The sequence below is a fragment of the Streptosporangium heterodermiicola genome (genome assembly GCF_051390675.1).
GTDB lineage: Bacteria > Actinomycetota > Actinomycetes > Streptosporangiales > Streptosporangiaceae > Streptosporangium.
The window spans coordinates 1-115,343 of sequence record NZ_JBPJSR010000013.1; the positions used below are offsets into that span (position 1 = coordinate 1).

Below are 115,343 nucleotides of genomic sequence, written 5' to 3' on the forward strand. Positions count from 1 at the left end.
GAGGCCGTACCGAGTTGAGGTCAGAGGAACTCACCCGCGGCTTTGGCCTGCCGTCCTGGCAGGCCATCGCCGTGGCGCGTGGAGACCTCACCGGTGCGGAAGGGGCCGTGGTCGATCCCCGTTCGCCCTCGGGGAGCGCGACCCGATCCCGGACCCCGGCAGCTGTTCAACGCGGTGATGTGACGGTTTCGCACCGGCGGCCCGTGGCGGGATCCGCCCGCCGGGTACGGGCCGCAATCCAGCGGCGGAGGCCCGGCCGATTCCATTGGCCCCGGCCGGGCCGTCGGGTCTCCGGCCTCGTCGCCACAGGTCAGGTCGGGGTGTTCACTTGCCGGTGAAGTGTGGGCGCGCGGATCACCCGCGCGTACACAGTGAAGAGGAAAGTGACTTTTAAGAGCGACCGGATCATTCCATGGTCGGCAAGGATGGCTGTCCACCCCCCAGCAGGCCGGCCGCATCCCATTCGGAGGTCTTCATGACCACATCACAGCATCACGGGGGCCTGATGCCCCGGGCCCTTCTCTCGAAGACGGCGGCCATGGCCGCCGTCGCCGCGCTCGCCGTGGTCCAGGTTGCCCCCGCGTCCGCCGCCGCCGGCGGCACGCCGATCACCGGCATCGGCGGCAAGTGCGTCGACGTCGCGGGCTCCAACAGCGCCAACGGCACCCGTGTGCAGGTGTGGACCTGCAACGGCAGCACCGCGCAGCAGTGGACCGCGGGGACCGACGACGGCACGATCCGAGCCCTCGGCAAGTGCCTCGACGTGGCGGGCGCCTCCACCGCCAACGGCGCCAGGGTCCAGATCTACGACTGCAACGGCACGAGCGCTCAGCGCTGGACCTGGCAGGCCGGGCCGGGGCAGATCGTTCACACGGCGTCCGGCAAGTGCCTGGACGCCACGAACAACGGCAGCGCCGACGGCACCCCGCTGCAGATCTGGCCCTGCGGCGGCGGCGTGAACCAGCGGTGGACCGTCGCCACGTCGCCGAACCCGCCCCGCCCCGGTGTCGGGCCGTGCACCCCGGGCGCGAGCTATCCTGACCCGCTGCCCTCGCCCTCGGTCGCCGCCACCAAGATCCGTGACGGCTTCAACTTCCTGGAAGGCCCGGTCTGGGATGCCACGTCGCAGACCCTGCTGCTGTCGAACATGCGCGACGGCACGGGCTCCCAGGGCGTGCAGCCGTCGGACATCCTGCGGTTCACCGCGCCGAACACGTTCACCACGTTCATCGCGGGCGCGGGGAGCAACGGTCTCGCCATCAGCAGGGACGGCACCACGCTGCTGGCCGCGACGCACGACCAGCGCAGCGTCTCCTCGTTCCGGCTGGCGGACAAGGCCCGCGGCGTGGTGGCCGCGAACTACCGGGGTCGCGCGTTCAACTCGCCGAACGACCTCACGGTCGCGGCCGACGGCACCGTCTACTTCACCGACCCCGACTTCAACCGCGCCAGCCGGCCCGACGAGATGTCCGGCCGTACCGGCGTCTTCCGTGTCAAGAACGGCGTGGTGTCGATGGTTGACGACACGATCAGGGGACCGAACGGCGTCGCGCTATCGCCCGACGGCGGGACGCTCTACGTCGGCGGCGCGGGCAAGGTCAACAGGTACCCGGTCAACGCGGACGGTGGCGTCGGCGCGCGCGGCGACTTCGCCTCGGTGTCGAACCCGGACGGCGTGACCGTCGACTGCGCCGGCAACCTGTACCAGGCCTCCTACGACGACGGGAAGGTTCACGTCTTCGCGCCTTCGGGGGCCGCCCTGGGCACGATCTCGGCGGGGCGGAACAGCACCAACGTGGCGTTCGGCGGACCCGACGGGCAGACCCTGTTCATCACCTCCGGGACGGCGTCACGCGGCGGCAACACCGGGAACTTCGGGCTGTACAGCGTGCGCCTCAACGTGCCCGGCTGGCCGTACTGACCGCCTGGCCGCTGACCGGCTCGGCCGCGCCGACTCGGCGCGGCCGAGCCTCCGGTAGGCGGGCCGCGCCGGTCGTCGACCGGCCGGTCCTGCCGGTCGGTGAGGCCGGCCTCGCCCGGCAGGTGGCGGTGAACCGGATGAAGCGCGTCATGCCGGTTCACCGCCGTGGCGAACGTTCAGGCCCCGAAACGGAAGTAGACGGTGCGATGGTAGTCGCCGGTGGCGACGTTCGGCTGGCTCTCGGGGCCGAGCCGGTTGGCGGGGAGGAATTTGTCCCCGATGGCGGGGATGCCGTCGAGGAAGGAGATGCCGCCCGCGGGGTAGGGGACGGTGGCGTTCTGCGGGCTGGCGCCGACCGCGGGGGTGAACAAGCGCAGGAACAGGTTCTCCTCGGCCGCGACCATCGTGATGGTGCCCTCGGTGGTGCTCAGATTCGCCCAGTAGGTATTGGCGTGGTAGCCCTTGAACTCGGGGTACTGCCGGCCGGTCGCACCCGTGGCGGTGTCGTTGTAGGTCTTGCTCCACACGTCGGGCGTCACGCCGCGCATCCGGTTCTTGTAGACCCGGTAGGGGCCGTCACCGAGCCAGGTGAGGCCGCGCACCTTCGACTCCGGGTAGTCCATGTTCACACCCAGATAGTCGGCCTCGCCCGTGCGGTGATACCGGTACTCCATCCGCAGCCAGCCGCCGGAGTCCAGGCGCCATCGTACGGACGTCAGGTCGCCGGTGTAGTTGGCCTGCACGACCCACCCGGTGCCGTCGGCGAAGTGCGTGAGGCCGGTGAACGTGGCCGAGCCGGTGGCCGGCGCCGGGCCGTTCGTCAGCGACACCGCCACCCCGTCGCGGATGACGCCGCTCAGCCGTCCGGTGGACCCGTTGATGGTGACCCTGGTGGTGCCGGCGATCATCGTGACGCCGGCCGAGTCCTGGACGGCCGTGACGGCGGGCGCGCCCGCCACCGGCACCACCAGGCGGCCGGCGTGGTCGGCGGCCTTCTTGATCTTCCACATCCAGGTGCTGAGGACGCGGCCCGTCGGGTCGGTCACCGTCAGCCCCAGCGCGTCGGCGCCCGTCCAGGTGTCGGGCAGGCCGAGGGCGAGGGATCCGGTGGCGCCGGGCGCGATGTCGGGGCTGGTCGCCGTACCCTGGGCGATCACCGTGTGACCGGTGGCGGCCGAGCCGGGAACCGCGAAGTTCACCAGCCGCCACCGGAAGGTGCACTGCCTGGTGTTGGTGAAGTCGTAGCGGTTGACGATCTTCACGGTTCTGTCGAACGAGGCCGGGAACGTCGAGGCGTAGTAGGTGGGACTGGCCAGCTGAACCGGCGACCAGATGTCCTTGATCGTGTAGAAGCTGGCTTCCCTCTCCCGGTACGGCCCCACGATGCCGTCGGGGGCGCGGTTGCCGGTCGTGTCGATGGCGCCGCCCCTGTCGCCGCGGGCGACGCCCTCGTCCACCAGCGCCCAGACGAACCCACCGGCGGCTCGTGGTCCGCTGCCCAGGACCTTCCAGTAGTCGTTCAGGCCGGCGCCGGCGCCACCGTCGTAGAGACCGTGCAGGAACTCGGTCGGCATGACGATCGCGCTGCCGGCCAGCTTGGTGACGGTGGAGGAGTACGACTGGTAGTGACTGGTGTCGATGCCGCTGAAGGTGGTCCAGGGGTGCAGGACTTTGCGCCTCTGCGGGTCGTACAACGCGAAGTCGTCGTCCAGCGCGGTGTTCCATCCTCCCTCGTTGCCGTTGTCCCAGAACAGGATGGACGGGTGGTTGACGTCGCGGGTCACCATCGAGGCCACCAGGGGCGCGCCGACGCCCTCGTCGTAGCGCTTCTGCCAGCCCGCCAGCTCGTCGAGGACGTAGAGGCCCAGCTCGTCGCAGAGATCAAGGAAGAAGGCGTCCGGCGGGTAGTGCGACATTCGGACCGCGTTCATGTTCATGTCCTTCATCAGCACGATGTCCTGCCGCGCGAGGCGTGGGCTCGACGCACGGCCCAGCGTGGGCCAGAACGTGTGCCGGTTGGTCCCTTTCAGGATGACCTTCCTGCCGTTCACGTAGACGCCGTCCCCGTTGCGCACCTCGACGGTCCGGAACCCGAACCGTTGGGTGAAGCCGTGCAACGGAGAACCGGCACCGTCGTACAGTGTGACCTCCGCCTGGTACAGGGTCGGCGTCTCCGCCGTCCACAGTTGCGGTGCCGAGATGGTGGAGGTCAATCGTGTTTTGGTCGCTCCGGCGGCGACCGAGGCGGAGAAGGCCGCGCCCACGGCCGTGCCGTCCAGGCGCCTGAGCTGCACGGTCACCCGGCCGGCCGCGCCGATCCCGGCCAGTTGGACGTCGATCGCGAACGCCCCGCTCGCCTGGGCGTCGATGGCCACCCGGTCGATGTGCGTGGCGGGGGAGGCCTGCAGCGACACCGGCCGGAAGATGCCGCCGAAGTTCCAGTAGTCGCCCTCGCGTTCGGCGTCGTTGACCGACGCGTTGGACGACTCCTTGCTGACCGTCACCTCCAGCAGGTTGGACTGGCCGAGCTTCACCCGCGAGGTGACGTCGTATCGGAAACGGTAGAAGCCGCCCTGGTGCTTCGGGCCGGCCGGCGTGCCGTTGACCCATACCTCGGTATCGGTCATCGCCCCCTCGAAGACCAGGAAGATCCGCCGGCCGGCCCACGCGGCCGGCGTTGTGAAGGTGTGGCGGTACCTGCCGTTCTCGCCCGGCACCGGAGTTCCACCGTAGTTGTAGGTGCCGAAGCCCTGGCACTCCCAGTTCGACGGGGTGGCGATCGTGCTCCACGCACCGCTTCCGCGCCCGCTCGTGCAGAAGAAATCCCAGTTGACGGTGTGGTCGGCGTCCGTGCCGGTCAGGTAGAGAACCTCCGTCAGCGAGCCCGCCGGGGCGGCCCCGGCCGGCCCGGCCAGTGTGACGCCGATGGCGGAGAGACCGGCCGCGGTCGCACCGGCAGCGCTCATCGACAGGAAATCGCGTCGCTTCATCTCCATGTGGATCTCCTCGCTTCGACTCGCTCGGTCATCGTCGCGTGACCGAAACGGCATCGGCCGATGGTGTAACGGGACGCACCTCGTTGACGGGGCGCCGATGTGGGGCGCCTCGTCTTTCGGTGACGGTGGGGGATGTCCGCGCATCGCGGAGCGCGCGGCAGCCGGGAAAGCGACGACTTTCGGGCGGGCCAGGGACTCCACGTGGGTGAGAGGAGTCCGGTCTCGTTCGGGGACGAGAGCGGACCACTCTCATGTGTAACGTCCGTGTTTCACGGGGTTCGCACGACATGAGATACCACCGGGAGGCCATCGTCAAGGGTTTGACGGCGACGCCGAGTGTCGCGGCCAGCGCCCGCGCCCGTCCGTCCGCGGTGCGCCGGTGGCCCGGCGAGCGCGTTCTTCGCCGCCACGGCTTCGCCGCGCCCCGAGTCGCGCGGAGCCGGTTCCGCCGGAAGCTCATGCTTGGGGCGGGGAGGCGGCGGGTGTGCGAGAAGATCTCTGCCGTCAGGCGGCGGTCGCTGTGATCAAGCTGATGACCGGCGGATAAATGGTCGGACCGCAATGAAATCGACTTGACGGGGTAACAGTCAACAACGGCGTCGTCGCCCCGCGTTTCCCCCTGCTTTCCCAGGCTGGCTGGGTTTCCGGCTGTTCGAAGGACAGTCAACCCCAAAGTCTGACATCGTTGACATATCGATGAACATCATCTTTCATTACGGCTATCGCACCCCCCTATCGGACTGATTCCCCCCAGTCTGGTCCGATCTTCGGAGTCACCATGAAGGCTCGATGGCGATCGTTTTTAGCGATCCCCGCACTCCTGCTCCCAAGCCTGGCGCTCACGGTCGGCGTCGCCACACCCGCGGCCGCCGCACCGGTGGCCGACCCGGCGGCGATCGTCAACCCGCTGCTCGGCACCTCCCACGAGGGCAACACCTTCCCGGGCGCCGACGCGCCGTTCGGCATGGTGCAGTGGAGTCCCGACACGCCGTCGCGGCCACCGGGCGGCAACTACGCCTACAGTGACAGCACCATCACCGGTTTCAGCCTGACCCATCTGTCCGGGCCGGGCTGCAACGCGATGGCCGACATCCCGATCATGCCGACCACCGGCGCGGTCAACGGCACCGCGACGTCGAGCTTCTCCCACAGCGCGGAGTCGGCGAGCGCCGGCGCGTACACGGTGACGCTGGGCAACGGCGTCAAGACCGAGCTCACGACCACGACCCGCTCCGGCATGGCCCGCTTCACGTTCCCCGCGACGAACCAGGCCAACCTGCTGTTCAAGCTTGGCTCCGGCGCCACGAGCACCGGAAACCTGAACTTCACCGCGGTGAGCGACACCGAGGTCCGGGGCTCGATCACCTCCGGGCACTTCTGCGCGTCCAGCCCGACGTACACCCTCTACTTCAACATGGTCTTCGACCGGCCGTTCGCCTCCAGCGGCTCGTTCGCCAACGGCAACTCCGTCACCTTCGACGCCTCGGGCAACCGGGTGGTGCACGCGAAGGTGGGCCTGTCGTACGTGTCGCTCGACGGCGCCAGGGCCAACCGCGCCGCCGAGAACCCGAACTGGAACTTCGACGCGACGCGGCAGGCCACCAAGGACGCCTGGAACAAGTTGTTGCGTAAGATCGAGATCTCCGGCGGCACCACCGACCAGCAGGTCGTGTTCTACACCGCGCTCTACCACTCGCTGCTGCACCCCAACGTGGTCAGCGACGTCGACGGGCGCTACCGGGGCTTCGACCACCAGGTGCACACCGTCTCCGGCGGGCAGAAGGCGCAGTACGGCAACTTCTCCGGCTGGGACATCTACCGGACGCAGGCGCAGTTGCACGCGCTGGTCGCGCCACAGGAGGCGGGCGACAGCGCGCAGTCGCTGGTGAACAACTACACGCAGGGCGGCACACTGCCGAAGTGGACGCTCAACGAGTACGACACCTACGTGATGAACGGCGACCCCGCGCCGATCATCATCGCCGCCTACCACGCCTTCGGCGCCCGCAACTTCGACACCGCCGCCGCGAAGGCCGCGATGGTCCGTCAGGGCACGGTGCCCAACGGCATCCGGACCGGGCTGGAGTACCAGTCCAACTACGGCTACCTGCCCTCCGACGGCACCTACCCGCACGGGTTCTACGGGTCGGTCGCCACGTTGCTGGAGTACTCCACCACCGACTTCGCCATCGGCGCGTTCGCGGGGGCGCTGGGGGACACCACGACGCAGAACCAGTTCGTCAACCGGGCGCAGAACTGGCGCAACGCGCTCAACCCGGCCAGCGGGTTCATGCAGCCGAAACTGAAGGACGGGACCTGGCGCCCGGGATTCACCCCGACCGTCAGCGACGAGTTCGTCGAGGGCACCTCCTGGCAGTACACCGGCATGGTGCCGTTCAACGTCCGCGGCCTGGCCGACGCCAAGGGCGGCAACGCCGCGATGGCCGGCTACCTGGACGGCGTCCTGTCCAACCTGCGCGGCTCCAGCAACAACTCCCAGCACGCCGACATGGGCAACGAGCCGTCGATCGGGCTGCCCTGGGAGTACGCCTACATCGGGCAGCCGTGGAAGACCCAGAGGATCGTCCGGCAGGTCCAGAACGAGATGTGGCCCAACTCGCCGGCCGGCTGGGGGGTCGGCAACGACGACCTGGGAACGATGAGCGCCTGGTACGTGTGGTCGGCGATGGGCATGTACCCGATGACGCCGGGCACCTCGGACCTGGTGCTGGGCAGCCCGCTGTTCACCACCGTCAAGGTCTCGCTAGGCGGTGGCGGCACGATCACGATCAACGCGCCGCAGGCCGCCACCAACGCCCCCTACGTGCAGAGCGCCACGCTCAACGGCGCGACCTGGAACAACGCCTACCTTCCGGCGTCGTTCGCGATCAACGGTGGCACGCTGAACCTCACACTCGGCACCACCGCGAACACCTCGTGGGCGAGCGCCGCGTCCTCGGCGCCGCCCTCGTACGGCGGCAACGGCGGCGCGCACCCGCCCGCGACGGTGATCGGCCCGACCGGGGCGCTCTCCTCGGGCCTGGCCGGCAAGTGCCTGGACGTCGACGGCGCCAACGGCGCCAACGGCAACGCGACCCGGATCTGGGACTGCAACGGCAGCGCGGCGCAGCGCTGGCACCTGCCCGGCGACGGCACGGTGATGCTCTTCGGCAAGTGCCTGGACATCAACGGCGGCGGCACCGCCAACAACACCAAGGTGCAGCTGTGGGACTGCAACCTCAGCGGCGGGCAGCAGTGGACCCCCGTCCCCTCCTCGGGAGCACTGCGCAACCCGCAGTCGGGCCGCTGCCTGGACGTCTCGGGAGGCAACCCCGCCCTCGGCACCCCCGTCGCGCTGTGGGACTGCAACGGCTCACCCGCCCAACGCTGGACGCTGCCGGCGTCACGCACCGGAGCGGTGCCCTCCGCCATCGCGGGCAAATGCCTCGACGACAACGCCGCCTCGACCGCGAACGGCTCACGGATCCAGATCTGGACTTGCAACGGGTCCGCCGCGCAGCGGGTGCACATCTCCGGCGACGGGACCCTGCGCCTGTTCAACAGGTGCCTCGACGCCACCGGAAACGGCACCGGAAACGGCACCGCCGTCGTGCTGTGGGATTGCAACGGCCGAGCCAACCAGCAGTGGAACCACGTGCCCTCCACCGGCGCGTTCGTCAACCCGCAGTCCGGACGGTGTCTCGACGTCGCGGGCGGCGACAGCACCGACGGCACCCGGCTGCAACTGTGGGACTGCAACGGCTCACCCGCCCAACGCTGGACACTGCCCTCCGCGTGAGCGGGTCGCGCCGGCGACGACCGGCGCCACCCGCTCCCGATGACCTGGTGCGCGGCTCCGGTGCCCCACACCGGAGCCGCGCACCGCCGGCCCCCTCCACCACTTCCGCCACAGTGAATCGAGGAACCATGATGAAGTCCTTACGCGGGCTGGCGGTCTTGGCCGCCCTGGCCGTCGTGACGACGGCCGCGCCGGCCCTCGCCGGCCCGGCCCAGGCCGTGAGCGGCGCCGCCGGGGCGCGAGCCATCGCGACGATCTGCAACCGCCACTGCGACGGACGCGACCCGGCGCTCTCCCCGGCCGACCGGCAACCGGTGTCCGCCACCCTGTACGGGCGGCGGTTCACCGTGCACGTCAACGACACCGACTCGATGGCCTGGGCCGCCGTCGACGGCGGCACCGCCACGGACGAGGTGTGGCTGGACCGCTCGTTCGACGGCGGCCGCACCTGGGCCGACAGCCGCCTCGGCGCCACCGCGATCCCGGCCGGCGCCTCCGGCACGCGTACCGCCATGTTCAACGTCGACGACTGGGCCAACCAGGGCGTCGGCGCCCTGCGCGCCTGCGGCAAGGCGGGCAACCGGCCCGAGATCACCTGCACGGCGTGGACACGCAGCACCTGGAACGCCGGGGACCGGCGCACCGCGGCGGCCACCGCGCTGATGATGCGCTACAACCGCGCCAACGGCCTGTTCGACGGCAACGGGTGGTGGACCGGCGCCAACGCGCTCACCGCGCTCATCGAGAACATCCAGCGCAGCGGCATGGGCAGTTACGGTTACGCGATCGCCAACACCTACGACAAGAACCTGAACGCCCACCAGGGCCAGTTCCGCAACGAGTATCTCGACGACACCGGCTGGTGGGGTCTGGCCTGGGTGGCCGCTTACGACGTGACCGGCGACGTCCGCTACCTGAACACCGCCAAGGCCGATTCCGACTTCATGTACAGCTACTGGGACAACCGCTGTGGCGGCGGCGTGTGGTGGAAGACCGACCGCGCCCAGAAGAACGCCATCGAGAACAGCCTCTACATTCAGCTCAACGCGGAGCTGTCCCAGCGCATCCCAGGCGACACCCTCTACCGCGGCCGGGCGCAGGCCGCCTGGAACTGGTTCCAGAGCACCGGCATGCTCAACAGCTCGAACCTGGTCAATGACGGCATCAACCTGAACACCTGCCGCAACAACGGCAACACCACCTGGACCTATAACCAGGGCGTGCTGATCAACGCGCTGGTCGAGCTCAACAGGCTCACCGGCGACGCGAACGCGCTCAGCACAGCCCGCCGCATCGGCGACGCACTCACCACCAGCAGCTACCTCAGCCCCGGCGGCATCCTGCGCGAGCCCAACGAGAGCAACACCTGCAGCGGTGACGGAGCGTCGTTCAAGGGCGCGGCGATCCGCGGCCTCGGCGCTCTGAACACGGTCACCGGCGGCGCCTACAACACCTATCTGCGGCGCAACGCCGACACCGCCTACGCCAACAACCGCGACAGCCTCGACAACTACGGCAGCCACTGGGCCGGCCCGCTCACGCCCACCAACCACAGCTGCCAGCACAGCGCGCTCGATCTGCTCAACGCCGCCCCCTGACGCCCGCCCGTGGCCGCGAACCGGGGAGCGACACCACGGGCGATCAGCCGTCTACGCCGCGTAGCGGCGGACGTTCACTCGAGTCACGGATGAGGAGGCGGGTCGACAGCACCACATGCCGAGCCGATTCGTAGGTGTCACCGAAGAGCTGGTCGAGCAGCAGCTGCGCCGCGCACCGGCCCATCTCCTCGGGGTCATGCGCGACCACGCTGACTCCGAGGAAGTCCCCCAGGTCCAGCTCGTCGAAACCGATCAACGCCGGTGGCGCCGCGCGCCCGCGCAGGGCACGCAGAGCACCGGTGGTGATCCGGTTGTTCATGGTGAACAACGCGGTCGGGGCCGAGGTCCGGCCCAGCAGGTCTCTCACCGCTCGTTCGGCGGCGGCCACGTCGTGCGCGTCCTCCAGCAGGTAGTCGGCCCAGCCGGAGATCCCGGCCGCCTCCATCACCTCGGCGAACCCACGGATCCGATCCCGGTGGGTGAACAACCGCGGCAGGTCCCCGATCACGCCGATGCGCCGGTGCCCGCCCGCGACCAGGTGGCTCGCCGCCTGCCGGGCACCGGCACGGTTGTCCAGCAGCACCGCGTCAGCCGACAGCCCGACCGGCGGGCGGTCGACGAAGACGAACGGGATGCCGTGTATCCGCTCACCGGCGAGGTGGTCGTGTCTGGCCATGGTCGAGACGATCACCAGCCCCCGGACACGACGCTCCAGCAGCGTGTCGGTGAGCTGGCGCTCCCACTCCGGGTTCTCCTCGGTGCTGGCGGTGATGAGCTGCAGGCCGTTCACCCGCAGCTCCCGCTCCAACCCGCTGGCCAGCCGCGAGTAGAACGGGTTGGCCAGGTCACCGCTGATCAGGCCGACGAGCGTGGAGGCCTTGGCGCCGCGACGGAGATCACGAGCGACCCCGTTGGGCCGGTAGCCGAGCTGGTCGGCGGCCTCGTGCACCCGCTGACGCGTCTTGGCCGCCACATACCCCTCACCGCTCAGCGCTCTCGACGCCGTTTTCGCCGACACCCCCGACAACGCGGCCACCTGTATCAGGCTCGGACGACCAGGCTGCTGGAGCGGTGCGTCAGCTGTCATACGACGAATTATGGCATCGTCGCCGAAACCCATCGGCGGCTGTTCGCCGTGCGTCCCTCGCTCACCCCCTTACGGTCGCTGTCGGCTCGGCCCAGGAGGCGTTTCCAAGCGATGCCGTCGGCGAGCACGGTTAGGCCGAATCACTGCGCCTGGGGGAGCGGGCAATGATCAAAAGCTGTGAGAGCGCTCTCAGGAAAGATTCTTTACAGAAGGTGGGGTGCTTGTCAAGGCCCAGGAATCTCATGCGGGTTCACTTCGGTGGACCTCCCCTTGAGGGAGCGCTCCCATTGATCATTCGGGCCTCGCATCACATTGCGCCATCGACCTTCAACTGCCTGATTATCCCTTTTTGTCGGTGTTATATCCCGACAATCGTGACCTTCAACGACGCCGGCGGCTTGGACGCGAAGAAGTCGTCGCAACGGCACGACCATAGCCGCGTGCGTCCCACCACAGCGTCAAAGCGCGTAAAGCGCCCTATTGACAAGTGCGCCTTTATCCTCAAAATGTGCAGAGAGCGCTCTCACACCGCTTGGGCTCCGCAAGTGCGAGGTTCCCCCGTCCAGAGAGCGACCCGTTCCCCCGCCTCCATCTGATCCGATGGCGAGTCGGCCAACGAGGCGTGCCCCCCTCCCAGGAGTTGCCGATGTACGCAAAACCAAAGTCCATCAAAAGAAAGCTGCTCACCTGGCTGGCCGCCATCGCGGTCGCCTTGCCGGTGGTCGCCGTCACGGCGGCCACCCCGGCGCACGCGGCCGGACCGGAGCTGCTGCCGGTCACCGTGACCAACAACACCGGACGCAACGAACCGGTCTACCTGTATGTCATCGGCCAGGACATCCGGCCCGGCGGCCGGCTGGGCTATGTCAACCAGGGGGGCGCGTTCTCCCCGTGGCCGGCCGGCTCGCTGCCGCCGTCTCCGGCGCCCGACGTGGCGATCCCGGGACCCGGCAACGGCGGTAGCACGACCATCCACTTCCCGCGCTTCCTGTCGGCTCGGGTGTACTTCTCCGTCGGCGAGAAACTCAAGTTCTTCCTCACCCCGGACGGCGTGGTGCAGCCGGCGCCCTGGGCGGCCGGCGACCCCAACTACAACATCCTCATGGACTGGAGCGAGTTCACCTACAACGACGCCGGCCTGTGGCTCAACAGCTCCCAGGTCGACCAGTTCGCCATCCCGCACGCCGTCACCGTGACCGGCGGCGACGGGGTGACCAAACGAACCGGCGACGTGGTCAACAACGGCCGCGAGAACATCATCAACGCCATCAAGGCGCAGCCCGGCTGGGCGAACACCGTCCGCACCCGCTCCGATGGCACGGTGCTGCGGGTGCTGGCGCCCGGCAAGGCCGCCGACGCCGGGCTGTTCGACAGGAACTACCTCGACCCGTACATCAACAGCGCCTGGAACGCCTACACCGGCAAGACGCTGACCGTCGTGCCGTTCCAGGCCCAGCCCGGCCTCAAGTACTTCGGCCGTACGTCCGGCAACGTCATGAACTTCACCGACACCTCCGGACGGCAGGTGTACTCCATCAACAAGCCGAGCACCGGGGACGTGTGGGGGTGCAGCGGAGCCCTCAACGCGCCGAACGACCAGGTACAAGGTCCGATCGCCCGGACGATCTGCGCGGCGCTGCAGCGCTCCACCCTCGGTACCATCGACACCCAGCCCAGCTACAACGCCGCCGACTTCTACCGCGGTTCGCTGACCAACCACTACTCGCGGATCATCCACGCCAACATGGTGGACGGCAAGGCGTACGGTTTTCCCTTCGACGACGTCGGCAACTTCGAGTCGCTGGTGCACGACGGCAACCCGCGCTCGGCCTCCATCGTCCTGAGCCCCTTCGGCGCGGGCGGCCCCTCGGGTCCCGGAGGTGATACGAGCGCGCTGGTGAGCAACTGGAACAACAAGTGCATCGACGTGCCGGGCGGCAACTTCAGCGACGGCGTGCAGCTGGTGACCTACGGGTGCAACGGCGGCGCCAACCAGAAGTGGACCTTCACCGGCGGCACGTTGCGCACGCAGAACAACAAGTGCATGGACGTGGCCTGGGGCTCCCGCGACAACGGTGCGGTGATACAGATCGCGACCTGCAGCGGCAACCCGGCGCAGCAGTTCGTGTTGAGCGGGGCCGGTGATCTCGTCAATCCGCAGGCCAACAAGTGCGTCGACATCAAAGCCTGGAACGGCAACGACGGCGCCCCCCTGAACCTGTGGGAGTGCACGGGCGGCGCCAACCAGAAGTGGCGGCGCGGCTGAGCGGCGTGCCGCACCGTCACGACCCGCACAGCTTCGGGTAGCCGGAGCTGTGCGGGTCACTCCTCACCGGGTGCCTCCCGTCCATCTCCGAGGTGGTGCCCGGTGACTGACGGCGTGCCGGCGTGGAAGGCGTCCCGCGCGTGCTCGCTCACGGGCGCGCGCGGCCGGGCGTGGAGTCGCCGAGGGAGTTCGGACGGGCCGGGCGGGGGGCCGAAAGGGGTAGACCCAGGGTGGTGAGGCGCCGCACCAGGGCCTCGCGCCGCACCCAGATCCGTTGGCCGCTGTCGTGGCCGGCCAGGGTGGCGGCGCGGACCTCGGCGATGACGTGGGAGTGCGGGGCGTTGAGCACCGCGGCGGCCGTGGCGACGCTCACCAGGGGCTCGTCGGGCAGCATCGCCAGACGTTCGGCGATCACGTGCTCACGGAACTCGGTGGCGAACCACACGGTGGCGTCACCGACGCCGAGGTGGAGGATGAGGCCTTCGCGTTCCAGGTCCCGCAGGTGGTGTTCGATGTCGTCTGGCGCGTTCATGCGGGGCTCTCCCTCGTGTCGGTGGTGTCGGGCTGTCTCGGCGCCGTGGGAACATCCTGAAGGTGGCGAGCTCGGCGGTGGAGATGCGAATGGCGGGGCCGGGCAGTCGGGTCGACACAGGTCGGCGCTTACCGGAAAACACCGTTTGGATTGACTTCTGACCGGCCTCAGCCAGATCGTGCCAGGGCGGCCCGTGGTTTTCTCACGCATCGGATCGTGCGGGCCGTTCACGGGGGATCCGGCGGTTCCCGATCCGGCCGGCCGCGCCGGTAGCGACCGGCGCCGTGCCCCACCAAGTGCGGGTCCCTCTGCGGGAGTCGGATCTCGTCAACGAGCAGGAGGCCGCCGCGGTCCCCGGCATGGTCCGCCACGTGATCACGCAGGTCATCGCGGACCGCGTCGGCGTCCCAGCTCGCGGTCCGCAACGGCCGCCGCTCAAGATCTGCAGTTGTCATGAAACCTGTGGGGCCACGAACCGAGGTGACCACACGGGTGCCGCGGTACTAGGCGGGCAGGAACCACCGCTGGTTGCCACCTCCGTTGCAGTCCCAGATCGCCACCTGGGTCCCCCACGTGGTGGACCAGCCGGGGAGGTCGAGGCACCTGCCGGACTGGGGGTTGCGCAGCGCGCCGTTCGCCTGCGGGACCCAGACCTGCGCGCCGGTGCCGTTGCAGTCGTAGAGGCTCACCGATGTGCCGTTCGCGGTCGCGCCCCCGTTGACGTCCAGGCACTTGCCTTGCACGCGCAGGGTGTTGCCGGCTCCCGCGACGGTCCACTGCTGGGCCCCGCTGCCGTTGCAGGACCAGACCTGGACGGGGTTGCCGTTCGCGGTATTCGCCTGGCGGTTGTCCAGACACAGCCCTCCGAGGCCCCTGACCGAACCCGGCTTCCCGCCGGTCAGCGTGATCTCGACCGAGTGCGTCCCGCTCAGCGACGCGGGTATGGAACGCGCGGACGTGGACACGCCGTCGAGCTTGAAAGAGCCGACGACGTTCCCGGCGCCGCGCAGGGTGACGTTGAGGGTCGCCGACCGGTACCGCAGACCGGACAGCGTAACGTCTCCCCATCCCCAGGGCAGAGTGGGCTGGAAGGAGAGGCCGTCGGTCGTGGGCCCCATCCCGAACACGTTGTTGTAGATCATGCGCAGGTACGCCGTCGCGGACCAGGTCTGGTCGCGCAGCCCGCCCCAGTGATGGTTGGTCTGCCACCCGCCGTCCACCGCGCCCGTCTTGGCGTTGTAGACCTCGTAGAATCCGCCGCTCGAGTTGGCGAGCCCGGCCAGGGTGACGGCCTCGGAGGCGAAACGTGCCGGCTCGCCGGCGCGTGCGGCGGCGTCGGCCCAGTATCCCTGCACCATCGGCCAGACGGACACGTTGTGGCGACCGGGGTTGGAGTCGCTGTAGCGGGGGAAGTGCGGATAGACGTCCGCGATGCCGTACGGCTGGACGTTGGTGTTCTGCATGACCGACCGTGCCTGGACGGCGTCGGCTATGCCGAACATGACGGCGAACGAGAGCCCGGAGCCCTCCTCCGACTGGTCGAGGGTGCCTGACAGGCTGCCACCGTTGTGGATGAGGTAGCCGTACGTCCCCTTGGCCGGGATCCAGAAGTGCTGGTTGATCTTCGTCTTCAGGGTGTCCGCCCAGGAGTTCAGCGCGGCGACCTCGCCGGAGGGCTTGCCGAGGGCCGAGGCCATCAATGCCGCGCTGCGGTAGGCGGAGTAGTAGAGCGTGTTCGTGCTCAACGTCATGATCGTGTCGGTCGGGTAGCTTCCGACGAACCCGCCCCTGCTCTCGGTGCCGTCGGCCGGGGGAGCCGGATAGCCGGCGATGCCGTCGTTGAAGAAGGACGGCCCCTGGAACAGGCCGTACGCGCTGTTGTAGTTGGCGCTCCTTCGCGTGTTCAGAGTGTTGACGGCCGCCTGGTAGGCGTTGGTGAGGAAGCCCTGGTCCCCGGTGACCAGGTAGTGGTTCCATGCGCCCGTCAGCCAGATCACCTGGTCCCACCACTGGTTGTCCTGCTCGACGATGAGCTGGCCGTTGGACTGTCGGCGGACCACCGACCACAGGGTGTTCCTGGCCACGTCGGGCTGCAGGAGGCTCGCCGCGTTCCATACGTTGACGGCCGTGTCCCTGGTCCACGGCTGGGCGTACTCGGCGCCGGCGCGGATGAACGTCCCGGGATCGGCGGTCATCAGACCGGTCTGGTTGTATACAGCCGGGTCGTAGCGGACGGTGTTGACGTCGAGCAGGTTGGTGAGCGCCTTTGTGTACGCCGCGCCCAGCGTCGACTGCGCGCTCGCGTTGGAGAAGGTCAACGTCGGGCGGCTCGGGGCCGCCTGGGCGGGGGCCTGCCCGACGCCGCACATGGTCGCGGCGAGGAGGAGGACGCCGAGGCCGTGACGGATCCTGGAACGACGCGGCCGTACAGGCGGACGGGCGCCGCCTCCCGCCGTGCCGGCGCCCGCGGAGCGAGAGGCGACGCGGCCGTCGGTGGCGGCCTGGACCGGTGCGGAGGAGAGGAGGCCGCCGCGATGAGCGCGGGGGAGCGAGAGCGGGGAGCCTCCCGACATGGGGGGTCGGCGGTGCAGGCGCATGGATACCTTCCGAGGGTCTGACAACGTTGTCACAGGGGGGGCTTCGAAAGCAGGGGTTTGTCGTCGGCGTGCCGCGATCCGGAGAGGAAACGAACCTTCACCCTGGTAAGGAGGGCGTGGGGCGGCCGGTGTGACCACTCCACGCCTGCCCTCTACCGGATGTGTGGACCGCCTAGGTCATCGAAGCGGACACGGGTGCGGTGTTCGCCCGTGTGACGTCAGCCGCGCGACCATTTCTGGTTGGGGCCGCCGTTGCACGTCCACAGCTGCAGCAGCGTGCCGTTGGCGGTGCCGCGTGCGTTGGCGTCCAGGCACTTGCCGGAGCTCGCGCCGACCAGCGTGCCGTCGGCGTGGAGGGTCCACTGCTGGTTGGTGCCGCCGTTGCAGTCCCAGATCTGCGCCGCGGTCCCGTCGGCCGAACTGAAGCCGTTGGCCTCCAGGCACTTGCCGCCGAACCCGACCAGTTGCCGGGAGGAGTTCAGCGTCCAGGCCTGGTTCGCGCCGCCGTTGCAGTCCCACAGCGCCACCCGCGTGCCGTTGGTCTGGCTGAACCCGGGCACATCGACGCACCGTCCCGACTCCTGACCGCGCAGGACACCGGTCGGCGGCTGAGATGGGGGAGTGGTGCTGCCGAGGGCGGCGACCAGGGCCGCCGCCGCGCTCGCCTGGGTGTTGTACGTCCACAGGGCGAACGGGCCGACGAACGAGTTGCCCTGCTGCCCGGCGCTGTTGGTGTTGTTGGCCAGGATCGAGTTCGCCGTGGTCGTGATGAAACCGTCGTACTCGGTGGTCCTGGTCGCTGTGGCCAGTTCACGCAAGTACCGGATGAAGATGCCCTTGAACGACTGACCGTCACCGGTGCAGTTCGGTTCGCATCCCTCGAACAGCACGCCGTTCCTGGAGAACCTCTGGGTCGCCGCGGTGGCGATGGACTTGGCGGTGTTCAGCAGGGAGGTGTCGCCGGTCGCCTTCGACAGCTCGACCAGCCCCCGCAGGATCACGCCCTGGTTGTAGGTGTAGGTCGCGCTGCTGAGGCCGCAGCCGCCGACGTTCAGCCCGTCCCTAACGAGGTTGCCACTGATCAGGACCGTGCCCTTGAACCAGTTCCACGTGGCGTTGGCCCAGCCGAGGTAGGTGGTGTCGCCGGGGAGCCGGTTGTGCAGCCCGGCCGTCGCGGCGAGAAAGAGCTCGTTGGCGATGGCGGCCTTGTACTTCTTCTCGGTGCTCCAGTAGACGCCGCCGCCGCACTGGGAGTCCCAGTAGTCGTGCATGTACCGGGTCGTGGTCTCCGCCATGTCAAGGTAGGCCTTGTTGCCGGTGATGTCGTAGGCCTGGATCCAGGCCAGCGCCCACCAGCCGGTGTCGTCGATGTACTCGTTCGTAAAGTCCTTGTTCTTGGCGAACGCCTCGGAGATGGCGTAGTCGTACTGGGCGTCGCCGGTCGCCTGACGGTAGGTCATCACCGTGCTCAGCGCGACGGCGCCGGTCCACCAGCCACCGCCGATGCGTCCGGAGCCGGCGTCGTAGGACTGCATCAGTACGGCGATGCTGGAGGAAGCGGGAGTGGGGGCGGCGGCCTGGGCGGCGGGCGCCCCCGCGATCAGGAGTATGAACGCGATCGCGGCGGCGATGCCTGAGACAACCTTTCTCATAGTGTCTGTCCTTCGTGTGGGGGGTGGGGTGAAGCTGGTTGCGCGATCATTCCTGGTTGGTGCCGCCGCAGGTCCAGATCTGCGGCGGCGTGCCGTCGCCGGTCCAGATCTGCGGCGGCGTGCCGTCGCCGGTGCCGTGCGAGGGCGCGGTTCAGGCACGTGCCGGGTACGCGAAGTCCGGCCACCGCCCGATCTCGGAGTGTCTTCGGGCGGTGGCCGGGCTTCTCATTCGGTTATGAGACTCTCGTGAGCTTCCACTGCTGGTTGGTGCCGTTGTTGCAGGTGTACTGGCCGAGCTGCGTGCCGTCGACGGTCGAGAAGGCGGGCACCTCAAGACAGAGACCGCTGGCGACCGAGGTGATCGTCCAGTTGCCGCCGGCCGCGGCGGTGAACCTCCACTGCTGGTTGGCGTCGGTGTGGCAGGTCCACTGGATGACCAGCCCGTTCGCGCCGTTCAGGTCCAGGCACTTGCCGCTCTCGACCCCGGTGAGGGTGAAGGCGCCGCCGGTCGCGGCGGTGAGCCTCCACTGCTGGTTGGCGGCGCCGCTGGTCGGCCACTGGACCACCTTGGCGCCGTCGGCGGTGGAGTGGGCGTCGACGTCGGCCGTCTTGGAGCTGTGCGCGGCGGTCAGTGTGTAGACGCCGCCGGCCACCGGCCCGCCCCCGCCGCCGTTCCCGACGCCCTGCCCGTTCAGGGTGAGGGAGTCGAGGTCGAACTGGTTGGCTGTCGGGTGCTTGAACACCAGGAACAGCGGGTGGCTGCCCGACAGCGACGACACGGCGGTGGCGGCCGTCTGCTGGTAGGTGTCCCAGCCTCCGGTGTTCTGTACCGGTGTGGTGGACAGCAGCTGCCCGGTGGGCGAGTCGGCGCGCAGCTCGATGGAACCGCCGCCCACGGGCGAGGACACCCGGTAGGACACCGAGGTGATCCCCTGGACGCTCATCGGCGCGAAGGAGATCCAGTCGTTGTTGGAGATGTCGCCGACGCGCTTGCCGGCCTGCGCACCGGCCTGGTCGACGACCCGGACCCCGGACGAGCCGGTGAAGTACTCGGCCTGCTTCTGGCGGGGCTGCAGGATCAGGTTCGCGGTGTGGGACAGGCCGCCGTTGTCGGTGTAGGTCGCGGTCAGGACGTAGAAGGTGTTGGCGTCGGCGTCGTGCCCGGAGTTCGTGGTCACCACGGTCCCCGAGCAGCCGGTGAACTGGCCGGTGTCATGGCTGTGGGTGTCGTGGCCGAGCGCCGTGACCACCCTGACCTTGGAACAGTCGATCGTGCCGTCCTCGGGATCGGTGACGGTCACCGTGTAGGGGACCGAGTCGCCGAAGGTGATGGCTCCGCCGTCGGGCGGCGAGCCGAACCGCACGACGGGCGCGGTGTTGCCGACCGTGATCGGCACCGTCGCCGAGCCGCTCTTGCCCGACGAGTCGGTGATCGTGAGCCGCGCGGTGAAGGTGCCGTTGGCGGTGTAGGTGAAGACGGGGTTCGCCGCGGTGGAGTCGGTCGAGCCGTTGCTGGTGAAGTCCCACGCGTAGGTGAACGGGTCCCCGTCCGGGTCCGCCGAGCCCGCCGAGGAGAACTGGACGCGCAGCGGCGCCTGACCCGAGGTGGGCGTCCCGCTCGCCTTGGCGACCGGGGAGCGCGAGCCGTTGATGTAGTCGATGCGGTAGACGCCGTCGTCGGTGTTGGTGCCGCCGTAGCCCGAACCCCACTCGACCAGATACAGGGCGCCGTCGGGGCCGTACTTCATGTGCATCGGCGAGTCGAAGCCGAGGTTGGACAGGAAGCGGTTGGTCTTCAGCATGTTGCCACTGCCGTCGAGGCGCATCTCCATCAGGTAGTTGCGGCTCCACTCGAAGAAGAGCGGGGTGTCGTCGAAGTAGGCGGGGAACTTGGTGTCGGAGGGGTTGGCGGCGTCGTAGTGGTAGAAGGGCCCGCCCATCGGGGCCGCGCCGCCGCCAGTGCCCATCTCCGGCCATTCCGGTACCAGGTGGTAGTTGTACCAGACGGTGGCGGTCTTGATCGCGGGCAGGTTCGTCAGGCCCGTGTTGTTGGGCGAGTTGTTCACCGGCGCCGCGCAGTTGAACTTCGGCCCCGAGGTGGAGGTGGCGAAGTTGTAGTCGTTGAAGGGGATGTTGTTGCCGACGCAGTACGGCCAGCCGTAGAAGCCGGGCGACTTGATCAGGTTCCACTCCACGGTGCCCTCGGGCCCGCGGTTGGCGTTGGCCGCTCCGGCGTCGGGGCCGTAGTCGGCCGAGGAGATCCAGCCGGTCTCCGAATCCACGGCGAACCTGAACGGGTTGCGGAAGCCCATCGCGTAGATCTCCGGGCGGGTCTGCGCGGTGCCCGGCGCGAACATGTTGCCCGAGGGGATCGTGTAGGTGCCGTTGCTCTCGGGGTGGATCCGCAGGATCTTGCCGCGCAGGTCGTTGGTGTTGGCCGAGGTGCGCTGGGCGTCGTAGTTGGCGCGGCCCGCGCGCTCGTCGATCGGCGTGTACCCGTCGGAGGCGAAGGGGTTGACGTCGTCGCCGACGCCGATGTAGAGGTTGCCGCCGGGCCCGAAGGCGAGCTGCCCGCCGGTGTGGCCGGGCTCGTCGACTCTGGTGGCCGGGATGGCCAGAATTTTCCTCTCGCTGGCCAGATCCAGGCTGTCACCGGCGCTGTTGAGGGTGAACCGGGAGACCTGGTTGATCGCCGCCGAACCGGTAGGGGAATAGTTGAGGTAGACCCAGCGGTTGGTCGCGAAGCCCGGGTCGAGAACCAGGCCGATCAGCCCGTCCTCGCCGCCGGTGTAGACGCTCAGCGTGCCGGTGGTCACGATCTGGCCGTTGCTCTTGCGGATCAGCATGAGCTTGCCGGAGCGGGTGATGTAGTAGACGTCGCCGTTGGCGGCGATGTCGATGCCCATCGGCTGGTCGGGGGCGCTGTCGAGGGTGACCTTCTGGAACCGGTTCCACACGGTGCCGCCGCAGTCGCCCGCGGCGTTGCCGGCCGCCCACTTGACGCCGCCGAGCACGTGCTGGCGGAAGTTGGCCTCGCTGTAGGAGGCGTTCTCGTGGCCCATCGCGGTCGCCCACACGCGCCCGCCCTCGGCGTTGCGGCACCAGGAGATCGGGTGGTCGGCGCCCATCTTGCTGCCGCCGGCGTCGTAGGTGCTCTCGTCGGCGGTGACCAGGACGTGGACGTCGCCGCGCATGTTCTTGCTGAAGTTGTACCACTCCTCGGTACGGACCCAGCGGTCGGGCAGGCCCGCGGTGGAGGGGTGCTTCTTGTCCAGGACCTTGGCGGTGCCCTGCACCGTGCTGGAGTGCGCGGTCATGTGCGCGCCGCCCAGGACGAGCTGGTCCCACCAGGGGAACTGGGCCTCGATGTTCATGTCCGTGGTGTTGTGGATCGCCACGATCCCGCCGCCGTCGTTGACGAACTTCTGGGTGGCCTGACGCTGGGCCTCGTTGTCCCAGACCATGCCGGAGTTCTGCAGCATGATGATCGCGTCGAAGCCGGCCAGGTTCGCGTCGTTGAGCGAGCTGGAGTTCGCGGACTGGACGACCTCGAAGTCGTTGGCGGCGGCGAGCTGCTGGACCATCGTGATGCCGGACGGGATCGAGCCGTGCACGTAGTCGGCGGTCTCGGTGAACAGCAGCACCCGGAAGGCCGCCGCCGCCTTGGCGGTGGCCTGGGCGTGAGTCAGGCCTGCGGATAACAGCAGGAGTGGGACGAGGACGAGTGCGAACACTCGGCGCATGGGATCTCCGAGGGGGTGAGATGAGGCGTTCGGAAACGGGCCGAGCCACTCCGATGACAGGCTCGGCAGGCGGGTGGGAGTCAGAGGGTTCGCAGGAAGGCGAGCCCTTCGGTGGCCAGGGCGTCCTGGCTGGGAGCGAGCGGCCGCCAGATGGAGGCCCCGGTGGCGATGGCTTGGTTTTCTGCGGTGAAGGACTCGATGACGAGCGGTCCGGTATAGCGGGCTTCGCGCAGCGCGGTGGCGAAGGCGGGCCAGGCGAACTGGTCGGCGCCCGGCGCGCCTCTGTCGGTGCCGCACACCTGCACGTGCGCGATCCGCCCGGCGGCGGCCCGTACGGCCGCCGCCGGATCCTTCTCCTCGATGTTGAGGTGGTAGCTGTCCAGGGCCAGTCCGCAGCCCTCGTCCGGCAGCCCGTCGAGCGCCTCCAGCGCCTGCTCAACCGTGTTGATCAAACTGGTCTCGTAGCGGTTGAGCGGTTCGACGCCGATCCGCACCCCGCGCCCGGCGGCGTAATCAGCCACCGGACGCAGGTTGTCGCGCAGCTCGGCGTACAGGGCGCGACGTTCGTCCGGTGAGACGCGCCAGGTGCGGCCGACGGAGGCGTAGGCGGGTCCGCCGATGACCGGTGAGCCCACCGTGACGGCCGCGTCCACGCAGGCACGCAGGTAGTCCTGCGTGTCGGCGACGGTCTGGGCGGAGGCCGCGACCAGTTCCCTGCCCGGCGGCATGACCAGGGCCACGGACGCGCCCAGCCCCAGCTCTGCCAGGAGCGCGGCGGCCTTGTGCGGGTCCCAGTCACCGAGCCGCTCGATGGGCAGCTCGACGGCGTCGAACCCCCAGCCGGCGATTCGCGGGGCCAGCCGTATGAGTTCGTCGTCTGTCAGTGGTGACGTCCACACCCACGTGTTGACGCCGATCGGCCACATACCTGGGTCCTCCTGGAGTGACGGGGGGCGGGTTCTTCGGGGCGGGGCTAGCCCTTGCCGCCCCAGTTGGCGGGGAAGTCCGGCAGCTTCTCGCAGCCGCAGAGCGCGTAGTGCAGCGGCGGCATGTTGGGCTGGAGGTAGGTGTCCAGGTTCTCGGAAGTGATCTTGGGCTGCGGCAGCTTCCAGACCTTGGGCACCTCCTCGCCCTTGAGGATCCTCAGGGCGGCGATGATCGGGGTGCGCCACTGGTAGGTGGGGTAGGTCGGCGCGACGGCGGTGAGGCCGCCGCTCTTCCACTTGCTCAGGAAGTCCTGCTGGTCCTCGCCGACGATCGCCGGCACCGGGACCCCGGCGTCCTCGAACGCCTCGACGGCCGCCACGGCGGTCGCGCCCGCGTCCATCCACACCCCGTCGATCTTGCCGTGCCGCTGGATGTAGTCGCTCACGATGCTCTTGGTCTTGGCGGCGTCGCCGTCGGTGAACTCCACCCCGACCACGTCGAGCTGGCTCTTGTCGAAGGTGACCTTCGCCGCCGACCAGCGGGTCTCCAGCACGTCGACGCCCGGCAGGATCCGCAGCGCGAGGACCTTGCCCCCGGCCGGCACCTTCTCCACCAGGAACTCGGCGCCGTCCGCGCCGAAGGCGTAGCCGCCGATGGGGTTGATGAACGTCACCGGGCAGTCGGTGTCGACACCGCGGTCGAAGACGATCACCGGGACCTCGGGACACGCGCCCGTCACCGCGGGGGTCAGCGTCGCGGTGGTGTTCGGCGAGACGATCAGCGCGTCACAGCCCTTGCCGACCAGCTCGGCGATGTCGGAGATCTGCTTGTCGTCCTTGCCCTCCGCGTCGAGCGCGGTGAACTTCTTGATCTCCTTGTGCAGCGCCACCTCGGCCTGCATGGTCTTCCAGCCCACCTGCCGCCACGGGTTGTTCACCGCGGCGTTGGAGAAGCACAGGTTGTAGGGCCCGTCCTTCTTGTACTTGGCCGTGTCGACCATCTCCGGGGCGATGGCCTGCTCCCACGGCTTGTCCGCGGGCCCCTCCGCGCTCTGGGTACGCATGGCCAGCTGGGCGTCGTAGTCGGCCTGGACGAAGAACTTCGACTGCTCGCCGGTGTTGGGGGACGCGGCGGGTGATGACGAGGCCGCTGAGGACGGCCCCGCCGAGGACTGGGCGGTGGGCTTGTCGCTGGCGCAACCGGCGGCGAACAGCACGGTTGATATCGCGACGAGGCCGACGAACGGCCGACGATTCGGCATAGCGCTTCCTTTGATTTTCTGGGGTTGATCAGGTGCTCACGCGGAGCCGGAACGGGAAGCGCAGTGCTCCCGCCGCGACCGCCGCGATGATGATGACGCCCTGCACGGTGTACTCCAGAGCCCCGGAGATGCCGTACAGGTTGAGCAGGGTGAACAGGGCCTCCAAGGTCAACGCGCCGGCCATCGCGGCGACGACCGAGCCCCGGCCCCCGCCGAGCACCACGCCGCCGAGGACGACGGCGGTGATGGCGGAGAACTCCAGTCCCTGGCCGACCTGGGCCGAGACACCCGCGAAGCCGCCGAGCAGGATGGCCGCGACCGCCGCGGCCAGGCCGGAGATGACGAACGCGAGAATTCGCATACGGTGCACGCCGATTCCGGACAGGGCGGCGGCGCGCTCGTTGTCGCCGGTGGCCATGAGTCTCTTGCCGAAGTCGGAGCGCATCAGCGCGATCCCGGCACCGGCGACAACGACCAGGATGATGACGGACCACGGTACGGGGCCGAGGCTGCCCCGGCCGAAGGCGCGAAAGCCCTCCGACAGCGCGCCGCGAGGAGCGCCGCCCGTCCACAGGAACACCGCGCCCGACAAGATGAGCATCATGCCGAGCGTCGTGATGAAGGAGGGAACGCGCAGGGCCGTCGTGATCGCACCGTTGACCAGGCCGACGAGCAGCCCGATGGCGATCAGCAGGACAAGCACCCACCAGGTGGCGGACTCCTCCCCGTCGAGCAGGCGGGCGGCGACGACGACCTCGACCGTCACCAGCGAGCCGACCGACAGGTCGAACTCGCCCGAGACGATGACGAAGTACTGTCCGGCCGCCAAGATCACCAGGGGTGCGGCCCGCTTGAGGAAGGCCAGGAACCCGGCGGGCTCCAGGAAGAACGGGTTGGCGGCTGCGATCGCGACCAGCAGTACCGTCAGGACCGCGAGGATCGGGAGCGTTCTTCTCATGCCGTTCCCTTCTTCCTGCTGCGGCGGGCGTAGACGGCGACGGCGACCACGATCACGACGCCTCTGACCACGTCCTTGAAGAAGGAGTTCACCTCAAGCTGGTTGAAGACGCTGTCGAGCACGGCCAGCAGGAGCACGCCGCCGACGGTCCCGGCGATCCCGCCCTTGCCGCCGGCCAGTGCGGTGCCGCCGAGCACGACCGCGGCGATCGACTCCAGGTCGTAGCCGCCGTCGGTGCCGACCGTGGGCGCGCCCGCGCCCAGCCTGCTGGCCAGCAGCAGGCCGGCGACGCCCGCGCACAGTGAGCACAGGATGTGGGTGATCACCACGACCCTGCTGGTACGCACTCCCGACAGCCGGGCCACGTCGGGGTCGCCACCGACCGCGTAGATTCGGTAGCCCAGGGGGGTCCGGCGCAGCAGGAACCAGGCGGCCACCGCGACGGCGACCCAGAGCAACGCCGAGACGGGCACGGGGCCGAGGCGGTCGTAGCCCAGACGCTGGAACGAATCCGGCACGCTGCCCGCCGGTCCGTCGTAGAGGTGGTCGATGATGCCTTTGAGGATGAGCGCGGTGCCCAGCGTGGCGATGAACGCGTGTACCTGTAGGCGGGTGATGACCAGGCCGTTGACCAACCCCACGAGGGCACTGACGCCGAGCACGGCGAGGATGGCCGGTACGACGGCGCCGTCCTGGCCCGCCATGATCTCGGCTGCGACCAGCGACCCGAGGCTGATCAGGTAGGCGACGGACAGGTCCAGCGACCCGACGAGGATCGCCAGGGTCTGCCCCACGGCGACGATGCCCAGCGCGGCCGAGCGCTGCTGGATGCCGACGACGGTCTCCATCGTGAGGAAGTTTCCGCCGTCGACAGCGACCAGTCCCCAGCCGATGGCGATCACGGCGATGAGCGCGAGGTAGACGACCCTGGTCGGATTGATCTCCGTGAAACTGCGCCGCAGGCCGCTGTGCCTCGGCCTCGCGCCGCTCTGCGGGGGCGCTGGCTCGGGAGCCGCCGAAGCCGGGTGCACCGGGGAGGGGATCTGGCCGCTCATGCGGCCTCCTCGCTCGCCGCCACGTGCATGATGGCCTCCTCGGACACGCCGGCCGGTAGCTCGCCCGCGATACGGCCGTCTCGCATGACGATGATCCGGTCACTCATCCCGATGAGCTCGGGCAGTTCCGAAGAGATCATCATGATGGCCATGCCGTCCCGGGCGAACTGCCGCATCAGGTCGTGGATGGCGGCCTTCGCACCGACGTCCACGCCCCGGGTCGGCTCGTCGAACAGCAGCACCTTGGGGTTGACCGTCATCCATTTGGCCAGCACGACCTTTTGCTGGTTGCCGCCGGACAGGTAGCGCACCTCACGCTCGGGGTCGGGCGGTGACAGTCGTACCGACTCCAGAAGCGCGCGCAGCCCGCTGCGCGAGGCCCGCCCCGCCGGAGTACGCGCGGCGGAGGTGCGCGCCACCAGCAGCGCGTTGTCTCCCGCCGACTGCCGCAGCGCCAGCCCTTCGGCCTTGCGGTCCTCGGTGACCAGCCCGATCCCGGCGGCCACGGCCTGGCGGACCGTCCGCGGCCTGCAGGGAGTCATCTCACCCGAGGCGAACGGCTCCGCCCCGAAGATCGCCTTGGCCAGCTCGGTGCGGCCCGAGCCCTGCAGGCCCGCCACCCCGACGATCTCCCCGGCTCTCAGCTCCACGTCTATGCCGCTGAGCTTCTCGTTTCCGCCGCCGCGCACGCTCAGGCGTACCTCACCGATTTCCGTGGGTGTGGCGCGAGGCGGGAAGTAGTCGTTGAGCTCTCGGCCGACCATGAGCTTGACCAGCTCGGTCGGACCAACGTCGGAGGTGGCGACCGTGGTGACGCGGGTGCCGTCCTTGAGCACGGTGACCCGCTGGGACAGGTCGAACACCTCGCGCATGCGGTGGGAGATGTAGAGGATGGCGATGCCGCGCTCGCGCAGGCGGTGGATCAGGGAGTAGAGGAGTTCGACCTCGTGCTCGGCCAGCGAGGCGGTGGGCTCGTCCATCACGATGATGCGGGCGTCGACCGAGAGGGCCTTGACGATCTCGACGACCTGCTGCTGGGCGACGCTCAGGCGGCGCACGGCGTCGCGGGCGCCGAAGGAGGTCTCGCCGAGCCCTGCCAGCAGCCGCTCGGTCTCCGCCTCCATCTTCGCGCGGTCCACCAGGCCCCGCCGTACCGGCTCGCGCCCGAGGAAGACGTTCTCGGCGACCGAGCGCTCAGGCAGGAGGTTGAACTCCTGATAGATGATCGCCACACCGGACCGCTGCGCGTCGAGAGGATGGCCGAACGAGACCGGCTTGCCGTCGATCGCGATCGTCCCGGCGTCGGGGACGTGCACCCCGGCGAGGATCTTCATCAGCGTCGACTTCCCCGCACCGTTCTCGCCGACGACGGCGTGTACCTGTCCCGCCTCGACGTCGAGATCGACGTCGGTCAGCACACGCACACCGAAGAAGCTCTTGCCGACCCCCCGCATTTCCAGAAGCCTCACGCGGGGTGCACCTCCACCCACGAGTGGGTGCGGGCCGAGGTGAGCACGGAGTCGCAGATGTGAGCAGCCCTCGCGCCGTCGTCGAAGGTCGGCAGTCCCTCAGGGCGCTCTCCCCGCACCGATGCGTAGCTGTCGGCCGTGAACGCGTCGAAACAGTCGTGATAGCCCTGGGCGTGCCCGGCGGGCAGGGGGGAGTAGCGGCGGGCCGGGACCGACAGGGTCTGCGGGTCACGCACCAGCAGCTCCGACCCTCCTCTGCGTCCTAACCAGAGCGTTTCCGGTTGTTCCTGATCGAAGGCGACGCTCGCCTCACTGCCCGAGATCTCCAAAAACAGCCGGTTCTTGCGGCCTGGCGATACCTGGCTGACCGCCATCGTGCCCAGCGCGCCTCCCGCTGTCCTGAACTGCACGGTCGCCACGTCCTCGGTGCGCACGTCCGCCCTTCCGGCCCTGACGGGCACCGCCACCGCCGTCTGCGCCGACACCGCGGCGATCCGGTCACCGGTGATGAACTCCACCAGGTCGCACCAGTGCGAGCCGATGTCGGCGAAGGTGCGGCTGGGCCCGCCCAGGTCGGGATCCACCCGCCAGTTGTCATCATCCGGGCCGAGCAACCAGTCCTGCAGGTAGCTGCCCTGGATGAGGTTGACCTGGCCGATATGGCCTTCGGCGACGCGCTGCCTGGCCTCTCTGACCATCGGGTGGAACCGGTAGACGAACGGCACGGTCGCCGTACGCGCGCTCTGCGCGGCACGGGCGGCCATCAGCGCAGCGGTGTCGGAGTCGGTCGCAAGCGGCTTCTCGCAGATGACGTGCAGCCCGGCCTCCAGCGCCTTGATCGTGATCGAGGCGTGCAGGTGGTTGGGGGTGCAAACGTGCAGGACGTCGAGTTCACCGGACTCGATAAGGTCCTCCGGCGAGGGGAAGACCCGCTCGGCGAGCCGGGCGGCGTAGGTCTGCGCCGCCCGTTCAGGGGTCGAGCCGACCACGCCGACGATGTGGGCGCCGGCGAGCCGGGCGGCTCGGGCGTGGACGCTGCCTATGAAACCCGTTCCAACGATCCCCACCCGAAGCTGGGACACATCCGTCGGTGTGTGGCCTATTTCCTCCATGTTTCGGGATCGTAAGGAGGTCTTATGACGGCGGTCAAGCAAAAGTATGATTTTAAATGTTAAAGTTAGGCCGACAGCTGACCGAAATGGTTCACTTTTCGACCGAAGGGCTGGTCTGGCCCGGGGTGTGCCCCACGATGCGGGAACCGGAGCTGACGCGCCGCTGTCCGTCTCCAGAACATGCCGCTGACCTGTGGCTTCTCGTTCGCGTGGACTGCTTGTGGCACAGGGGACACGGGCGGGGTTCGACGAGCCGCCGACTCTCGTCCCCCTCGATGACTTTCTGGCCCCCGGCAACCCTTCGTAGTCGCCGGAGGCGTAACGACTCCGCGGGCGTCCAGCGGCCGTCGCGGGCCTGGCGGCGGTTTCGCCGTCGTAGCCGGGCGTGCGAGCATCCATGGGCGCTGTTGCCCACGGGACGGGTGGGCGGCTCGCCGGGAGCATCTTGATCCGTCGACAACGCCAAGACTGCTCAGGATTCGTGGGTCGCGGTCGGGTTCGGGGGCTGGTTCAAGCTGTGGTCGGGGAGCGGGCAATGCCGGAACTCGCCGATCGGATTCGGTCAGATTCAGTCCCCAGCTATCTTGACTTCGGACGGCGTAAATGTAAAGTTTCTTTCGAGAGAGCGCTCTCACGCAGTCTCTGCCCAAAGAGCTACCGCAAGGTTCACCGAAATTCCCCAGGCCGAAAGCCGCTGACCAGGCAGAACGCCTGTCGACACTTCATGAACGGTGGGCCGCCCCAAATCCGGCGGCGTGCCACTCTCCCCGATTGGCAAGCAGAGTCCCGTCAACCCTCCGCCCGCACACCGATCAACAACCAGGACGGTGTAGAGCCGCCGGTTCCCGGCCTCACCTCCGCACCGTGTCTTCCGGGCGCGGCGTCGAAGATCGCCAGGCGCCCTTGAAGGCCAGCGCGGAAACCAGGAACAGACCCTGACCGATCAGGGCGACCATCAGCCAGGCCTCCCACCCGTAGACGCCCGCGACCTGGGTGGCGACCAGGAGGAGCACCACGATCATCACCCGGACGGCCAACCCCCACAGACCCAGTGCCGCGCCCTGCAGACTGGGGTCCACATCCTCGGCGTCCTCGGAGAAACTCGCCATCCAGGGCACGTAGGCGACGCCCATGAACAGGTAGAGCCCGGCATAGACGGCCGCGATGTGGCCGAAACCGGCGTCGCCGCCGATGAGGGTGATGTAGTAGGCCAGGACGACGGCGGTGCCGATGGTGCCGGCCACGATGAACGGCTTGCGCAGCTGCAGCCGGTCGGAGATCCGGCCGATCACGACCACGGTCAGCGCGTTGAGGATGACGCCCAGCGCGGTGACCAGGTTGGCCTGCGCGGCGGTCAGGCCGAAGGCCGTCACCAGGATGGCGACACTGAAGATGGTGAAGGTCCAGTACAAGACGCTCCAGGCGGTGTTGCCCAGCACGTGCGCCCACAGGTGAGGGTGCTTGAGCAGTTCCCGGACCTTTCCTGGATCGAGTTTCCCTTCAGCGGCGGCGGCGTTCTCCTCGGCCATGACCCGGTTGCGCAGCGCCGCCGACGGTTCCGCGATCTGCCAGATCACCACGGCGCACAGTGCCAGCGAGACGCAGCCCATGATGATCGCCTGCGGTTGCCAGGCGTTGTCGAACAGTGGCAGCGTGAGCCCGGCGATGGCCGAGGCGAGGAAGGCCGCGCCGACCGGTCCCCAGGTCCAGAAGGCGAAGGCCTGGGCGCGCCCCAGCCGGGGGGAGAAGTCACGGACCAGGCTGGCGGTGATGCTGATGCCGGCGCCCTCGATGAACAGCATCAGGCACCTGACCCAGAAAAGCCCCGTGACACTGTCGACGGTGGCCAGCAGGAAGTTGCAGGCGGCGGTCACGGTCAGGGTCGGCACCAGGATCGAGATGCGCCCCCACCTGTCGCTGAGGATTCCGCCGAATCCAGCTGAGAGGCCGCCGACCAGGACCGAGACGGCACTGATCAGCCCGTAGGTCTGCAGGGACATGTTCAGGTCGACGAGCAGCAACGGCAGGATCGTGGAGAGCGTGGTCTCGAAGTTGGCGATCAGACTGGCCAGCACGGCGATGGTCAGCAGCCAGATCCGGCGCCGGCCGGTGGGGTAGACGGTGAGCTCGCGAACATAGAACGGTTTCATGGTGAACTCCACACCTGCGCGCCGTACGGCGGCCATGTAGGTGACGGGGGTGTCCTCCAGGCCAGGGCGAGGAGGTGGCGATACGTCAGCCCACGCGGGGCATCGACGGCTCGGGGGCCGATCGTGTGACGGGGACCTTTCGATCACGTGCCTTCGGGCCGCCCGCGCCGGAGAGCCGCGGGGTCCTCCCGGAGCCGCGCGCCGGCGAACGCCGCCTGGACCACCGCCTGCGCGACCTACCCGTACGGCGGCGCGAACGCCTCGATCAGGTCCTGCTGTTCCCGGATGAACACCCCGCGCGGGTCGGAGAACTCGCGGAAGCCCTCGGCGCCGTGGTGTCGGCCGGAGCCACTGTTGCCGATGCCGCCGAAGGGCAGTGAGGCCGGCGCGCCGTGAACGGCTGCGGTGTTCACGCACGCCCCACCGGAGGTCGTACGGAGGTCGTACGGCGCGGCACGTCCGTGGCGACGACCTTGTCCTTGGCGAACACGCAGAGCGCCAGTGGCCGCTCACCTGCGGTGACCCGGTCGCCGGCCGCGAGCATCTCGACCAGCGGCCCCACCGGCAGGTCGAAGGGAAAGTTCCACGTGGTTTCGCTCACTCATACCGCCTCCGCCCGCACGGGCATGGGCCACGCATGTAACGGACCTGTAAGTAACAGGCCTGTAAGTGACGGCACTGTAACATCGATGTCCATGACCTCACCAGGGCGAACTTCTGGCCGGATGACCGCAGCCGCGCGTCGTGATCAGCTGCTCGACATCGTCAGGGACCTGGCCGGTGAGCAGACCTTCCACGAGGTGTCGGTCGAGGCCGTGGCGCGCCGGGCCGGGATCACGCGGGCGCTGGTCTATCAGCACTTCGAGGATCTGCAGGCGCTGCTGGAGGCCGCCGTCGAGCGTGAGACCAGCCGGGCGCTGGCCCAGGTATCGGAGACGACACTGCGCGCCCTGAACGAAGGGGATCCGCTGGAGCTCATGCTGGAGAGCCTGCGCGCCTATCTGCACGCCGTGCACAGCCACCCGGGCACCTGGCGCCTGGTCCTCATGCCCCCCGAAGGTGCGCCCCGGAGCCTGCACAAGCGCATCGCCAAGGGACGCGCCACGGTGCTCGCCCGGCTGATCCAGGCGGTACGGCCGACGTTGGCGACCGCCCCCCAGGCACCGGACGCGGAACTCACCGCCAGGGTGCTGTCGGCGATCTCGGATGAGTACGCGCGCCTGGTCCTTACCGACCCGCTCCGCTTCCCCCCGGACCGACTGTTGGAACACGCGCGCCGATGGCTGTCTTACATGTGGATCGAACGCCCATAGGGCTCTCCCCGCCAACAAAGGAGCAGATCGTGAGCTCGTCCTGGCGAAAGGAAGGCAATGGCCTGCTGACAGAGGACCGCAAGCCCAAGGCCGGCTCCGAGACCATCGTCGAGATCATCCAGGGCCGTTACGACATCCGGACGTGTTGACTCAGACCTCGGGGAGTCGGCCCGTTTTTCGGATGTTCCCCCGTGGGGCGGCGGTCATGGAAAACGCGCCAGCATTCACACACGGTGCCCCCTCGGCTGCTGACACATCCGAGGTGATGGGCGCGACGAGGATCCTGCGGAATCCCCCTGCGCAGAGGCTGTACATGTCTCTGCGGCAACCCAACCGGCTGCCAGGCCGTGACGGAACCGAGATTTCAGTCACCTTGACATGCCTGTCGGAGAGGGTTTAACTCTGATCGGACTTGTTGGATTATGTTCATAAATCTCCAGCCAATGTGCCAACTTTGGAGGTAATATGTCCAATCGTGTCGTATCCGGGTCTGCCGCCCTCTCCGGATCGTTCACCAACCGCCGTTCCGTGCTCAAAGGCCTCGCGCTCGCCGTCGGCGCGACGGCATTACCCGCTGGTCTCGTCACCGCGTGTGGCAACTCTCCTGGCGCATCCAGCACGCCCGCAAGTGGCGCGAGCGGTGGTGCGACCACGGTCACCTTCGGCTCGAACTATTCCGACCCGGCTCCCAAGGCGGCGTTCGAGGCGCTCTCGAAGAGTGCCGGCCAGAAGGTCGGGGCGACCATCGCGATCAACACGGTCGACCACAACACGTTCCAGAACAACATCAACTCCTACCTGCAAGGGACGCCGGACACTCTGTTCACCTGGTTCGCGGGCTACCGCATGCAGTTCTTCGCCCAGCAGGGACTCATCGCGCCCATCGACGATGTGTGGGCGAAGATCGGGAATAATTTCGGCCCGGCGGCGCAGTCGCTGTCGAAAGGGAGCGACGGGCATTACTACTTCGTCCCAATCTACAATTATCCGTGGGTCGTCTTCTTCAACAAAAGCACCTTCGAAGAGAAGGGCTACGAGGTGCCGAAGACCTGGGACGCCTATCTGACGCTGCTCAAGAAGATGAAGGGCGACGGTCTCACGCCGCTGGCCTTCGCCGACAAGGACGGTTGGCCGGCGCTCGGCACCTTCGACATTCTCAACCTACGGATCAACGGATACGACTTTCACATCCAGCTCATGAAGCACCAGGTTCCGTGGACGGACCCGCGGATCACCCAGGTGTTCCAGCAGTGGGCCGAGATCCTCCCCTATTGCCAGCCCGGGGCCACCGGTCGCATCTGGCAGGACGCGGTGAAGGCGCTGGAGAGTAAGCAGGCCGGCTTGATGTTCCAAGGCACCAACCAGGTGGCCGCTCAGTATGTCACCGATGGCAAGGATCTATCCGATCTCGACTTCTTCCCCTTCCCGGAGATCAACCCGCAATTCGGCCAGGACTACATGGATGCGCCGACCGACGGGTTCTGCCTGGCGAAGAACGCCAAGGAGGACACGGTGGCGGCGGGTAAGAAGGTGCTGGAGTACCTCGGCACCGCCGAGGCCGAGGCCACCTTCCTCAAGACCGATCAGTGGGACGTGGCTGTCGCCCAGGGCGCCACAATCCCGACGTACAACGCAATCCAAAAGAAATCAGCGGAAGTCATCTCCTCGTGCAAGGCGGTGTCACAGTTCATGGACCGCGATACCGACCCAGGATTCGCCAGCAACGTGATGATCCCGTCCATCCAGAAGTTCATCAACGATCCCAGTATCGGAGGCATCAAATCGCTGCAGGCCAGCATCGAGGCGCAGGCGAAGACAATCTTCACGAACTGATGGCCGTACAGTCACCCCGCCGAGCGCGGGGCCTGCCCCCGCGCGACCGGCTGTTGGTCGCCCTGATGCTCGGCATCCCGTTGCTGGCCGTTCTGACGTTTGTCTGGCTTCCCGCGCTGTTGTCAATGGTGCTGTCGTTCACCCGCTGGAACGGTATCGGCGGACCCGACCAGATCACACCCTACGGCGTGGAGAACTACCGCATCGCGGCGACGGTCGACCCGCAGTTCTGGCCGGCCGTACAGCACAACATCGTCTGGCTGCTGGTGTTCGTCTGCTTCGCGACGCCGCTCGGCATGCTGTTCGCGGTCATCATCGACCGCAACATCCAGGGCAGCCGCATCTATCAGAGCGCGCTCTTCCTGCCGGTGATGCTCTCGCTCGCCCTGATCGGGATCATCTGGGAACTCATCTACTCACCCAACTACGGGCTCATCAACACGATCATCGGCCGCAATCGCGATAACAACCTGGTGAACTGGCTCGGCGATCCCGATCTCAATCTCTGGGCTGTCCTCGTCGAGGCCAGCTGGCGACAGGCCGGATACGTGATGATCCTTTACCTGGCCGGACTCAAGGCGGTCGACCCGTCCCTCCGCGAAGCGGCCCTGATCGACGGGTCCAACGCCTGGCAGACGTTCTTCCGGGTGATCTTCCCTGTGTTGAAGCCGATCAACGTCGTCATCCTGGTGGTGACAGTGATCGAGTCCCTGCGCGCCTATGACCTGGTCTACGTCAACAGTCACGGCCCGGTGCTGCCCGGCCTGGAATTGCTGTCGATCCTGATCACCCAGAACATCCTTGGTGAGCAGACCCGCATCGGGTACGGCTCCGCTCTCGGAGTCGTGTTGCTGCTCCTTTCGCTGATTCCCATCTCGGTGTTCCTGTACCAAACCTTCCGGCGAGAGGAGCGGCCGTGATGGCACACGTCGAATCCACCCCGGCAGGCCTGACGGCCGTGGCAGGCCGGAGAAAGGCGGGGGCCGCACGCCGCCCCGCCCAGGTCGCGGCGCTCGTCTTCATGATCACGATGACCGTGCTATGGCTGATCCCGATCCTCTTCGCGCTGTACGTGTCCCTTCGCCCGGTAGAGGAGACGGCCGAGAGCGGCTACTTCTCGCTCCCGCACCGGCTCACACTGGACAACTTCACCTCCGCGTGGACCCAGTCGGACATGCAGCAATACTTCCTGAACTCAGTGATCATCACGGTTCCCGCCGTGCTCATCACGCTGCTGTTCGCCTCATCCGCGGCGTTCGTGTTATCTCGGGTACGTCTGCGGTACACCCTGACCCTGCTGGTCCTGTTCACCGCCGGCAACCTCCTCCCGCAACAGGTGATCATCACTCCGCTCTACCGGCTGTACCTGCTCATCCCGGTGCCGGAGTTCATCAGCGAGAACGGTCTGCTCTACAACTCCCATGCCGGCCTGATATTGATCAACGTCTGCTTCCAGCTGGGCTTCTGCGTGTTCGTGCTGAGTAATTACATGAAGTCGATCCCGCACGAGATCTACGAGGCGGCCATGGTGGACGGGGCCTCCCTGTGGACGCGCTACTGGAGGCTGACCCTGCCTCTGTGCCGTCCGGCGCTGGCGGCCCTCGCGACGCTGCTGACCACTTGGATCTACAACGACTTCTTCTGGGCCACCGTGCTGATCCAGCGAGGCGACAAGCGGCCCATCACCTCGGCGCTGGCCAACCTTCAGGGGCAGTTCGTCAGCAACCAGAACATGATCGCGGCGGCCGCCCTCATCGCGGCGATCCCAACTCTGATCGTGTACATACTTCTGCAGAAGCAGTTCATCGCCGGCCTGGCCTTGGGCTCCACCAAGGGCTGAACACGTGGCCCGCGGCCCGTAAGCGGTGGAAAAGGGCAGCCTTCAGCTCCTCATGGTGGAATCCGTGTTCTCGTCCGAACCGGTGCTCTCCTGCCCCCATCGTGACTGCACGCAATCCAACTCTTACGCGCATATTGACATCACGTAACATGTTCGGTTTTGATGTTGTTTGTTGGATGGATTTGGTTTAGCTCCTCTTGCTAGAGGACCCACATCTGGCGCCGTAAGGACAAGCCTTACAACCTCCAAAACAGCGCCGCCTGCGTCAGCTGGGTCACGTGCTCAAGCTCGGTGACCATGAGCCGGCACGACACGGCGTGGCTGAGAGGATCAGCATGCTAGGAAGATTCAGGCGGCCAGGTGCCCTCGCGATCGGACTCGCAATCGCAGCCGGACCGGTGAAGCCGGCGACCGTGCCCGCGCGAGCCGAGTCCAACGGCACGGCCGCTCGGCACCGGTCGGTGCGCTGGTCACCGGTGAAGGCACATCCGTGAAGCCGGAACAGGCGGAGCGCCGGACATTCGACAGGCGGCCACAGCCCCGGCAAAGGCTCTGACCGTAAGTAACCGCGACGAAATTCCACCGCTGACAGTCGCAATCCATCACGATGCCGGCGCGATCGACAACCGGGCATCTCCATCGATCACCGGTCGCTCCACCACCCAGTCGCGCCATGCCGACCTGTCGGTGAGGCGTGGCGCCTACACCCGTCCGATCCCCCTAAGGACACGAACATGCGCCATGGCGAACTGCCCCTGTTCCTCCGATGTGTGTTAGCCCTGTTACTCCCGGCGGCGATCATCGTCGCCAGCCCCGCGCCCGCCGCCGCGGCCACCACCTGGACGGTCTCCGGGCCGTCCGCCAACTCACCGATCTCCGCCCAGGTGACACTGGACAACGGCGCGCTGACCTTCTCCGTGGCCAGGTCGGGCCGGACCGTGCTCTCCCCGTCCCCGATCGGTATCGTGACCTCCGCGGCCGACCTGACGAGAAACCTGACGTTCACGCAGCGCAGGGACCAGGTGGTCACCGAGTCCTACACGATGCCCACCGGTAAGCGGCGTAACCAGCAGACCGTCTACAACCAGACGACGCTGTCCTTCACCGGGACCGGCGGGGCGAGGCTGGACGTCGTGGTACGCGCGTCGAACACCGGCGCCGCCTACCGGTACGTCGTGCCCGGCAGCGGATCGGTCACCGTGCGCGGTGAGGCGTCGTCGTGGACGGTGCCCACGTCCGCCAACGCCTGGCTGGTACCGCCCCACAGCGAGGACCAAGGGGTGTGGTTCCAGTCGACCGCGGGCGCGGCCCCCGGCAACACCAACTACCGGGTTCCGCTGCTGTTCGAGGTGGGCGGCGACTTCGCCCTGCTGGCCGAGACCGATATCGACGGCCGCTACGCCGCCTCCTACCTGTCTCACCAGCCCGGGTCGGGCACCTACACGACGACGCTGGCCAGCGGAATCACGACCACTCTGCCGCTCACCACCCCCTGGCGCACCGCCGCCGTCGGTGACCTCAGGACGGTGACCGAGTCGACGATCGTCGACGACCTCGCCGTGCCGTCGAAGGTGACCGACACCTCCTGGATCAGGCCCGGCGCGGTCGCCTGGTCCTGGCTGACCGAGCACTCCAGCCCGTCGGACCAGAACCGGCAGCGGCAGTACATCGACTTCGCCCAGCGCAACGGCTGGGGCTACGTCCTGATCGACGAAGGCTGGTCCTCCAGCTGGGCGCCCGACGTGATCTCCTACGCCAGGGCCCGGAACGTTCAGGTCATCCTGTGGTTCAACTCCTCCAGCCTGCGAACGTCCCAGCAGCGCGAGCAGTGGCTTCCCCTGATCAAAAGCTGGGGAGCGGCCGGAGTGAAGGTGGACTTCAGCTACGAGTTCACCCAGCCGACCCTGCAGTGGTACGACGCCATCCTGGCCAGGACCGCCGAGCTGAAACTGATGGCCAACTTTCACGGCTCCGCCACCCCTCGCGGGATGCAGCGCACCTGGCCCCACGTCATGACGAGTGAGGCCGTCTACGGCGCCGAGCAGTTCCGCAACCGGGCGGCCTTCAACACCATCCTGCCGTTCACCCGCAACGTCATCTCCAGCATGGACTACACCCCGGTCGTGTTCAGCATGACGAGCCGGGACACCACCGACGCCCACGAACTCGCGACCGGGATCGTCTTCGAGTCCGGCTGGCAGCACTACGCGGACAACCCCGCCAGCTACGAGGCTCACCCCGAGGCGCTGCGCATCCTCAACCAGCTGCCGACCGTCTGGGACGAGACCCGGCTACTGGGCGGCCGCCCAGGTCAGGAGGCATACCTCGCGCGCCGCAACGGCGGCAGGTGGTACGTCGGCGGCATCTCGGGCCTGGCCGCGAAGACCTTCCAGTCGTCGCTGTCCTTCCTCGGAGGCGGGCAGTGGCTCGCCGAAACCGTTCGCGACGGCTCCGCCGGCACCCTGCTCAGGGAGACCAGGACCGTCACCAACACCGACACCCTGTCCGTTCCCATCGCCACCCGCGGTGGCTTCGCGACCATCCTCTGCCCCTACACGTCCGGAATGACCACCTGCGGAACCGGAAGCGAGAGCGGCGTCCTCAAAAGCCGCCAATCCGGCCTCTGCGTCGATGTTCCCAACAACAGTCAAGCCAACGGCACCGCTGTCCAACTCTGGGACTGCAATGGCGGTGGCAATCAGACCTGGACCGCCACGCCGACCAAGCAACTGACCGTATATGGCAACAAGTGTCTCGATGTCCCCAGTGGTGGGACCGCTGACGGTACCCCGGTGCAGATATATGACTGCAACGGTGGCGGTAACCAGCAGTGGAACATCAACGCCGACGGAACAGTGGTCGGGGCCGGTTCCGGCAAGTGCTTGGACGCCAGCAGAAGCGGCACCTCCAACGGCACGACTCTGGTGATCTGGACCTGCAACGGCGGCGCCAACCAGCAATGGTTCCGTGCAAGCACTCCCGGCGTCCTCAAAGGCCAGGAGTCAGGCCGATGCGTCGACGTACCCGGCGGGAATCAGGCCAACGGCACGCGCCCGGCTCTTTGGGATTGCAATGGCGGCGACAACCAGCGTTGGACCTCTACGAGGTCCAACCAGTTGCAGATCTTCGCCAACAAGTGCCTGGACGCAACAGGTGGTGCCACAACGGACGGCACCCCCGTGCAGATCTATGACTGCAACGGCTCGGCCGGCCAGCAGTGGAGGGTCCGCTTGGACGGCTCGGTCATCGGCGTCGGCTCCGGCAAGTGTCTGGATGCCTCCGATCACGGCACCGCCAACGGCACCCGGCTGGTGATCTGGACCTGTACCGGCGGTGGTAACCAGAACTGGTCCCGCTCGTAATTCGAGTGCTACTCAGAGCCCGACCCGCATCGCCCCGGCGAGCGGGTCGGGCCATTGCCGCGATTGCGGCTCTCCGATCCGCCTGGCCTGCTCGGCGGGCGACCTGTCCGGCGGCGTGGTCCACCCGGCCAAGCGCGGACGGCCCGCGTTGTATCGCTGTCGATTTCTTGCAAACTCGATCTTCATTTTTGCGGAGATTGTTGTAACGTGGGTGCCGTGTCAAGACGACTCTCAGATGTAGCCCAGTTCGCCGGTGTCAGCGTGGCCACGGTGAGCCGCGTGCTGCACGACAAGCCCGGAATCGCCCAGGCGACCAAGGACGCGGTGCTGACCGCCCTCGACGTCTTCGGGTACGAGCGCCCGAGCGGCCTGCGCAATACGCGAGGCCCGCTGGTCGGCCTGGTCCTGCCCGACCTGCAGAATCCGGTCTTCCCCGCCTTCGCGGAGCTGGTCGTCGCGGCGCTGATCAAGCATGCCCTGCTGCCGGTGCTGTGCACCCGCACCGCCGACGGGGTGTCCGAGGCGCACTACATCGAGATGCTGCTCGCCCAGCAGGTCGGCGGCATCGTCTTCATCGGCAGCAGTTACGCCGACGCCGGCCCCGAGCACTGCCGCACGCTGCGGGAACGCCGGCTGCCGATCGTCCTGATCAACGCCGCGGACGAGAACCTCGACGTGCCGCGGGTCTGCGTGGACGACGGCGTCGCCGTCGACCAGGTGCTGGGCCACCTGACGGCGATGGGGCACGAGCGGATCGGGCTGATCCTCGGGCCGGTGGGACACGTGCCCTCGGCGCGCAAGCTCGCGGCGTACGCGGCTCACGCCCAGGCGCGCGGCCACCGGGACTGGCGCGGGCTCGTCGCCCACACGCTCTTCTCGATGGAGGGCGGGGGGACCGCGGCGACACGCCTGATCAGGGAGGGGGTGACCGCGATGGTCTGTGCCAGCGACACCCTGGCGCTGGGCGCGATCCGGGCCGCGCGCAAGCAGGGCCTGAACGTCCCCGGTGACCTGTCGGTGGTCGGATTCGACGACTCGACCTTCATGAATGTCACCGATCCGCCGCTGACGACCGTACGCCAGCCGATCCAGGCGATGAGCGCCGCCGCCGTCGCGTCCCTGATGTCGCAGATCGACGGCCACGCCGTGCCCGTCGACGAGGTGCTGTTCGACCCGGAGCTGATCGTGCGCGGCTCGACGGGCCCGCGCCCGCGAGGGGACGGCCGCTGACCGGCCCACAACCTGGTCACAACGATCTTGATATCGGCGAATTGCGGGCAATCGCATGATCATCTACTGAAATTGTCAGTTTTTTGCGGTCGACCATGGACTTCCAGCCGAGTTGGTTTTACCGTTCTGGCTACACCTCGGCGCTCGAAACCCCCAGGCGACACGTCGGCAACCTTCCGTTAACCGATGGCGGCACGTGCGTTCCGCCGGCGATCCGTGCTGCCCAGGTTGATGTATGCCGGTACACGAAGGGAGCGCTTGTGATGAAACGAGCCAAGCTGGGCAAGGCGGTCGGCCTCGCCCTGACCGCCGGCATGACGATGACGGTGTCGGCGTGCGGCGGGGCCGCCCAGCAACCCGAGGCGGCGAGCGCCGGGCCGGTGACCATCACGGTCAACGGCCTGCCCCCGGCGACCGACGAGTTCAACCGCACGAGATTCGAGGACGACGTCAAGGCGTTCGAGGCCAAGAACCCGAACATCAGGATCGACGCCAAGGAGGGTCTGATGGACCCTCAGACGTTCGCCACCAAGCTGGCCGGCGGCCAGCTCGAGGACGTCTTCTACGTCTACCTCACCGACGCGCAGAACCTGATCGCCAAGCGGCAGGTCTCCGACATCAGCGCCCAGCTCGCAGGCTTCCCGGTGACCAAGGACTACAAGCCGGGCCTGATGAAGGTCTTCTCCGACGAGCAGGGCAAGGTCTACGGCCTGCCCGACGAGAACTACTCCCTCGGCCTGATCTACAACCGGAAGCTGTTCGAGAAGGCCGGGCTCGACGTGAACAAGCCCCCGGCGACCTGGGCGGAGGTCCGCGAGCAGGCCAAGAGGATCAGCGCGCTCGGCAAGGACGTCGTCGGCTACGGCGACTACAGCAAGTCCAACACCGGCGGCTGGCACTTCACCGCCGAGATCTACTCGGTCGGCGGCGACGTCGCGGTCAAGGGCGGCGACGGCTGGAAGGCCGCCTTCAACGACGACAAGGGCCGCCAGGTCCTCCAGCAGCTCAAGGACATGCGCTTCACCGACGACACCATGGGCAAGCGCCAGCTCCTGGAGTACGACGACCTGATCAAGCTGATGGCCACCGACAAGCTGGGCATGTACGTCGGCTCGACCGGCGACATGGGCAACATCGTCAACCGCTTCAAGGGCACCTTCGCCGACTACGGCCTGGGGCCCATCCCCGACGGCCAGGGCACGCTCGGCGGCGGCTCCGGCTACATGTTCAAGGCCGGGCTGGGCCCGGAGAAGATCAAGGCCGGGCTGGCCTGGCTGACGTTCAAGCGGAACCCCGACCGCATCGGGCCCGACAACGAGCGGTCGGCGGCCAAGGGAATGCCGGTCGGCCTGCCCGAGCCCAACGTGTGGACCGGCGCTTCGGAGCAGAAGCTGATCGAGGCGACCAAGAAGTACGCCAACATCCCGGCGGAGAACTTCGCGCCCTTCGCCGCCGCCATGAACTCGATCCCGGTGAAGCTGGAGCCGCCGAACGCCCAGCAGGTCTACGCCGCGCTCGACCCGGTGATGCAGAAGGTGCTCACCGACCCGGCCGCCGACGTCGGGCAGCTCCTCGCCACCGCGGAGAAGCAGGTCAACCAGATCCTGTCGTCGGTCAAGTGAGCCGGCCGCCGTGCCCCCGAAAGCTCATCCCGGGGGGCACGGGACAGCACGTCCGGAAGAGAGAAGAGAGCTGATGGCGGTCATCACCGCGAGCCGTGCCCGCCGCGGGCCGAACCCGCTGCGCCGCAGGATCGGCGACAACCTGCGGGCCTACCTGTTCCTCGCGGCCGGCCTCGCCAGCTTCGCCCTGTTCTCCTGGTATCCGCTGGTCAAGGGGGTCATCCTCAGCTTCCAGCAGGACAACCTGGTCGTCCCGCCGTACTGGGTTGGCCTGGACAACTTCCGCGCCCTGTTCGACGACCCGCTGTTCTTCACCGCCTGGCGCAACACCCTGGAGTTCACCGGACTGGCGCTGCTGTTCGGCTACGCGGTGCCGTTCGTGGTCGCCCTGGTGATCAACGAGTTCCGGCACCTCAAGGGCTACTTCCGGATCGCGGTCTATCTCCCGGTGATGCTGCCGCCCATCGTCAGCGTCCTGCTGTGGCAGTACTTCTACGACCCCGGATCGGGCCTGTTCAACTCCGTCCTGGAGACCCTGCACCTGCCCACCTCCGACTGGACCCAGTCGCCCCGGATGGCGATGATCTCGCTGGTCCTGGTGTCGACCTGGTCGAACATGGGCGGCGCCACGATCATGTATCTGGCCGGGCTGTCCACCATCCCCAGCGATCTGTACGAGGCCGCCGAACTGGACGGCGCGAGCGTATGGCAGCGGGTGCGGCACGTGACGCTGCCGCAGATGCGGTTCGTGCTCCTGGTCCTGCTGCTGTTGCAGATCGTCGCGACGATGCAGGTCTTCATCGAGCCGTATCAGCTCACCGGCACCACCAACGAAGAGACGATCACCGTGATGGTGCTGATCTACCGCTACGCCTTCACCGTCAACAACGACTTCGGGCTCGCCGCGGCGATGAGCGTGCTGCTGTTCGTCGTGCTCGCCGCCTTCTCCGCCGTCTACCTGCGGCTGACCCGCAACGCCGACTGAAGGAGGCCCGATGACCGTCACCACCCCCGTTCCGGCCCGCGGGCAGGACTCCGCGGCCACCCCGCCCACCCCCGTCCGCCCGGCACGCCGCCGGAGGCCGGGACGGACGTCCGCCACCCGCTCGCTGATCTCCGACGCCGACCTCAGCCGGGGGAGGGGACTGCTGGTCTACCGGGTCACCCTGGTGACGATGGCCGTGCTGTTCGCGCTGATCTTCATCTTCCCGCTCTACTGGATGATCACCGGCGCGATGAAGACGCCTGTCGAACTGGCCCAGCCCACCCCCACACTGATCCCGCGGACCTGGCACCCGGAGACCTACGCCGAGGCCTGGACGAAGCTGGAGATCGGCAGGTTCCTGCTCAACACCGCCTTCTACACCGTCGGCGGCTGGCTCATCCAGCTCGTCGTCGACGTCGCCGCCGCCTACTCCCTGTCCAAGCTGCGCCCGGTACTGGGCAAGCTGGTGCTCGGCATGATGCTGGCCAGCCTGATGCTCCCGGCGGCGGCGCTGCTGGTGCCCAGTTACCTCAACATCGTCGATGTGCCGATCTTCGGCGTCAACCTGCTCAACACCCCCTGGGCGCTCTGGCTGCCCGGCGCGGCCAACGCGTTCAACATCTATGTGCTCAAGCGGTTCTTCGACCAGATCCCCGGCGAGCTGCTCGACGCGGCCAGCATCGACGGGGCGGGGCGGATGCGGACGCTGTGGAGCGTCGTGCTGCCGCTGTCGCGCCCGGTCCTTTCCGTGGTGTCGATCTTCGCGATCGTCGGCGCGTGGAAGGACTTCCTCTGGCCGCTGCTGGTGCTGCCCGATCCCGGGGCGCAGACCATCAGCGTGGCGCTGAGCCGGCTGGCCTTCACCGGCTACGTGACGCAGAACGAGATGTTCGCGGCCCTGTCCATCGCGAGCATCCCCATGATCATCCTCTTCATGATCTTCCAGCGCGGCATCCTGAGCGGTCTGTCCGCCGGCGCCCTCAAGGGCTGAGCCGCCCCGGCCACCACCTCGCGTCCACCCCCCAACCCGCAAGGAGTTCGTCGCGCCATGCGCACAACAGCCCGCATCCTCCTGTCCCCACCGTTATCGACGCTGTCGGCCCTCCTGCTGGCCCTGGCCGGCGTGCTGATCGTCGCGGCTCCTCCGGCCGTCGCGGCCGCCACCACCCACCAGGCGGAGTCGGCGGCCCTGTCCGGCGGCGCGGTCGTCGGCACCGACCATACCGGGTACACCGGCAGTGGCTTCGTCGGCGGCTACACCGACGTCAACAAGGGCCGGGCCGCCACCACCTTCACGGTGAACGCCACCGCCGCCGGAGCCCGTACCGTGTCGCTGCGCTACGCCAACGGCACCGGCGCCACCATGTCGCTGTCGCTCTACGTCAACGGCACGAGGATCCGGCAGACCACCCTGCCGGCCACCGGCGACTGGAACACCTGGACGACCAAGGCCGAGACCGTCACCCTCAACGCCGGCGCCAACACCGTCGCCTACCGCTTCGACGGCACCGACCTCGGCAACGTCAACCTGGACGCGATCACGGTGAGCGACGTGACGCCCCCGCCCGCGGGAACCTACGAGGCGGAGTCGGCGGCCCTGTCCGGCGGCGCGGTCGTCGGCACCGACCATACCGGGTACACCGGCAGCGGCTTCGTCGGCGGCTACACCGACGTCAACAAGGGCCGGGCCGCCACCACCTTCACGGTGAACGCCACCGCCGCCGGAGCCCGTACCGTGTCGCTGCGCTACGCCAACGGCACCGGCGCCACCATGTCGCTGTCGCTCTACGTCAACGGCACGAGGATCCGGCAGACCACCCTGCCGGCCACCGGCGACTGGAACACCTGGACGACCAAGGCCGAGACCGTCACCCTCAACGCCGGCGCCAACACCGTCGCCTACCGCTTCGACGGCACCGACCTCGGCAACGTCAACCTCGACAGCATCACCGTCACCGGCGCCACCGACCCCGGCGACCCGTCGGTCAACCTGCCCTACCAGATGGAGACCGGCTTCCTGTCCGGCGGCGCCGCCGTCGCCACCGCGGTCGGCGGTTTCAGCGGCACCGGCTACGCCGACGGCTTCACCTCCGTGGGCGCCCGCGCCGTGCGCACGGTCAACGCGGCCGCCGCGGGCGGCGCCGTCGTGACGCTGCGGTACGGCAACGCCACCGGCGGCGCGCGGACTCTGAGCACCTACGTCAACGGCCTGCGGACCGGCCGGATCACGCTGCCGGCGGGCAGCGGCTGGCTCACCGCCACCCAGACGCTGACGCTGCGCGCCGGGCTCAACCTGATCGGCTACCAGTACGACGCGGGCGACACCGGCGGTGTCGCCCTCGACGGGTTGAGCGTCGCCGGCGGCCTGGCGCTGAACGCCCGAGGGGCCACCGTGCCCTACACCGAGTACGAGGCGGAGGGCGGCTCGACCAACGCCACCGTCATCGGGCCTGACCGCACCTACCTCACCGTCGCCTCCGAGGCGTCGGGCCGCCGCGCCGTACGGCTCGACGACACCGGCGACTACCTGCAGATCACCCTGACCAAGCCGGCCAACTCGATCGTCGTCCGCTACGCCGTCCCCGACAACGCCTCGGGCACCGGGATCACCGCCCCGCTCGCGCTGTACGCGGGCGGCGCGAAGCTGCAGGATCTGTCGCTGTCGTCGACCTACAGCTGGGTCTACGGCGACTACCCGTACACCAGCGACCCGGCGGGCGGCCGGGCGCACCACTTCTTCGACGAGGTGCGCGCCCGCTTCGCCACCCAGCCCGCCGGCACCGTGCTGAAGCTGCAGAAGGACGCCTCCTCCACGGCGGCCTACTACGTGATCGACCTCATCGACACCGAGCAGGTCGCCGCGGCGATCACCGCTCCGGCCGACCACCTGGCGATCACGTCCTACGGCGCGGTCGCCGGCGACGCCGGTGACGACACCGCCGCGATCAACAACGCCGTCGCCGCGGCGCGCGCCCAAAGCAAGGGCGTGTGGATCCCGGCCGGCACGTTCACCGTCAACGCGCGGATCAACCTCGCGGGCGTCAGCGTGCGCGGGGCCGGGCAGTGGCACACCACGGTCCGCGGCACGAACGGCAAGGGTGGCTTCTTCGCCACCGGCTCCGGCGTGCAGATCGCCGACCTGACCATCGCCGGCGACGTGCGCTACCGCGACGACGCCAACTTCGACGCGGGCATCGAGGGGAACTTCGGCTCCGGGTCGCTGGTGCACAACGTCTGGATGGAGCACGTCAAGGTCGGCATGTGGATCGACTCGGGCACCGACGGCCTGTACGTCGCCGGCGTCCGCATCCGCGACACCTTCGCCGACGGCGTCAACATGCACGGCAACGTCAGGAACACCCGCCTGGACCAGAGCGTGGTGCGCAACACCGGCGACGACGGGTTGGCGATGTTCTCCCAGGGGTCCGCCGTCACGAACTGCGCCTACACCTTCAACACCGTCTCCCTGCCGATGCTGGCCAACGCCGTCGGCGTCTACGGCGGCACCGGCAACCGCGTCGAGGACAACCTGCTGTCGGACACGGTCACCGGCTCCTCCGGCATCGCGATCAGCACCCGCTTCTCCCCGGTGCCGTTCGCCGGCACCACCTCGGTGCAGCGCAACACGCTGACCCGGACCGGCGGGTTCGAGCCCAACTGGGGCGCGCAGCTCGGCGCCCTGTGGATCTACGCCGACACCGCCGACATCACCGCTCCGGTGCTGGTCAAGGACGTCACCATCGTCGACAGCACCCACCAGGCGATCCTGCTCAGCTACCAAAAGACGATCACCAACCTCACCCTCGACCACGTCACGGTCACCGGAGCGGGCAGCTACGGCATCGAGGCCAACGCCGCCGGCAGCGCCACGGCCAGTCACGTCACGGTCACCGGTGCCGCCTCCGGCGGTCTCAACAACCTGACCGGCTACACCTTCACACGCGGTCCTGGCAACAGCGGCTGGTAACCGCACCGGCAGCACCGTGGGCGTCCCGCACCGCGCGGGACGCCCACCGCACGTCAACCAGCATCGAGTCAGGAGAACCCGTCCATGCCCCATCCCCCCGCCGCCTGGTGGCGCACCGCCTCGATCTACCAGATCTACGTGCGCAGCTTCGCGGACGGCAACGGTGACGGCGTCGGCGACCTCGCCGGTCTGCGCACGCGCCTGCCGTACCTGCGTGACCTGGGCGTCGACGCGCTCTGGCTGACCCCGTGGTACGTGTCCCCGATGGCGGACGCGGGCTACGACGTCGCCGACTACCGGGATATCGACCCGATCTTCGGTACCCTCGCCGAGGCCGAGGAGCTCATCATCGCGGTCCATGAGCAGGGCCTGCGGCTCATCGTCGACCTGGTCCCCAACCACTGCTCCGACCGGCACCCCTGGTTCCAGGAGGCCCTCGCGGCGGGTCCCGGTTCGGCCGCCCGCGAGCGGTTCTGGTTCGCCCATGGCCGAGGCGAGCACGGCGAGCTGCCGCCCAACGACTGGCGCTCCTACTTCGGCGGCCCCGCCTGGACCCGCGTCACCGGGGACGACGGGGACGACGGGGACGACGGTGGCCCGGGCCAGTGGTACCTGCACATGTTCACCCCTCAGCAGCCGGATCTGAACTGGGAGCACCCCGAGGTCCGCGCCGAGTTCGAGGACATCCTGCGTTTCTGGCTCGACCGGGGGGCGGACGGCTTCCGCGTCGACGTGGCCCACGGCCTGATCAAGAAAGCCGGGCTGCCCGACGTCGGCCCCGACCCCGACCCGGCCGACCTGCCCTACCAGGACTGCGACGGGGTCCACGAGATCTACCGCTCCTGGCGGGCGCTGGCCGACGCCTACGAGGGCGAGCGCGTCTTCGTCGGCGAGGTGTGGCTGCCCACCCCGACCCAGTTCGCCCGCTACCTGCGCCCCGACGAGCTGCACTCGGCGTTCAACTTCGAGTTCCTGTGCTCGGCCTGGGAGCCGGGCCCGATCCGTGAGGTGATCGAGCAGACCTTCGCCGCGCACGCCCCCGTTGGCGCGCCGCCCACCTGGGTGCTGTCCAATCACGACACGATCCGCCACGTCACCCGGTACGGCAGGCGGGAGACCGCCTTCGACATGGGCGACAAGCGCCACGGCGCCCCGGCCGACCTCGACCTCGGGCTGCGCCGGGCACGGGCCGCGGCCCTGCTCACCCTCGCCCTGCCCGGCGGCGTCTACATCTACCAGGGCGACGAGCTGGGGCTGGCCGAGGTCGAGGACATTCCTGAGGAGCTGCTGCAGGACCCCACCTGGGAACGTTCCGGCCACACCGACCGCGGCCGCGACGGCTGCCGCGTCCCGCTGCCCTGGAGCGGCGAGCGGCCCCCGTTCGGCTTCTCCCCGCCGGAAGCCGCGGCCGAGCCCTGGCTTCCCCAGCCTCCGGCGTGGAAGGACACCACCGTCGAAGCCCAGGCGGCCGATCCCGGCTCCACGCTGTCGCTCTACCGCGCCGCCCTGGCGCTGCGGCGCGCGCGCCTGATCCGGCTGCCGGAGACCGTCGGCTGGCTCGGCACCGGTCCCGGGACGATCGCCTTCACCCGCGGCGACGGCTTCGCCTGCGTCGTCAACTTCTCGGACGTCCCGGTCGAGCTGCCCGGCCACCGCGCCGTCCTGCTGGCCAGCGGCCCCGTCGCGGGCGGGCTGCTGCCGCCGGACACCTGCGCCTGGCTCGACGTCGACGGCGGGGCGGCGCACCAGGCGGTCCGCGCCTCGGCGCGTCACGGTCACGGGTGAGCGCCGGGCGGTTCCCCGGCGAGGCGCGCCGGACCGGGATCGCCCGCCCGGTCAGTCGAACGTGAGCTGCTCGGTGCGCCTGGGCATGAGAAGCAGGGCGTGCAGACGGCCGACCACGCCAGTGCCGAGGGCGGCAGGACCGTGGGCTTCGTCGACGACGGCGACTGGATCTCCTTCCAGCCGTACAACCTGAGCGACGCCGTCAGGTTCACCGCGCGGGTGTCCTCGGCGGGCGCGGGCGGCCGGATCGAGGTCCGGGCGGGCTCGGCCACGGGCACGCTGCTGGGAACGGCGACCGTCACGAGCACCGGCAGCTGGGAGACCTTCGCCGACGTCTCGGCGAACCTGAGCGGCGCGCCGTCCGGCGCCACGACGCTGTACCTCGTCTTCCGCGGCGCGACCGGCCAGGGCTACCTGTTCGACCTGGACGCCTTCACCTTCGGCACCGGCACGTCGCCCACCCCGACCCCGACGCCCTCCGGTGACACGAGCGCGTTGCGGGGAGTGGGGTCGAACCGGTGCCTGGACGTCTCCGGCGCCTCGCAGGCCAACGGCGCGGCGGTGAACATCTGGGACTGCAACGGTGGTCCCAACCAGCGGTGGACCTCGACCGGCTCGGGACCAACCAGAGATGGACCCGGGGATGACCGCGACGTGACACGCCCCCGGAGCCGGTCCGCCCTCCCGGCGACCGGCTCCGGTGGGGCGTCCTCCAGATCCCCCTACCGATGGGAACGAGCATGTCCGACGAGCACCACCTGACTCGAAGGCGACTGATGCAGATCGGAACGGCCGGAGCCGGCGCTCTGCTGTTGCCGCTGCGGTGGACGGCGGCCGCGCGGGCCGCCTCGGCGCCCCCTCCGGCGGTGAGCGCCGCCGGTGATCTGGCGCCGTGGTACGACGAGAGCGCCGGCACGGACTGGCTGCGCGCGCTCCCGATCGGCAACGGCCGCCTGGGCGCCATGGTGTTCGGCAACGTCGACACCGAGCGGTTGCAGCTCAACGAGGACACCGTCTGGGCCGGTGGGCCGTACGACCAGAGCGACACCAGGGGCGCGGCGGCGCTGGGGCAGATCCGGCAGCTGGTCTTCCAGAACCAGTGGAGCCAGGCCCAGACCCTGATCGACCAGAACATGCTCGGCAGCCCTGCGGGCCAGCTGGCCTAACCAGACCGTCGGCAACCTGCGGCTCGCGTTCGGCGACACCTCCGGGGGTTCTCGGTGCTGCTGTTCCAGCTCGGCCGGTACCTGCTGATCTCCTCTTCCCGGCCCGGCACCCAGCCGGCCAGCCTGCAGGGCATCTGGAACGACTCGCCGGCGCCGGCCTGGGACTCGAAGTACACCGTCAACGCCAACCTGCCGATGAACTACTGGCCGGCCGACACGACGAACCTGTCCGAGTGCTTCGAGCCGGTGTTCGCGATGATCGACGATCTGGCGGTCACCGGCGCCCGCACGGCCCAGGTTCAGTACAACGCGGGCGGCTGGGTGGCCCACCACAACACCGGCGCGTGGCGGGCCACCTCCGTCGTCGACGGCGCGTTCTGGGGCATGTGGCAGACCGGCGGCGCGTGGCTGGCCACCCTGATCTGGGAGCACCACACCTTCACCGGCGACCTCGCGTTCCTCCAGCGGTACTACCCGGCGATGAAGGGCGCCGCGCAGTTCTTCCTCGACACCCTCGTGCGGGAACCGAGCCTCGGGTACCTGGTCACGAACCCGTCGAACTCCCCGGAACTGGCCCACCACAGCGGCGTCAGCGTCTGCGCCGGCCCCACGATGGACAACCAGATCCTGCGCGACCTGTTCGACGGCTGCGCCAAGGCCGCCCAGGCGCTCGGCGTCGACTCCGACTTCCGAACCCGGGTCCTGGCCACCCGGGACCGGCTCCCCCCGATGAAGACCGGCTCGCGCGGCAACATCCAGGAATGGCTGTACGACTGGATCGAGACCGAGCCCGCCCACCGGCACGTCTCCCACCTGTACGGCCTGCACCCCGGCAACCAGATCACCAAGCGCGGCACCGGCACGGCCCTGGACGGCATGGGCAACGGCACCGCCGGCTCCACCGTGGCCATGTGGACACCGAACAACAACACCAACAACCAGTGGACCGTCACGGGGGTGTGACGGCCGGTGGACCGATCGCGATCCGACGTGTCCGAAAGTTAGTCGAAAGGTGGCTGCTATGCCCACCAGCGAGGTTGTGAGAATCAGCAAGATGCGGTCCGGAATCTACGGTTGCCAAGTCGTAACTTCTGTGAAACTTTCACTTGCGCAGGCGCCGCCGGGTGATCTCTCTCCGGACGAATGTCCAGGCGGGGAAGCATGCCGACGGCCATGCCGGAGTCGGCGAGAGCCGCAGCTCGTTGACGCCGATCGGCCAGTCGGATGTACTCCCCGACATCACCCCTCAGGAGCGGGCCATGGAGATCTGGAACCTCGAATGTTAGCGATAACAACCCCGTGCGCCCGGCGGACCGGCAGGGGTACCACCTTCCGGATGACTTCGTGATCGCAATGTTAGCGCTAACAATTTCTTGGAGGGAGAACCATGCTTCCGATCAGGCGAAATCGCCTGCGCGTACTGATCGCGGCCATCACGTCGTTCGTGCTCACCGGTGCCCTGCTCACCGCCGCCACCTCCTCCGCGAACGCGGCGGCCGTCGACACCAGCGCCTGGTATGTCCTGGTGAACCGGACCAGTGGCAAGGCCCTGGACGTCTACAACCTGGCCACCAACGACGGTGCCCGGATCACCCAGTGGGCCCGTAACAACGGTAACCAGCAGCAGTGGCAGTTCGTCGACTCGGGCGGTGGCTACTACCGCGTCAAGTCCCGTCTTTCCGGCAAGGTGCTGGACGTCAGTAACTTCTCCACCGCCAACGGCGGCGCCGTCGTGCAGTGGAGCGACCTCAACGGCGTCAACCAGCAGTGGCGCCTGGCCGACTCCGACGGCGGCTACGTACGGCTGATCAACCGCAACAGCGACAAGGCCCTGGAGGTGCAGGGCGCCTCCACCGCCGACGGCGCCAACATCGTCCAGTACGACGACTGGGGCGGCGCCAACCAGCAGTGGCAGTTCGTCCAGGTCGGCGGCGGAACGAACCCGACCTCCACACCGACCCCGCCCCCGACCGGCACCTGCAACCTTCCCTCGTCCTACCGCTGGAGCTCGACCGGCGTGCTGGCGAATCCGAGGTCGGGGTGGGTCTCGCTCAAGGACTTCACCGTCGCCCCCTACAACGGCCGCCAACTCGTCTACGCCACCACCCACGACTACGGCACCAGCTGGGGCTCGATGAACTTCAGCCTGTTCACCAACTGGTCGGAGATGGCCTCGTCCGGCCAGAACGCGATGTCCTCCGGCACGGTGGCACCCTCGCTGTTCCACTTCGCCCCGAGGAACATCTGGGTGCTCGCCTACCAGTGGGGCGGACCCGCCTTCTCCTACCGCACCTCCAGCGACCCCACCAACCCCAACGGCTGGTCATCCCCCCAGACCCTCTTCTCCGGCAGCATCTCCGGCTCCGGAACCGGACCCATCGACCAGGCAGTCATCGGCGACAGCTCCAACATGTACCTGTTCTTCGCCGGCGACAACGGCAAGATCTACCGCGCGAGCATGCCCATCGGCAACTTCCCCGGCAGCTTCGGTTCCACCTCGACGGTGGTCATGAGCGACACGACGAACAACCTGTTCGAAGCCGTCCAGGTCTACAAACTCCAGGGCCAGAGCCGCTACCTCATGATCGTCGAGGCGATCGGCTCCCAGGGCCGCTACTTCCGCTCCTTCACGGCCACCAGCCTGAACGGCTCCTGGACCCCCCAGGCCGCCACCGAGAGCAACCCCTTCGCGGGCAAGGCCAACAGCGGTGCCACCTGGACCAACGACATCAGCCACGGCGAACTGCTGCGCACCAACGCCGACCAGACCATGACCGTCGACCCCTGCAACCTCCAGCTGCTCTACCAGGGACGCAACCCCAACTCCAACGGCGTCGACTACGGCCTCCTGCCCTACCGCCCCGGCCTGCTCACCCTGCAGCGCTGACAGCGGGCCCCGGCCGGCTCACCCCGCCGATCCCCCCCGAACCGGCCCCGGACGTGGCGAGAACTTCGACCCGCCACGTCCGGGGCCACCGGCGACGGCGCGGCCCTCGCGGTCGCCCGCGCCTGACCATCACCAGGAGCGACATCGATGAGGAAACAACGAGCACGCGTACTGCTGAGCCTGGCGGTGCTGGCCGTGGCGCTCACCCCCGCCACCCGGGCGCAGGCGCTGGAGAACGGCGTGGGCCGCACCCCGCCGATGGGGTGGAACACCTGGAACACCTTCGGCTGCGACATCAACGAGACGCTGATCCGGCAGACGGCCGACGCGATGGCCGGCAACGGCATGCGCGACCTGGGCTACCAGTACGTCGTCGTCGACGACTGCTGGTTCGATCCCAACCGCGACTCCGCCGGCAACCTCCAGGCCAGCCCCTCGCGGTTCCCCGGCGGCATGAAGGCCCTGGGCGACCACCTGCACGCCAGGGGCCTGAAGTTCGGCCTCTACCAGGGCCCCCTCGACAAGACCTGCGCCCAGTACTTCAACTCCTACCCGGGCGCGACCGGCAGCCTCGACCACGAGGTCCAGGACGCCCGGCAGTTCGCGGCCTGGGGCGTCGACTATCTCAAGTACGACTGGTGCTCACCCACCGGAACCATCGACGACCAGGTGCGGACCTTCGCCAAGATGCGCGACGCCCTGGCGGCGACCGGGCGGCCGATCCTCTACAGCATCAACCCCAACAGCATCCACGAGAAGACCGGCCCGCGACGCGACTGGGGCGACGTCGCCAACATCTGGCGCACCACCGAGGACATCACCAACGCCTGGAACACCGGCCAGACCAACGGCTACCCGATGGGCATCCAGAACATCGTCGATGTCAACGTCCCGCTGGCCTCGTACGCCAGGCCCGGCCAGTTCAACGACCCCGACATGATGGAGGTCGGCCGAGGCGGGATGAACGACACCGAGATGCGCAGTCACTTCGCGCTGTGGGCCGTGATGGCCTCGCCCCTGATCGCCGGGAACGACGTCCGGAACATGGACAGCGCGACCAGCACGATCCTGAAGAACCAGAATTTGATCGCCATCAACCAGGACACGCTCGGCCTCCAGGCCACCCAGATCGGCAACGACGGCACGCGCCGCGTCCTGGCCAAACGCCTGAGCAACGGCGACGTCGCGGTCGCCCTGTTCAACCAGGGCGGCGGCACGACCACGATCGGCACCACCGCGTCCGCCATCGGCCTGTCCGGCGACTCCTTCGGCCTGCGCGACGCCTGGAGCAACGCCGTCACCTCGACCACCGGGAACATCTCGGCGAGCGTGCCGGCGCACGGCACCGTCGTGTTCCGGGTCAGCGGCGGCACGCCCGGCCCCACACCGTCCACGACCCCGATCCGGGGTGTGGGGTCCGGCCGGTGCCTCGACGTGACCGGCGCCTCCCGGGCCAACGGCACCCTGGTGAACGTCTGGGACTGCAACGGCCAGAGCAACCAGCGGTGGACCTCCACGGCGGCCGGTGAGCTGCGGGTCTACGGCGACAAGTGCCTGGACGTCGACAACAACGGCACCGCCGACGGAACCGGCGTCCTCATCTGGGACTGCAACGGGCAGAACAACCAGAAGTGGCGCTTCAACTCCAACGGCACCATCACCGCCCTCGGCGCGAACAAGTGCCTCGACGTGCCCGGCAACTCCACCGCCAACGGCGTCAAGCTCCAGATCTGGACCTGCAACGGCGGCACCAACCAGCGGTGGAACCGCACCTGATCCAACACGCCCAAGGCCCGACCTCCCCACATCGCGTGAACCGCCGGAACCCGCTCGCCGTCGCCGATGCCCGCCCCCGGGACACGGCGGGGGACGGCGGTTCGCGTGGCCTCCATCGCCCCCCTTGGAGTTCGCATGTCACCCCTCAGCCGACGCCGGCTGCTTCAGGCGGCGGGCATCACCGCCGCCGCCACCGCCGCCGGCCGGTTCACCGGCAGCGCACCCGCCTTCGCCGACGTCGCCCCCGTCCGCGCCGACATCGGCGTGTCCGCCTACCTCTTCGAGTTCGGGCAGGTGCGCCTGACCTCCGGCCGCTGGCTGGACAACCAGAACCGTACCCTTTCCTATCTGCGGTTCGTCGACGTCGACCGGCTGCTGTACGTCTTCCGCGCCAACCACCGGCTGTCCACCCAGGGCGCGGCGGCCAACGGCGGCTGGGACGCCCCCGGCTTCCCCTTCCGCAGCCACACGCAGGGACACTTCCTGACCGCCTGGGCCCAGGCGTACGCGGTGACAGGTGACACCACCTGCCGCGACAAGGCCGACGCCATGGTCGCCGGGCTGGCCGGATGCCAGGCCAACAACGGCGCCGCCGGCTTCGGCACCGGCTACCTCTCCGGCTTTCCCGAGTCCGACTTCACCGCGCTGGAGGCCCGTACGCTGAGCAACGGCAACGTGCCGTACTACTGCGTACACAAGACCCTGGCCGGGCTGCTCGACGTGTGGCGCTACACGGGCAGCACCCGGGCTCGCGACGTGCTGCTGGCGCTCGCCGGCTGGGTCGACCGGCGGACGGGCCGGCTGACCTCTGGCCAGACGCAGGCCATGCTGGGCACCGAGTTCGGCGGGATGAACGCCGTCCTGACCGACCTGTACCAGCAGACCGGCGACGCGCGCTGGCTGACCGCCGCCCAGCGGTTCGACCACGCCGCCGTGTTCGACCCCCTCGCGGCGAACCAGGACCGGCTCAACGGCCTGCACGCCAACACCCAGGTGCCCAAGTGGATCGGTGCCGCCCGGGAGTACAAGGCCACCGGCACGACCCGCTACCGTGACATCGCCTCCAACGCCTGGCGGATCACCACCGGCGCGCACACCTACGCGATCGGGGGCAACAGCCAGGCGGAGCACTTCCGGGCGCCCAACGCCATCGCCGCGTACCTGACGCGCGACACCGCCGAGGCCTGCAACACCTACAACATGCTGAAACTGACGCGGGAGCTGTGGCTGCTGGACCCGAACCGGGCGGACTACTTCGACTTCTACGAGGGAGCGCTGCTCAACCACCTCATCGGCCAGCAGAACCCCGCCGACCCCCATGGGCACGTCACCTACTTCACCCCGCTCAACCCGGGCGGTCGCCGGGGCGTCGGCCCGGCCTGGGGCGGCGGCACCTGGAGCACCGACTACGGCTCCTTCTGGTGCTGCCAGGGCACCGGGATCGAGACGAACACCAAGCTGATGGACTCCGTCTACTTCCACAACGGCACGACGCTGACGGTGAACCTGTTCACCCCGTCGGTGCTGGACTGGAGCGGGCGCGGCATCACGGTCACCCAGACGACCTCCTTCCCGGCGAGCGACACCGTCTCGATCCAGGTCACCGGCAACGTGAGCGGCTCGTGGTCGATGCGCGTCCGCGTCCCCGCCTGGACGAGCGGCGCCACGATCGGCGTCAACGGCACCCGGCAGGACATCGCCACCACGCCCGGCTCGTACGCGACGATCACCCGGTCGTGGACCTCGGGCGACACCGTGACCGTGCGCCTGCCGATGCGCGTGGTCACGAAGGCCGCCAACGACGACCCGAACGTCCAGGCGGTCACCTACGGGCCGCTGGTGCTGTCGGGCGACTACGGCGACACCGCGCTGTCGGCGCTGCCGTCGCTGAACCCCGCGTCGGTCACCCGGACGAGCGCCTCGGCGCTCAGGTTCACGGCGACAACCGGCTCCGGGACCGTCAACCTCGTCCCGTTCCACGACGCCCACGGCCACAACTACACCGTTTACTGGAACGCCGGCGGCCAGGGCGGCACGGGGACGGCGAGCTTCCGGCTGCAGAACGCGGCCACCGGGCTCGTCCTCGGTGTCCAGGACATGTCCACGGCCGACGGCGGCCTGGCCGTGCAGTGGGCGGACAACGGCACCGCCGACCACGACTGGGTCCTGGTCGTGGACGGTGACGCCGTCAGGCTGCGCAACGTCAACAGCGGCAAGGTCCTGGGCGTGGAGAACATGGCCACCACGGACAACGCCCGCGTGCTGCAGTGGGGCGACACGGGCACCGCCGACCATCGATGGACGGTCGTGGACGCCGGAGACGGGACCCACGGGCTCCGCAACGTCAACAGCGGCAAGGTCCTGGCCGTCCTGAACGGCTCCACGAGCCAGGGCGCGCAGGTCGTGCTGGCCGACGACACCGGCGCCGGCGACCGCCTGTGGCGATTCCTGTGAGCGATTCACCGCCCGGGGCACGAGCGGCGAGGACCTCGTCAGCGCGACGTGACCGGCACCGGTGGTCGTCCCTCTCCAGGGGCACCGGCCGCGCCTGTCGGGGGAGAGCTCAGCGGACGTCCCAGTCCTCCTTGCGCGGCGGATAGGAGAAGGTCTGGGGGCCGGCCCAGTCCTCCCCGACGACGCGGTAGTCGTGCGCGGCCTCGCTCGTGGTGTGGCCGCGGCCGATGTCGACCCTGTCGGCGATCGACCAGACACCGCCGACCCTGTGCTCCACGGTGTAGTAGAACTCGTTGAAGCCCGAGGGGGACACGCACGTGTTGACGACGGCGAGCGAGCGCCGCCCCGCCGTGAGGCCCGGCGGGATGGCGACGATCTGGTTCCTCCACTTGTAGACGCCGTCCTCAAGCAGCGGCCGCCACTCCGCGGCCGGGGTCCCGTTGACGGTGATGGTGGCGCGTTGCAGGCCGACGCCCACATCCAGCCTGCGGGTCAGCCGTACGCCGGTATTGGCCGGGTCGACGGTCACGGTGAACCGGCTCGACCCTCCGCGAGGGAACGCGCGGCCGTCGTCGCTGACGATGTGGGCGGGACCCACGACGTGGCCGGGCACTCCTTCGGGGGCGCCGTGTCGCGGCGTCGCCCTCAGGGCGACGACGACGCCCAGGGTCACCGCGGCCACCGGCAGAGCCACCGCCGCGAGCAGGGCGGCCCGGCGCCAACGCCGACCGGCCGCACGGGCCGTCCCCGTGTCGCCGGGGTCGCTCCTGACCCCGGCGGCGGACGGCGTGCCGTGGGAGGACCCGGCCCCGCGATCCCCCCCGGACCCGGCGGGCATCCGGTTGACACGCACCCGCTCCCAGGCTCGTTCCCACGCCGGGAGCCGATGGTCGGGGACGCGGCATCCCCGCAGGAACGCCACCATCACCGCCTTCTTGGGAAAGCGCCGACCGGCCAGCATGTCGGCGCAGGTGGTGCGGGGCAGCCGCGCCCCGCCCGCTCTGTCCGCCCGGCTCTGAAGCTCCCGGAGTGACACGTCGGCCCGCGCGAACTGCTCGGCCAGCAACCTCACCAGGTCCTCGTGACAGGTGACCGACTCCAGCTCACCCCCGGTCGCCTCTCCCGCGGGCCGAGGGCCCCGGCCGCCTTGAGGGACCTCGCTCATCGTTTCCCCGACCCCGCCTCTCCTGACCGGACCGTTCGGCCTCACCGGCCGCGCCAGAAAGTGTACGAGCGATTACCGAACGCGTCCGGATCCGGCGGTACGGCGTCCGGAACCGGCCGTGGCCCTGCCGGATGAGTGCGGATGAGTGCGGATGGGTGCGGAAAGCCCCGGTCCGTCGCCGCGTACCGAACCTGACCCTTCGAGCCCGCGCCGGGCCCGGACGCCGTCGGCCGCAGGTGAGGCCCGCTCTTCGCGGATCTCACGGCCGACGTTCGCCCGTACGGCGGGGTCCGGATCGCCGTCGCGGGAGGTGCCGGACCTTCTGGGAAACTGGACGGCGACGCCTCACCGGGGACGGAGAACCCTCGGCGGGGACCCGACGGCACCGGAGGGCCCGGGGCGCGGGACAGGCCCGAGCGTCGCCGGCAGGGCGACCGCCGGTGACGCCACACTCGTTTCGGAGGCACCATGGCAGTCGGTACGACGGGCAGGCGGCGGCGTTGGACGATCGCGACGCTGCTCGTGATCGGAGCCGTCGGCGGCTGCGCCACCGGCACCGATGGCGACGGCGATGGCGGAGCCCCTTCCGGCCCCGCCGCCGTCATGAGCGGCGCGGCCAGCGTGCCGTCGGGAACGCCGGATCTCGGGGCCGGTGAGGAGATCGTGCGAGGGATCGACGTTCCGTGGGGGCTGGCGTTCCTGCCGGGCGGCGACGCCCTGATCGCCGAGCGGGACACCGGCCGGGTGCTGAGGCTGACGCCCGGCGGGGGAGTGCCCCGGGCCGTGTACGAGGTGCCGGGAGTGGTCGCGAGTGGTGAGGGAGGGCTGCTGGGCCTCGCCGTCTCGCCGGATTTCGCCGACGACGGCCTGGTGTACGCCTATCTCACCGCCGAACAGGACAACCGCGTCGTCAGTTTCCGGCTCGACGGCGGAGAACCACGGATCGTCTTCGACGGCATCGCCAAGGCCGGGTTCCACAACGGCGGGCGCATCGCCTTCGGCCCGGACGGCCTGCTCTACGTCGGCACCGGGGACGCCGGCGAGACGTCGCGGTCCCAGGACCCGGCGAGTCCCAACGGCAAGATCCTGCGCCTGAACGCCGCCGGAGCCCCGGCCCCGGGCAACCCGACGGAGGGTTCGGCCGTGTACAGCCTCGGACACCGCAACGTGCAGGGGCTGGCCTGGGACTCGGCGGGCCGGCTGTTCGCCACCGAGTTCGGGCAGAACGAGCTCGACGAGGTCAACCGCATCGAGCCGGGACGAAACTACGGCTGGCCGGCCGTCGAGGGGAAGGGCGACACCGAGGGCGGGCGGTACACCAACCCGGTCGTCACCTGGTCCACCGAGGAGGCGTCGCCGTCGGGCATGGCCATCGCGGGCGGCACGGCGTACGTGGCGGCGTTGCGCGGCGAGCGGTTGTGGACCGTCCCGCTGACCGGTGACACCGCGGGGGAGCCGTCGGCCCGTTTCGAAGGGCGGTACGGCAGGCTGCGGACCGTACAGGTCGCGCCGGACGGAGCGTTGTGGGTCACCACCTCCAACACGGACGGCCGTGGTGACGTGCGAGACGGTGACGACCGCGTCCTGCGGTTCCCGGCCCGCTGAGCCCTCCCGCCGGGCCCCGGCCCGGCGCGCCGCGATGCTCGGCGATCCAGCGACAGGCCCCTGCGCCGAGCGGACCGCTCCGCCGTCACGAGGGCGGATCGTCGCCGGATCACCGGCCGCGGCGGCGGTCCCGGAGCCGCGCCGACACCGATCCCGCCACCACAAGATCATATCCAAAAGATCTTCCCGCCGACCCGGCGGGAGCCGCCCGCACCGCAGGTGTGTCCCGCCGGTCACCCGAGGTCGGCGTCGTGGACGAGAACGGCCGCCTGCACCCGGTTGGCCAGGCCCAGCTTGGTCAGCACCCGGCTGACGTGCGCCTTCACCGTCGCCTCCGTCAGCCCGAGCTCCCGCCCGACCTCGGCGTTCGACAGGCCGCGTGCCACAGCCCTGATCACGTCCTCCTCCCTGGCGGTCAGCGCCGCGAGCCGCTTGCGCGCGGACTCGGCCCGAGAGGGGCCCCTGTCGACGAACGAGCTGATCAGCCGCTTGGTGACGGTGGGAGACAGCATGGCCTGGCCCGCCGAGACCGTGCGGACGGCGGCGGCCAGATCCCGTGGCGGGGTGTCCTTCAGCAGGAAGCCGACAGCGCCCAGCCGGAGCGCCTCGTGGACGTACCCGTCCAGGTCGAACGTGGTGAGCATGATCAGCTTTGGCGCGCCGGGGGAGGCCAGGATGCGAGCGGCGGCGGTCAGGCCGTCGGTACCCGGCATGCGCACGTCCATCAGGACGACCTGCGGCCTGAGCCGGACCACGGCGGCCACGGCCTCGTCGCCGTCGCGCGCCTCCCCGACGACCACCAGGCCGCCCGCCGCTTCCAGGATCATCCGCAACCCCGACCTGACCAGCGCCTCGTCATCGACGATCAGTACGCGGATCATGCGACGGGAATCCCGGCCAGCACCTGGAAGCCGCCTCCGTCCCGAGGTCCGGCCTCCAGCCTGCCGCCGACCAGCTCGACGCGTTCGCGCAGCCCGACCAGGCCCCAACCGGAGCCGGGCAGGTCGCCGTTCGCCGCCGTGGGGGGCCGGTTGCGGACGAGGACCTCCAGCTCGGTGGGCCGGTACCGGACGTACACGTCGGTCTCGGCGTCGCCCGCGTGCCTGTGCACGTTGGTCAGCGCCTCCTGGACCACCCGGTAGGCGGTGCGCTCGGCGGTGGGCGGAAGCGGGCGGGCCTCACCCTCGTCGTGGCGGTTGACCACGATGCCCAGGGCCCGGGACTGGTCGAGCAGCCGGTCGAGGTCGGCCAGTGTGGGCTGCGGGCCGCGTACCGGATCGGGCGAGCGCAGCACACCGAGCACCTCCCTGAGGTTCGTCAGGGCCTCCCTGCCCACGCGGCCGATCAGCGCGGCGGCCTCCGCCGTAGGAGTGTCGGGGGCGTTGACCTCCAGCGCGCCGGCGTGCAGGACCATCAACGACACCCGGTGGGCGACCACGTCGTGCATCTCCCGCGCGATGCGCGCCCGCTCCTGGTCGCGTGCCTGTCCGGCACGGAGCACCTGCTCGCGCAGCAGCTGCCCGGCCTGCTCGCGCATCGCGTCGAGGACCTGCCGCCTGGCGCGTACCCACAGCCCGGCGACCAGGGGCAGCCCGAGCATCGCGCCGCCCATGAGCAGCGCGTTGACGAGCGTGCCCGCGACCAGCGCGCGGTACCCCTCGCTCCGGTGCGAGATGAGCCCGCCGAGCGCGTAGAGCGTGACCGCACCGCCGACGTAGAGCCACAGATCGCGACGGCGGCGCAACCGCGTGCCCGCGTAGTACGAGGCCACGAGGGCGGCGGGCCACATCACCAGCCAGGCGTAGGCCACGGCGCCCACCGCGACGAGCGGCCACAGCCGGTGTCCGGCGAAGACCGCGGCCACCCCGCAGCAGGCCGCCACGGCCGCGAGCACCGGCAGGGGCAGCGCCGATCTCACGCCCATCGAACCGGCCGTCGACGCCATGGACAGCAGGAACACCGTCGTGCCGAGCGCCCAGGGCGTGATCCGGCCGGCGACCCTCGATGCCCGGTCAATCATGGCCAGAGGCTACAAGGACTAACGAGATGGACATCCCCTACGAAAGTTGCGGATGCCGTGTGACTTTCGCCGGGGACGGTCCGGCGGGGCCGCGCGGCACGGTTGAGCGCATGAAGAAGACCGTGGCCGCGACCGTTCTCGCGCTCTCCGCATCACTGACCCCCCTGGGCGTGACCCCGGCCGACGCCGCCGTGCCCGTGCCCGTACCCGTGACCGCCCTGCCGGCGCCGGCCGGCGAGCACCCGGTCGGCAGGACGGACCTGCACCTGATCGACTCCAGCCGCCCCGACCCCTGGGTCGCCGGCCGGAACGTACGCGAGCTGATGGTCTCGATCTGGTACCCGGCGCGCAGGGCCGCGGGCAGGCCCGCGCCGTACCTCACGCCGCGTGAATCGGAATCGATGATCAGAAGCGTGCCGCAGCTCAAGGACGTTCCGGCGGACACGCTCGCCAGGACCACGACACACGCCCGCGCCGACGCTCCCGCGCTGAGGCGGAAAGGCGGATGGCCCCTGGTGGTCCTCTCACCCGGCATGACGCTGCCCCGCGCGACGATGACCTCGCTGGCCGAGGAGTTCGCCAGCCGCGGCTACCTGGTGGCGGGGATCGAGCACACCTACGAGTCGTTGGCGACCACGTTCCCCGACGGCCGGACCGTCACCTTCGAGGCCGGAAAGGCCGGCCAGACTCCTGAGACGGGGGCCAAGGTGGCCCGGGTGAGGGCCGCCGACACCGAGTTCGTCCTGGACCGGCTGGACAGGAGCAAGCGCTGGAACCGGCTGATCGACGAGAGGAGGATCGCGATGGTGGGACACTCGGTCGGCGGCCAGAGCGCCGCGCACCTGCTCCCCACCTCCAAGCGGATCAAGGCCGTGGTCAACCTCGACGGCACCTACAATCCCGACACGCCGGCCAAGCCACTGGACAAGCCCTTCATGATGATCGGCAATCCCCGGCACCAGCCGGGACCCGGTGGTCAGGACGGCTCGTGGAACGCGTTCTGGCCGCACGTGACCGGCGACTGGAAGCGCTGGCTGACCGTGACCGGTGCCGAGCACATGAGCTTCGTCGACCATGCGGTGCTCCAGCCGCAGCTCGGGCTGTCCGAGGCCCCGACCGACGGTGAGCGCTCCATCAAGATCACCCGTGCGTACGTCACCGCCTTCCTCGACCTGCACCTCAAGGGCGAGCGCCGGCCCCTTCTGGACAGGCCGTCAGCGGACTATCCCGAGGTGAAATTCTGGTAGACCCGTCACCGCGCGGACCGTAACGCGTTGAGGGTCTTGGCGAGCCAGTGGTCTTGGGCGGCCCAGCGGACTTGGACGGTTCGGCGGTTTTGGGCGGCCCAGCGGACTTGGACGGTTCGGCGGTTTTGGGCGGCCCAGCGGACTTGGACGGTTCGGCGGTTTTGGACGGTTCGGTGAGGGACTCGACGATCTCTTCGGCGGCCGGAGCACCCGCACGCTGGCGATGGCCCCCTGCCGACGCCGGACGCAGGGGATCCGTCGGCGAGCGCGTAGAACGTCGCGGGGCCCATGGGTGGAGACCTCTCGTGGAGGAGCCCGTCCCCGACTGCGGCGCGGTGCGGTTGGGCGGGCGACGTTCTTGAGTCATCCCGTTTGCCGAGCCCTGAGTCGCCGAGCCCTGAGTCGCCGAGCCGCGTCCGGGGGGATGCCTCGGGGGCAGGGCGGTAGCCTGCACTGGCCGGTGCTGTCGATCTCCGGTTTCGTCCAGCTCGAAAGGCCAACCAGATTATGACGTCGGTATCGGAACAGGGACCGGACGCGGCGGGGCCGGCGGGTACCGGGCAGGCCGGCGAGGAGGACCTGCGGGCGTTGTTCGGGCAGTCCATCGCGATGTTCGCCTCCCTGGCGGGACCGGCGCATGTGGTGGAGACGGCGAACCCGGTGTTCTTCGCCGCCTTCGGCAGGGAACGGGCGCGCACCGGGGTCCCGGTCGTCGACCTGGTGCCCGAGCTTGCAGGTCAGGGCTTCCTTGAGGCGCTGGACCGGGTCTACCGCACCGGTGAGTCGAGCACCGGCCGGGACGTCAGGATCGTGCTGGGCACCGGCCCGGAGGCGCGGGAGGTGTTCTTCGACTTCACGTACGAGCCGCGGCGCGACGCGGAGGGCACCTCGACCGGGGTCCGAGTGATCGGTGTGGAGACCACCCAGGTGAAACACGCCCAGCGGCTGATGGCCGAACACCGGGCCCTGGTGGAGCAGATCGCCCGCCAGGTGCCCCTGGCCGAGGTCCTGGAGGGAATGGCCCGCTGCATCGAGGACCTGGCGCCGCACCGGGTGCTGGTCTCGGTGCTGCTGGCCGATCCCGACGGCCGGCACCTGCGCCACGGCGCCGCCCCCAGCCTGCCCGACTTCTACAACCAGGCCATCGACGGCATCGCCACCGGTGAGGGCGTCGGCTCGTGCGGTACCGCCGCCCACCGGCGCGAACAGGTCATCGTTTCCGACATCGCCACCGACCCGTTCTGGGCCGACTTCCGTCACCTGGCCGAGCCCGCGGGCCTGGCCGCCTGCTGGTCCACGCCGATCCTGGCCCGCGACGGCAGCCTGCTGGGCACCTTCGCCATGTACCACCCCGTCCCCCGCGCACCCCAGGACGCCGACCTCGCCCTGGCCCGCCTGTTCACCGACACCGCCGCTCTGGCGATCGAGCGCCACCACATCGAACAGGCCAAACTCGCCGCCGAGGCGAGCGCCCGCTCGGCATTGGAGGAACTGGCCAAAGCGGTCCGCGCCGAGCAGCGGTTGCGCGCCGAAGCCGAACAACGCGCCACCGCCGCCGCCGAACTCGCCGCACGCATCCGTGCCGCCGCGGCCCTCCAGGCCGGCGCCCCCCACCCCGAGAAGTGCCAGCTCGGCGGCGCCGCCGGATGCGCCGCACCGGCCGGGATCAAGGTCGCCGACTCATGGGGCGACTCGGCGTGGGGCTGCGTCGCCCACGCCGACGAAGCCCTCTTCAACGTGAAGCAGGTGTTCATCGCCAACGAGGAGTCCGGCGGACTGGCCGCCTACCTCAACCGCTGACCTGGGCCGGCCCGGGACGGGCGGTACGGCGGGTGGGAGGCGGCAAGGTCCTCCCGCGGCGCTGCGGCGAGACATCGAGCCATACCCAGGAGCACCGGACCGCTGCCGGCGAGCCCCGCCCTCGGGGGCGTTGCCGAGGAACCGCCGAACGTCGTCGGCGTGCCACCGGGCGACCACGTCCCCCCGGTGCTCGACGCCGAGGCGAGGCCTCACCGGTACCGTCCACGGCCGGTGGGACGGCGGCGGTGGACGGGCGAGCGGGCGGCGGTCAGTTCGGGCAGGCGTCGCGGCAGGCGCCGAAGCGCCCGGCGTCCGGCCGGGTGAAGACCGTCTCCTGTGTTCCTCGCACCGCCTCGGTCATCGCCTCCTTCCAGACCAGGCCGGGAACCGACGCGCCGTCCACCCGCGGGTAGTGGCGGCCGCCGATGGTCACGTCGGCCAGCGGGTGCTGGAACGCGCCGCGTGGGTCGCCGAGGCTGACGGCAGAGGCCAGGCCGGGGGTGTATCCGGCGTACCAGGCGGCGGTGAAGTTGTCGGTCGTGCCGGGCATGCCCGCCGCCTCGCGGCCGACGCCACCGAGCGCGCTTTTCTCCAGCACCTCCGACAGCACCGCGGTGACCGCGTCGGCGACCGCCGGATCCAGGACCTGGCCGCAGCGCGGAGGGAAGGAGCGCGGGACCCCCGAGCCGTCGCGGATCTCCGTGAGCACCGTCGGTTCGCAGAAGCGGCCACGGGCGGCGAGGCTGGCGTAGGAGTTGGCCACCGAAACGGGGTCGGCCTCGTTGACCCCCATCGTGAACGTCTCGAACTCCTGAAGCGGCATCTTGTCGGCACGCCTGAGCCCGAGCCGCTCGGCCATCCTGACGGTCTCGCACAGGCCGACCTTCTCCGTCAAGCGCAGGTAGAAGGTGTTCACCGCCTCCCGGGTGCCCGAGCGCAGGGTGACGAACCGGTCCCCGCGCTTCTCCAGGTTCACGATGGCGTGGGCCGGGTCGGCGACGGCCTGGCCCGCGCAGTTCTTGAACGCCATGTAGTTCGGGGCGCGGTACTCGTCCGAGATCCGGAAGCCGTCGTCGTGGCGCAGACCGGCGGCGAGCGCGGCGGCCAGGGTGTAGGGCATCGCCGTCGTGCCCTGCTGGAAGGCCGCCTCCTCTCCGCTCCCACGGCTGGTGGCCATGGCCCTGATGGCACCCTCACCCGGGACGATCATGACCTGGGTGGCGACCTGCTCGTCGTCACGGTGGAGGTGGGCGTCGACGGCCCGCTGCGCCGCCCGCTGAAGCCGCTGGTCGATCGTCGTGCGGATCGTCAGGCCGCCACCGGTGAGCAGCCCCGGGTCCTCGGCGAGAAGCCGCTCCCTGACCTGCCGGCACAGGTAGGGGTACCCGCTGCCCGCGCAGTCGCCGGAGAACTCCTCGATGACGGCGCCCTCGACGTCCAGCAGCACGCTCTTTCCCGCGACGGGGGAGACAGAGGCCCTGACGGTGGAATCCAAGGCCACGCGCTCCCCGCCCAGCCCGCCGTCCGCCGGGCTCCGCGACAGCATGATGACCGCGACCAGCGCACCCACCGCGGCGACGCCCAGGAAGACCAGCAATGCCTTCATCGTCGCCCTCCGGTGCGCCTCACTCCCCATCTGGATCATGTGGGAACGGCGCCGTACAGGCAACCGGCGGAAACGACGGGGGCGGCCCTGCCGACGTCGGCGAACCGAATGGCCGATGGTGTCAGCGGGCTGATATGGCGAGTGTTCCGGAACGGGTCGAAGATAACCGATTGTTCCTCAGTCTCCGAAACCGCCCCTGAACGGCAACCGACGGCTTGGGAAGGCGCCCGAAACCCTGGGGCTCCTGGTTTGAGACCGGTGGTTTGAGACCGGTGGCTTGAGAATGGCCATCTCACCCTCGTGAACCGGCGAACACGACCAGATCGCCTCGCTGCCGCCGACGTGACTTGTGTCCCGGTCCGCCGTGTCCGAGTGTTGAGGCATGAAGATCTTGATCGCCCTTGTCACCGTGCTGCTGTTGGCCATCGTGAATGGCTGCGGTGTGGTGCGGACCCGGGAAGCCGTGCCGTCGGCGTCGCCATCGGCCTTACATCCCTGCCCGGAAGCCGCTGAGCCGCCGATGTCCAGCCCTTGCGTGACGATGCCCTCCTGGGAGCGGAAGCACGCGGACAACGAGACATACCGTCAGCGCGCCACGCTTTCTCCGGAGGCGGCCGCGGAGGCCAAGCCGGTGGCCGAGGCCCTGCGGGGCGAATTCGCTGACCTGCGCGAGCGGGCACTGCATGGCGAGGCCCACGTCGCCAAAGCGGTCCGGGCGGTCGCCCCACCGGGAACGAACGTCGTCATCAGGGCGGGAGGCGCTCGCTCCGCCGTGGTGTTCGCGATCGAATTGCCGGGAGGATGCTTGACAGGCTTCTACGACGAGCGTGAGTCGAAAGTGGAGGCAGGGGGCTACATCAACGACGGTGGTTGCCTGACGGCTCCCGGTCACTGACCCCTGTCTCCACCAACGTCGTGACCATCCCGCCACCCTTCAGCGGTTTGGAGCCCTGGGCGGGAAGGGGCCGTCGGCTCCCTTCGGCTTCGTGGTCGCCGGTCGCCGGTTGGCCTTGGGGGGGATCCGAGGTCGGGGAGCATCGGAACCGTGATTCCCGGCCCGCGACCCGGTTGGGCCCGCCACACTCGATGCCGCACTCGGCATGACCCGCGTTCGGAACCGGCACCCGGTACAAGGCTGCCCTGTTTTCGGGGGTAGGCGCCAAGAATTGAGCGCGGTTGATGGTGGTGAAGCCGGAAAAGCCGTGTCCGTAAATCTTGTTACCAGGGTGTTCGACCGGTGAGAAGATCGGGGGTGCTCCAAATATCAAACGCAGTACTCGCAAGATTACCGAGACCACTGCACGCACTTGCGCTGAAGCACCATGAGCTGCTGAAGTTCGCGGTGGTGGGTGGAACAGCGTTCTTGGTGGACAACGCGGTGTTCTACGGGCTGAAGCTCACCGTCCTGGAACCGAAGCCGGTGACCGCGAAGGTCATCGCGGTGCTCGTGGCGACGATCGTGTCTTATGTGCTGAACCGTGAATGGTCGTTCCGGACCAGGGGCGGCCGCGAGCGCCGTCATGAGGCGGCGCTGTTCTTCCTGGTCAGTGCCGTCGGTCTGGTGCTCAGCTCCGTGCCGCTGTGGATCTCCCGGTATGTGTTTCGCTTGGAGACCCCGGACGTGGGCCTGGTGACCCAGGAGATCGCCGACTTCGTGAGCGCGCAGATCATCGGCACGCTGATCGCCATGGTCTTCCGCTTCTGGGCGTTCCGGAAGTGGGTCTTCCCCGACGAGAAGGCCCAGTCCGGCGGCGTACGGCTGGCTCCCAGTCCCGATTCCACGGACGAGGCGGCTTGATGGCAGCGGCCCCTGGAAGGCCACAGTGATCGTGGCCGTGGGGCCATTGCGGTGCTTGGCCACGATCAGGTCGGCCCCCCGCGCGCGGGGAGTCGCGCTCGGCGGCGTCCTCGCGGTGCACCAGGACGACGAGGTCGGCGGTGCGGGCGACAGCGTCACACAGATCGGTTTGCGGGTCCGGCACTCGGCCGCAATCCACCTCGGACGGGCGGTCGAGATCGGCGGAGACGACGATGGGGATCTCCAGCCGCACAGCGAGCGCCTTGAGGGTGTGGACGGTTTCGGCGACCTCGCGTTCCCAGGGGCCGCCGTATACGTCGGGACGGATGTGGCGCAGGCCGTCGACGGCGACCAGACGGGCCCACTGGGCTCCTTGACGTCGCCGGCCGTTCGGTTGCTGCTCAAGCCCCATGAAAGCCCAGAGTTCGCCTGAACCCAAGCGTTGACGCTGGACCGCTGGGGTGGCCTGGGAGATCATACGCCCTTGGGTTCACCGGAACTCAAGGCCGTTCATGGTCGGCCGGCACCAGGCGGTGCTCATGACAAGGCGACGGCGGTCGGCCCGGCCCGGCGAGCGGCTGGGACGCCTGAGCTGGTGTACGGAGCCGACCCCCGCGTGAGCAGGCGTTCTTTGTCAGGGCAACGCTCGACACCGGACCAAGGCGTCCATGGGCAGGCCAGCCATGCGCCTCCTCGTCTTCACCACCACTACGAAAACCTCAACGAATAGGAAAAAGCTTCACCGATCCCGAGATTCCCTCAACTGCTGGACCAACGCCTTCTGTACGGGGAACGCCCAGGTCCTGGAGCTATGGCGACGATGGAGGGCTCAGGAAACCGTGGGGTTATTCCTCACCCCGAAACTGGGGGTCCCCGTAGCGAACAGCGAAAATCCAACGGCAGCCGGGACCCCCACCCAGGTACGAATTTCACCCGCGCCTCCTGTCGTTGATGCCTGCGGCGGGTGCGAATCGCCTGAGGCGGGCCGAACCCTCGTCGGCGATACTGGATCCATGGAGTATGTCGGCCGGGTGCCCGCCCCGCCGCTCGACCGGTTCATAGACGACATCTACTGCCTGACCGGGGTGCCTGGTCACCGTCGGATGGTTGTCCCGCCGATGCCGTCGACGCACCTGGTCATCAACCTGGGCGAACCTGCCCGCCTGTGGGATTCCGACCCTTCGGTGCCTTCGGAAGTGGTGTCGGACGGGTGGTTCGTGGGTCTGTGGACCAGGCGTTTCCTTTATGAGTACCCCACGCTGGTAAGGCTCGTCGGGGTGCACTTCAAGCCTTGGGGGATGGCGGCGTTTGTCGACATGCCGGCGACCGATCTGCGGGACCGGTGGGTGCCCGTCGACGCCGTGTGGCAAGGGTCCGTGGACCGGATCCGCAACAGGGTCGGCGAGGCCACGTCCGCCGCCGAGACGCTGCGGATCCTGGAGGAGGAGCTGCGCTCGCGCCTGGTCGAGGCGCCGTCGCGCGGGCTCGACCTGGTCCAGCACGTCGGCGGGTGGCTGGAGACCTCCCATGGTGCGACCCCTGTCGGTGCGCTGAGCGACGCCGCCGGAGTCAGCACCACCACCCTGGCCACGCAGTTCAAGGCGCACGTCGGGGTCACTCCGAAGAAGGTGGCTCGGATGTACCGCTTCACGCAGCTGATCAGGTCCGTGGACGCCCTGCGCCCGGTCGACTGGTCGGAGCTCGCTCTCATGGCGGGCTACTTCGACCAGGCCCACTTCAGCAAGGAGTTCAAGGACTTCACCGGCCACACCCCGACGGAGTACCTGGCGCTGAGACGCCGGATGCCGGCCAAGCGGGAGTTCCCGCCGGACGACGGTCCGATGCCTGCTTCTTGATTTTCTACAAGCGCAGCCCTTCCCGAGGCCAGCACAATCGGAGGTGACCACTCCAGAAGACTTAAGGAAACCCCCATGGGCGTAGTGATCATGCACAACGTGGTGTCGGTGGACGGCTTCATTGCCGACAAGAACGACGGAGTCGGGCCGCTCCACGACTGGTACTTCAGTGGGGACACCCAGCTCACGAAAACCGGTGCAGGGGACGGGGACTACGACCACTCCCAGGGTGAAGGCGGCTTCAGGCTCTCGCGTGTCTCGGCGGCGTACGTCCAGCCGGTGTGGGACTCGATCGGCGTGATCGTGATGGGCCGCCACCAGTTCGACCTGGTGAACGGCTGGGAGGGCCGGCAGCCCGCGGGCGACCACGTGGTCGTGGTATCCCACCGGCCCAAGCCCGAGGGCTGGCACCCCGGGGCTCCGTACCACTTCGTCGATGGAGTGAAGGCCGCGATCGAGAAGGCCCAGGAGCTCGCCGGCGACCGGGTCGTCGCCGTGAGCGCCGGCGAAGTAGGCGGCCAGATCCTCGCCGCCGGCCTCGTGGACGAGGTGGCGATGGACGTGGTGCCGGTGGTGTTCGGGTCGGGCAAGCGCTTTTTCGGTAGCTTCGACGGGCAGCAGCTGCTGGAGGATCCCCACGTGGTCGTCCAGGGCAACCGGGTGCTGCACCTGAGGTTCAAGGTGCGCCGCTAGGGCCTGTACGGACTTCGGATCTTCAGATGGGTTGAAGGCTTCGAAGCCACAAGATGGCTCCGTGGAGATGAAGGCCCGCGAGGTAGCTTTCGGGGGTCTTGTCGAAGCGGAAGGCCGGCCCGCGCCACTCCTTGATGCGATTGATGCAGCGTTCGGCCGTATTGCGCTGCTTGTACAGCTCTGGATCATGGCTGACCGGGCGGCCACCATGGGAACCGCGGTTTTGGCGGTTGGCCGCCTGGTCGCTCTTTTCCGGGATGACGGCCCTGATGTGGCGCCGACGCAGATAGAGGCGGTTGCCGCGAGAGGAATAGGCCTTGTCGGCGGCCACCGCGGCCGGGCGGGTGCGCGGGCGGCCGACCGGTAGCCGGACCTTGATACGCGCCAGGACGGTATGAAACTGCGGGCTGTCTCCGGCTTGTCCCGGGGTCAAAGCGAAGGACGGCGGGCGACACCGCCGATCGGCCGACGGGTGGACCTTGCTGGTCAGCCCACCTCGAGAGCGGCCCAGCCCGGCTGCCGTCAGCCGGAGACGGCGCCGCCGTCGTAGTCGCCGACGTTCGTTGTCGCGTTTCTGGTCGTCGCCGGGTTCGCCGTCTTGGGTGTTTTGCTCCTTTGGTGTAGCCCCTTTTCCTGTTCGGCGGCCTTCTCCAGCGCCTCCAGCAGTTCGGGGTCCATGATCATCCCAGCAGCGTGGTGATGGGCACGGACCATGGTGGAATCCACGCTGACCAGGTCAAGGTCAACCTGCCCGCGGGCAGCGGCCTCAGCGATCATCGCCTGCGTCAACTCCTCGAAGACGCCCATAGCCGCCCAGGATCGGAAGCGGTCATAGACCGTGGACCACGGCCCATATTCGTGGGGCAGATCCCGCCACGGGCTGCCGGTACGAAATCGCCACATCACCGCATTGAACCGCTGCCGCAGGTCCGGAATGGGACCGCGCTCACCCAAGGGCAGATGAGGATCGATCAAGGACCATTCATGATCGGTGAGCTCTCCACGCGCCATAGCGATGGCCCACCAGGACCACAGACCACCGCGCAGGCGAATCCCACTGATCTCAACCCCGTACAGGCTCTAGGCCGAAATGAGTGACGTGCGAGCAAGACTCTCCAGCCTGTGGATCGTCGTCATGTTCACCATGCTCTACGCGGATGTCCTCGGTTTCCTGGACGCCGGATTTCTGCGGGGGCTCATGGCGGGGCATGCCGAGGGTGTTCCCGTCACCCCGCCGCTCCTGGTGGGATCCGCGGTCATGGTCGAGATCCCGATCGTGATGGTGGTGCTGTCGCGTGTGCTGAGACCGGCGGTGATCCGGCGGGTCACCTTGGTGGCGGCCCCGCTGACCGCGGCGTTCGTCATCGGCGGCGGATCGGTGAAACCCCACTACCTGGTCCTGGCCACCGTGGAGGTGGTGTGCCTGGCCGTCATCCTGCGGCAGGCCTGGCGCATGGACACCTCACCCGCCGTGAGCCGTCCCGCGGGATGGGGCTTCACCGATTTGATGCGGCCCTGCCGGGTCAGCTCGTTCGACACGCTCCCCGGATGACGCTCCCCGGACTCACCTCGCCCGGCGAGCTTCGGCGTCGCGGGTTCAGTAGCGAGGACACGCTGGGTCTCTGGGCGGCACGGCGCAGGCATCCAGGGGTGGCGTCCTGGGGTATCCCCAGCCGCCGCCGCCCGTCCCGGGATCTCCCCAGCCGCCCGGGTTGCCGCCTGTCCCGCCGCCTGTCCCACCGTCGGGGCTCCCGCCACCGGGGGGCGTCGGCGGCTGTGGCTGCGGCGCACCACCCCCGCCGCTACCACCGCCTGTGGTGCCGCCGTCTCCGCCGCTCTCTTCGCAGTCGAAGAGGGGGCAGTTTGGCGGCATGGCCGCGGCGGGACCGGCGCTGACCAGGCTCGCGGTGCCCATCGCGAAGAACGCGGCCATGACCAGTACGGCCTTGTGTTTCTTGTTCATGCGGTCACTCCTTTCGTCGTCAGACACCCGAAAGGATCTCCGGCCGCCCTTGGAGGCCGGTTGTGAATCGATGAGAGCCGCCGCCGTGTCTTGTGCGTGCCGTAGTTTCCGCAGATCAGATGGATGTCCAGCTCCACCGGGACGGTCTTGCCGATGGTGATCAAGAACTTCTCGAACTCGGCGAGGGCGGCGGTCTCCTCCGGCACAGCGCGCGGGTGGGCGGGGCCGCGCGGTGGGGGAGGGGGTGGTGGGTAGAATGGTGGCACTCCAAGATCGCGCTCCCCGGAAAGACGTCGCGGTACGGGAGCGCGCCGCGCACGGTGACCGTGCCCGGTGCTGGAGGGGCGGCAATTCCTTCCGCGTGCCCTTCTGGAGGTTGGATTCCATGAACGTAGGTCTCGGCCTGCCCATCAGCGATCCGTTGTCGCTGCTCTCCTGGGCCCGGCGCGCCGACGCCGGTCCCTTCACCACCCTCGGCCTGCTCGATCGGCTCGTCTACGCGAACCCCGAGCCCCTGATCACGCTGGCGGCCATCGCGGGGGCCACCTCGCGGATCCGCGTACAGACAGAGGTGTTGCTCGGTCCCCTTCGCGAGTCGGCGCTGCTCGCCAAGCAGGCCGCGACCCTGGACCGCATGTCCGGCGGCCGTTTCACCCTCGGCATCGGGATCGGGACACGCCAGGACGACTACCTCGCGGTGGGAGCCGACGTCCGGGGTCGCGGGCACCGGCTCGACAGGCAGCTGGCGACGCTGCGGCGCGTCTGGTCCGGTGAGCCCTACAGCGAGGAGGTCGGGCCGATCGGCCCGACCCCCGTCCGCGAGGGCGGCCCGGAGATCCTGATCGGCGCCTTCGCCCCCGCCGCGGTGGAGCGCGTCGCCCGATGGGGGGACGGGTACCTGTGCGCCGCGCCCGCCGGTATGGCCGACCGGCTCATGCGCGACGTCGAGAGTTCCTGGACCCAGGCCGGACGGTCCGGACGGCCTCGCATGGTCGCGCAGGTCAACGTCGCCCTCGGCCCCGAGGACACGGTGAGGGACGCCACGGAGGCGATCACCTCCTACTACGGCTTCCTGGGCGACACCACCCGGGTCGTCGAGAACATGCTCACCACGCCGGAGCGGATCCGTGACGCGATCCGCGCGTTCGGGGACCTCGGCGCCGACGAGGTGGTGCTCTACTGCTGGGCCCGCGACGCAGACCAGGTCGACCGCCTCGCCGACGTGGTGGCCTGACCCTGGACGTGGTGGCCTGACCCTGACGGCCACGGCGGCGGCCGGGGCTCGTGGCGCGCCGGGATGGCGCGCCACGAGCCGCGGTTCACCTGGTGAGGGTGAGGGTGTCGACGTCGAACAGGAACCCGCCGCCGCCGGTGAAGGTGAGGAACAGCGGACCCGAGGCCGAGCCGGTCAGCGGGGTGGAGACGTTCCGGAAGGTCTCCCAGCCCCCGGTGTTCGGTACGGCCACCGAGCCGAGGACGGTTCCGGTGGCCGATCCCGAGCGGACCTGGATGGTCCCGCCGGATCCGGCGGAGGAGACGCGGGCGCCGAATGCGGTGGCGCCCGCCGTGCTGATCGACGAGTAGCCGACCCAGTCGCCGTTCTCGATGAACCCGGCCGTCCTGCCGCCGCTGGCCGGGCCGTGGTCGGCGATCTGCACGCCCGAGTTGGAGGTGTAGGACTCCGCCTCGGCCGTGGTCTGGATCGGGCCGGTGCCGCCCAGCTCCTTGATCCGGACGTTGCGGAAGGAGACGTCGTCGCCGGTGCCGTGGTTCTGGATGCCGATGTGCCCCTCGCGGATGCTGCGGGCCGGGTCGGTGTTGGTGAAGTCGTTGATCCTGACGCAGTTGAGGAAGACCTGGAGCCGCTCGCCCTGGACGAGGAGCTCGTAGGTGTTCCACGCGCCCGGCGGGTTCAGCGCCGCGTCGCGGGCCGCGATGTCGGCGGCCTTGATCGCGTAGATGGACCCGGTGGTGCGGTCGACCGCGTCGGTGGCGTCGATCTGGACCTCGTACCCCTTGGAGGTGTTCGTGGGGTCGGAGGCCGACATGCCCACGAAGACGCCCGAGTTGTCGTCCCCGGCGACCCTCCAGTCCAGCTTCAGCGAGTAGGAGAAGTACTTCTTCGCCGAGTACCACAGCACGCCCATGCCTCCGGTGGAGGTGAGGGTGGCGTCGGTGTTGGTGAAGCCGCCGGGGCCGCTCTGCGTCCAGCCGGTGGTCGAGCCGTTGTACAGGGTCGTGTAGCCGGTCTCCGCGCGGCAGTCGGCCTTCGCCATCCCGGCCGCGTACCGGATGCCGCCGAGCAGCAGCGACCGGAAACCCGTCTCGGTGTACGAGCTCGCGGTGTGCCCGAGCCCGGTGTAGAACGAGCGGCCGGACGCCAGCGGACGGCACCAGGTGATCGGGTGGTCACCCATGTCGCCGCCGCTGTAGCTGCCCTCGTCGAGGTTCTGCAGCACGCGCGCGCTGTTACGCGGGTTGGTGCGGTAGTTGTACCACTCGTCGCTTCTGGACCAGGTCGGGCCCAGGTGGGCGGTGGCCGCGTGCGCGCGGTCCTCGGTCCTGACCGTCGCCTGCTGGGGTGCCGGATGACCCTTGAACCAGGCGCCCGCGAGGTTGCCGTAGAACGGCCAGTCGTACTCGGTGTCGGCGGCGGCGTGGATGCCGACGTAGCCGCCGCCCCCGTTGACGTAGGACTCGAACGCGGTCTGCTGGGTGCCGTTGAGCACGTCACCGGTGGTGCTGAGGAACACCACCGCCTTGAAGCGCGCCAGGTTGGACGCGGTGAAGGCTCCCGCGTCCTCGGTGGCGGTGACGGTGAAGTTGTTGGCCGAGCCGAGGTCGCGGATCGCCTGGAGACCCGCGGGGATCGAGTCGTGCCGGAAGCCGGCCGTCTTGGAGAAGACCAGCACCTGGTAGGCGGGGTCGGCGGCCTGGGCCGCGGTGGGGACGAACATGGCCGCGCCGACCATCGTGGCCACGGCTGTCGCCAGGCCACCTCGGACGAACCTCCGCCCGGCCGTCCTTTCCGGCCTTCCGGGGGATCGCCGCGCCGCAGCCGTCGCCGCCTCGTCCACGATCGAGGGTGTCATGGAGAGTAACCGGCTCCAGGGTCGAGAACGTTGTGACATGGGGGTCCTTTCCTGACCTGGGGGGTAAGTCAGGCAAGGCGCGCGCCGCCGCGCTGGTTGCCATGGTGCTCGAAGCTTTATTTGTCGCGAAGAACAATTAACCGGTGCGTAACACGTGTATATCGTGCCGCGCACCCCGATGGAAGACGACGCGTTGGCGACCGGCGAAGGTGGCGCAGGTGGGCGCCGGGTATTTCGTCCGGATATTTCATCTCACGGGCCGGGCGGCGCGTCAGGTGACGGGGACGATCCTCGCCTCGACGAGGCGGCCCTCCTCGACGCGGAGCGTGCCCAGGGTGCCGTGGGGCTGGCGGCGGCGGTCGGTGGGCGAGCCCGGGTTGAAGATGCGAAACCCGTCGTCGCCGTGGTCCAGCGGTATGTGGGAGTGCCCGAACACCACCAGGTCGGCCTCGGGAAACCGTCGCCGCATCCGGGCGAGCCGCCCCTGCGCCGTGCCGCTGTCGTGGATCATCGCCACGCGCAGCCCGCCGAGGTCCAGTTCGAGCGTCTCGGGGGCCACCACGTCCGGCCCGTCGTTGTTGCCCTTGACCGCGCGCACCGGGGCGTAGGCGGCGAGTTCGTCCAGCACCCCGGCGACGCAGATGTCACCCGCGTGCAGGATCAGGTCCGCGCCCCGCAGATACCCGGCCACGGCCGGCGGGCACGACTTCCACCGCCGGGGCGCGTGGGTGTCGGACAGCACCACCACGTTCATGTGTCCATGCTCCCAGCTCCCAGCTCCCACCGCCGCCGCGGGAGGGCCCCTTCGCGGGAGGGTTCTTTCCGGGGGCGTCCGAGGCTCGCTCCTCGGGTCGCGTGGCGCTCGGCGGGTTCCGGGCCGGGCCGCGCGGGTCCGGCCCGGCCCGGTTCCGCAGGAGGAGCCGTCCGGCTCGCGGGAGCCGTGTCCCGGGTTTCCGGGCAGGCGCCCCGGACGGCCCCGTCGCGGCGAGCCCGTCCGGGCCGGGTGTCAGACGGCGCGGGCGACGGCGATCGTCGATCCGCTCCGCTGGCCCGCCTCGTAGAACATGTACTCCACGCCGCCGTCGGTGCCGAAGGAGGGCGCCGCGCTGCGGCCCCTGTCGGGGGCGCCGGTCAGGGGCCGGTGGAAGACGCCGAGGTGGACCTCCCGGTCGAAGGCGTTGCCCACCTCGGTGAGGAACATGTTCCCGCTGTTGCCGTGGTAGACGACGTACGCGGTGCCGTTGCGCTTGAGCAGGTGCGGCCCGGACAGGTCGGTCTGCCCGTCGGGGGCGGGCGACACCAGCGGGGTGGGGTCGAACCGCCAGCTCTTGCCGTCGGACGACCAGCCCCAGAAGATCTTGCGGGAGCCGCCGGTGACGCCCATGAAGATCATGACGTACCTGTTGCCCAGCCCCGGGACCGCGTGCTCGAAGACCCGGGCGTAGGAGGCCTCCGTCGCGCCGGGGATCGCCGCGGTGGTCAGCACCGTGCCGTGGTAGGTGAAGCGCACGCCGTCGGTCGACCAGGCCATGCGGGTGGTGTTGTTCTCGCCGTGGAAGTACATGTGAAACTGCCGGTTGGCCGCGTTCCAGATGACGTGCGGCGACGAGACGTGGCTCACCGAGTAGTGCGGTGACCAGGTGTTGGAGATGATCGGGTTGTTCGGGTACTCGGTGAACGGGCCGCCGAGCGAGTCGCCGTAGGCCAGGCAGATGCCGCCGGGCGCGTCGTGCGGGGCGTAGTAGAGGTAGTAGCGCCCCAGCGGGCTCGCGATCTTGTCGTACATGCCCCGGACGCAGGGGAAGATCAGCTCGTTGGTCGGGTTGTAGCGCAGGCTCGCCTTGTTGAACGGCGTGCCGATGTACTGGTACGAGGGGAATCCGGCGGGTCCCAGCGCGGCCACCGCGCCGGCCACCGCGCCGGCCGGCGCGGACGTCTCCGCGAGCGCCGCCGTGGCCGCCCCGGGGAGGGCGAGCCCGAGACCGCCGGCCACACCGGCGCCGACCGCCGCGCGCAGGAGTCCGCGGCGGTCCAGGAGGGGTTCAGACATTGACTGTCCCTTCGCGACAACATTCACCGTGAGTGATGGTGAGGACATCTCTCTGATCGCAAAGGTTCGGCCAGGCGTGCGCGCCCGTCAAGGTGCTAATACGGATTATCACCGGCGGGATTTCCATTCCATGATCATGGCGCCCGGCTCTTGACAGGATCCGGTAGCGGATTGCAGGATGACGTCCCAACCTCGCTAATGCGCATTATCACCAGATGGGACGCTACGGATCGTGACCTCCCCCGGCCGCCGGCTCACCCAGCAGGACATCGCCCGCATCGCGGGGGTGAGCCAGACGACGGTGTCGCTCGTCCTCAACAACCGGACCGACGCCGAGGTCCGCATCGCCCCCGAGACGCGTGAGCGGGTGCTGCGGGTTATCAGGGAGACCGGATACGTCGCCGACCCGGTCGCCCGGCGGCTCGCCGAGCGGCGCAACCGCATCCTGGGCGTCTTCACCTACGAGGCGGTCTTCCCGACCGCGAGCGCCGACTTCTACCACCCCTTCCTGCTCGGCATCGAGGAGTGCGCCGAGGAGATGGGCTGCGACCTGCTGCTGTTCACCAGCGCCAGGGCCGCGGGGGAGCGGCGCCGGATCTTCAACGAGGACAGCCGGGTGCGGCTGGCCGACGGCTGCGTGCTCCTCGGGCGCGCCGTCGACCGCGACGACCTGGCCCGGCTGCTGGCGGAGGGCATCCCCTTCGTCTCCATCGGCCGCCGCGACGACGCGGGTGCCCCGGTGCCGTACGTGGGCGCCGACTACTCGCCCGCGGTGCGCGCCCTGGTCGACCGGGCGGCGGGGCTCGGCCACCGGAGGCTGGCCTACGTCGGCACCGGGGCGGGCGCCGAGTCCCCGGCCGACCGCATGCGCGGCTTCCGCGAGGCGGTGGCCGCCGTCGGGGCCGAGGGGTCGCACGTGCCGGTGACCGGCAGGACCCCCGAGGAGATCCTGGGGGAGCTGTCGGCCACCGGGGTGACTGCGGCCTTCGTCGAGGAGCCCGCCGACGCCGTGGCGATCATGCACGCGGCGGGCGAGCGGGGCCTCACGATCCCCGGCGACCTGTCGATCCTCGCGCTGGGCGCGCCGACCAGGCCCGTCCGCGTCGACGTCGACCTCACCGGGTTCCGCATCCCCCGGCAGGAGATGGGCCGCAGGGCCGTCGAGCTGCTGGCGGAGGTGCTGGAGGGCGGCGGGGGGACGATGAGGACACCGCAGGAGTTACTGGCCTGCGAGCTGGTCGAGGGATCCACGCTCGCGCCGGCCCGGAGCTGACGGACGGAGCTGACCGGATGGAGCTGACCGGATGGAGCCGACGGACGGAGCCGACCGGACGGTGAGACCACCGGAAGCGCCAGGAACACCGGGAACGACGAGACCACCGAGAGCACCAAAAGCGGCGAAAGCGGCGAAAGCGCCGGAACGGCGAGAAGGCAGTGAGAACGACGATGATGGGAGAGACCCCCGACGTGGTGGAGATATCGGCGGACGCGGTGGTCGTCGGCGGCGGGCTGGGCGGCGTCGCCGCCGCGCTGGCGCTGCTGCGGGCCGGGCGCACCGTGATCCTGACCGAGGAGTACGACTGGCTCGGCGGGCAGCTGACCAGCCAGGCCGTACCGCCCGACGAGCACTCCTGGGTGGAGCGGTTCGGCGTCACGGCCTCCTACCGGGCGCTGCGTGACGGCATCCGCGGCTACTACCGCGACCACTACCCGCTGACCGCGCGGTCGCGGGCCTGGCGGGAGCTGAACCCGGGCGCCGGGCACGTGAGCCGCCTCTGCCACGAGCCGCGCGTCGCGGTCGCGGTGATCGAGGCGATGCTCGCGCCGTACCGGGGTTCGGGGCGGTTGCGCGTGCTGCGGCCGTACCGACCGGTCGGCGCGGAGGTCGACGGCGACCGGGTGCGGGCCGTGCGCCTGGAGCACCGGGACGGGGGCGGGGAGGTCACGGCCGTCGCGCCGTACGTGCTGGACGCCACCGAGACGGGCGAGCTGCTGCCGCTGACCGGCACCGAGTACGTGACGGGGTTCGAGTCGCAGGGCGACACCGGGGAGCCGAGCGCGCCCGCCGAGGCCCAGCCGATGAACATGCAGGCCGTCTCGGTGTGCTTCGCGATCGACCACGTCGACGGCGACCACACGATCGATAGGCCCGCCGCCTACGACTTCTGGAGGAGCTACCAGCCAGAGTTCTGGGGCGACCGGCTGCTGTCCTGGCGCTGCCCGCACCCCAGGACCTTGGAGATCGTGGAACGCTCCTTCACTCCCAACCCGGACGACGACCCGCTGCTGGTGGAGGCCGACCAGCGGCTCAACCCCGGCGACGCGAACCTGTGGACGTTCCGCAGGATCGCCGCGCGGCGCAACTTCGCCGACGGCGCCTACGCCAGCGACATCACCCTGGTCAACTGGCCGATGATCGACTACCTGGAGGGCCCGGTCATCGACGTGCCGGACGCCGCCGCGCACGTGGCCGCCGCCCGGGAGCTGTCCCGCTCCGTGCTGTACTGGATGCAGACCGAGGCGCCGCGCGCCGACGGCGGGACCGGTTTCCCCGGCCTGCGCCTGCGCGGCGACGTCACCGGCGGCGGCGAGGGCGGGCTGGCCCAGGCCCCCTACATCCGCGAGTCGCGCCGCGTCCGCGCCCTGTACACCGTCGCCGAGCAGGATCTCTCGCTCGCGGTGCGCGGAGACAAGGGCGCGGTGAGCTACGCCGACTCCGTCGGGGTGGGGATGTACCGCATCGACCTGCACCCCTCCACCGGGGGTGACAACTACATCGACGTGGCGAGCTCGCCGTTCGAGATCCCCCTCGGCGCGCTCGTCCCGCAGCGGATGACCAACCTGCTGCCCGCGTCCAAGAACATCGGCACCACCCACATCACCAACGGGGCCTACCGGCTGCACCCGGTGGAGTGGAACGTCGGCGAGGCCGCGGGCGCCCTCGCGGCCTTCTGCCTGGACAACGCCACCACCCCGCACGCCGTACGCGAGGACGAGGGCCTGCTCGCCGACTTCCAGCGGCGGCTCACCCGCGACGGCGTCGAGCTGCGCTGGCCGCAGGTGATCGGCTACTGACCGCTCGCCCGGCCGGCCGCCGACCGGCCGCCGACCGGCCACCGACCAGGCCACCGACCAGGACGCAGACCGGCTGCCGGCCGGACGGGCGGCACCGGCCGGGCGACCGGTCACCCACCACGACCGCCGGGGGATTCCCAGCAAGGAGATCGGACCATGAAACCATTCGGAAAGCCCGCGGCCGTCGCGCTGGCGGCGCTGCTCACCCTGACGGCGTGCGGCGGAGGAGGCGCGGGAGGCGGGGCCACCCCCGCCGCGCAGGGCCCGCAGCCGCTGCGCATGACGATCTGGACCTCCAACGAGGCCCACCTGAAGCTGTTCAACGAGATCGCCGCCGAGTACAAGAAGACGCACCCCGACGTCGGCGAGATCAAGTTCGACCCCATCCCCTTCGAGGGCTACACCACGACCCTGACCACCCAGATCGCCGGGGGCAACGCCCCCGACCTGGCCTGGATCCTGGAGAGCTCCGCACCCGACTTCGTCTCCTCCGGCGCGCTGGCGCCGCTCGACGACACGCTGGGCAAGGCCCAGGGGTACGAGTTCGGCGACCTCACCCCTTCGGCCGTCGAGCTCTGGCAGGCCGAGGGCAAGCTGTACGCCTACCCGTTCTCCACCTCGCCGTTCGGCGTGTTCGTCAACACCGACCTGCTCAAGAAGGCGGGCCAGAAGACCCCCGCCGAGATGATCGAGGACGGCACCTGGACCTGGGAGAAGGTCGCCGCGCAGAACGCCGCGGTCGCCTCCAAGACCGGCAAGGCGGGCATGGTCGTCCGCGACTTCGACTACAAGGGCTGGGACAACCTCTCCACGGTGTGGGGCGGCTGGGGCGCCCAGGCCTGGAGCGAGGACGGCAGGACCTGCGGGTTCGACAGCCCCGAGATGGTCGAGGCGATGACGTTCCTGCACAGGTCGATCTTCACCGACAAGGCCTTCCCCGGCCCCGGCACCACGGCCGACTTCTTCGCGGGCGACTCGGCGATGACCATCACCCAGATCTCCCGCGCCTCGCTCCTGCAGGACGCGAAGTTCGGCTGGGACCTCGTCCCGCTGCCCGCCGGGCCCAAGGGCGAGTACTCGGTGATCGGCCAGGCGGGGCTGGGCGTCTTCAAGAAGTCCGCCAACGCGGCGGCGGCCACCGACTTCCTCGCCTTCTTCACCAACCCCGCCAACTCGGCCAAGCTCGCCGCCTACTTCCCGCCGCCCCGGGCCTCCCAGCTCACCGCGGACACCATGGCCAGGAGCAACCCGCTGCTCAAGCCCGACCAGCTGCGGAAGGTCGTGATCGGCGGCATCGAGAAGGGCGTCGTCAAGCCCAACCACACCGGCCAGGCGGAGCTCTCGCAGACCGTGCGGGCCGCGCTCGACCCGCTCTGGCAGCCCGGCGCCGACGTCAAGGCCGTGCTGGGCGGCGTGTGCGCCAAGATCCAGCCGATGCTGGGTGCGTGACGTGGCCGCGTCACATTCCGGATCCGCGGTGACCGGCCGGCCGGTCACCGGCGGGCGGGCCGCCGGGCGTACGGGGGCCGCCGGCCCGGTTCGCCGGGTCTCCGGGAACGGCGGTGGCGGGGCGTTCTGGACCGTGCGCCGCCGCGACAACCTGGTCGGGTACCTGCTCGTCGCCCCGCAGCTCCTCGGCAGCCTGCTGTTCGTGCTCCTGCCGCTCGGGCTCGTCCTGTGGTACAGCCTCCACGAGTGGAACGTGCTGGCCGGGACCTTCGAGTTCGTCGGCGGGGAGAACTACGACAGGCTGCTCGCCGACCCCAACCTGGGCGAGGTGCTGGGCGGGACCGCGCTGTTCTCCGCCGGCCTGGTCGTGCTCAACCTCGGCCTCGCCCTCGTCCTGGCGGTCCTGCTCAACCAGCGGCTGCGCGGGACCACCTTCTTCCGTACGGTGTTCTTCTCGCCCGTGGTGGTCTCGCTGGTCGCCTGGACGATCGTGTGGCAGTTCCTCCTGCAGGACGACGGCGGCCTCAACGGCCTGCTCGCCGTCGCCGGGGCCGACGGCCCCAACTGGCTGCGCGGCGAGGGCACGGCGATGCTCTCGGTGGTCGTCGTCCAGGTCCTCAAGAACGTCGGCCTCAACATGGTGCTGTTCCTGGCCGCCCTCCAGGGGGTGCCGGCCCAGCTCTACGAGGCCGCCGAGCTGGACGGCGCCGGGGCGTGGACCCGCTTCCTGCGGATCACCGTCCCCCTGATCAGCCCGACCATCCTGCTCACCTCGATCATCACCGTGGTGGGGTCGCTGCAGGTGTTCGCGCAGATCGCGGTCCTCACCCAGGGCGGCCCCGGCATGTCGACGACCGTCCTCGTCTACTACCTGTACCAGCAGGCGTTCCAGTTCCACCACTTCGGGTACGGCGCGACGCTGTCGGTCCTGCTGTTCGCGATCGTCGCGCTGCTCACCGTCGTGCAGTGGCGGATGCGCAGGAGGTGGGTCTTCAATGAGACGTGAGACACCGGTACGGCTGAAGACGCTCCTGTACGGCCTGCTGTGCGTGTTGTGCGTGCCGTTCGTCTTCCCGACCTGGTGGATGGTGACCTCGTCCCTCAAGCCGGTCGGCGAGATCTTCGCCTTCCCGCCGAGGCCGCTGCCCGACGACTGGGACTTCTCGGCCTACGGGCAGGTCTTCGAGCTGCAGCCCTTCGCGGGCCAGTACTTCAACAGCCTCTACATCGCCCTGGTCGTCACGGCCGGCACGATGGCGGTGGCCGCCATGGCCGGGTACGCCTTCGCGCGCATCCGCTTCCCCGGCCAGAACGCGCTCTTCGTCGTCGTGCTGCTCGGGCTGCTCATCCCGAGCGAGGTCACGATCGTCCCGCTGTTCCAGATGTTCCACGGGCTCGGGCTGACCGACACCCACTGGCCGCTGATCCTGGTGCCGATCCTCGGCGCGCCCGGGGTGCTGGCCACCTTCATCATGAGGCAGTTCTTCGTCAGCCTGCCCGGCGAGCTGGAGGAGGCCGCCCGGGTGGACGGGCTCGGCAGGTTCGGCACGTTCTACCGGGTCGCGCTGCCGCTGGCCAGGCCCGCGCTCGGCGCCGTCGCGATCTTCACGTTCCTGCACAGCTGGAACCTCTACCTCGAACCCATCGTGTACCTGTCCTCGCCGGAGAGGTTCACCCTCCCGCAGGCGCTGACCCAGTTCGTCGACGCCTACGGCGGGCCGATGTGGAACGTCCAGCTCGCCGCCGCCTCGATGACCGCCCTGCCGGTGCTGGTGGTGTTCGTGCTCGCGCAGCGGCAGTTCATCGAGGGCCTGGCCCACACCGGCCTGAAGGGCTGACCCCCGTCACCCGCCGATCGTGTCGAGCTCCTTGAGGACGTCGGCGGGCAGCTCGATACCGGCTCCCGCGACGTTCTCCCGGAGATGGGCCACCGACGACGTACCCGGGATGAGGAGGACGGTGGGCGAGCGGCGCAGCAGCCAGGCGAGGGCGACCTGGAAAGGGGTCGCGCCGAGCCGGGTGGCGACGCCGTCCAGGACGCCCGACTGCAGGGGGCTGAACCCGCCGAGGGGGAAGAAGGGCGTGTAGGCGATGCCCTCGCGGGCGCAGTGGTCGACGAGCTCGTCGTCGGCGCGGTGGGCCAGGTTGTAGAAGTTCTGCACCGACACGACCGGGGCGATCGACCGCGCCTCGGCGAGCTGCTCCGATGACACGACGCTGACGCCGAGGTGCCGGATGAGGCCCTGCTCCCGCAGCTCCGCGAGCACGGTGAACGGCTCGGCGATCGAACCGGGGGCGGGGTTCGTCAGGTCGCCGACCCGGAGGTTGACGACGTCGAGCGCGTCGAGCCCGAGACGTTCGAGGTTCTCGTGGACGGCGGTGGTCAGCTCCTCGCGGGACAGGGCCGGCGGCCAGGACCTGTCGGGGGCGCGCCGGGCCCCGACCTTGGTGACGATGCGCAGATCGTCCGGGTAGGGGTGCAGGGCCTCACGGATGATCTCGTTGACGACGTACGGGCCGTAGTAGTCGCTGGTGTCGATGTGGGTGATCCCCAGCTCGACCGCCTCTCTCAGCACCGCGATCGCCTCGTCGCGGTCGCGCGGGGGTCCCCAGACACCGGGGCCCGCGAGCTGCATGGCCCCGTAGCCCACCCGGCTGAGGGTGAGGTCCTCGGCGAGCTTCAGGCTTCCACCGGGTAGTGACGTCGGCATTGTCGGTCCTCTCATCGGTTCTTCCTGGCCTTCCTCCGGACCTGCTCCCGGCTCTTTTTCCGGGGCCTTCGCGGCGCCGGATCGGCGGTGTGCCGGGCCCCGGAGCCGGTCCTCACCGGCTCTCGCGCCGGTCGGCGCCGGGCCGGTGGACGGGTGTCCCCGGCCACCCCGAAGTCTCCGCCGGTCGTCCGCGACCAGGAAGTGCCCTGGTCATCCTGGGAGTGACAGGGCCAGGATGGGAGATTGCCGCTTCGCCACTTTTGAAACACGGCGGGCGGCCAGGACGATCACCACCAGGTCCGGGGATCCGCGTCGACCCCCGGGTGGTCAGGCCCGGGGGTCGACGTGGATCTTGGGGCCAGGACCGGCTCCCGCGGGACGGGAGCCGGAGAGGATCTCGCCCACCTCGTCGAGCCCGACGACGGCCGCCACCAGCGGCCGGGGGTCCACCGAACCGGAGGCGTAGTGCCCGATCGCCCCCGCCAGGCCGGGCGAGGCGCTCAGGATGCCGACGGCCGTGACGTCCTTGAGCACCAGCGTGCGGGTGTCGACCGCGCTGGTGGTCGGCGCCAGGCCGATGTAGACCACCCGCTTGCCCGGCTCCACCAGGTCGACGGCGAGGGAGGGCAGGCCGGGGGCGTTGGAGGCGTCGATGACGGCGTCGAACGGGAGTCCGGGAAGCCTGTCCGAGGTCCACGCCCCGTGCACCCCGAGGGCGCGGGCGAACTCCAGCGACGGCTCCGACAGGCCCATGATGTGGACCTCGGCCCCGTGCGCCAGGGCGAACCGGGCGGCGAGCAGGCCGATCGTCCCCGGCCCCAGCACCAGCAGCCGGTCACCGGGGGTGAGGTTCGCGGCCTCGACGGCCCGCAGCGCGTTGCCGCCCGGCTCGACCATCGCCCCGGCCGCCGCGTCGACCGTGTCCGGCAGGACGTGCAGCGCCGTGACCGGCACGGGAAGCCGCTCGGCCAGGGCGCCCGGCCACCCGCCCCGGATGCCGATCTCGAAGCGGTCCTCGCACACGTGCTGCAGCCCGCCCAGGCAGCGGCGGCACCTGCCGCAGCCGAGCATGGTGTCGCCGGTGACGCGGGTGCCGACCCAGCCGCCGTCGACGCCCTCGCCGACGGCGGAGACCGTCCCGCACCACTCGTGGCCGAGCCGTATGGGGTAGCGGGCGTTGTCCTCCTCCTTGAGGTAGGCCATCTCGCCGCTGAAGAACTCCATGTCGGTGCCGCACACCCCGGCCCGTTCCACGTCGACCACGACCTGCCCCGGCCCGGGAACCGGCGGCTCGACGTCCAGCACGGCGAAGCGGCGGGGCCCGGTCACGACGAACGCTCTCACGGGTGGAACCTTCCATACGGCGCCGCCGGGCGAGGCCGGAGGTACAAGAATCAGGTTCTGTAGACTACCGTTCGGCAAATGGGGCTGAGAACGTGACGGCGGACCGGCGTAGTTCGCAGTGGTACGCGGGAACCGACCGCAACGCCTATATCCACCGGGCCTGGATGCGGCGCGGGCTGCCCTCGCACGCCTTCGACGGCCGGCCGCACATCGCGATCGCCAACACCGCCTCCGACCTCACCCCGTGCAACACCCACCTCGACGAGGTGGCCGAGAGCGTGAAGCGGGGCATCTGGGAGGCCGGGGGCGTCCCGATGAACCTGCCGGTCGTCTCGCTGGGCGAGACGCTGGTCAGGCCCACCGCGATGCTGTGGCGCAACATGGCCGCGATGGCGACCGAGGAGATGTTGCGGGCCAACCCGATCGACGGCGTGGTGCTGCTGGGCGGCTGTGACAAGACCATCCCGTCCCTGCTGATGGCCGCGGCCTCGGTCGACCTGCCCGCCGTGGTCCTCCCCGGGGGGCCCATGCTCACCGGCACCTTCCGCGGCGTGCAGCTGGGCTGCGGCACGGACGTGTGGCGGCTCAGCGAGGAGGTCCGCGCGGGCACCCTGAGCGAGCAGGCGTTCCTGCGCTCGGAGTCGTCGATGATCCGCAGCAGGGGTCACTGCAACACCATGGGCACCGCCTCCACCATGGCCTGCGTCGCCGAGGCGCTCGGCACCACCGTCCCCGGCCTGGCGGGCACGCCCGCCCCCGACAGCCGCCTGCTGGAGGGCGCCCACGAGACCGGGCGGCTCGCCGTCGAGCTCGTCGAACGGGACCTGCGGCCCAGCGCCCTGATGACCAGGGGATCCTTCCTCAACGCGATCGTCGCGCTGGCCGCCGTCGGCGGATCCACCAACGCGGTGGTGCACCTGCTGGCCATCGCGGGCCGGCTCGGCGTCGAGCTCTCCCTCGACGACTTCGACCGCACCGGCGCCGGGGTGCCGCTCCTGGTCGACCTGCAACCGGCGGGCCGCCACCTGATGGAGGACTTCCACCGCGCGGGCGGGCTGCTGGCCGTGCTGCGCGAGGTACGCGACCTGCTGGACCCGGACGCGCTGACCGTGACCGGCAGGCCGCTCGCCGCCCACCTGGACGACGCGCGGATCTGGGACGAGACCGTCATCCGCCCGCGCGACCAGCCGCTGCGGGAGGCCGCGGGCATCGCCGTCCTGTACGGCGACCTGGCACCGTCCGGGGCCGTGATCAAGCCCGCCGCGGCCTCGCCCCAGCTGATGCGCCACCGGGGCCGGGCCCTGGTCTTCGACAGCGTCGAGGACATGCACGCCCGGATCGACGACCCCGATCTCGACGTGGACGCCTCCTCGGTGCTCGTGCTGCGCGGGTGCGGCCCCAAGGGCTACCCGGGGATGCCCGAGGTGGCCAACGTGCCGCTGCCGGCCAAGCTCCTGGAGCACGGGGTGCGTGACATGGTACGGATCTGCGACGGCCGGATGAGCGGCACGGCGTACGGCACGGTGGTCCTGCACGTGGCGCCCGAGGCGGCGGCGGGAGGCCCGCTCGGCCTGGTGCGGACCGGTGACCCGATCGTCCTGGACGTCGAGGCCAGGCGCCTGGACCTCGACATCCCGCGGGAGGACCTGGCCAGGCGCCGGCCCTCGGAGGCGATGCGCGAGGCCTTCGCCGCGCCGTCACGGGGCTGGGAACGCCTCTACGTCGACCATGTGATGCAGGCCAACCGGGGCGCCGACCTCGACTTCCTCGTCGGCTCCAGCGGTGACGCGGTCGCCCGCGAGTCCCACTGAGGTCGTCGAGGTCACCGGGACCGCCGGGGCAGCTGACGTCGTCGGTGCCGCCGGCGTCGCCGGTGCCGCCGAGGGGGCCGAGGCCGCGTGGCGGGCCGGGCGCGCCCGGTGCCCGTCGTCCGGCCTGGTCCCGGGCCTCGTGTCGTTCCAGAACCCGTCGATGCCGATCAGCCGCCGGTAGCGGGAGTAGGCGATCTCGTACGGCTCCCGCCGCGCCGCGGGCGGGAACGGCCGGGGCCTGAACGAGCGGCGGACCACCTCGCGCAGCTCGGTGAGGGAGCCGAGACGGCCGTCGGCCATCGCCTGGACCAGAAGGTTCCCCACGGCGGTCGCCTCCACCGGGCCCGCGAGCACCGGCCGCCCGGCGAAGTCGGCGACGAGCCCGCAGAGCGCGGCGCTGGCGGCCCCGCCCCCCACGAGGTGCACGGCCTCCACCCGCCGGTCGCTGAGGAACTCGGCCTGCTCCAGGGCCCACCGGTAGGAGCACGCGAGGCTCTCCAGGACGCAGCGCACCGTCTGCGCGCGGCCCTCGGGCGGCGCCTGGCCGGTCGACCGGCAGTAGGCCGCGATCCTGGCCGGGATGTTCCCCGGTTCGAGGAACCACGGGTGGCCGGGGTCGATCAGCGGGCCGAACGCGGGCGCCGTGGACGCCTCGGCGACCAGGTCCGCGTACGAGGCGCGCACCCCCCAGGCCCTGCGGCACTCCTGGAGCAGCGTCAGGCCGTTGAGCGCGCGGGTGAAGTGGACGGTCCCCATGACGCCGCCCTCGTTGGTGAAGCCCGCCAGCCTGGCCGCCCGGCTCGTGACCGGCGCGTCGAGTTCCAGCCCCGCGAGCGAGCGGGGGCCGCAGGAGATGTAGCCGACCGAGCCCGAGGAGACGGGGAGCGCGGCGGCCGCGGAGGCGGCGTCGTGGCCGGCCACCGCGACGACCACGGTCGCGCCTGGCCCCTTCCCGTTCCTGCTGCTCCGGACGCCCCCGCCGCTCCCGTCACCGCCTTCGCGCAGCGGCCCGGCGACCGTGCCGGGCTCGGCGAGCCGGTGGGCGAACAGGTGGCGGGGGAGGCCCAGGCGGGTGACGAGGCTGTCCGCCCACCGGCCGGTCCTGGCGTCCAGCAGCTGGCTGGTGCTCGCGATCGTCCGCTCGGCGAGCATCTCGCCGCTCAGCCAGAGCGTGAACAGGTCCGGCATCATCGCCAGGTGGTCGGCCGCGTCCAGGAGCGGGGACCCGGCGTGCGCCAGCAGCTGGCAGGCCGTGGTGCCGGGTCCTGGACGCACCCCGGTCAGCTCGTAGTGGTCCTGCCAGGAGACGAGACCCGCCAGGCCGGAGGTGTAGGGGTCGAGGTGGTGGCGGGGGTTGGCCAGTAGCCGCCCCGCGCGGTCGAGGAGCGCGAAGTCACCGCCCCAGGCGGTCACGCCCACGCTGGTGAGGCGGCCACGGGAGGCGGCCAGCGCGATACCCCCGCGAGCCTGGGTGAGGAGTCCCAGCACGTCCCAGTACAGGCCGTCGAGAACGCGGACGGGCCGGTTGGCGAAGCGGTTCGCCTCCCGCACCACGAGCCGTTCACCATCGAATTCGCCGGTCAATACCCGGCCGCTCTCAGGTCCGAGATCCACGGCCACGTAGACGGGCACGGTCCAAGGGTAACCGGAAAAACTTTCCTGATACGGGGGATATATCAGAAATGGTGGATGAAACTGCCCGTGGATCCGCCTTTCTCTCCCAGCTCTCCCGGTTCTGTCACGCGGGCTTTCCCCCGGTCCTTTCGCGACGGCCTCTCCGGGTTCACCCGCGCGGGGCGTACATGATCAGAACGACCCCCGCCAGGCACACGCCCGCGCCGATCAGGTCCCACCGGTCGGGACGGAAACCGTCGGCCAGCGTTCCCCACAGCAGGGACCCGGCGATGAACACCCCGCCGTAGGCGGCCAGGACCCGGCCGAAGTTCGGGTCCGGCTGGAACGCGGCGACGAACCCGTACGCCCCCAGCGCGACGACCCCCGCGGCGATCCACAGCAGCCCCCGCTGCTCGCGGACCCCCTGCCAGACCAGCCAGGCGCCGCCGATCTCGGCGACGGCCGCCAGCGCGAACAACAGCAGTGAACGGGCGATCGTCATGCTCGAAAAATAGCGGTCCTCCGTGCCCCGGACGCGTCCGGGGCACGGAGGACCGTCCCGGAGCCGCCGTGACAACACCGGTCCCGCGTGTCACGGGCCGTACGACGGCGCCCGTCCCGCATGTCTAGGGCCGCGACGGCACCGGTCCCGCGTGTCACGGTCCCGGGGGCGGGGTGGCGGCACCGCCCCCGGGGTGCCGCCACCCCGCCCCTCTGTGAACCGCGGACGCCTTTATGTAAGCGGCCATTCGGGAGACGGTCTGCGTCATAGTGCTCACCCGGCCGGACAGGGAGAACCGCCGGTCGGGCGATTTCCGGCGCCCGGCGGGTTCTCTGATATATCGAATGGTAAGAAATTCCCCATTCATTCCTGATCGGGATCATTCAGATCAGAGGTCCGGTTCCGGGGCGGGGCGTACCTCGTGCCACCCCTTCGAGGACGGGTCCGCGGTCAGCGGACGTCCCTGTTCGCCGCCGCCAGCCACAGCAGCGGGAGCGGCGACATGACCAGCCAGAAACGATGCGCCTCGTACCAGTACCCGTACCCGCACGTCGGCGGCCACAGCTGGAGCCCGTCCGGCAGGAGCAGGGTGGCCAGGACGAGCACGAGCTGGGCCACGACGGCGGCGAGGGCGGCCTGCCTGCCCGAGGTGAACCGGGTGGCGGTCGCCGCGGCGGCGAGCCCGGTCCCCAGGCACACGACGGCCTCGACCAGTAGGTCGGAGAGGGGGAACAGCTGCCAGGTGCCGAGATGGTTAAAACGTGGCAACGGATGACGGTCCGGTTGCCGGGACGCGGACCCGGCGGGTTTCCCCGGGGGAGCCGGGCCGCCCGAAGTGGAGGTCGTGTAACGCTAAGGAAACGGCACGTTCATGTGCCATTGACACCCACCGAAGCTTGGTTCTACTGTCCAGCTCAACCGGTTAAATCGTTTTTTGTAGGAGTCCGACCACCCCCCACTTCCTGAGGAAGCGCTCATGTTCACTGTTTCGCGAAGGTCCGTTCCCGCCGCGATGGTGGCCGGCCTGCTGTCGATCGCGCTCGCCGCCTGCGGCGGTGGTACCACCAAGGACTCGGCGAGCTCGGCGGCCCCGGCCGCCCCGGCGTCGTCCGCCCCGGCGAAGGCCGATCCGAACGCGCCGATCAAGGAGGGGTTGAAGATCGCCTTCCTGCCGAAGCAGATCAACAACCCGTACGAGACGATCGTGGACAAGGCGGGGATCGAGGCGGCCGCGGAGTTCAAGGCCGAGGCCAAGGAGGTCGGCCCCTCCGACGCGTCGGCGTCCTCGCAGGTGTCGTACATCAACACGCTGACCCAGCAGGGGCATGACGCGATCCTGATCGCGGCCAACGACGCCAACGCGGTGTGCGGGCCGCTGCAGCAGGCGCGGGCGAAGGGGACGAAGATCGTCTCCTACGACTCCGACGCCTCCAAGGAGTGCCGCGACCTGTTCATCAACCAGGCCAACTCCGAGGAGATCGGCCGCAGCCAGGTGAAGCTCCTGTCGGAGCTGATCGGCGGCAAGGGTGAGGTGGCGATCCTGTCGGCGACGGCGAACGCGACCAACCAGAACACCTGGATCGAGTTCATGAAGGACGAGCTCGGCAAGCCCGAGTACAAGGACATGAAGCTGGTCAAGGTCGCCTACGGCGACGACGACGACCAGAAGTCCTTCCAGGAGACCCAGGGCCTGCTGCAGGCGTACCCGGACCTGAAGGGGATCATCTCGCCGACCACGGTGGGCATCTCGGCGGCGGCGCGCTACATCTCCGGCTCCAAGTACAAGGGCGAGGTCGTGCTGACCGGGCTGGGCACCCCCAACCAGATGCGCCAGTTCGTCAAGGACAAGACGGTCGAGAAGTTCGCGCTGTGGAACCCCAAGGACCTGGGCTACCTGGCCTCGTACGCGGCGGCGGCGCTGGCCTCCGGGCAGATCACCGGGGCCGAGGGCGAGGTCCTGAAGGCCGGAAAACTCGGCGAGCGGACGATCGGCAAGGACGGGGAGATCATCCTCGGCCCGCCGTTCACCTTCGACGCCTCCAACATCGACCAGTTCGACTTCTGACGCCACCGGCCCGACGCCACCGGCCTGACGCCACCGGCCTGACGCCGTCGGCGCGGCCCGCGCCTGAGAGGGCGCGGGCCGTACTCGGAAGGGCACGGCCGCGCCCGGGTTGGCACGGTCCCGGGGCCGGAAGGCGCGGGTCCGTGGTTCGGAAAGCGGCCATGGTCGGAAAGCGGCCGTAATCGAAAGGCAGCAGAGGCCCGTGGTCGGAAGGCGCGGGCCGCATCCAAGAAAGGCCAGCCCATGCAGCGTGTCTGCTTCCTGCTGAAGGTACGGCCGGAGCGCCTGGCGGAGTACCGCGAGCGCCACCGCGCCGTGTGGCCGGAGATGCTCGACGCCCTGAGCGCCACCGGCTGGCACAACTACTCGCTCTTCCTGCGGGAGGACGGGCTGCTGGTCGGCTATCTGGAGACCGAGGACTTCGAGGCCGCCCGCGAGGCCATGGCCGCGACCGAGGTCAACGCCCGGTGGCAGGCCGAGATGGCGCCGTTCTTCGAGAGCCTCGACGGCCGCCCCGACGAGGGCATGGTCTCGCTCCAGGAAGTCTTCCACCTCAACTGATCGGGGACCGATTCATGATCAAGGATTCGCTGCGGGCGCAGGTCATCGAGACCCCGTCGTGGGCGTACGGCAACTCGGGCACGCGGTTCAAGGTGTTCGCGCAGCGGGGGGTGCCGAGGGACCCGTTCGAGAAGCTCGCGGACGCCGCGCAGGTGCACGCGTTCACCGGGGTGGCGCCGCAGGTGGCGCTGCACATCCCGTGGGACCGGGTCGACGACTACGCCGCGCTGGCCGCGCACGCGTCGGGACTGGGCGTCCGGATCGGGGCGATCAACTCCAACGTGTTCCAGGACGACGACTACATGCTGGGCAGCGTGACCCACCCGGACGCGCGGGTGCGGGCCAAGGCCCTCGCGCACCTGCTGGACTGCGTGGACATCATGGACGCCACCGGCTCCGACACGCTGAAGCTGTGGTTCTCCGACGGGATCAACTACCCCGGCCAGGACGACATCCGCGCCCGCCAGGACCGGCTGGCCGAGGCGTTGCGGCGGGTGTACGAGCGGCTGGGCGAGAACCAGCGCTTCCTGCTGGAGTACAAGCTGTTCGAGCCCGCGTTCTACGCCACCGACGTGCCCGACTGGGGGACGGCGTACGCGCACTGCCTGAAGCTGGGTCCCAAGGCGCAGGTGGTGGTCGACACCGGCCACCACGCGCCGGGCACCAACATCGAGTTCATCGTGGCGTTCCTGCTGCGCGAGGGCAAGCTGGGCGGCTTCGACTTCAACTCCCGCTTCTACGCCGACGACGACCTGATGGCGGGGGCGGCCGACCCGTTCCAGCTGTTCCGCATCATGGTCGAGGTGATCGGCGGGGGCGGGTTCACCGAGGACGTCGCGTTCATGCTGGACCAGTGCCACAACATCGAGCCGAAGATCGCCGGGCAGATCCGGTCGGTGATGAACGTGCAGGAGGCCACCGCCAAGGCGCTGCTGGTCGACCGCGAGGCGCTCGCCGCCGCGCAGTCGGCCGGGGACGTGCTCGGGGCGAACGGGGTCGTCATGGACGCCTACAACACCGACGTGCGGCCCCTGCTGGCCGAGGTGCGCACCGAGCTGGGGCTGGACCCCGACCCGATGGCGGCGTACGCCAGGTCGGGCTACTTCGAGAAGATCGCCGCCGACCGGGTCGGCGGCGCCCAGGCGGGCTGGGGCGCCTGATGCCCGCGCTTCGTATCCGTGCGCGCATTACGCCCGCGTCCGATGTCCGCGCGTGCCCGACGCCCGCGTCCGATGCCCGCGCACGCCCGGCACTTGCGTCCGATGCCCGTGCGCACCCGACGCCTACGCCTGATGTCCGTGCGCGCCCGATGCCCTTCGCGACGCCGGGGTGCGAGAGGAGAACGCCATGACCGCCACGCTCGACCGGGTGACCGCCCCGCGTACGAAGGTGGGGCTCGTGGCCGGGGGGCTGGGAGCCTACTGGCCGCAGTTCCCCGACCTGCTGCCGCAGCTGCGGCGATCGTCGGAGCGCGTCTCCGAGCGGATGCGGGAGCTGGGCTGCGACGTCGTCGACGTGGGGTTCGTCTCCGACGCGCAGGAGGGAGCGGTCGCGGCGGAGCGGCTGCGCGAGGCCGGTTGCGACATCATCGTCGGCTTCCTCACCACGTACATGACCGCGACCATGCTGCTGCCGGTGGCGCAGCGCAGCGGGGCGCCGGTGCTGCTGATCAACCTGCAGCCGACCGAGTCCATGGACCACGCGAGCTTCGACACCGGCCAGTGGCTCGCCTACTGCGGTGCCTGCCCGCTGCCGGAGATGGCCAACACCTTCCTGCGGGCCGGGATCGCGTTCCGGTCGGTGTCGGGATATCTGGAGGACGAACGGGCCTGGGCCAGGATCGGCCGGTGGGTGCGGGCGGCCGGGGTACGCGCGGCACTGCGCCGGGGCAGGCACGGCCTGATGGGCCACCTGTACCCGGGCATGCTGGACGTGGCCACCGACCTCACCCTGGTGCCGGTGAACCTGGGCGGGCACGTCGAGGTCCTGGAGTTCGACGACCTGCGCGTACGGGTGGAGAAGGTCACCGACGCGCAGGTCAGGGAACGCGTCGGGCTGGCGCGGGAGGTCTTCGAGCTGGACGGCTCGGTCAAGGACGACGACTTCGCCTGGGCGGCGAGGGTGTCGGTCGGCCTCGACCGACTGGTGGACGACTTCGCCCTCGACAGCCTGGCCTACTACCACCGGGGCCTTGAGGGGGAGATCCACGAACGGCTGGGCGCCGGGATGATCCTGGGGGCGTCCCTGCTGACCGCCCGGGGTGTTCCCGCGGTGGGTGAGTACGAGCTGCGTACCTCGCTGGCCATGCTGGTCATGGACCGGCTGGGCGCGGGCGGGTCGTTCACCGAGCTGCAGGCGCTCGACTTCGCGCGCGGCCACGTGGAGATGGGGCACGACGGCCCGGCCCACCTGGCGATAGGCTCGCGGCGCCCGCTGCTGCGCGGGCTGGGCGTCTACCACGGCAAGCGCGGCTGGGGCGTGTCGGTCGAGTTCGACGTGGCGCACGGCCCGGTGACCGCGCTGGGCCTGCTGCAGCGGCGCGACGGGACGTTCGCGTTCGTGGTCTCCGAGGGGGCCACGGTGGAGGGACCGCTGCTGCGGATCGGCAACACCACCTCGCGGGTGGACTTCGGGTGCGACCCCGGGGAGTGGACCGACGCGTGGAGCGCGACCGGGATCTCCCACCACTGGGCCCTGGGCACCGGCCACCGGACCGCCGACCTGCGCGCGGTCGCCGACCTGATCGGCGTCGACGTCATCGAGGTCAGGCCGTAACGCGCGGCGTCAGGCTTCGGCACGCGGCGTCAGGCTTTCGGCACGCGGCACGCGGCACGCGGCGTCAGGCTTTTGGCGCGGCGCGCGGCGCGGGCGGCGCGCTGACAGCGTCCGCCGCCCGCGCCCGTGCTCGCACCTGTGTCCGTTCCGGAATGAGCATCCCCGGACTGAGTACTCCCGGACTGAGCACTCCCGACCCGCCCCGGCGCCCAGGCCGGCATGTCCGTTCCGGCCGATCGCGGTCGGCGGGAGGGCCTCAGCCCGCCGCCTCGGTCCCGGGTTCCCGGGCCGGAACGGGAGCCGGGGCCGAGGGGGCGCGCAGCGGGTCGAGGCGGCGGATCAGCTCGATCGCGGCCTCGATGATCCGCTCCGCCTCCGCCTCGCTGTCGCAGGTCGCCACCTCGCGGCCCGCCTCGCCGATGGTCGCCGTGAGGACGGCGGCCGTCAGGCGGTCGAGGGAGGTGCCGCCCGCGCCGAGCAGGACACCGTTCTGCCGTACCCACTCGCGGCCGCGCGTGCGGCGCAGCAGCTCGAACCCCGGGGGCCCGCCCCCGTCCATGAACAGCCGGGCCAGGTCCCGCCGCTCCCACGACCCCTCAAGGAAGGCGCGGGCGCCGGCGACGAACAGTTCCAGGGGGTCGTGGACGCCCGACTGGCGGGCCTTCGCGACCGCGGAGGCCGCGTTCTCCTCGTGCTCGGCCTGGTGCCTCTCCCACAGCGCGAGGAACAGCTCGGTCTTGCCGCCGAAGTGGTGGTAGAGGCTGCCGACACTCAGCCCGGCGCGCTCGACGACGTCGGCCACCCCGGCGTCGGTGAAACCGTGCTCGGTGAAGACCTCCCTGGCGGCCCTGAGCATGCTCGTACGGGTCTGCGCCGTACGGCTCCACTCCCAGGCGCCTGGCTTGCGTGTCATCTCGCCTCTTCGCTGTCCCCGGACGGAAGGGCTCCGGAAACCCCGTCCCGTCCGATGATGGTGCCGTGTTCAGGCGGGGCTGGGGATCCCGTTGCCGCGGAATCCGCGTCCGGCCAGCACCTCGTCGAGGGAGGGGACGGGCGCGGAGTCGCGCGGACCGGGCTGCGCGAGCTGGATCAGCACGCCGTGGGCCTCCTTGGGGTGCAGGAACACCTCGCGCCACCTCGGGTCGTCACGGTTGAGGCCGTGCAGGCGGTAGCCGCGATCGGTGAGCAGGGAGACCGCCAGGTCGATGTCGTCCACGTGGAAGTTGAGGTGGTGCACGCCGCCCCGGCCGCGCGTCAGCTCGAAGAAGCTGTCGAAGAAGGGGGAGCCGTCGAGCGGTTCCATCAGCTCGATCTTGTTGCCGCCGGGATAGGTGAGCTGCAGGGCCCGGTAGCCGCCGATCTGGTTGTCACCGCCGCTGCGGAAGGTCCCGCCCAGCAGGTCGTGGTAGATCGGCAGGAGATCCCTGATCCGCGGTGCCGCGACGGCGGTGTGGTCGAAGACGGCGCCGAGTCCCCGAAGTGCCCGGAGTTCCGGTGAGACGTCGTACACGTGGGCTCCTCGCGGTCGGGGCCGGAAGATCGGCCAATCCTAGAATCACATTCTAGAGGTCTCGCCCGGACCGCGCGTTACGGGGTGAGCACGCCGCCACAGGGCCAGATGTCCTCGTCGGTGGCGGGTTCGGCGTCTCGCGGCGGTGTTAGTGACACCGCGTCATATGTTCGCCCGAGAAATGTCACGGCGAGGTCATGACGTGGTCGCACTGCCCGGTGGGTCCGGCGGCTGCTGAGATCGACGTATGTCCTCCACACCGGTCATCGACGTTGAACGTCCGAACCTCGGCTACGGCGACTCCCATGCCGCGAAGGAGCGGACAAGCCGCGCGAGGACGGCTCCACCGTCGTTCTCACCACGCACTACCTGAAGAGGCGCGGCGGCCATGCGCGAGGGCTCCTTCCAGGCGAAGGGCGGCCTGTACAACCTCGTCCAGCCTGACGTCCTGAAACGCAACGGCCACGCACCAATGGCGGGCCCATGAGCCGACCGGCACCCTTGCCGGACGCCGCGCGCCGGACACCGCGCGCCGGACATCACGCGCCAGGTGCCACGCGCCGGACACCGCGTGCCGGGCCCGGTGACACCCATCGAGATCAGAGAGCAAGGAGTTCACCACCATGTCCACCGACCATGCCGACCACTCGCGGCAGCCGGCCCCGGCCGGCACCACTTCCCCGGCGCGCCCGGGCTGGCCCGAGATCGTGGTCGGCCTGCTCGCGATGGCGGCCACCATGGCCGTGATCCCGTTCTTCGGCCCGCTGGGGCTGGAGTCGAACGCGGTGGTGTACGGGCTGACCCTGGCCGCCTGGTCGGGCCTCGTCGGCCTCATCGGCTTCGCCGCGGCCGCGCTGATCCGCATCCGCTCCTGGGGCGCCTTCAGCGTGCGCCGCACCACCTGGCGCTGGATGGGCATCGGCGCTGCCGCGGGCGTGGTCGCGTTCCTGCTCAAGGGGGTGGTGAACTACGCCGTCATCGCCCTGACCGGGTTCGACGCCGATCCCCAAGGCTCGTACTACGACGCGGCCGGCGGCGGCGTGCTGCCCCTGATCCTGACCATCGCCTTCCTGTCCGTCCTCACCCCCATCGGCGAGGAGTTCCTCTTCCGCGGTGTCGTCGCCAACGCCCTGCTGCGCTACGGGCCCGTCGTCGGAGTCCTGTCCAGCTCGATCGTCTTCGCCCTCTTCCACGGCATCAACATCGCCATGACCACGGCGTTCGTGGTGGGCGTCATCGCCGCCGAGGTGATGCGCCGCAGCGGGTCGATCTGGCCCGCGGTGGCCGTCCACACCGTCAACAACATGGGCCTGCCGCTGTTCGTACTGATCACCGGATACGCCGGGCCAGGCTGATCGTCACGTCAAAGACCATGATCATGTGCCTTCGGCACCACTTCTCGTTCCGATGAAAGACAGGACCGATGACTCAGCAGCCTGAACAACCCTTCGTCGGCGGCGAGGCCGAGACGCCCGGCAAGGCCGATACGCCCGATACGCCCGAGACATCCGGCAAGGCCGATACGCCCGGCGAGGCGAAACGGCTCGGGGCCCCGACCCTGGCGGAGGATCTCCTGCTCCTCCTGTTCCAGCCGAACTCCGGCCTCCAGTCGGGCACCGGGACCATCGCGGGTGAGAACACGCTCTTCTACACCCTCGCGGGAGCGGTGCTCGCGGATCTCGGGCTCGGCGATCACGTGCGAACCGGTTCCGGCTGGGGCGGGACGACGCGGGTGGAGGTCGTCGAGGATCACCCGCCGTCGGATGACATCCTCCGCCTCACCTGGGACTACCTCTCCGAGAAACCCCGAGGCGTCCAGACGGTGCTCGCGGCGATCGGGCCGACGTTGCGTGGCCCGCTGCTCGACAGGCTCGTCGAACGCGGCGACATCCGCCGTTCGAGCCGCAAGACGCTCGGCCTGTTCAACACGAAGGTTCTTGAGGACGGCGGAAGCGGGCGCCGGTCCAGGCTCCTTGAGGACGTCCGCGACGTGCTCGTCGAGGGCGCGGAACCGCGGCCCCGTGTCGCCGCGCTCGCGGCACTGCTCTCGGGAAGCGGGACGCTTCCCCAGTTCCACCCCGGGATTCCCTGGACCTCCCCCGTGATCACCCGCGCCAAGGAGCTCGAACAGGGCAGCTGGGGAGCCGGAGCCGCCGCCGAAGCGGTCGCGCGCACCGTCACCGCGACCATCGTCAACAGTGTCATCGTCGCGGCGGCCGTGCTCCCCCAAAACTGAGGGGATCCGAACCCCCGGCCCCCCAGAGGCGGACGAAGATCCTCCGGATGTTTTCTCATCCTCGGTACGGCTCGCCTCCTGGCGTAATACGGCCATCCGATGCACCGTTTACCTCGGCCGCCACGGGTAGGCGGGGGGCCACACACATCGCGATGAGGAGAGCCCGCACATGACGAGCGAAGGACTGTGGAGCTATCGCGAAGGCGTTTACGGTCCCGACGAGACGATGAGCGTCATCGGCTTCGACGTGGAGGCCGTCGACGGCAAGGTCGGACTGGTGGAGGAGGAGAGCAATGTGACCGACGACAGCTACGTCGTGGCCGACATCGGTTCCTGGCTCTCCGGGAAGAAGGTCGTGCTCCCGGCCAGCACGGTGATCCGGATCGACCGGCAGGAACGCAAGATGTACATCGCGCGCACCAAACAGGAGATCCAGGACGCACCGGAGTACGACGCGGCGACGTACCGGCAGAGCGTCTACCGCCAGGAGCTGGGCGGCTACTACGGCACCTTCTCCGCCGCCCTCTGACCGGCACGTACGCGTAACAGAGCACGCAGCGACGTGACCGCGCAGTACCGGGGAAGGCCCGCCCGCCACCGGGCCCTCCCGTCCGGCGGTCACGTCGCCGACCGGTGGCGGGAGCGCGATCCGCGAACCACGGGGCGTCTCGGGACGGGGGCCGGAACGGCCCCTGTCCACGGAGAACGTCCATCGGGTCCGGTACGCGCCTCCCGGGACGGTCAGCACGACCAACACGGTCAGTACGACCGACGTGGCGAAGAAGGTCCGCGAACAGAGAGGCGTGGGGCGAGATGCCGACGATAGGCCTGGTGGGAACGCTGGACACCAAGGGGTGGGAGTACGCCTGGCTCCACGACCGGTTACTCGCCCTCGACTGCGACGTCGTCCTGGTCGACGCGGGCATCGGTGAGGCGCGGGTGCCCGCCGACGTCGGCAACGACCGGGTCGCGCTGGCGGCCGGGACCGACGTCGCGGTGCTGCGCGCGACCGGCGACCGGGGAGCGGCCGTCACGGCGATGGGGGAGGGCGCCGCGGCCGTCCTCGCCGAGCTGTACGCCCAGGGCCGTCTCGACGGCGTGCTCGCGGTGGGCGGCAGCGGCGGGTCCTCGATCGCGGCGCGGGCCGTCAGGGACCTGCCGATCGGGCTGCCCAAGCTCATCGTCTCGACCATGGCCTCCGGCGACGTGTCCCCCTACGTGGGAGCCAAGGACGTCACGCTGATGTACAGCGTCGTCGACCTCGCCGGGGTCAACCGCGTCTCCGTGCGAGTCCTCGGCAACGCCGCGGCGGCGATGGCCGGCATGGTGAGCATCCCGTCCCCGGTCGTCGAGGACGACCGCCCGCTCGTGGCCGCCTCGATGTTCGGCGTGACCACGCCCGCGGTCGACGCCGCCAAGGCGCGGCTGGACGAGCTCGGCTACGAGGTGCTGGTCTTCCACGCCACCGGATCCGGCGGGCGGGCCCTGGAGTCGCTGGCCCAGAGCGGCCTGCTCTCGGGCGTGCTCGACCTCACCACCACCGAACTCGCCGACGACCTGGTCGGCGGCGTCCTGTCGGCCGGCCCCGGCCGGCTGACCGCGGCCGGAGCGCGCGGCGTGCCCCAGGTGGTCGCCCCCGGCGCGCTGGACATGGTCAACTTCGGTCCCCGCGACACCGTCCCCGAGTCCTTCGGCGACCGCCTGCTGTACGTCCACAACCCGACCGTGACCCTGATGCGGACCACGGCGGAGGAGATGGGCGAGCTCGGCCGCCGGATGGCCGCCAAGCTGAGCGCGGCCAACGGCCCGACCGTGCTGTTCGTCCCGCGCCGGGGCGTCTCCGCCCTCGACGTCGAGGGCGCCCCCTTCCACGACCCCAAGGCCGACGAGTCCTGCTTCGACGCCCTGGACGAAGGGCTGCGAGGTTCGGCCGTCGAGGTCGAGGAGCTGGACCTGCACGTCAACGACCCCGCCTTCGGCCGTGCCATGGCCGATCGGCTGCATCTGATGATCACCGCGAGGGACGCGGCGTGACCCGGGCCGGCACCGGAGGTACCGGGTGAACCGCGAGGACGTCCTCGCCAGGCTGCGCCGTACCGTCGCCGAGGGCCGTCCGGTCGTCGGCGCGGGCGCCGGCACCGGGCTGTCCGCCAAGTGCGCCGAGGAGGGCGGCGTCGACCTGATCATCATCTACAACTCCGGCCGCTACCGGATGGCGGGCCGGGGCTCCCTCGCCGGGCTGCTGCCGTACGGCGACGCCAACCAGATCGTCGTGGAGATGGCCGCCGAGGTGCTGCCCGTGGTCGGGGACACCCCGGTGCTCGCCGGGGTGTGCGGCACCGACCCGTTCCGGCTGATGCCCAGGTTCCTCGACCAGCTCGCGGCCATGGGCTTCGCCGGGGTGCAGAACTTCCCGACCGTCGGCCTGTACGACGGGGTCTTCCGGCAGAACCTGGAGGAGACCGGGATGGGCTACGACCTGGAGGTCGAGATGGTCGGGCTGGCGCGCGAGCGCGACCTGGTCACCGCCCCCTACGTCTTCGACCCCGACCAGGCGCGGGCCATGGCCGAGGCGGGCGCCGACGTCCTCGTCCCGCACGTCGGCCTCACCACCAAGGGCAGCATCGGCGCCGGCACCGCGCTCTCCCTGGACGAGGCGGTCGAACGGGTCCAGGCGATGCGCGACGCCGCGGTGTCCGTCCGCCCCGACATCCTCGTCCTCTGCCACGGCGGCCCCATCGCCGAACCGGAGGACGCGGCCCACGTGCTGTCCCGTACGGAGGGCGTGGTGGGCTTCTTCGGCGCGTCGTCGGTCGAACGCCTGCCGACGGAACGCGCCATCACCGGACAGGTGCGCGCCTTCAAGTCGCTGACGTTTTAACCGCGGAGGTCCGGAGGCCGCGCTGAATGCCACCGGACGCGGGACCAGGTGGTCAGAGGTTGTAGCCGCCGGAGACCTCGATGTCCTGGGCGGTTATCCAGCGGGATTCCTCGGCCAGCAGCGTGGCGATCACCATGCCGATGTCGTCGGGTTCGCCGAGTCGTCCGAGGGCGGTCTTGGCCGCGATCCGGGGGATCACCTCCGGGTGGCGTTCGAACGCGTTGTCGGCGATGCGGGTGCGGGTGGAACCGGGGGAGACGGAGTTGACGCGTATGCCGCGCGCGCTGAACTCCTTGGCCAGATAGCGGGTCAGCACGACCAGGCCGCCCTTCATGGTGCCGTAGGCGGAGTAACCGGGCTCCATGCCGGAGAACGTGGCCGCGCTGCTCGCGGTGTTGACGATCGCGCCGCCGTCGGCCAGCAGCGGCAGCAGGGTCTGGGTCAGGAAGTACGGGCCCTTGAGCAGCACCCGCATGAGCGTGTCGAACGTCTCCTCGGTCGTGTCCTCGAACATCGCCATGTGGCCGAAGCCGGCGTTGTTGACCAGGAAGTCGAACGTGTCCCGCCGCCAGGTGTCGCGCAGCGCCCCGGCGACGGACTCGCGGAAGGCCGGGAACGTCTCCGAGCGGCCGACGGCCAGCGGCAGCGCGACGGCCGTGCCGCCCTCCTTCTCGATCGTCGCCACCGTGTCCAGCGCTCCGGACTCGTTGCCGTTGTAGGTCAGGATCACTCCCGTTCCGCGCCTGGCGATCTGGACGGCGGCGCTCTGGCCGATACCGGAGCTGGCACCGGTGACGATGGCTACCCGCATGATTGGACTCTCCTGTTCGTTCGTGGACCGGCACCGGCTCGGCGGTGCCGGCTTTCGTGTGTTCGAGCCGTCGGGCTCAAGACCCGTGACGTGTTCGAGCCGTCGGGCTCGGGGCCCGTGATGTGTTCAGGTCACCACGGGTTCAGGACCCGGGTGAGCCAGTCGTTATGGTGATCTCCCTGCGGTCGACGGCGCGGCCGTCGAGGAGGGTGTCGATCGGCGTCGACGGGTATCGGCGCAGCTGGGCGAGCACCTCGGGGTTGAGCTCGGACATGAGAGGCATCTCCGCGAGGAGAGCGCGCAGCCCGGGGTCGAGGTCGGGGCGTGCCGGTGTCACGGCGAGGTCCTTTGCCATGGTGGGGTCCTGTCGCTGGAGGTCGCTGGAGGTCGCTGGAGGTCGCTGGAGGTCGCTGGAGGCGGCTGGGGGGGCGGTTGGAGGTCGGCTGTGACCCGCTGGGGTTCAGCGAGGTTCGCTGAGTTCGCCGGGGTTCAGTGAGGCTGATCGGGTTTGGCCGTGGCTGGACGGGGCTGGCCGGGGTTGATCGGTGCTGGCCGGGGGTTTCGGAAAGCGGCCTTGCCGCCGACCGGCACCTCGTCGGTGTACCGGGACTCGCCGGCGAGCAGCGGCTGCAGCTTCGCGACCAGCGCCTGAGCCTCCTCGGTCGCGAAGAACCTGCCGTGGGCCTCCTCGCTGGCCCAGCCCTCGGTGACGGAGACGGTGTCCGGGGCGCCGGTCGAGCGGCTGACCAGGAAGACGACGCAGTCCTCGTTCGACAGGGAAGGCGCGTCGAGCAGGAACGCGACCAGCTCGTCACCCCTGCCGGGCCGCGCGGTCATGGTGGCGTGGAAACCGTGGTCGACGACCATGGGGGTATCTCCTCGTTCGTGGAGCACTCTTGCGCTCCTGGGATTTCGATAAGCCCATGTAATCATCGTGACCAGCGGAAACGTTAGAACGATGCTCTTGATCTCTTGCCTGATCCTATCGCTGTGGGAATTATCAGGCCTGTGGTTCAATCGGTTCATGGACCTCGATGAGCTGCGTTCCCTGCTCGCTCGCCACGCCCGGCCCGACATGACCACCGACATCGACGGCGTCCTGGTCTCGAAGGTCGAGGAGCCGGATCCGCCGTCGCCGTCGATGTCGGGCACGGTGCTGGCACTCATCGCGCAGGGCGCGAAACGGATCGCGCTGGGCGACCGCGTGTACGAGTACCGTGCCGGGCAGTATCTCGTCGCCTCGGTCGACATGCCGATCACCGGCCACTTCACCGAGGCGAGCCCCGAGCGTCCGGCGATGGGCTTCGGCCTGATCCTGCACCCGGCCACCGTCGCCGAGCTGTTGCTGCAGGCGGCTCCCGGAGACCTCCCGCCCGGTGGCGGCACGCCGTCCGGCATGGCCGTCAGCGACGCGCCCGACGCGCTCGTCGACGCGGTGATCCGGCTGCTGCGCCTGCTCGACCGGCCACGCGACGTCGCGGTGCTCGCGCCGCTGATCAAGCGGGAGATCCTCTGGCGGCTCGTCACCGGCGAGCAGGGCGCCGTCGTACGCCAGCTCGGCCTCGCCGACAGCAACCTCACCCACGTCGCGCGGGCGGTCCGGTGGATCCGCGACCATTACACGCAGTCCTTCCGGGTGGAGGACGTGGCGCAGCTGTCCGGCATGAGCGTGTCCGCCTTCTACCGCAACTTCCAGGCGGTCACCGCGATGAGCCCCATCCAGTTCCAGAAGCAGATCCGGCTGCAGGAGGCCCGGCTGCTGCTCGCCACGCATCCCCACGACGTCACCGGGGTCGGCTGCCGCGTCGGCTACGACAGCCCGTCACAGTTCAGCCGCGAGTACCGCCGCCAGTTCGGCGCGCCGCCGAGCGAGGACGCCGCCCGCCTGCGCGGGTCGGCGCCGCGCACCGCCCCGGCCCTGGTGTAGCCGCGCCGGTGCGAGGAGCCGTTCCGGGAGCCGGACCTGACCGTGCGAGGAGCCTTTCCGGGAGCCTGACCTGACCGGGGGGCGAGGTGGACGGCGGCCGCCCGCGCGGGCCCCGCTGAACCTGCCCGTATCCAGGTGCGTAGCTGGGGGTGTCAGAGGCGTGAACGTCCGTCAGGAGGCCCCGTTGGCCGGTCCCATCGATCGCAGCCGAGCGCACACCGCCGCGCACAGCCCGTCGTACTTCTCGCTCATGCGGGCCGCGCCGGAGCAACCGGCGGAGGGGGAGGAGCTGGTCGACTTCTGCATCCCCTGCAATCCGTACTTCCCGACGCCCGAGGTCTTCGGCGTCCTGGAGCAGAACCTCAGCACGATCCTGAAGTTCTACCCCAGCGACGCGGACACGATCACCGCCGAGCTCTGCGGGGTGCTGGGCCTGAACCCGCAGACCGTGGTGATGGGCAACGGGTCGACGGAGCTGATCACCTGGATCGACCACCTGCTGGTCAGGGAGAGCCTGGCCGTCCCGATCCCCACGTTCGGCCGCTGGACCGACCAGCCGATGGAGACCGGCAAGCGCGTGGACATGTATCCGCTGCCGGAGAACCAGGGGTTCGCGCTGGACGTGGACGCGTACGTCAACTTCGTCCGGCACCGCGGCTCCCGGGTGGCGGTCATCTGCAACCCGAACAACCCCGACGGGGGCTACCTGCGCCGCCACGAGGTCATCGCCCTGCTCGACCGGCTCGTGGACCTCGACCTGGTCGTGGTGGACGAGTCGTTCATCGACTTCGTCGACGCCGAGCCGTACCCGAGCGTCGCGAACGAGGCCGCCATCCGGCCCAACGTGGTGGTGCTGAAGAGCCTCGGCAAGAACTTCGGGCTGCACGGCATCCGCTTCGGCTACATGGTGGCCAACCCCGCGCTGGCGGCCAGGGTGCGGCGCGCCCTGCCCAAGTGGAACCTGAACTCCTTCGCCGAGACCGTGGTCTTCATGATCCGCCAGTACATGTCCGAGTATCTGGACAGCCTCCGGCTGCTCGCCCTGGACCGCGAGTCGATGCGCTACCAGCTGACCCGGGTCCCCGGCCTCACCGTCTTCCCCTCCCAGGGCAACTTCCTGCTGGTACGGCTCCCCGGGGGCAGGGACGGCGCCGCCCTGCGCGACCAGCTGCTCGACGAGCACAACCTGTTCGTCCGCGAGTGCGGCAACAAGCTGGGCATGACCAGCCAGTTCATGCGCCTGGTGGTCCGGCCGGAGCGGGACGTGCGGCGCCTGATCAGCGGGCTGTACGCCGTCCTCTACGAGAGCGGGAACAGGTCGCTGAGCTCCGTACCCCCACCCCTGCCGACACCCACGCCCCTGTACGACCCGCTGCCCGCGTCCCTCTCGACGCCCCTGCAGACACAGACCCTCCTGGCGCAGACGCCCCTGACGCAGACGCCCCTGTACGAGGGCGACCGCCGCTTCGACATGCTGTCGGCCCTGCCGCCCTCCATCTGAGGCGCCCGCGCCCCGCCGGTTCAGCCGCGCCGTGGTGGGCGGGGCAGGAAACCGCTGGTCCTGGCCGGGTAGTCGGCGTACTCGGGGCCGCGATGGCGCGCCATCCGCCGTTCCAGCAGGGCCTTTCCGCTCTTGTTGACCAGCATGTGGGTCATCAGGAGCGGGGAGACGACCGTCAGCGGCGCCGCCCAGTGGGAGCAGGCGACGAGGAACAGGCCCCACCAGACGACGGCGTCGCCGAAGTAGTTGGGATGCCGGGTCCAGGCCCACAGCCCGCGGTCCATGACCCCGCCCCGGTTGGCCGGGTCCGCCTTGAACCGGGAGAGCTGGTGGTCGCCGACCGCCTCGAACAGGAAGCCGAGGGCCCACACGGCGACGCCGATCCAGGTGACGATCCCGAGCGGCGCGGTCTCGTACATGGCGACCTGCACGGGCAGCGACACCACCCACATGATCGACCCCTGCGGCCAGTAGACGTTCCTGATCACGTACGGCACCACGGGGCCGGTGTTCCTGCGCATCAGCGCGGTGTAGCGGGGGTCCTCGCCCTTGCCGCTGTTGCGCCGGTGGATGTAGGCGCCCAGCCGTATCCCCCAGATCGCGGTGAGCGCCAGCACGATGATCCGCCGGGCGTCGAGGCCCTCGCCGAGGAGCTGGGAGGTCACGAAGCTGACCGCCGCCACGACGACGAAGCCCGGGCCCCAGACGGTGTCGACGAAGCCCTGGTTCCTGGTGCGCAGCGCGTAGGCCATCGTGGCGAGCATGGTGAGCAGCACGGCGACCGCCGTGACCAGCAGGTTGATCAGCAGGCCTGTCAACGGTTCGTCTCCTCTGCGAGGTCCAGGAAGCCGTCCTGGGCGTTGGCGTAGCGGTGGGCGGGGCCCTCGCGGCTGCGTTCGAGGAGCTCGGCGGGCCTCGCGGGAGTCAGGCCGCCACCCCCTTCCGGTGAGACGGCCGCTTCCGGGGAGACGGCCGCCTCCGGGGTGAGGACGGTGCCCCACTCCACGAAGTCGGCGGAGCGCGGGCCGCCGCCCGCGTCCCGGATCTCCCGGACCACGTGGTCGGCGGGGCCGAGGCCGTTCTCGTCGACGACCCGGTTGCGGTTGTCGACCACCATGCGGGCGCCCAGCCCGGCCAGGCGCAGGGCGAACGCCCGTTCCCAGACCCCGCCCGCCTCCCGTGATCACGATGACCTGCCCGTCGAGCGATCCCACGCGCCGCTCCTCCCGTCGTCAAGTAACTCTCTTAAATGTAGTGAGAGGGTTCGGGAGCGGCAATACCGTCTTTAAGTAGTTTTTCCATGCGGACCTGGAGGAACGGTTCCGGGTGCGTTGACGGCATACTCTCCTTGTTGTAGTAAGAAACGGACAGCAGATGGATCTCAGCGAGGAGGCGGGCCATGCCGGACGCGGTATGGATCCTGGGCGGCTACCAGAGTGACTTCGCCCGCAACTGGTCGCGGGCCGGCCAGGGGTTCGCCGAGCTCACCGGGGAGGTCGTGCGCGGCACCCTCGACGACGCCGGTCTCGCCCCCTCCGACGTGGACGTCATCCACGTCGGCAACGCCTTCGGCCAGCTCTTCACCGGACAGGGCCAGCTGGGCGGCATGCCCGCCACCGTCGAGCCCGGACTGTGGGAGATCCCCGCGGCCAGGCACGAGGCGGCCTGCGCCTCCGGCGGCGTCGCCGCGCTGGCCGCCATGGCCGACATCGAGTCCGGACGCTACGACTGCGCCCTGGTCCTCGGCCTGGAGCTGGAGCGCACCGTGCCCGGTGACCTCGCCGCCGGACACCTCGGCGCCGCCGCCTGGGTGGGCCACGAGGGACAGGACGCGAAGTTCGTGTGGCCCCACATGTTCAGCGCCCTCGCCGACGAGTACGACCGGCGCTACGGCCTCGACGACGCCCACCTGCGGGCCGTCGCCGAGCTCAACTTCCGCAACGCCAGGGCCAACCCCAACGCGCAGACGCGCGGGTGGACGTTCACCGACGCCAGCTTCACCGCCGACGACGAGGCCAACCCGGTGGTGGAGGGCAGGCTGCGGCGTACGGACTGCAGCCAGATCACCGACGGCGGCGCCGGGGTGGTGCTGGTCGGGGAGCGCTTCCTGTCGAGCCACCCCGGACTCGCGCGCGAGGGCCGCCTCGCCCGGGTGCTCGGCTGGGGGCACCGGACCGTCGGGCTCCCGCTGGCGATGAAGCTGGAGCGCAGCCGCGACGAGCCGTACACGCTGCCGCACGTGCGCAACGCGGTGCTCGACGCGTTCTCCCGCGCGGGCGTCGGTGGCGTCGACGACCTCGACGGCATCGAGACGCACGACTGCTTCACCATGTCGCAGTACGCCGCGATCGACCACTTCGGCATCACCGGACCCGGTGAGAGCTGGAAGGCCATCGAGAACGGCGACCTGGAGATCGGCGGGCGCATCCCCGTCAACCCGAGCGGCGGTCTCATCGGCGGCGGCCACCCGGTCGGCGCCACCGGGGTCCGGATGCTCCTCGACGCCGCCCGCCAGGTCACCGGCCGGGCCGGTGCCTACCAGGTCGAGGGGGCGCGCCGGTTCGGCACGCTCAACATCGGCGGCAGTACGACCACGACCGTCGGTTTCGTCGTCGGGGCCGAGTAGACCCGGGCGGGCGATCCGGTGAAGCGAACCGGAGCGAAGGGCCGGGCGAAGCGGGCCGGGTGAGATGAACCGGGCCGAGCGGTCCGGACGAGGCGAGAGCCGGGCCGAGCGGGTCAGGCGAAGTGAACCGGGCGAAGCGGGCCGGGTGAAGTCAGCGGGCATTCCCCGCGCGGTCCGGTCACACGAGGGCCCGCGCGGTCCAGTCACACGAGGAGAAGACCAATGGACGTCGAAGTCGTCGGGCGCGTGCTGTCGACCCTGCCCCAGGACGACGACCACCCGTACCGGACGGGTCCGTGGCGGCCGCAGACCACCGAGTGGCGCGCCGAGGACCTTCAGGTCGTCGAGGGGGAGATCCCCGCCGACCTCGACGGGGTCTACCTGCGCAACACCGAGAACCCGGTGCACCCCGCGCTGGAGCGCTACCACCCCTTCGACGGCGACGGGATGGTCCACGTCGTCGGGTTCCGCGACGGCAAGGCCTTCTACCGCAACCGCTTCATCCGCACCGACGGGCTGCTCGCCGAGCGGGAGGCGGGCGGGCCGCTCTGGGCCGGGATCGCCGAGCGGCCCGACAACTCCCCGCGCCAGGACGGCTGGGGAGCCAGGGGCCGGATGAAGGACGCCTCCAGCACCGACGTCGTCGTGCACGCGGGCGTCGCGCTCACCAGCTTCTACCAGTGCGGCGACCTCTACCGGCTCGACCCGCTCACCCTGGAGACGCTCGGCAAGGCCGAGTGGGGCGGGGCCTTCCCCCACGACCTGGGGGTCTCTGCGCACACGAAGGTCGACCCGCACACCGGGGAACTGCTCTTCTTCAACTACGGCACCGCCGAGCCGTACATGCACTACGGCGTGGTCGGGGCCGACGACCGGCTCAGCCACTACGTGGAGGTGCCGCTCCCCGGGCCGCGCCTGCCGCACGACATGGCCTTCACCGAGAACTACGCCATCCTCAACGACTGTCCCATGTTCTGGGAGCCCGACCTGCTGGCCAGGGGGCGGTACGCGGCCAGGTTCCATCCCGAGCTGCCGACCCGGCTGGCCGTCGTGCCCCGGCGCGGAGGCCCCCGGCCGATCCAGTGGTTCGAGGCCGACTCCACCTACGTGCTGCACTGGGTCAACGCGTACGAGGAGGGCGACGAGATCGTCCTGGACGGCTTCTTCCAGGGCGACCCCGAGCCCAAGGACACCGGTGAGGGCGGCGCCTACCAGCGGATGTTCCGCTTCCTCGCGCTCGACCGCATGCAGACCCGGCTGCACCGCTGGCGGCTGAACCTGGTCACCGGGCGGTGCCGGGAGGAACGGCTGACCGACTCCATCACCGAGTTCGGCGTGCTCAACAACGCCTACGGCGGGCGCCGGCACCGCTACGCCTACGCGGCCACCGGGCTGGAGGGGTGGTTCCTGTTCGACGGGCTGGTCCGCCACGACCTGCTCACCGGCAACGAGGAGCGCTTCGGCCTGCCCGCCGGGGTGTACGGCAGCGAGCCCGCGATGGCCCCGCGTGTGGGATCCACCGCCGAGGACGACGGTTACCTTGTTACGCTGACCACCGACATGAACGAAGATCGTTCCGAGTGCCTGATCTTCGACGCGGCCAGGGTGGCCGACGGTCCGCTGGCCAGGCTGAGGCTTCCCGAGCGCGTCTCCAGCGGCACGCACGCCACCTGGGCGGCGGGCGACTCGATCCCCGGCTGGCGTGACGCCGAGTCACCGGCCCACGCCCTGAGGCTGTGACCGGCATGAACCGGCCCGTGAAGGCGGGAACCGGCGTCGCCGGTCTCTCCGGTACGGTCGCCGGTTCCTCCGGTATGGACGCCTCCGGTCGCGTGACCGCGAGGGCCGACGCCCCCGCCGGTCGCGACGGGCCCGAGCTCGCCGGTCCCGCCGCGGCGGGACCGGTGGTCGCCGGTGGCGCCGTGACACGGGCGAAGGCCGCCGTCCCCGGTCCCGGAACCCCGGGAGCGGACGCGGCGGCGAAGGGCACCCGGGACCGTGGCCTACAGGAGACGCGCGTGCTCGTGCACCCCATGGACCGTCCCACGCAGCTTCCCCCGGGGCATACCAACGCCGTCGGCCTCACCCTGGGGCTGATCGGCGACGAGTGGAACCTGCTGATCCTGCGCTACGCGCTGCTCGGGGTTCGCCGCTACGGGGAGTGGCGGCAGGAGCTGCCCATCTCGCACGCGGTACTGACCCGGAGGCTGGCTTTCCTCACCGAGATGGGCGTCTTCGAGCGGGTCGAATACCAGAGCAGGGCCAAACGGTTCGAGTACCGGCTGACCAAGCGGGGACGGGACCTGTGGCCGATGCTGCTGTCGGTGTGGGCGTGGGAGTCGCGCTGGGTGCCCGAGCACCAGGAGTCGCTGCCCAGGATGGTCCACCGGCGCTGCGGCCGGGAGTTCCTGCCCATCCTCACCTGCGCCACCTGCTCGCGTTCCGTACGGCCCCGCGACGTCGTCGGCGGTTTCGGGCCGAGCGGCACCTGGGAACGCTCGGTGCCCGCCGCCACGACCCGGCGCCGCTCCGGTTCCACCGCCGACGGCGGCGCGGGCATGTTCCCCGAGACGATGGCACTGGTCGGCAACCGCTGGTCGGCGGCGATCCTGGGAGCCGCCTTCCAGGGACTGCACCGCTTCCGCGACTTCGAGCAGCGCCTGGGCGCCCCGCCCACCATCATCGCCGACCGGCTCCGGGTCTTCTGCGAGCTCGGCGTCTTCGAGCAGGTGCCCAGCGCCGAACGGCAGGACTGGCTCAGCTACCACCTCACGGAGAAGGGGCGCGCCTTCTTCCCCGTGACGATGACCGGTATCGACTGGGGACAGCGGTGGTTCCGGGCGGCCGAGGGACCCGCCCTGGTCTACACGCACCGGGCGTGCGGGCGTGACTTCCAGATCCAGCTGACGTGCGACGCCTGCGCGGCACCGCTGCGCGGGCACGAGATCGTGGTGCAACGCCCGGCATGAGAAGACTCGACGGCACGAGGCCGGCCTCGACGCCCGGCCTCGGCGCTTGGCCCGCAGGAAAGGCCGGGGGGTGACGCCTGACCTTCGAGAGGCCGGGCGGCGGTGCTCGGCCGGTGTGAGAAGGCCGGGCGGTGACTCGGCCCGTGTGAGAAGGCCGGGCGTCACCGTCCGGCTCGCGTGGAAGGCCGGGCTGCGACGCCCGGTCCGGAAGAGAGAAGGACGACCATGCCCCCGCCCCCACTCCCGTCGCCGACCTCCTGCGCCTGTCCGCGAGCCGCGCGCCCGACGCCGTCACCGGTGACGGCCGCGCCGCCACGTACGGGGAACTCGCCGAGCGTTCCGACCGGGTGGCCGACGCCCTGATCGCCGCGGGCCTCGAACCCGGCGACCGCGTGGGATACGTCGACCGCAACGCCACCGAGTACTTCGAGCTGCTCTTCGGCGCGGCCAAGGCGGGCGCTGTGCTGGTCCCGCTCAACTTCAGGCTGGCGCCGGACGAGATGCGCTGGATCCTCGCCGACGCCGCCGTGTCGCTGGTGGTCGTCGGCCCCGAGCACGCAGAGGTCCCGGCGGGAGAGGGTGTGCCGGTGATCGTGGCCGGTCCCGCCTACGAGGAGTGGCTGGCCGGGGCGCGGCCCAGGGACCCCGAGCGCGACGCCACCGTGGACGAGCTGATCGTGCTCATGTACTCCTCCGGCACGACGGGACGGCCCAAGGGCGTCAACATCACCGCCTCGGGGCTGGCCTCGGGGGTCGCGCTGTTCGGCTCCTGCTTCGACCTGGGCGGCGAGACCGGCGGGGCCGGTGGGGCGGTCAGCATGGCGCCGATCCCGTAGCTACCTCTACCTGAACGACCGGATCAAGGACATGATCGTCAGCGGCGGGGAGAACGTCTACCCGGCCGAGGTGGAGAGCGCCCTGGCCGGGCACCTCGCGGTGCTGGAGACCGCGGTGATCGGCGTCCCCTCCGAGCGCTGGGGCGAGACGCCCCTCGCGGTCGTGGTGCCCCGCCCCGGCCAGGAGGCCACCGAGGAGGAACTGCTCGCCTGGACCCGCGAGCGGCTCGCCCACTACAAGTGCCCCACCGCCGTCTCCTTCGTGGACGCGCTACCCCGAAACCCCTCGGGCAAGGTCCTCAAGCGCGAGCTGCGCCGCCCCTGGTGGGAGGGGAGCGACCGCCAGATCGGCTGACCCCGGGCCTTGCCGAGGCCGTGGTCTCCTCAAAACAGGCCGCACTCCAAAAATGCAATCGACTCTATATTTGGAGTGTGGTTAAACTTCCGGCCATGACCGAGGGGCTGCGAGAGCGGAAGAAACGACAGACGCGGCAGCGCGTCTCCCAGGTGGCCGTCGGCCTGTTCGTGGAGCGGGGCTTCGAGCACGTCACGATCGCCGAGGTCGCCGCCGCGGCCGAGGTGTCGGTGAACACCGTCTACAACTACTTCCAGGCCAAGGAGGACCTCGTCCTGCCGCCGGACGAGGCGTCCCCGCAGCGGCTCGCCGACATCGTGCGGCACCGCCCGCCCGGTGAGTCCGCCGCGCGGGCGGTGCTGGCCCATCTGCGCGACGAGGCGCACCGTCGCGACCGCCGGCTGGGGCTGACCGACGGGTTCGGCCGCGTCTTCGAGATGATGCGAGCCGCCCCCACGCTCACCGCCCGGCTGGAGGACCTCGGCCGGCAGATGACCGACGCGCTCGCCGCCGTGCTCGCCGAGGAGACCGGAGCCGCCCCGGACGACCCGGTGCCCCGCGTGGTGGCCTGGCAGCTCGGCTGCTTCCACTCGATGGTCTTCGCCGAGATCGGCAGGCGCACCACGGCGGGGGAGCACCCCGACGCGATCGCCGCGGCCGTGCTGGACCTCCTGGACAGCGTCGAGGGGCTGCTCGGCGAGCGCGTTCTCACCTACGCCACGAGATCACGAGACGAGGACCGGCCATGTTCAGGGTGATGATCCGCGGCACGTTCGACGGGCCGGGCGACACCGGCCGCGCCGCCGTCCTCGCGGCGGGCGGCCTGGGGTTCACCGAGGCGGGGACCTTCACCCACGACCAGAGCCTCTCGGCGTTCACCTTCCGCTGCCAGGTGCCCGCGGGCCCGGACGACGGCGAGGACGAGGCCACCCTGGGGGCCCTCGCGGCGCTGGACGCGTACGGCCACCCGTACCGGATCCTCCACGTCGCGGTGACGGACATGCGCCACATCAAGATCCGCCGGAAGGGCCGGCAACCGGGCGGCTGAACCGTCCGGCTCCGCCCTCGGGTGCGGGCGGAGCCGGTTCCCGCGCGGTCAGGAGGCGGGTGGTGGCGCGCTGCCGTTGTAGAACGGGTTCTCGGTCAGTCGTTCGGGCGTGACGAACAGCCGGATCACCCCGGCCTTCACCTGCCAGGCGTTCCAGACGGTCCAGTCACGTCCGACCCGGTCGGCGGGGAGCGGCTCGAAGGACAGCCCGCCCGTCTTCGCGTCGATCCGGACGAGGCTGAACACCGTGGACAGGTCGCGTTTCCGCGCCTCGGCCAGGATCCCGGCCACCGGGCGGCCCTCTCTCAGCCGGACCCCGGCGAACATCTCGCCGGGAGCCATGGCCAGGTCGAAGCACGCACGGGCGGTTCCCATGGCAGGACGCCTCCTCGGTGATGGGGATCGGGGACACCCCCTCATGTCCGAGGCTCCAGGATCATTTCATCCGGATCCAGGAAAAACACCTGCGCGTCATCACGTGAGGGGAGACGCTGTTCC

General features: G+C 69.8%; 91 protein-coding genes and 2 pseudogenes. 54 read left to right on the plus strand and 39 right to left on the minus strand.

All coding sequences use genetic code 11. The annotated features are described in order from the left end of the window. Positions 1–475: 475 nt before the first annotated feature. Complete coding sequence (locus tag ACSC1Q_RS26260) at positions 476–1,921, plus strand: SMP-30/gluconolactonase/LRE family protein (protein WP_436761340.1); 1,446 nt, start codon at positions 476–478, stop codon at positions 1,919–1,921. 176 nt (positions 1,922–2,097) lie between these two features. Here ACSC1Q_RS26260 and ACSC1Q_RS26265 read toward each other — a convergent pair whose 3' ends face one another. Beyond that, complete coding sequence (locus ACSC1Q_RS26265; protein ID WP_436761341.1) at positions 2,098–4,917, minus strand: glycoside hydrolase family 2 TIM barrel-domain containing protein; 2,820 nt, start codon at positions 4,915–4,917, stop codon at positions 2,098–2,100. A 778-nt stretch (positions 4,918–5,695) separates the two neighbouring features. Between ACSC1Q_RS26265 and ACSC1Q_RS26270 the strand changes: the two genes are divergently transcribed. Then, a complete protein-coding gene (locus ACSC1Q_RS26270; RefSeq protein WP_436761342.1) occupies positions 5,696–8,716 on the plus strand; it encodes a lectin in 3,021 nt (1,006 codons plus the stop codon). Between the two features lie 131 nt (positions 8,717–8,847). Beyond that, entirely contained in the window at positions 8,848–10,314 is a 1,467-nt protein-coding gene (locus ACSC1Q_RS26275; RefSeq protein ID WP_436761343.1) for a glycoside hydrolase family 76 protein, read from the plus strand. 43 nt (positions 10,315–10,357) lie between these two features. Here ACSC1Q_RS26275 and ACSC1Q_RS26280 read toward each other — a convergent pair whose 3' ends face one another. Continuing rightward, positions 10,358–11,401, minus strand: a complete 1,044-nt coding sequence (locus ACSC1Q_RS26280) for a LacI family DNA-binding transcriptional regulator (protein WP_436761344.1) — start codon at positions 11,399–11,401, stop codon at positions 10,358–10,360. Positions 11,402–12,047: 646 nt separating this feature from the next. On the opposite strand from ACSC1Q_RS26280, the gene ACSC1Q_RS26285 reads away from it, so the two are divergent. Then, a complete protein-coding gene (locus ACSC1Q_RS26285) occupies positions 12,048–13,667 on the plus strand; it encodes a beta-1,3-glucanase family protein (protein WP_436761345.1) in 1,620 nt (539 codons plus the stop codon). Between the two features lie 148 nt (positions 13,668–13,815). Here the strand turns inward: ACSC1Q_RS26285 and ACSC1Q_RS26290 are convergent, their stop codons facing one another. The 13 genes from ACSC1Q_RS26290 to ACSC1Q_RS26350 form a co-directional block, all read right to left on the minus strand. Beyond that, positions 13,816–14,199 (minus strand): hypothetical protein, encoded by a 384-nt coding sequence (locus ACSC1Q_RS26290; RefSeq protein ID WP_436761346.1) that lies wholly within the window; start codon positions 14,197–14,199, stop codon positions 13,816–13,818. 503 nt (positions 14,200–14,702) lie between these two features. Next, complete coding sequence (locus ACSC1Q_RS26295; protein ID WP_436761347.1) at positions 14,703–16,796, minus strand: ricin-type beta-trefoil lectin domain protein; 2,094 nt, start codon at positions 16,794–16,796, stop codon at positions 14,703–14,705. Between the two features lie 218 nt (positions 16,797–17,014). Then, entirely contained in the window at positions 17,015–18,448 is a 1,434-nt protein-coding gene (locus tag ACSC1Q_RS26300; protein ID WP_436761348.1) for a glycoside hydrolase family 76 protein, read from the minus strand. A gap of 233 nt (positions 18,449–18,681) precedes the next feature. Further along, entirely contained in the window at positions 18,682–22,182 is a 3,501-nt protein-coding gene (locus tag ACSC1Q_RS26305; RefSeq protein WP_436761349.1) for a ThuA domain-containing protein, read from the minus strand. Between the two features lie 89 nt (positions 22,183–22,271). Beyond that, on the minus strand, positions 22,272–23,117 hold the full coding sequence (locus ACSC1Q_RS26310) for a sugar phosphate isomerase/epimerase family protein (protein WP_436761350.1): 846 nt from the start codon (positions 23,115–23,117) through the stop codon (positions 22,272–22,274). Between the two features lie 47 nt (positions 23,118–23,164). After that, entirely contained in the window at positions 23,165–24,379 is a 1,215-nt protein-coding gene (locus tag ACSC1Q_RS26315) for a substrate-binding domain-containing protein (protein WP_436761351.1), read from the minus strand. 28 nt (positions 24,380–24,407) lie between these two features. Continuing rightward, entirely contained in the window at positions 24,408–25,337 is a 930-nt protein-coding gene (locus ACSC1Q_RS26320) for an ABC transporter permease (RefSeq protein ID WP_436761352.1), read from the minus strand. Continuing rightward, positions 25,334–26,392: an ABC transporter permease gene (locus ACSC1Q_RS26325; protein WP_436761353.1), complete on the minus strand. Its 1,059-nt coding sequence runs from the start codon at positions 26,390–26,392 to the stop codon at positions 25,334–25,336. Before ACSC1Q_RS26325 ends, ACSC1Q_RS26320 begins: the two co-directional genes overlap by 4 nt. Further along, complete coding sequence (locus ACSC1Q_RS26330; protein ID WP_436761354.1) at positions 26,389–27,861, minus strand: sugar ABC transporter ATP-binding protein; 1,473 nt, start codon at positions 27,859–27,861, stop codon at positions 26,389–26,391. Before ACSC1Q_RS26330 ends, ACSC1Q_RS26325 begins: the two co-directional genes overlap by 4 nt. Continuing rightward, positions 27,858–28,943 carry a Gfo/Idh/MocA family protein gene (locus ACSC1Q_RS26335; protein WP_436761355.1) on the minus strand — a complete coding sequence of 362 codons (1,086 nt, stop codon included), beginning with the start codon at positions 28,941–28,943 and terminating at the stop codon, positions 27,858–27,860. Before ACSC1Q_RS26335 ends, ACSC1Q_RS26330 begins: the two co-directional genes overlap by 4 nt. Before the next feature lie 881 nt (positions 28,944–29,824). Further along, positions 29,825–31,123, minus strand: coding sequence for an MFS transporter (locus tag ACSC1Q_RS26340; protein WP_436761356.1), 1,299 nt, complete (start codon positions 31,121–31,123; stop codon positions 29,825–29,827). A gap of 236 nt (positions 31,124–31,359) precedes the next feature. Continuing rightward, positions 31,360–31,536, minus strand: coding sequence for a hypothetical protein (locus ACSC1Q_RS26345; RefSeq protein ID WP_436761357.1), 177 nt, complete (start codon positions 31,534–31,536; stop codon positions 31,360–31,362). Beyond that, entirely contained in the window at positions 31,533–31,724 is a 192-nt protein-coding gene (locus ACSC1Q_RS26350; RefSeq protein ID WP_436761358.1) for a hypothetical protein, read from the minus strand. Before ACSC1Q_RS26350 ends, ACSC1Q_RS26345 begins: the two co-directional genes overlap by 4 nt. Before the next feature lie 124 nt (positions 31,725–31,848). Between ACSC1Q_RS26350 and ACSC1Q_RS26355 the strand changes: the two genes are divergently transcribed. The 17 genes from ACSC1Q_RS26355 (at position 31,849) to ACSC1Q_RS26435 (ending at position 57,343) form a co-directional block, all read left to right on the plus strand. After that, positions 31,849–32,436, plus strand: a complete 588-nt coding sequence (locus tag ACSC1Q_RS26355; protein ID WP_436761359.1) for a TetR/AcrR family transcriptional regulator — start codon at positions 31,849–31,851, stop codon at positions 32,434–32,436. Between the two features lie 465 nt (positions 32,437–32,901). Beyond that, positions 32,902–34,269, plus strand: coding sequence for an ABC transporter substrate-binding protein (locus ACSC1Q_RS26360; RefSeq protein WP_436761360.1), 1,368 nt, complete (start codon positions 32,902–32,904; stop codon positions 34,267–34,269). Beyond that, positions 34,269–35,189 (plus strand): carbohydrate ABC transporter permease, encoded by a 921-nt coding sequence (locus ACSC1Q_RS26365; RefSeq protein ID WP_436761361.1) that lies wholly within the window; start codon positions 34,269–34,271, stop codon positions 35,187–35,189. The genes ACSC1Q_RS26360 and ACSC1Q_RS26365 overlap by 1 nt, the downstream gene beginning before the upstream one ends. Continuing rightward, a complete protein-coding gene (locus ACSC1Q_RS26370) occupies positions 35,189–36,109 on the plus strand; it encodes a carbohydrate ABC transporter permease (protein WP_436761362.1) in 921 nt (306 codons plus the stop codon). The genes ACSC1Q_RS26365 and ACSC1Q_RS26370 overlap by 1 nt, the downstream gene beginning before the upstream one ends. 770 nt (positions 36,110–36,879) lie before the next feature. After that, positions 36,880–39,471 carry a ricin-type beta-trefoil lectin domain protein gene (locus ACSC1Q_RS26375; protein WP_436761363.1) on the plus strand — a complete coding sequence of 864 codons (2,592 nt, stop codon included), beginning with the start codon at positions 36,880–36,882 and terminating at the stop codon, positions 39,469–39,471. A gap of 216 nt (positions 39,472–39,687) precedes the next feature. Beyond that, positions 39,688–40,701: a LacI family DNA-binding transcriptional regulator gene (locus tag ACSC1Q_RS26380; protein WP_436761364.1), complete on the plus strand. Its 1,014-nt coding sequence runs from the start codon at positions 39,688–39,690 to the stop codon at positions 40,699–40,701. Between the two features lie 263 nt (positions 40,702–40,964). Further along, a complete protein-coding gene (locus ACSC1Q_RS26385) occupies positions 40,965–42,323 on the plus strand; it encodes an ABC transporter substrate-binding protein (protein WP_436761365.1) in 1,359 nt (452 codons plus the stop codon). Positions 42,324–42,396: 73 nt separating this feature from the next. Beyond that, complete coding sequence (locus tag ACSC1Q_RS26390) at positions 42,397–43,308, plus strand: carbohydrate ABC transporter permease (RefSeq protein ID WP_436761366.1); 912 nt, start codon at positions 42,397–42,399, stop codon at positions 43,306–43,308. Positions 43,309–43,318: 10 nt separating this feature from the next. Next, positions 43,319–44,299 carry a carbohydrate ABC transporter permease gene (locus ACSC1Q_RS26395; protein WP_436761367.1) on the plus strand — a complete coding sequence of 327 codons (981 nt, stop codon included), beginning with the start codon at positions 43,319–43,321 and terminating at the stop codon, positions 44,297–44,299. A 57-nt stretch (positions 44,300–44,356) separates the two neighbouring features. Continuing rightward, positions 44,357–47,275: a carbohydrate-binding protein gene (locus ACSC1Q_RS26400; protein WP_436761368.1), complete on the plus strand. Its 2,919-nt coding sequence runs from the start codon at positions 44,357–44,359 to the stop codon at positions 47,273–47,275. A gap of 84 nt (positions 47,276–47,359) precedes the next feature. Then, entirely contained in the window at positions 47,360–49,060 is a 1,701-nt protein-coding gene (locus ACSC1Q_RS26405; RefSeq protein WP_436761369.1) for a glycoside hydrolase family 13 protein, read from the plus strand. Between the two features lie 99 nt (positions 49,061–49,159). Next, positions 49,160–49,822, plus strand: coding sequence for a carbohydrate-binding protein (locus ACSC1Q_RS26410; protein WP_436761370.1), 663 nt, complete (start codon positions 49,160–49,162; stop codon positions 49,820–49,822). 14 nt (positions 49,823–49,836) lie between these two features. Continuing rightward, the gene (locus ACSC1Q_RS26415) at positions 49,837–50,226 is read left to right on the plus strand and encodes a glycoside hydrolase N-terminal domain-containing protein (RefSeq protein WP_436761371.1); all 390 of its coding nucleotides are present in this window, start codon (positions 49,837–49,839) and stop codon (positions 50,224–50,226) included. A 54-nt stretch (positions 50,227–50,280) separates the two neighbouring features. Next, the gene (locus tag ACSC1Q_RS26420) at positions 50,281–51,189 is read left to right on the plus strand and encodes a glycosyl hydrolase family 95 catalytic domain-containing protein (RefSeq protein WP_436761372.1); all 909 of its coding nucleotides are present in this window, start codon (positions 50,281–50,283) and stop codon (positions 51,187–51,189) included. 424 nt (positions 51,190–51,613) lie between these two features. Then, positions 51,614–53,113: a non-reducing end alpha-L-arabinofuranosidase family hydrolase gene (locus ACSC1Q_RS26425; RefSeq protein ID WP_436761373.1), complete on the plus strand. Its 1,500-nt coding sequence runs from the start codon at positions 51,614–51,616 to the stop codon at positions 53,111–53,113. A 147-nt stretch (positions 53,114–53,260) separates the two neighbouring features. After that, positions 53,261–54,889, plus strand: a complete 1,629-nt coding sequence (locus ACSC1Q_RS26430; RefSeq protein ID WP_436761374.1) for a glycoside hydrolase family 27 protein — start codon at positions 53,261–53,263, stop codon at positions 54,887–54,889. Between the two features lie 135 nt (positions 54,890–55,024). Continuing rightward, complete coding sequence (locus tag ACSC1Q_RS26435) at positions 55,025–57,343, plus strand: beta-L-arabinofuranosidase domain-containing protein (protein ID WP_436761375.1); 2,319 nt, start codon at positions 55,025–55,027, stop codon at positions 57,341–57,343. Positions 57,344–57,452: 109 nt separating this feature from the next. Here the strand turns inward: ACSC1Q_RS26435 and ACSC1Q_RS26440 are convergent, their stop codons facing one another. Continuing rightward, positions 57,453–58,508, minus strand: a complete 1,056-nt coding sequence (locus tag ACSC1Q_RS26440) for a hypothetical protein (protein WP_436761376.1) — start codon at positions 58,506–58,508, stop codon at positions 57,453–57,455. 468 nt (positions 58,509–58,976) lie between these two features. On the opposite strand from ACSC1Q_RS26440, the gene ACSC1Q_RS26445 reads away from it, so the two are divergent. Beyond that, on the plus strand, positions 58,977–60,113 hold the full coding sequence (locus tag ACSC1Q_RS26445) for a PQQ-dependent sugar dehydrogenase (RefSeq protein WP_436761377.1): 1,137 nt from the start codon (positions 58,977–58,979) through the stop codon (positions 60,111–60,113). A gap of 233 nt (positions 60,114–60,346) precedes the next feature. Here ACSC1Q_RS26445 and ACSC1Q_RS26450 read toward each other — a convergent pair whose 3' ends face one another. Both ACSC1Q_RS26450 and ACSC1Q_RS26455 read right to left on the minus strand, forming a co-directional pair. Continuing rightward, on the minus strand, positions 60,347–60,994 hold the full coding sequence (locus ACSC1Q_RS26450) for a response regulator (protein WP_436761378.1): 648 nt from the start codon (positions 60,992–60,994) through the stop codon (positions 60,347–60,349). Continuing rightward, positions 60,991–62,133 (minus strand): sensor histidine kinase, encoded by a 1,143-nt coding sequence (locus tag ACSC1Q_RS26455; protein WP_436761379.1) that lies wholly within the window; start codon positions 62,131–62,133, stop codon positions 60,991–60,993. Before ACSC1Q_RS26455 ends, ACSC1Q_RS26450 begins: the two co-directional genes overlap by 4 nt. Before the next feature lie 110 nt (positions 62,134–62,243). Here ACSC1Q_RS26455 and ACSC1Q_RS26460 point away from each other — a divergent pair, with 110 nt between their 5' ends. Together ACSC1Q_RS26460 and ACSC1Q_RS26465 are read left to right on the plus strand one after the other, a co-directional pair. Beyond that, positions 62,244–63,380, plus strand: coding sequence for an alpha/beta hydrolase family protein (locus ACSC1Q_RS26460; RefSeq protein ID WP_436761380.1), 1,137 nt, complete (start codon positions 62,244–62,246; stop codon positions 63,378–63,380). Positions 63,381–63,887: 507 nt separating this feature from the next. After that, the gene (locus ACSC1Q_RS26465) at positions 63,888–65,180 is read left to right on the plus strand and encodes a GAF domain-containing protein (protein WP_436761381.1); all 1,293 of its coding nucleotides are present in this window, start codon (positions 63,888–63,890) and stop codon (positions 65,178–65,180) included. 268 nt (positions 65,181–65,448) lie between these two features. On the opposite strand, the gene ACSC1Q_RS26470 is transcribed toward ACSC1Q_RS26465, so the two are convergent. Beyond that, the gene (locus ACSC1Q_RS26470; RefSeq protein ID WP_436761382.1) at positions 65,449–66,786 is read right to left on the minus strand and encodes a hypothetical protein; all 1,338 of its coding nucleotides are present in this window, start codon (positions 66,784–66,786) and stop codon (positions 65,449–65,451) included. A gap of 382 nt (positions 66,787–67,168) precedes the next feature. Here ACSC1Q_RS26470 and ACSC1Q_RS26475 point away from each other — a divergent pair, with 382 nt between their 5' ends. After that, positions 67,169–67,681: a hypothetical protein gene (locus tag ACSC1Q_RS26475; RefSeq protein ID WP_436761383.1), complete on the plus strand. Its 513-nt coding sequence runs from the start codon at positions 67,169–67,171 to the stop codon at positions 67,679–67,681. A gap of 450 nt (positions 67,682–68,131) precedes the next feature. Beyond that, entirely contained in the window at positions 68,132–68,584 is a 453-nt protein-coding gene (locus ACSC1Q_RS26480; protein WP_436761384.1) for a GtrA family protein, read from the plus strand. A 151-nt stretch (positions 68,585–68,735) separates the two neighbouring features. On the opposite strand, the pseudogene ACSC1Q_RS26485 reads toward ACSC1Q_RS26480, so the two are convergent. Continuing rightward, positions 68,736–69,062: pseudogene (locus ACSC1Q_RS26485) on the minus strand (hypothetical protein); the annotation flags it as partial. Between the two features lie 535 nt (positions 69,063–69,597). Between ACSC1Q_RS26485 and ACSC1Q_RS26490 the strand changes: the two are divergent. After that, positions 69,598–70,440, plus strand: a complete 843-nt coding sequence (locus ACSC1Q_RS26490; RefSeq protein ID WP_436761385.1) for a helix-turn-helix domain-containing protein — start codon at positions 69,598–69,600, stop codon at positions 70,438–70,440. 75 nt (positions 70,441–70,515) lie between these two features. Further along, positions 70,516–71,133: a dihydrofolate reductase family protein gene (locus tag ACSC1Q_RS26495; protein WP_436761386.1), complete on the plus strand. Its 618-nt coding sequence runs from the start codon at positions 70,516–70,518 to the stop codon at positions 71,131–71,133. A gap of 22 nt (positions 71,134–71,155) precedes the next feature. Here the strand turns inward: ACSC1Q_RS26495 and ACSC1Q_RS26500 are convergent. Then, positions 71,156–72,144, minus strand: a pseudogene (locus ACSC1Q_RS26500) (IS5 family transposase). 88 nt (positions 72,145–72,232) lie between these two features. Here ACSC1Q_RS26500 and ACSC1Q_RS26505 point away from each other — a divergent pair. Continuing rightward, complete coding sequence (locus ACSC1Q_RS26505) at positions 72,233–72,685, plus strand: DUF6326 family protein (protein WP_436761387.1); 453 nt, start codon at positions 72,233–72,235, stop codon at positions 72,683–72,685. Between the two features lie 45 nt (positions 72,686–72,730). Here the strand turns inward: ACSC1Q_RS26505 and ACSC1Q_RS26510 are convergent, their stop codons facing one another. Together ACSC1Q_RS26510 and ACSC1Q_RS26515 are read right to left on the minus strand one after the other, a co-directional pair. Then, entirely contained in the window at positions 72,731–73,096 is a 366-nt protein-coding gene (locus tag ACSC1Q_RS26510) for a hypothetical protein (RefSeq protein WP_436761388.1), read from the minus strand. Next, the gene (locus ACSC1Q_RS26515; protein WP_436761389.1) at positions 73,093–73,302 is read right to left on the minus strand and encodes a hypothetical protein; all 210 of its coding nucleotides are present in this window, start codon (positions 73,300–73,302) and stop codon (positions 73,093–73,095) included. The genes ACSC1Q_RS26510 and ACSC1Q_RS26515 overlap by 4 nt, the downstream gene beginning before the upstream one ends. Before the next feature lie 179 nt (positions 73,303–73,481). On the opposite strand from ACSC1Q_RS26515, the gene ACSC1Q_RS26520 reads away from it, so the two are divergent. After that, positions 73,482–74,330 (plus strand): LLM class flavin-dependent oxidoreductase, encoded by an 849-nt coding sequence (locus tag ACSC1Q_RS26520; protein ID WP_436761390.1) that lies wholly within the window; start codon positions 73,482–73,484, stop codon positions 74,328–74,330. 85 nt (positions 74,331–74,415) lie between these two features. Here ACSC1Q_RS26520 and ACSC1Q_RS26525 read toward each other — a convergent pair whose 3' ends face one another. The 3 genes from ACSC1Q_RS26525 to ACSC1Q_RS26535 form a co-directional block, all read right to left on the minus strand. Continuing rightward, a complete protein-coding gene (locus ACSC1Q_RS26525) occupies positions 74,416–76,068 on the minus strand; it encodes a ThuA domain-containing protein (protein WP_436761579.1) in 1,653 nt (550 codons plus the stop codon). 391 nt (positions 76,069–76,459) lie between these two features. Continuing rightward, entirely contained in the window at positions 76,460–76,942 is a 483-nt protein-coding gene (locus ACSC1Q_RS26530; RefSeq protein WP_436761391.1) for a metallophosphoesterase family protein, read from the minus strand. Positions 76,943–77,194: 252 nt separating this feature from the next. Next, positions 77,195–78,238, minus strand: a complete 1,044-nt coding sequence (locus ACSC1Q_RS26535) for a hypothetical protein (RefSeq protein ID WP_436761392.1) — start codon at positions 78,236–78,238, stop codon at positions 77,195–77,197. A gap of 232 nt (positions 78,239–78,470) precedes the next feature. Here ACSC1Q_RS26535 and ACSC1Q_RS26540 point away from each other — a divergent pair, with 232 nt between their 5' ends. From ACSC1Q_RS26540 to ACSC1Q_RS26560, 5 genes are all read left to right on the plus strand, one after another. Beyond that, positions 78,471–79,511: a LacI family DNA-binding transcriptional regulator gene (locus ACSC1Q_RS26540; protein ID WP_436761393.1), complete on the plus strand. Its 1,041-nt coding sequence runs from the start codon at positions 78,471–78,473 to the stop codon at positions 79,509–79,511. Positions 79,512–79,672: 161 nt separating this feature from the next. Further along, complete coding sequence (locus ACSC1Q_RS26545; RefSeq protein ID WP_436761394.1) at positions 79,673–81,313, plus strand: FAD-dependent oxidoreductase; 1,641 nt, start codon at positions 79,673–79,675, stop codon at positions 81,311–81,313. A gap of 156 nt (positions 81,314–81,469) precedes the next feature. Further along, the gene (locus ACSC1Q_RS26550; RefSeq protein WP_436761395.1) at positions 81,470–82,762 is read left to right on the plus strand and encodes an ABC transporter substrate-binding protein; all 1,293 of its coding nucleotides are present in this window, start codon (positions 81,470–81,472) and stop codon (positions 82,760–82,762) included. Positions 82,763–82,790: 28 nt separating this feature from the next. Then, positions 82,791–83,768, plus strand: coding sequence for a carbohydrate ABC transporter permease (locus ACSC1Q_RS26555; RefSeq protein WP_436761396.1), 978 nt, complete (start codon positions 82,791–82,793; stop codon positions 83,766–83,768). Next, positions 83,758–84,600, plus strand: a complete 843-nt coding sequence (locus ACSC1Q_RS26560) for a carbohydrate ABC transporter permease (protein WP_436761397.1) — start codon at positions 83,758–83,760, stop codon at positions 84,598–84,600. Before ACSC1Q_RS26555 ends, ACSC1Q_RS26560 begins: the two co-directional genes overlap by 11 nt. 6 nt (positions 84,601–84,606) lie before the next feature. Here ACSC1Q_RS26560 and ACSC1Q_RS26565 read toward each other — a convergent pair whose 3' ends face one another. Together ACSC1Q_RS26565 and ACSC1Q_RS26570 are read right to left on the minus strand one after the other, a co-directional pair. Further along, entirely contained in the window at positions 84,607–85,473 is an 867-nt protein-coding gene (locus ACSC1Q_RS26565; protein ID WP_436761398.1) for an oxidoreductase, read from the minus strand. A 327-nt stretch (positions 85,474–85,800) separates the two neighbouring features. Further along, complete coding sequence (locus tag ACSC1Q_RS26570; protein ID WP_436761399.1) at positions 85,801–86,817, minus strand: zinc-dependent alcohol dehydrogenase; 1,017 nt, start codon at positions 86,815–86,817, stop codon at positions 85,801–85,803. Positions 86,818–86,909: 92 nt separating this feature from the next. Between ACSC1Q_RS26570 and ACSC1Q_RS26575 the strand changes: the two genes are divergently transcribed. Then, positions 86,910–88,628 carry an IlvD/Edd family dehydratase gene (locus ACSC1Q_RS26575; protein ID WP_436761400.1) on the plus strand — a complete coding sequence of 573 codons (1,719 nt, stop codon included), beginning with the start codon at positions 86,910–86,912 and terminating at the stop codon, positions 88,626–88,628. Here the strand turns inward: ACSC1Q_RS26575 and ACSC1Q_RS26580 are convergent. From ACSC1Q_RS26580 to ACSC1Q_RS26590, 3 genes are all read right to left on the minus strand, one after another. Beyond that, positions 88,515–90,260, minus strand: a complete 1,746-nt coding sequence (locus ACSC1Q_RS26580; protein ID WP_436761401.1) for a rhamnulokinase — start codon at positions 90,258–90,260, stop codon at positions 88,515–88,517. The two genes, ACSC1Q_RS26575 and ACSC1Q_RS26580, sit on opposite strands and share 114 nt — an antisense overlap. A 151-nt stretch (positions 90,261–90,411) precedes the next feature. Further along, positions 90,412–90,744 carry a YnfA family protein gene (locus tag ACSC1Q_RS26585; protein WP_436761402.1) on the minus strand — a complete coding sequence of 111 codons (333 nt, stop codon included), beginning with the start codon at positions 90,742–90,744 and terminating at the stop codon, positions 90,412–90,414. A 450-nt stretch (positions 90,745–91,194) separates the two neighbouring features. Further along, on the minus strand, positions 91,195–91,512 hold the full coding sequence (locus ACSC1Q_RS26590; RefSeq protein WP_436761403.1) for a hypothetical protein: 318 nt from the start codon (positions 91,510–91,512) through the stop codon (positions 91,195–91,197). Between the two features lie 208 nt (positions 91,513–91,720). Here ACSC1Q_RS26590 and rhaS point away from each other — a divergent pair, with 208 nt between their 5' ends. From rhaS to ACSC1Q_RS26610, 4 genes are all read left to right on the plus strand, one after another. Continuing rightward, positions 91,721–92,809 (plus strand): rhamnose ABC transporter substrate-binding protein, encoded by a 1,089-nt coding sequence (gene rhaS / locus ACSC1Q_RS26595; RefSeq protein WP_344745985.1) that lies wholly within the window; start codon positions 91,721–91,723, stop codon positions 92,807–92,809. A gap of 243 nt (positions 92,810–93,052) precedes the next feature. Next, complete coding sequence (locus ACSC1Q_RS26600) at positions 93,053–93,370, plus strand: L-rhamnose mutarotase (RefSeq protein ID WP_436761404.1); 318 nt, start codon at positions 93,053–93,055, stop codon at positions 93,368–93,370. Positions 93,371–93,384: 14 nt separating this feature from the next. Beyond that, complete coding sequence (gene rhaI / locus ACSC1Q_RS26605; RefSeq protein ID WP_436761405.1) at positions 93,385–94,530, plus strand: L-rhamnose isomerase; 1,146 nt, start codon at positions 93,385–93,387, stop codon at positions 94,528–94,530. 187 nt (positions 94,531–94,717) lie between these two features. Next, positions 94,718–96,145, plus strand: a complete 1,428-nt coding sequence (locus tag ACSC1Q_RS26610; RefSeq protein ID WP_436761406.1) for an arabinose isomerase — start codon at positions 94,718–94,720, stop codon at positions 96,143–96,145. Positions 96,146–96,401: 256 nt separating this feature from the next. On the opposite strand, the gene ACSC1Q_RS26615 is transcribed toward ACSC1Q_RS26610, so the two are convergent. Then, positions 96,402–97,058, minus strand: coding sequence for a TetR/AcrR family transcriptional regulator (locus ACSC1Q_RS26615; RefSeq protein ID WP_436761407.1), 657 nt, complete (start codon positions 97,056–97,058; stop codon positions 96,402–96,404). A gap of 69 nt (positions 97,059–97,127) precedes the next feature. Continuing rightward, positions 97,128–97,655, minus strand: coding sequence for a VOC family protein (locus ACSC1Q_RS26620; protein ID WP_436761408.1), 528 nt, complete (start codon positions 97,653–97,655; stop codon positions 97,128–97,130). 623 nt (positions 97,656–98,278) lie between these two features. Between ACSC1Q_RS26620 and ACSC1Q_RS26625 the strand changes: the two genes are divergently transcribed. The 5 genes from ACSC1Q_RS26625 to ACSC1Q_RS26645 all read left to right on the plus strand — a co-directional run bounded on the left by ACSC1Q_RS26625 (position 98,279) and on the right by ACSC1Q_RS26645 (position 102,772). Next, entirely contained in the window at positions 98,279–99,010 is a 732-nt protein-coding gene (locus ACSC1Q_RS26625) for a CPBP family intramembrane glutamic endopeptidase (protein WP_436761409.1), read from the plus strand. A gap of 68 nt (positions 99,011–99,078) precedes the next feature. Next, entirely contained in the window at positions 99,079–99,891 is an 813-nt protein-coding gene (locus ACSC1Q_RS26630; protein ID WP_436761410.1) for a GOLPH3/VPS74 family protein, read from the plus strand. A 169-nt stretch (positions 99,892–100,060) separates the two neighbouring features. Next, the gene (locus ACSC1Q_RS26635; protein WP_350971680.1) at positions 100,061–100,420 is read left to right on the plus strand and encodes a PRC-barrel domain containing protein; all 360 of its coding nucleotides are present in this window, start codon (positions 100,061–100,063) and stop codon (positions 100,418–100,420) included. Positions 100,421–100,704: 284 nt separating this feature from the next. Then, the gene (locus ACSC1Q_RS26640; RefSeq protein WP_436761411.1) at positions 100,705–101,925 is read left to right on the plus strand and encodes a Tm-1-like ATP-binding domain-containing protein; all 1,221 of its coding nucleotides are present in this window, start codon (positions 100,705–100,707) and stop codon (positions 101,923–101,925) included. 25 nt (positions 101,926–101,950) lie between these two features. After that, positions 101,951–102,772 carry a phosphoenolpyruvate hydrolase family protein gene (locus tag ACSC1Q_RS26645; RefSeq protein ID WP_436761412.1) on the plus strand — a complete coding sequence of 274 codons (822 nt, stop codon included), beginning with the start codon at positions 101,951–101,953 and terminating at the stop codon, positions 102,770–102,772. Positions 102,773–102,824: 52 nt separating this feature from the next. Here the strand turns inward: ACSC1Q_RS26645 and ACSC1Q_RS26650 are convergent, their stop codons facing one another. The 3 genes from ACSC1Q_RS26650 to ACSC1Q_RS26660 form a co-directional block, all read right to left on the minus strand. Beyond that, a complete protein-coding gene (locus ACSC1Q_RS26650; protein ID WP_436761413.1) occupies positions 102,825–103,583 on the minus strand; it encodes an SDR family NAD(P)-dependent oxidoreductase in 759 nt (252 codons plus the stop codon). A 142-nt stretch (positions 103,584–103,725) separates the two neighbouring features. After that, positions 103,726–103,938: a hypothetical protein gene (locus ACSC1Q_RS26655; RefSeq protein ID WP_436761414.1), complete on the minus strand. Its 213-nt coding sequence runs from the start codon at positions 103,936–103,938 to the stop codon at positions 103,726–103,728. Positions 103,939–104,072: 134 nt separating this feature from the next. Further along, the gene (locus ACSC1Q_RS26660; protein ID WP_436761415.1) at positions 104,073–104,450 is read right to left on the minus strand and encodes a putative quinol monooxygenase; all 378 of its coding nucleotides are present in this window, start codon (positions 104,448–104,450) and stop codon (positions 104,073–104,075) included. Positions 104,451–104,607: 157 nt separating this feature from the next. Between ACSC1Q_RS26660 and ACSC1Q_RS26665 the strand changes: the two genes are divergently transcribed. Both ACSC1Q_RS26665 and ACSC1Q_RS26670 read left to right on the plus strand, forming a co-directional pair. Beyond that, positions 104,608–105,510, plus strand: a complete 903-nt coding sequence (locus ACSC1Q_RS26665) for an AraC family transcriptional regulator (RefSeq protein WP_436761416.1) — start codon at positions 104,608–104,610, stop codon at positions 105,508–105,510. Positions 105,511–105,694: 184 nt separating this feature from the next. Then, entirely contained in the window at positions 105,695–107,011 is a 1,317-nt protein-coding gene (locus ACSC1Q_RS26670) for a pyridoxal phosphate-dependent aminotransferase (RefSeq protein WP_436761417.1), read from the plus strand. Between the two features lie 20 nt (positions 107,012–107,031). On the opposite strand, the gene ACSC1Q_RS26675 is transcribed toward ACSC1Q_RS26670, so the two are convergent. Together ACSC1Q_RS26675 and ACSC1Q_RS26680 are read right to left on the minus strand one after the other, a co-directional pair. Further along, positions 107,032–107,829: a DUF1295 domain-containing protein gene (locus tag ACSC1Q_RS26675; protein ID WP_436761418.1), complete on the minus strand. Its 798-nt coding sequence runs from the start codon at positions 107,827–107,829 to the stop codon at positions 107,032–107,034. Continuing rightward, positions 107,826–108,128 (minus strand): hypothetical protein, encoded by a 303-nt coding sequence (locus ACSC1Q_RS26680; protein WP_436761419.1) that lies wholly within the window; start codon positions 108,126–108,128, stop codon positions 107,826–107,828. The genes ACSC1Q_RS26675 and ACSC1Q_RS26680 overlap by 4 nt, the downstream gene beginning before the upstream one ends. 282 nt (positions 108,129–108,410) lie before the next feature. Here ACSC1Q_RS26680 and ACSC1Q_RS26685 point away from each other — a divergent pair, with 282 nt between their 5' ends. The 7 genes from ACSC1Q_RS26685 to ACSC1Q_RS26715 all read left to right on the plus strand — a co-directional run bounded on the left by ACSC1Q_RS26685 (position 108,411) and on the right by ACSC1Q_RS26715 (position 114,845). Further along, positions 108,411–109,637, plus strand: a complete 1,227-nt coding sequence (locus tag ACSC1Q_RS26685; RefSeq protein WP_436761420.1) for an acetyl-CoA acetyltransferase — start codon at positions 108,411–108,413, stop codon at positions 109,635–109,637. Between the two features lie 222 nt (positions 109,638–109,859). Then, positions 109,860–111,377, plus strand: coding sequence for a carotenoid oxygenase family protein (locus tag ACSC1Q_RS26690; protein WP_436761421.1), 1,518 nt, complete (start codon positions 109,860–109,862; stop codon positions 111,375–111,377). A gap of 5 nt (positions 111,378–111,382) precedes the next feature. After that, positions 111,383–112,606 (plus strand): winged helix-turn-helix transcriptional regulator, encoded by a 1,224-nt coding sequence (locus tag ACSC1Q_RS26695; protein WP_436761422.1) that lies wholly within the window; start codon positions 111,383–111,385, stop codon positions 112,604–112,606. A gap of 263 nt (positions 112,607–112,869) precedes the next feature. Next, entirely contained in the window at positions 112,870–113,442 is a 573-nt protein-coding gene (locus ACSC1Q_RS26700; RefSeq protein WP_436761580.1) for an AMP-binding protein, read from the plus strand. Positions 113,443–113,473: 31 nt separating this feature from the next. Then, a complete protein-coding gene (locus ACSC1Q_RS26705) occupies positions 113,474–113,797 on the plus strand; it encodes an AMP-binding enzyme (protein WP_436761423.1) in 324 nt (107 codons plus the stop codon). Positions 113,798–113,892: 95 nt separating this feature from the next. Beyond that, positions 113,893–114,555, plus strand: coding sequence for a TetR/AcrR family transcriptional regulator (locus tag ACSC1Q_RS26710; RefSeq protein WP_436761424.1), 663 nt, complete (start codon positions 113,893–113,895; stop codon positions 114,553–114,555). After that, positions 114,543–114,845 (plus strand): DUF6204 family protein, encoded by a 303-nt coding sequence (locus ACSC1Q_RS26715; protein ID WP_436761425.1) that lies wholly within the window; start codon positions 114,543–114,545, stop codon positions 114,843–114,845. The genes ACSC1Q_RS26710 and ACSC1Q_RS26715 overlap by 13 nt, the downstream gene beginning before the upstream one ends. A 48-nt stretch (positions 114,846–114,893) precedes the next feature. Here ACSC1Q_RS26715 and ACSC1Q_RS26720 read toward each other — a convergent pair whose 3' ends face one another. Continuing rightward, positions 114,894–115,220, minus strand: a complete 327-nt coding sequence (locus ACSC1Q_RS26720) for a hypothetical protein (protein WP_436761426.1) — start codon at positions 115,218–115,220, stop codon at positions 114,894–114,896. Positions 115,221–115,343: the final 123 nt, after the last annotated feature.

Bases quoted from the DNA above. Each gene is read 5' to 3' on its own strand.
- ACSC1Q_RS26260 (WP_436761340.1), top strand. From the start codon at position 476: ATGACCACATCACAGCATCACGGGGGCCTGATGCCCCGGGCCCTTCTC.
- ACSC1Q_RS26265 (WP_436761341.1), bottom strand. From the start codon at position 4,917: ATGGAGATGAAGCGACGCGATTTCCTGTCGATGAGCGCTGCCGGTGCG.
- ACSC1Q_RS26270 (WP_436761342.1), top strand. From the start codon at position 5,696: ATGAAGGCTCGATGGCGATCGTTTTTAGCGATCCCCGCACTCCTGCTC.
- ACSC1Q_RS26275 (WP_436761343.1), top strand. From the start codon at position 8,848: ATGAAGTCCTTACGCGGGCTGGCGGTCTTGGCCGCCCTGGCCGTCGTG.
- ACSC1Q_RS26280 (WP_436761344.1), bottom strand. From the start codon at position 11,401: ATGACAGCTGACGCACCGCTCCAGCAGCCTGGTCGTCCGAGCCTGATA.
- ACSC1Q_RS26285 (WP_436761345.1), top strand. From the start codon at position 12,048: ATGTACGCAAAACCAAAGTCCATCAAAAGAAAGCTGCTCACCTGGCTG.
- ACSC1Q_RS26290 (WP_436761346.1), bottom strand. From the start codon at position 14,199: ATGAACGCGCCAGACGACATCGAACACCACCTGCGGGACCTGGAACGC.
- ACSC1Q_RS26295 (WP_436761347.1), bottom strand. From the start codon at position 16,796: ATGCGCCTGCACCGCCGACCCCCCATGTCGGGAGGCTCCCCGCTCTCG.
- ACSC1Q_RS26300 (WP_436761348.1), bottom strand. From the start codon at position 18,448: ATGAGAAAGGTTGTCTCAGGCATCGCCGCCGCGATCGCGTTCATACTC.
- ACSC1Q_RS26310 (WP_436761350.1), bottom strand. From the start codon at position 23,117: ATGTGGCCGATCGGCGTCAACACGTGGGTGTGGACGTCACCACTGACA.
- ACSC1Q_RS26315 (WP_436761351.1), bottom strand. From the start codon at position 24,379: ATGCCGAATCGTCGGCCGTTCGTCGGCCTCGTCGCGATATCAACCGTG.
- ACSC1Q_RS26320 (WP_436761352.1), bottom strand. From the start codon at position 25,337: ATGAGAAGAACGCTCCCGATCCTCGCGGTCCTGACGGTACTGCTGGTC.
- ACSC1Q_RS26325 (WP_436761353.1), bottom strand. From the start codon at position 26,392: ATGAGCGGCCAGATCCCCTCCCCGGTGCACCCGGCTTCGGCGGCTCCC.
- ACSC1Q_RS26340 (WP_436761356.1), bottom strand. From the start codon at position 31,123: ATGAAACCGTTCTATGTTCGCGAGCTCACCGTCTACCCCACCGGCCGG.
- ACSC1Q_RS26355 (WP_436761359.1), top strand. From the start codon at position 31,849: ATGACCGCAGCCGCGCGTCGTGATCAGCTGCTCGACATCGTCAGGGAC.
- ACSC1Q_RS26360 (WP_436761360.1), top strand. From the start codon at position 32,902: ATGTCCAATCGTGTCGTATCCGGGTCTGCCGCCCTCTCCGGATCGTTC.
- ACSC1Q_RS26365 (WP_436761361.1), top strand. From the start codon at position 34,269: ATGGCCGTACAGTCACCCCGCCGAGCGCGGGGCCTGCCCCCGCGCGAC.
- ACSC1Q_RS26370 (WP_436761362.1), top strand. From the start codon at position 35,189: ATGGCACACGTCGAATCCACCCCGGCAGGCCTGACGGCCGTGGCAGGC.
- ACSC1Q_RS26385 (WP_436761365.1), top strand. From the start codon at position 40,965: ATGAAACGAGCCAAGCTGGGCAAGGCGGTCGGCCTCGCCCTGACCGCC.
- ACSC1Q_RS26390 (WP_436761366.1), top strand. From the start codon at position 42,397: ATGGCGGTCATCACCGCGAGCCGTGCCCGCCGCGGGCCGAACCCGCTG.
- ACSC1Q_RS26395 (WP_436761367.1), top strand. From the start codon at position 43,319: ATGACCGTCACCACCCCCGTTCCGGCCCGCGGGCAGGACTCCGCGGCC.
- ACSC1Q_RS26400 (WP_436761368.1), top strand. From the start codon at position 44,357: ATGCGCACAACAGCCCGCATCCTCCTGTCCCCACCGTTATCGACGCTG.
- ACSC1Q_RS26405 (WP_436761369.1), top strand. From the start codon at position 47,360: ATGCCCCATCCCCCCGCCGCCTGGTGGCGCACCGCCTCGATCTACCAG.
- ACSC1Q_RS26415 (WP_436761371.1), top strand. From the start codon at position 49,837: ATGCAGATCGGAACGGCCGGAGCCGGCGCTCTGCTGTTGCCGCTGCGG.
- ACSC1Q_RS26425 (WP_436761373.1), top strand. From the start codon at position 51,614: ATGCTTCCGATCAGGCGAAATCGCCTGCGCGTACTGATCGCGGCCATC.
- ACSC1Q_RS26430 (WP_436761374.1), top strand. From the start codon at position 53,261: ATGAGGAAACAACGAGCACGCGTACTGCTGAGCCTGGCGGTGCTGGCC.
- ACSC1Q_RS26435 (WP_436761375.1), top strand. From the start codon at position 55,025: ATGTCACCCCTCAGCCGACGCCGGCTGCTTCAGGCGGCGGGCATCACC.
- ACSC1Q_RS26440 (WP_436761376.1), bottom strand. From the start codon at position 58,508: ATGAGCGAGGTCCCTCAAGGCGGCCGGGGCCCTCGGCCCGCGGGAGAG.
- ACSC1Q_RS26445 (WP_436761377.1), top strand. From the start codon at position 58,977: ATGGCAGTCGGTACGACGGGCAGGCGGCGGCGTTGGACGATCGCGACG.
- ACSC1Q_RS26450 (WP_436761378.1), bottom strand. From the start codon at position 60,994: ATGATCCGCGTACTGATCGTCGATGACGAGGCGCTGGTCAGGTCGGGG.
- ACSC1Q_RS26455 (WP_436761379.1), bottom strand. From the start codon at position 62,133: ATGATTGACCGGGCATCGAGGGTCGCCGGCCGGATCACGCCCTGGGCG.
- ACSC1Q_RS26460 (WP_436761380.1), top strand. From the start codon at position 62,244: ATGAAGAAGACCGTGGCCGCGACCGTTCTCGCGCTCTCCGCATCACTG.
- ACSC1Q_RS26465 (WP_436761381.1), top strand. From the start codon at position 63,888: ATGACGTCGGTATCGGAACAGGGACCGGACGCGGCGGGGCCGGCGGGT.
- ACSC1Q_RS26470 (WP_436761382.1), bottom strand. From the start codon at position 66,786: ATGAAGGCATTGCTGGTCTTCCTGGGCGTCGCCGCGGTGGGTGCGCTG.
- ACSC1Q_RS26475 (WP_436761383.1), top strand. From the start codon at position 67,169: ATGAAGATCTTGATCGCCCTTGTCACCGTGCTGCTGTTGGCCATCGTG.
- ACSC1Q_RS26490 (WP_436761385.1), top strand. From the start codon at position 69,598: ATGGAGTATGTCGGCCGGGTGCCCGCCCCGCCGCTCGACCGGTTCATA.
- ACSC1Q_RS26495 (WP_436761386.1), top strand. From the start codon at position 70,516: ATGGGCGTAGTGATCATGCACAACGTGGTGTCGGTGGACGGCTTCATT.
- ACSC1Q_RS26510 (WP_436761388.1), bottom strand. From the start codon at position 73,096: ATGAACAAGAAACACAAGGCCGTACTGGTCATGGCCGCGTTCTTCGCG.
- ACSC1Q_RS26520 (WP_436761390.1), top strand. From the start codon at position 73,482: ATGAACGTAGGTCTCGGCCTGCCCATCAGCGATCCGTTGTCGCTGCTC.
- ACSC1Q_RS26525 (WP_436761579.1), bottom strand. From the start codon at position 76,068: ATGGTCGGCGCGGCCATGTTCGTCCCCACCGCGGCCCAGGCCGCCGAC.
- ACSC1Q_RS26530 (WP_436761391.1), bottom strand. From the start codon at position 76,942: ATGAACGTGGTGGTGCTGTCCGACACCCACGCGCCCCGGCGGTGGAAG.
- ACSC1Q_RS26535 (WP_436761392.1), bottom strand. From the start codon at position 78,238: ATGTCTGAACCCCTCCTGGACCGCCGCGGACTCCTGCGCGCGGCGGTC.
- ACSC1Q_RS26550 (WP_436761395.1), top strand. From the start codon at position 81,470: ATGAAACCATTCGGAAAGCCCGCGGCCGTCGCGCTGGCGGCGCTGCTC.
- ACSC1Q_RS26560 (WP_436761397.1), top strand. From the start codon at position 83,758: ATGAGACGTGAGACACCGGTACGGCTGAAGACGCTCCTGTACGGCCTG.
- ACSC1Q_RS26565 (WP_436761398.1), bottom strand. From the start codon at position 85,473: ATGCCGACGTCACTACCCGGTGGAAGCCTGAAGCTCGCCGAGGACCTC.
- ACSC1Q_RS26585 (WP_436761402.1), bottom strand. From the start codon at position 90,744: ATGACGATCGCCCGTTCACTGCTGTTGTTCGCGCTGGCGGCCGTCGCC.
- rhaS (WP_344745985.1), top strand. From the start codon at position 91,721: ATGTTCACTGTTTCGCGAAGGTCCGTTCCCGCCGCGATGGTGGCCGGC.
- ACSC1Q_RS26600 (WP_436761404.1), top strand. From the start codon at position 93,053: ATGCAGCGTGTCTGCTTCCTGCTGAAGGTACGGCCGGAGCGCCTGGCG.
- rhaI (WP_436761405.1), top strand. From the start codon at position 93,385: ATGATCAAGGATTCGCTGCGGGCGCAGGTCATCGAGACCCCGTCGTGG.
- ACSC1Q_RS26610 (WP_436761406.1), top strand. From the start codon at position 94,718: ATGACCGCCACGCTCGACCGGGTGACCGCCCCGCGTACGAAGGTGGGG.
- ACSC1Q_RS26615 (WP_436761407.1), bottom strand. From the start codon at position 97,058: ATGACACGCAAGCCAGGCGCCTGGGAGTGGAGCCGTACGGCGCAGACC.
- ACSC1Q_RS26625 (WP_436761409.1), top strand. From the start codon at position 98,279: ATGTCCACCGACCATGCCGACCACTCGCGGCAGCCGGCCCCGGCCGGC.
- ACSC1Q_RS26630 (WP_436761410.1), top strand. From the start codon at position 99,079: ATGACTCAGCAGCCTGAACAACCCTTCGTCGGCGGCGAGGCCGAGACG.
- ACSC1Q_RS26635 (WP_350971680.1), top strand. From the start codon at position 100,061: ATGACGAGCGAAGGACTGTGGAGCTATCGCGAAGGCGTTTACGGTCCC.
- ACSC1Q_RS26640 (WP_436761411.1), top strand. From the start codon at position 100,705: ATGCCGACGATAGGCCTGGTGGGAACGCTGGACACCAAGGGGTGGGAG.
- ACSC1Q_RS26650 (WP_436761413.1), bottom strand. From the start codon at position 103,583: ATGCGGGTAGCCATCGTCACCGGTGCCAGCTCCGGTATCGGCCAGAGC.
- ACSC1Q_RS26655 (WP_436761414.1), bottom strand. From the start codon at position 103,938: ATGGCAAAGGACCTCGCCGTGACACCGGCACGCCCCGACCTCGACCCC.
- ACSC1Q_RS26660 (WP_436761415.1), bottom strand. From the start codon at position 104,450: ATGGTCGTCGACCACGGTTTCCACGCCACCATGACCGCGCGGCCCGGC.
- ACSC1Q_RS26665 (WP_436761416.1), top strand. From the start codon at position 104,608: ATGGACCTCGATGAGCTGCGTTCCCTGCTCGCTCGCCACGCCCGGCCC.
- ACSC1Q_RS26680 (WP_436761419.1), bottom strand. From the start codon at position 108,128: ATGGTGGTCGACAACCGCAACCGGGTCGTCGACGAGAACGGCCTCGGC.
- ACSC1Q_RS26685 (WP_436761420.1), top strand. From the start codon at position 108,411: ATGCCGGACGCGGTATGGATCCTGGGCGGCTACCAGAGTGACTTCGCC.
- ACSC1Q_RS26690 (WP_436761421.1), top strand. From the start codon at position 109,860: ATGGACGTCGAAGTCGTCGGGCGCGTGCTGTCGACCCTGCCCCAGGAC.
- ACSC1Q_RS26695 (WP_436761422.1), top strand. From the start codon at position 111,383: ATGAACCGGCCCGTGAAGGCGGGAACCGGCGTCGCCGGTCTCTCCGGT.
- ACSC1Q_RS26705 (WP_436761423.1), top strand. From the start codon at position 113,474: ATGATCGTCAGCGGCGGGGAGAACGTCTACCCGGCCGAGGTGGAGAGC.
- ACSC1Q_RS26710 (WP_436761424.1), top strand. From the start codon at position 113,893: ATGACCGAGGGGCTGCGAGAGCGGAAGAAACGACAGACGCGGCAGCGC.
- ACSC1Q_RS26715 (WP_436761425.1), top strand. From the start codon at position 114,543: ATGTTCAGGGTGATGATCCGCGGCACGTTCGACGGGCCGGGCGACACC.
- ACSC1Q_RS26720 (WP_436761426.1), bottom strand. From the start codon at position 115,220: ATGGGAACCGCCCGTGCGTGCTTCGACCTGGCCATGGCTCCCGGCGAG.